Origin of the sequence: Streptomyces sp. NRRL S-646 (genome assembly GCF_000720765.1) — a bacterium.
Classification (GTDB): Bacteria; Actinomycetota; Actinomycetes; order Streptomycetales; family Streptomycetaceae; genus Streptomyces.
On record NZ_JODC01000001.1, the window covers coordinates 170828 to 280644 of the forward strand.

General features: G+C 71.2%; 114 protein-coding genes and 5 pseudogenes (1 of these 119 cut by a window edge). 65 read left to right on the forward strand and 54 right to left on the reverse strand.

Annotation, left to right across the window (positions count from 1 at the left end; genetic code table 11):
- The 3 genes from IH68_RS0100765 to IH68_RS0100775 form a co-directional block, all read right to left on the reverse strand.
- On the reverse strand, nt 1-87 hold the 5' end (the start) of the coding sequence (locus IH68_RS0100765) for a response regulator (RefSeq protein ID WP_030926828.1). Its footprint begins 561 nt before the window's first position; 87 of the gene's 648 nt are visible here — the first part of the coding sequence; the start codon lies at nt 85-87; its stop codon lies beyond the left edge, outside the window.
- Complete coding sequence (locus IH68_RS0100770) at nt 84-1343, reverse strand: sensor histidine kinase (RefSeq protein WP_030926832.1); 1260 nt, start codon at nt 1341-1343, stop codon at nt 84-86. Before IH68_RS0100770 ends, IH68_RS0100765 begins: the two co-directional genes overlap by 4 nt.
- Nucleotides 1344-1474: 131 nt before the next feature.
- Entirely contained in the window at nt 1475-2614 is a 1140-nt protein-coding gene (locus IH68_RS0100775; protein WP_030926834.1) for an ABC transporter substrate-binding protein, read from the reverse strand.
- A gap of 521 nt (nt 2615-3135) precedes the next feature.
- Between IH68_RS0100775 and IH68_RS0100780 the strand changes: the two genes are divergently transcribed.
- On the forward strand, nt 3136-4548 hold the full coding sequence (locus tag IH68_RS0100780) for a hypothetical protein (RefSeq protein ID WP_030926837.1): 1413 nt from the start codon (nt 3136-3138) through the stop codon (nt 4546-4548).
- Between the two features lie 354 nt (nt 4549-4902).
- On the opposite strand, the gene IH68_RS0100785 is transcribed toward IH68_RS0100780, so the two are convergent.
- The gene (locus tag IH68_RS0100785; protein WP_030926838.1) at nt 4903-6048 is read right to left on the reverse strand and encodes an RNA polymerase sigma factor; all 1146 of its coding nucleotides are present in this window, start codon (nt 6046-6048) and stop codon (nt 4903-4905) included.
- On the reverse strand, nt 6045-6464 hold the full coding sequence (locus tag IH68_RS0100790; RefSeq protein ID WP_030926839.1) for a YciI family protein: 420 nt from the start codon (nt 6462-6464) through the stop codon (nt 6045-6047). Before IH68_RS0100790 ends, IH68_RS0100785 begins: the two co-directional genes overlap by 4 nt.
- Before the next feature lie 208 nt (nt 6465-6672).
- On the opposite strand from IH68_RS0100790, the pseudogene IH68_RS0100795 reads away from it, so the two are divergent.
- Nucleotides 6673-7020: pseudogene (locus IH68_RS0100795) on the forward strand (VOC family protein); the annotation flags it as partial.
- Nucleotides 7021-7086: 66 nt separating this feature from the next.
- Here IH68_RS0100795 and IH68_RS0100800 read toward each other — a convergent pair.
- From IH68_RS0100800 to rho, 3 genes and pseudogenes are all read right to left on the reverse strand, one after another.
- Nucleotides 7087-7629 carry a GNAT family N-acetyltransferase gene (locus IH68_RS0100800; protein ID WP_030926842.1) on the reverse strand — a complete coding sequence of 181 codons (543 nt, stop codon included), beginning with the start codon at nt 7627-7629 and terminating at the stop codon, nt 7087-7089.
- Between the two features lie 194 nt (nt 7630-7823).
- Nucleotides 7824-8106: pseudogene (locus IH68_RS52545) on the reverse strand (transcriptional regulator); the annotation flags it as partial.
- A 98-nt stretch (nt 8107-8204) separates the two neighbouring features.
- Nucleotides 8205-9347, reverse strand: coding sequence for a transcription termination factor Rho (gene rho, locus IH68_RS0100805; protein ID WP_030926844.1), 1143 nt, complete (start codon nt 9345-9347; stop codon nt 8205-8207).
- A gap of 437 nt (nt 9348-9784) precedes the next feature.
- Between rho and IH68_RS0100810 the strand changes: the two genes are divergently transcribed.
- Nucleotides 9785-10705 carry a zinc-binding dehydrogenase gene (locus tag IH68_RS0100810; protein WP_030926846.1) on the forward strand — a complete coding sequence of 307 codons (921 nt, stop codon included), beginning with the start codon at nt 9785-9787 and terminating at the stop codon, nt 10703-10705.
- A gap of 8 nt (nt 10706-10713) precedes the next feature.
- Complete coding sequence (locus IH68_RS59045) at nt 10714-10839, forward strand: hypothetical protein (protein ID WP_267883701.1); 126 nt, start codon at nt 10714-10716, stop codon at nt 10837-10839.
- A gap of 14 nt (nt 10840-10853) precedes the next feature.
- Here the strand turns inward: IH68_RS59045 and IH68_RS0100820 are convergent, their stop codons facing one another.
- Together IH68_RS0100820 and IH68_RS0100825 are read right to left on the reverse strand one after the other, a co-directional pair.
- Nucleotides 10854-11630 carry an NPP1 family protein gene (locus IH68_RS0100820; RefSeq protein WP_030926847.1) on the reverse strand — a complete coding sequence of 259 codons (777 nt, stop codon included), beginning with the start codon at nt 11628-11630 and terminating at the stop codon, nt 10854-10856.
- Between the two features lie 27 nt (nt 11631-11657).
- A complete protein-coding gene (locus tag IH68_RS0100825) occupies nt 11658-12803 on the reverse strand; it encodes a chitinase (RefSeq protein ID WP_030926850.1) in 1146 nt (381 codons plus the stop codon).
- 159 nt (nt 12804-12962) lie between these two features.
- Between IH68_RS0100825 and IH68_RS0100830 the strand changes: the two genes are divergently transcribed.
- From IH68_RS0100830 to IH68_RS49400, 9 genes are all read left to right on the forward strand, one after another.
- A complete protein-coding gene (locus IH68_RS0100830; protein ID WP_030926852.1) occupies nt 12963-13463 on the forward strand; it encodes a winged helix-turn-helix transcriptional regulator in 501 nt (166 codons plus the stop codon).
- A 104-nt stretch (nt 13464-13567) separates the two neighbouring features.
- Nucleotides 13568-14077, forward strand: a complete 510-nt coding sequence (locus tag IH68_RS0100835) for an SRPBCC family protein (RefSeq protein ID WP_030926853.1) — start codon at nt 13568-13570, stop codon at nt 14075-14077.
- The gene (locus IH68_RS0100840; RefSeq protein ID WP_030926854.1) at nt 14077-15135 is read left to right on the forward strand and encodes an LLM class flavin-dependent oxidoreductase; all 1059 of its coding nucleotides are present in this window, start codon (nt 14077-14079) and stop codon (nt 15133-15135) included. The genes IH68_RS0100835 and IH68_RS0100840 overlap by 1 nt, the downstream gene beginning before the upstream one ends.
- Before the next feature lie 92 nt (nt 15136-15227).
- On the forward strand, nt 15228-15971 hold the full coding sequence (locus IH68_RS0100845) for an SgcJ/EcaC family oxidoreductase (protein WP_030926855.1): 744 nt from the start codon (nt 15228-15230) through the stop codon (nt 15969-15971).
- The gene (locus IH68_RS0100850; RefSeq protein WP_030926856.1) at nt 15968-16246 is read left to right on the forward strand and encodes a YciI family protein; all 279 of its coding nucleotides are present in this window, start codon (nt 15968-15970) and stop codon (nt 16244-16246) included. The genes IH68_RS0100845 and IH68_RS0100850 overlap by 4 nt, the downstream gene beginning before the upstream one ends.
- Nucleotides 16243-17499 (forward strand): RNA polymerase sigma factor, encoded by a 1257-nt coding sequence (locus IH68_RS0100855; RefSeq protein ID WP_030926857.1) that lies wholly within the window; start codon nt 16243-16245, stop codon nt 17497-17499. Before IH68_RS0100850 ends, IH68_RS0100855 begins: the two co-directional genes overlap by 4 nt.
- Before the next feature lie 171 nt (nt 17500-17670).
- A complete protein-coding gene (locus tag IH68_RS0100865; protein ID WP_037884421.1) occupies nt 17671-19110 on the forward strand; it encodes an MFS transporter in 1440 nt (479 codons plus the stop codon).
- Nucleotides 19111-19387: 277 nt separating this feature from the next.
- A complete protein-coding gene (locus IH68_RS0100870) occupies nt 19388-19573 on the forward strand; it encodes a hypothetical protein (RefSeq protein WP_030926859.1) in 186 nt (61 codons plus the stop codon).
- Between the two features lie 138 nt (nt 19574-19711).
- Nucleotides 19712-20311: a DUF1353 domain-containing protein gene (locus IH68_RS49400; protein WP_051833029.1), complete on the forward strand. Its 600-nt coding sequence runs from the start codon at nt 19712-19714 to the stop codon at nt 20309-20311.
- Between the two features lie 4 nt (nt 20312-20315).
- On the opposite strand, the gene IH68_RS0100880 is transcribed toward IH68_RS49400, so the two are convergent.
- Nucleotides 20316-20711, reverse strand: coding sequence for a nuclear transport factor 2 family protein (locus IH68_RS0100880; protein WP_030926866.1), 396 nt, complete (start codon nt 20709-20711; stop codon nt 20316-20318).
- Between the two features lie 96 nt (nt 20712-20807).
- Between IH68_RS0100880 and IH68_RS0100885 the strand changes: the two genes are divergently transcribed.
- Nucleotides 20808-21533 carry a class I SAM-dependent methyltransferase gene (locus IH68_RS0100885; RefSeq protein ID WP_030926868.1) on the forward strand — a complete coding sequence of 242 codons (726 nt, stop codon included), beginning with the start codon at nt 20808-20810 and terminating at the stop codon, nt 21531-21533.
- An 18-nt stretch (nt 21534-21551) separates the two neighbouring features.
- Here the strand turns inward: IH68_RS0100885 and IH68_RS56185 are convergent, their stop codons facing one another.
- Nucleotides 21552-21959, reverse strand: a complete 408-nt coding sequence (locus IH68_RS56185) for a hypothetical protein (protein ID WP_030926870.1) — start codon at nt 21957-21959, stop codon at nt 21552-21554.
- Between IH68_RS56185 and IH68_RS51600 the strand changes: the two genes are divergently transcribed.
- Entirely contained in the window at nt 21906-22565 is a 660-nt protein-coding gene (locus tag IH68_RS51600) for an STAS domain-containing protein (RefSeq protein WP_051833032.1), read from the forward strand. The genes IH68_RS56185 and IH68_RS51600 overlap by 54 nt on opposite strands.
- Nucleotides 22566-22788: 223 nt before the next feature.
- Here the strand turns inward: IH68_RS51600 and IH68_RS0100900 are convergent, their stop codons facing one another.
- From IH68_RS0100900 to IH68_RS0100915, 4 genes are all read right to left on the reverse strand, one after another.
- Complete coding sequence (locus IH68_RS0100900; RefSeq protein ID WP_030926873.1) at nt 22789-23544, reverse strand: GntR family transcriptional regulator; 756 nt, start codon at nt 23542-23544, stop codon at nt 22789-22791.
- 130 nt (nt 23545-23674) lie between these two features.
- Nucleotides 23675-24841: an EstA family serine hydrolase gene (locus IH68_RS0100905; RefSeq protein ID WP_030926875.1), complete on the reverse strand. Its 1167-nt coding sequence runs from the start codon at nt 24839-24841 to the stop codon at nt 23675-23677.
- 89 nt (nt 24842-24930) lie between these two features.
- Nucleotides 24931-25335 (reverse strand): nuclear transport factor 2 family protein, encoded by a 405-nt coding sequence (locus IH68_RS0100910; RefSeq protein ID WP_030926878.1) that lies wholly within the window; start codon nt 25333-25335, stop codon nt 24931-24933.
- A gap of 12 nt (nt 25336-25347) precedes the next feature.
- Nucleotides 25348-26316: an acetylxylan esterase gene (locus IH68_RS0100915; RefSeq protein ID WP_030926880.1), complete on the reverse strand. Its 969-nt coding sequence runs from the start codon at nt 26314-26316 to the stop codon at nt 25348-25350.
- Between the two features lie 117 nt (nt 26317-26433).
- Between IH68_RS0100915 and IH68_RS0100920 the strand changes: the two genes are divergently transcribed.
- The 4 genes from IH68_RS0100920 (at nt 26434) to IH68_RS0100935 (ending at nt 30371) form a co-directional block, all read left to right on the forward strand.
- Nucleotides 26434-27792, forward strand: a complete 1359-nt coding sequence (locus IH68_RS0100920; RefSeq protein WP_037884422.1) for an 8-oxoguanine deaminase — start codon at nt 26434-26436, stop codon at nt 27790-27792.
- A 314-nt stretch (nt 27793-28106) separates the two neighbouring features.
- The gene (locus IH68_RS0100925) at nt 28107-28460 is read left to right on the forward strand and encodes a VOC family protein (RefSeq protein ID WP_030926885.1); all 354 of its coding nucleotides are present in this window, start codon (nt 28107-28109) and stop codon (nt 28458-28460) included.
- 183 nt (nt 28461-28643) lie between these two features.
- Nucleotides 28644-29384 carry a class I SAM-dependent methyltransferase gene (locus tag IH68_RS0100930; RefSeq protein ID WP_030926888.1) on the forward strand — a complete coding sequence of 247 codons (741 nt, stop codon included), beginning with the start codon at nt 28644-28646 and terminating at the stop codon, nt 29382-29384.
- A 255-nt stretch (nt 29385-29639) separates the two neighbouring features.
- Nucleotides 29640-30371, forward strand: coding sequence for an SDR family oxidoreductase (locus IH68_RS0100935; RefSeq protein ID WP_030926891.1), 732 nt, complete (start codon nt 29640-29642; stop codon nt 30369-30371).
- A 9-nt stretch (nt 30372-30380) separates the two neighbouring features.
- Here IH68_RS0100935 and IH68_RS0100940 read toward each other — a convergent pair whose 3' ends face one another.
- From IH68_RS0100940 to IH68_RS0100950, 3 genes are all read right to left on the reverse strand, one after another.
- A complete protein-coding gene (locus IH68_RS0100940; protein ID WP_030926903.1) occupies nt 30381-30962 on the reverse strand; it encodes a hypothetical protein in 582 nt (193 codons plus the stop codon).
- 185 nt (nt 30963-31147) lie between these two features.
- Nucleotides 31148-31867, reverse strand: a complete 720-nt coding sequence (locus IH68_RS0100945; RefSeq protein WP_078912277.1) for a ferredoxin reductase — start codon at nt 31865-31867, stop codon at nt 31148-31150.
- Between the two features lie 55 nt (nt 31868-31922).
- Nucleotides 31923-32528: a sulfite oxidase-like oxidoreductase gene (locus IH68_RS0100950; protein ID WP_030926907.1), complete on the reverse strand. Its 606-nt coding sequence runs from the start codon at nt 32526-32528 to the stop codon at nt 31923-31925.
- 215 nt (nt 32529-32743) lie between these two features.
- Here IH68_RS0100950 and IH68_RS0100955 point away from each other — a divergent pair, with 215 nt between their 5' ends.
- The gene (locus tag IH68_RS0100955; protein ID WP_030926909.1) at nt 32744-33658 is read left to right on the forward strand and encodes an NADP-dependent oxidoreductase; all 915 of its coding nucleotides are present in this window, start codon (nt 32744-32746) and stop codon (nt 33656-33658) included.
- Nucleotides 33655-34365, forward strand: a complete 711-nt coding sequence (locus tag IH68_RS0100960) for a GNAT family N-acetyltransferase (protein ID WP_030926911.1) — start codon at nt 33655-33657, stop codon at nt 34363-34365. Before IH68_RS0100955 ends, IH68_RS0100960 begins: the two co-directional genes overlap by 4 nt.
- Here the strand turns inward: IH68_RS0100960 and IH68_RS0100965 are convergent.
- The gene (locus IH68_RS0100965; RefSeq protein WP_030926913.1) at nt 34362-34799 is read right to left on the reverse strand and encodes a MarR family winged helix-turn-helix transcriptional regulator; all 438 of its coding nucleotides are present in this window, start codon (nt 34797-34799) and stop codon (nt 34362-34364) included. The genes IH68_RS0100960 and IH68_RS0100965 overlap by 4 nt on opposite strands.
- Nucleotides 34800-34903: 104 nt before the next feature.
- Between IH68_RS0100965 and IH68_RS0100970 the strand changes: the two genes are divergently transcribed.
- Nucleotides 34904-35977: a membrane protein gene (locus tag IH68_RS0100970; RefSeq protein WP_030926915.1), complete on the forward strand. Its 1074-nt coding sequence runs from the start codon at nt 34904-34906 to the stop codon at nt 35975-35977.
- Between the two features lie 175 nt (nt 35978-36152).
- Nucleotides 36153-36962 (forward strand): putative protein N(5)-glutamine methyltransferase, encoded by an 810-nt coding sequence (locus tag IH68_RS0100975; RefSeq protein ID WP_030926917.1) that lies wholly within the window; start codon nt 36153-36155, stop codon nt 36960-36962.
- Between the two features lie 32 nt (nt 36963-36994).
- On the opposite strand, the gene IH68_RS0100980 is transcribed toward IH68_RS0100975, so the two are convergent.
- From IH68_RS0100980 to IH68_RS0100990, 3 genes are all read right to left on the reverse strand, one after another.
- The gene (locus IH68_RS0100980) at nt 36995-37432 is read right to left on the reverse strand and encodes a glutaredoxin domain-containing protein (RefSeq protein WP_030926919.1); all 438 of its coding nucleotides are present in this window, start codon (nt 37430-37432) and stop codon (nt 36995-36997) included.
- 205 nt (nt 37433-37637) lie between these two features.
- Nucleotides 37638-38360 (reverse strand): DUF5666 domain-containing protein, encoded by a 723-nt coding sequence (locus tag IH68_RS0100985; RefSeq protein ID WP_234341155.1) that lies wholly within the window; start codon nt 38358-38360, stop codon nt 37638-37640.
- Nucleotides 38361-38496: 136 nt separating this feature from the next.
- Nucleotides 38497-40563 (reverse strand): SpoIIE family protein phosphatase, encoded by a 2067-nt coding sequence (locus IH68_RS0100990; RefSeq protein WP_030926923.1) that lies wholly within the window; start codon nt 40561-40563, stop codon nt 38497-38499.
- Between the two features lie 272 nt (nt 40564-40835).
- Between IH68_RS0100990 and IH68_RS0100995 the strand changes: the two genes are divergently transcribed.
- Nucleotides 40836-41711: a hypothetical protein gene (locus tag IH68_RS0100995; RefSeq protein WP_030926925.1), complete on the forward strand. Its 876-nt coding sequence runs from the start codon at nt 40836-40838 to the stop codon at nt 41709-41711.
- Nucleotides 41712-41815: 104 nt separating this feature from the next.
- Nucleotides 41816-42184, forward strand: a complete 369-nt coding sequence (locus tag IH68_RS0101000) for a hypothetical protein (protein ID WP_030926927.1) — start codon at nt 41816-41818, stop codon at nt 42182-42184.
- A 97-nt stretch (nt 42185-42281) separates the two neighbouring features.
- Here the strand turns inward: IH68_RS0101000 and IH68_RS0101005 are convergent, their stop codons facing one another.
- On the reverse strand, nt 42282-43442 hold the full coding sequence (locus tag IH68_RS0101005) for a M20 family metallopeptidase (protein ID WP_030926930.1): 1161 nt from the start codon (nt 43440-43442) through the stop codon (nt 42282-42284).
- 115 nt (nt 43443-43557) lie between these two features.
- On the opposite strand from IH68_RS0101005, the gene IH68_RS0101010 reads away from it, so the two are divergent.
- On the forward strand, nt 43558-45573 hold the full coding sequence (locus IH68_RS0101010) for an NADPH-dependent 2,4-dienoyl-CoA reductase (RefSeq protein WP_030926932.1): 2016 nt from the start codon (nt 43558-43560) through the stop codon (nt 45571-45573).
- A 31-nt stretch (nt 45574-45604) separates the two neighbouring features.
- Complete coding sequence (locus tag IH68_RS0101015) at nt 45605-46156, forward strand: PadR family transcriptional regulator (RefSeq protein WP_030926934.1); 552 nt, start codon at nt 45605-45607, stop codon at nt 46154-46156.
- A 28-nt stretch (nt 46157-46184) separates the two neighbouring features.
- Here IH68_RS0101015 and IH68_RS0101020 read toward each other — a convergent pair whose 3' ends face one another.
- Together IH68_RS0101020 and IH68_RS0101025 are read right to left on the reverse strand one after the other, a co-directional pair.
- On the reverse strand, nt 46185-46742 hold the full coding sequence (locus IH68_RS0101020) for a hypothetical protein (protein WP_030926936.1): 558 nt from the start codon (nt 46740-46742) through the stop codon (nt 46185-46187).
- A gap of 176 nt (nt 46743-46918) precedes the next feature.
- Nucleotides 46919-47908, reverse strand: coding sequence for a fibronectin type III domain-containing protein (locus IH68_RS0101025; protein ID WP_051833034.1), 990 nt, complete (start codon nt 47906-47908; stop codon nt 46919-46921).
- 134 nt (nt 47909-48042) lie between these two features.
- Between IH68_RS0101025 and IH68_RS56190 the strand changes: the two genes are divergently transcribed.
- Together IH68_RS56190 and IH68_RS0101035 are read left to right on the forward strand one after the other, a co-directional pair.
- Nucleotides 48043-48192, forward strand: a complete 150-nt coding sequence (locus tag IH68_RS56190; protein WP_159403626.1) for a hypothetical protein — start codon at nt 48043-48045, stop codon at nt 48190-48192.
- A 136-nt stretch (nt 48193-48328) separates the two neighbouring features.
- Entirely contained in the window at nt 48329-49021 is a 693-nt protein-coding gene (locus IH68_RS0101035; protein WP_030926940.1) for a glycoside hydrolase family 75 protein, read from the forward strand.
- 14 nt (nt 49022-49035) lie between these two features.
- Here the strand turns inward: IH68_RS0101035 and IH68_RS0101040 are convergent, their stop codons facing one another.
- Entirely contained in the window at nt 49036-49797 is a 762-nt protein-coding gene (locus tag IH68_RS0101040) for an SDR family NAD(P)-dependent oxidoreductase (protein ID WP_030926942.1), read from the reverse strand.
- Nucleotides 49798-49941: 144 nt separating this feature from the next.
- On the opposite strand from IH68_RS0101040, the gene IH68_RS0101045 reads away from it, so the two are divergent.
- Nucleotides 49942-50580, forward strand: a complete 639-nt coding sequence (locus tag IH68_RS0101045) for a TetR/AcrR family transcriptional regulator (protein ID WP_030926944.1) — start codon at nt 49942-49944, stop codon at nt 50578-50580.
- 27 nt (nt 50581-50607) lie between these two features.
- Here IH68_RS0101045 and IH68_RS0101050 read toward each other — a convergent pair whose 3' ends face one another.
- From IH68_RS0101050 to IH68_RS0101090, 8 genes are all read right to left on the reverse strand, one after another.
- Entirely contained in the window at nt 50608-51018 is a 411-nt protein-coding gene (locus tag IH68_RS0101050) for a PTS-dependent dihydroxyacetone kinase phosphotransferase subunit DhaM (RefSeq protein WP_030926946.1), read from the reverse strand.
- Nucleotides 51011-51613 carry a dihydroxyacetone kinase subunit DhaL gene (gene dhaL, locus IH68_RS0101055; protein ID WP_030926948.1) on the reverse strand — a complete coding sequence of 201 codons (603 nt, stop codon included), beginning with the start codon at nt 51611-51613 and terminating at the stop codon, nt 51011-51013. Before dhaL ends, IH68_RS0101050 begins: the two co-directional genes overlap by 8 nt.
- Before the next feature lie 46 nt (nt 51614-51659).
- Nucleotides 51660-52652, reverse strand: a complete 993-nt coding sequence (dhaK, locus tag IH68_RS0101060) for a dihydroxyacetone kinase subunit DhaK (RefSeq protein ID WP_030926950.1) — start codon at nt 52650-52652, stop codon at nt 51660-51662.
- Nucleotides 52653-53724: 1072 nt separating this feature from the next.
- The gene (locus tag IH68_RS0101070) at nt 53725-56019 is read right to left on the reverse strand and encodes an NACHT domain-containing protein (RefSeq protein ID WP_051833036.1); all 2295 of its coding nucleotides are present in this window, start codon (nt 56017-56019) and stop codon (nt 53725-53727) included.
- Nucleotides 56020-56526: 507 nt separating this feature from the next.
- Nucleotides 56527-58665, reverse strand: a complete 2139-nt coding sequence (locus IH68_RS51605; protein ID WP_051833039.1) for a caspase, EACC1-associated type — start codon at nt 58663-58665, stop codon at nt 56527-56529.
- Between the two features lie 5 nt (nt 58666-58670).
- Nucleotides 58671-59033, reverse strand: a complete 363-nt coding sequence (locus IH68_RS0101080) for an effector-associated constant component EACC1 (protein WP_051833041.1) — start codon at nt 59031-59033, stop codon at nt 58671-58673.
- 225 nt (nt 59034-59258) lie between these two features.
- Nucleotides 59259-59678 (reverse strand): hypothetical protein, encoded by a 420-nt coding sequence (locus IH68_RS56945; RefSeq protein ID WP_199931824.1) that lies wholly within the window; start codon nt 59676-59678, stop codon nt 59259-59261.
- A gap of 63 nt (nt 59679-59741) precedes the next feature.
- Nucleotides 59742-60323: a TetR family transcriptional regulator gene (locus IH68_RS0101090; RefSeq protein WP_030926965.1), complete on the reverse strand. Its 582-nt coding sequence runs from the start codon at nt 60321-60323 to the stop codon at nt 59742-59744.
- A gap of 124 nt (nt 60324-60447) precedes the next feature.
- Between IH68_RS0101090 and IH68_RS0101095 the strand changes: the two genes are divergently transcribed.
- Nucleotides 60448-61578, forward strand: coding sequence for an FAD-dependent oxidoreductase (locus tag IH68_RS0101095; protein ID WP_030926967.1), 1131 nt, complete (start codon nt 60448-60450; stop codon nt 61576-61578).
- Here the strand turns inward: IH68_RS0101095 and IH68_RS0101100 are convergent.
- Together IH68_RS0101100 and IH68_RS0101105 are read right to left on the reverse strand one after the other, a co-directional pair.
- Nucleotides 61565-61816 (reverse strand): hypothetical protein, encoded by a 252-nt coding sequence (locus tag IH68_RS0101100; RefSeq protein ID WP_234341138.1) that lies wholly within the window; start codon nt 61814-61816, stop codon nt 61565-61567. The two genes, IH68_RS0101095 and IH68_RS0101100, sit on opposite strands and share 14 nt — an antisense overlap.
- Nucleotides 61817-61883: 67 nt before the next feature.
- Complete coding sequence (locus tag IH68_RS0101105; protein WP_234341139.1) at nt 61884-63731, reverse strand: LuxR C-terminal-related transcriptional regulator; 1848 nt, start codon at nt 63729-63731, stop codon at nt 61884-61886.
- 55 nt (nt 63732-63786) lie between these two features.
- Here IH68_RS0101105 and IH68_RS56950 point away from each other — a divergent pair, with 55 nt between their 5' ends.
- Nucleotides 63787-63987, forward strand: coding sequence for a hypothetical protein (locus IH68_RS56950; protein WP_030926973.1), 201 nt, complete (start codon nt 63787-63789; stop codon nt 63985-63987).
- A gap of 29 nt (nt 63988-64016) precedes the next feature.
- On the opposite strand, the gene IH68_RS0101120 is transcribed toward IH68_RS56950, so the two are convergent.
- Entirely contained in the window at nt 64017-65318 is a 1302-nt protein-coding gene (locus tag IH68_RS0101120) for a diacylglycerol/lipid kinase family protein (protein ID WP_030926975.1), read from the reverse strand.
- A gap of 159 nt (nt 65319-65477) precedes the next feature.
- Here IH68_RS0101120 and IH68_RS0101125 point away from each other — a divergent pair, with 159 nt between their 5' ends.
- Nucleotides 65478-66890, forward strand: a complete 1413-nt coding sequence (locus IH68_RS0101125) for a DUF2252 domain-containing protein (protein WP_030926977.1) — start codon at nt 65478-65480, stop codon at nt 66888-66890.
- Here IH68_RS0101125 and IH68_RS0101130 read toward each other — a convergent pair.
- Nucleotides 66880-68193 (reverse strand): cation:proton antiporter, encoded by a 1314-nt coding sequence (locus tag IH68_RS0101130; RefSeq protein ID WP_030926979.1) that lies wholly within the window; start codon nt 68191-68193, stop codon nt 66880-66882. The genes IH68_RS0101125 and IH68_RS0101130 overlap by 11 nt on opposite strands.
- A gap of 40 nt (nt 68194-68233) precedes the next feature.
- A complete protein-coding gene (locus tag IH68_RS0101135; protein ID WP_107057375.1) occupies nt 68234-68620 on the reverse strand; it encodes a sulfatase-like hydrolase/transferase in 387 nt (128 codons plus the stop codon).
- 181 nt (nt 68621-68801) lie between these two features.
- Here IH68_RS0101135 and IH68_RS0101140 point away from each other — a divergent pair, with 181 nt between their 5' ends.
- The 8 genes from IH68_RS0101140 to IH68_RS0101175 all read left to right on the forward strand — a co-directional run bounded on the left by IH68_RS0101140 (nt 68802) and on the right by IH68_RS0101175 (nt 74049).
- Nucleotides 68802-69233, forward strand: coding sequence for a DUF7144 family membrane protein (locus IH68_RS0101140; RefSeq protein ID WP_030926983.1), 432 nt, complete (start codon nt 68802-68804; stop codon nt 69231-69233).
- A 61-nt stretch (nt 69234-69294) separates the two neighbouring features.
- The gene (locus tag IH68_RS0101145; protein WP_037884423.1) at nt 69295-69906 is read left to right on the forward strand and encodes a DUF308 domain-containing protein; all 612 of its coding nucleotides are present in this window, start codon (nt 69295-69297) and stop codon (nt 69904-69906) included.
- A 141-nt stretch (nt 69907-70047) separates the two neighbouring features.
- Nucleotides 70048-71307, forward strand: a complete 1260-nt coding sequence (locus tag IH68_RS0101150) for a hypothetical protein (protein ID WP_037884424.1) — start codon at nt 70048-70050, stop codon at nt 71305-71307.
- A 141-nt stretch (nt 71308-71448) separates the two neighbouring features.
- Nucleotides 71449-71850, forward strand: coding sequence for an SHOCT domain-containing protein (locus IH68_RS0101155; RefSeq protein ID WP_030926989.1), 402 nt, complete (start codon nt 71449-71451; stop codon nt 71848-71850).
- Nucleotides 71851-72422: 572 nt separating this feature from the next.
- Nucleotides 72423-72689 (forward strand): SEC-C metal-binding domain-containing protein, encoded by a 267-nt coding sequence (locus IH68_RS0101160; RefSeq protein WP_030926991.1) that lies wholly within the window; start codon nt 72423-72425, stop codon nt 72687-72689.
- Between the two features lie 136 nt (nt 72690-72825).
- Nucleotides 72826-73203, forward strand: a complete 378-nt coding sequence (locus IH68_RS0101165; RefSeq protein WP_051833094.1) for an SHOCT domain-containing protein — start codon at nt 72826-72828, stop codon at nt 73201-73203.
- Nucleotides 73204-73244: 41 nt separating this feature from the next.
- Nucleotides 73245-73694, forward strand: coding sequence for a DUF6325 family protein (locus tag IH68_RS0101170; protein ID WP_030926994.1), 450 nt, complete (start codon nt 73245-73247; stop codon nt 73692-73694).
- A gap of 49 nt (nt 73695-73743) precedes the next feature.
- Entirely contained in the window at nt 73744-74049 is a 306-nt protein-coding gene (locus IH68_RS0101175; protein WP_030926996.1) for an SHOCT domain-containing protein, read from the forward strand.
- Between the two features lie 88 nt (nt 74050-74137).
- On the opposite strand, the gene IH68_RS0101180 is transcribed toward IH68_RS0101175, so the two are convergent.
- The 3 genes from IH68_RS0101180 to IH68_RS49420 form a co-directional block, all read right to left on the reverse strand.
- A complete protein-coding gene (locus tag IH68_RS0101180) occupies nt 74138-74335 on the reverse strand; it encodes a hypothetical protein (protein ID WP_030926998.1) in 198 nt (65 codons plus the stop codon).
- A 128-nt stretch (nt 74336-74463) separates the two neighbouring features.
- On the reverse strand, nt 74464-77118 hold the full coding sequence (locus IH68_RS0101185) for a LuxR C-terminal-related transcriptional regulator (protein ID WP_051833046.1): 2655 nt from the start codon (nt 77116-77118) through the stop codon (nt 74464-74466).
- 151 nt (nt 77119-77269) lie between these two features.
- Nucleotides 77270-77572, reverse strand: a complete 303-nt coding sequence (locus tag IH68_RS49420) for an STAS domain-containing protein (RefSeq protein ID WP_051833048.1) — start codon at nt 77570-77572, stop codon at nt 77270-77272.
- Nucleotides 77573-77939: 367 nt separating this feature from the next.
- Between IH68_RS49420 and IH68_RS0101195 the strand changes: the two genes are divergently transcribed.
- From IH68_RS0101195 to IH68_RS59055, 6 genes are all read left to right on the forward strand, one after another.
- Nucleotides 77940-79865 carry a glycoside hydrolase family 15 protein gene (locus IH68_RS0101195; protein ID WP_078912262.1) on the forward strand — a complete coding sequence of 642 codons (1926 nt, stop codon included), beginning with the start codon at nt 77940-77942 and terminating at the stop codon, nt 79863-79865.
- The gene (locus tag IH68_RS0101200) at nt 79813-81267 is read left to right on the forward strand and encodes an MFS transporter (protein ID WP_078912263.1); all 1455 of its coding nucleotides are present in this window, start codon (nt 79813-79815) and stop codon (nt 81265-81267) included. The genes IH68_RS0101195 and IH68_RS0101200 overlap by 53 nt, the downstream gene beginning before the upstream one ends.
- A gap of 518 nt (nt 81268-81785) precedes the next feature.
- Complete coding sequence (locus IH68_RS59050) at nt 81786-82208, forward strand: DsrE/DsrF/DrsH-like family protein (protein ID WP_199931825.1); 423 nt, start codon at nt 81786-81788, stop codon at nt 82206-82208.
- 271 nt (nt 82209-82479) lie between these two features.
- A complete protein-coding gene (locus IH68_RS0101215) occupies nt 82480-83154 on the forward strand; it encodes a helix-turn-helix domain-containing protein (RefSeq protein WP_030927010.1) in 675 nt (224 codons plus the stop codon).
- A 115-nt stretch (nt 83155-83269) separates the two neighbouring features.
- The gene (locus IH68_RS0101220) at nt 83270-83710 is read left to right on the forward strand and encodes a pyridoxamine 5'-phosphate oxidase family protein (protein ID WP_030927012.1); all 441 of its coding nucleotides are present in this window, start codon (nt 83270-83272) and stop codon (nt 83708-83710) included.
- A 467-nt stretch (nt 83711-84177) separates the two neighbouring features.
- Nucleotides 84178-84309 (forward strand): hypothetical protein, encoded by a 132-nt coding sequence (locus IH68_RS59055; protein ID WP_267883703.1) that lies wholly within the window; start codon nt 84178-84180, stop codon nt 84307-84309.
- A gap of 98 nt (nt 84310-84407) precedes the next feature.
- Here the strand turns inward: IH68_RS59055 and IH68_RS0101230 are convergent, their stop codons facing one another.
- Nucleotides 84408-86018: an oleate hydratase gene (locus IH68_RS0101230; protein ID WP_267883704.1), complete on the reverse strand. Its 1611-nt coding sequence runs from the start codon at nt 86016-86018 to the stop codon at nt 84408-84410.
- Between the two features lie 147 nt (nt 86019-86165).
- On the reverse strand, nt 86166-86393 hold the full coding sequence (locus tag IH68_RS57655) for a hypothetical protein (protein WP_234341141.1): 228 nt from the start codon (nt 86391-86393) through the stop codon (nt 86166-86168).
- Between IH68_RS57655 and IH68_RS0101240 the strand changes: the two genes are divergently transcribed.
- The 5 genes and pseudogenes from IH68_RS0101240 to IH68_RS59065 all read left to right on the forward strand — a co-directional run.
- Entirely contained in the window at nt 86337-86972 is a 636-nt protein-coding gene (locus IH68_RS0101240; RefSeq protein ID WP_051833096.1) for a response regulator transcription factor, read from the forward strand. The genes IH68_RS57655 and IH68_RS0101240 overlap by 57 nt on opposite strands.
- 115 nt (nt 86973-87087) lie before the next feature.
- A pseudogene (gap, locus tag IH68_RS49435) lies at nt 87088-88114 on the forward strand (type I glyceraldehyde-3-phosphate dehydrogenase).
- A gap of 93 nt (nt 88115-88207) precedes the next feature.
- On the forward strand, nt 88208-89962 hold the full coding sequence (locus tag IH68_RS0101250; RefSeq protein WP_107057377.1) for a GAF domain-containing protein: 1755 nt from the start codon (nt 88208-88210) through the stop codon (nt 89960-89962).
- A 136-nt stretch (nt 89963-90098) separates the two neighbouring features.
- Nucleotides 90099-90173: pseudogene (locus IH68_RS59060) on the forward strand (hypothetical protein); the annotation flags it as partial.
- A gap of 112 nt (nt 90174-90285) precedes the next feature.
- Nucleotides 90286-90403 (forward strand): annotated as a pseudogene (locus tag IH68_RS59065) (NAD(P)(+) transhydrogenase (Re/Si-specific) subunit beta); the annotation flags it as partial.
- Between the two features lie 238 nt (nt 90404-90641).
- On the opposite strand, the gene IH68_RS0101265 reads toward IH68_RS59065, so the two are convergent.
- Entirely contained in the window at nt 90642-91586 is a 945-nt protein-coding gene (locus IH68_RS0101265) for an LLM class flavin-dependent oxidoreductase (RefSeq protein ID WP_030927022.1), read from the reverse strand.
- Between the two features lie 86 nt (nt 91587-91672).
- Here IH68_RS0101265 and IH68_RS0101270 point away from each other — a divergent pair, with 86 nt between their 5' ends.
- Nucleotides 91673-92452: a helix-turn-helix domain-containing protein gene (locus tag IH68_RS0101270; RefSeq protein ID WP_030927024.1), complete on the forward strand. Its 780-nt coding sequence runs from the start codon at nt 91673-91675 to the stop codon at nt 92450-92452.
- On the opposite strand, the gene IH68_RS0101275 is transcribed toward IH68_RS0101270, so the two are convergent.
- Together IH68_RS0101275 and IH68_RS56200 are read right to left on the reverse strand one after the other, a co-directional pair.
- Nucleotides 92431-92853 carry a hypothetical protein gene (locus IH68_RS0101275; protein WP_030927026.1) on the reverse strand — a complete coding sequence of 141 codons (423 nt, stop codon included), beginning with the start codon at nt 92851-92853 and terminating at the stop codon, nt 92431-92433. The two genes, IH68_RS0101270 and IH68_RS0101275, sit on opposite strands and share 22 nt — an antisense overlap.
- A gap of 106 nt (nt 92854-92959) precedes the next feature.
- A complete protein-coding gene (locus IH68_RS56200; RefSeq protein WP_234341162.1) occupies nt 92960-93106 on the reverse strand; it encodes a hypothetical protein in 147 nt (48 codons plus the stop codon).
- Between the two features lie 354 nt (nt 93107-93460).
- On the opposite strand from IH68_RS56200, the gene IH68_RS0101285 reads away from it, so the two are divergent.
- From IH68_RS0101285 to IH68_RS49440, 4 genes are all read left to right on the forward strand, one after another.
- A complete protein-coding gene (locus tag IH68_RS0101285; RefSeq protein WP_030927028.1) occupies nt 93461-93727 on the forward strand; it encodes an SHOCT domain-containing protein in 267 nt (88 codons plus the stop codon).
- Between the two features lie 37 nt (nt 93728-93764).
- Complete coding sequence (locus IH68_RS0101290; protein ID WP_030927030.1) at nt 93765-94754, forward strand: Acg family FMN-binding oxidoreductase; 990 nt, start codon at nt 93765-93767, stop codon at nt 94752-94754.
- Nucleotides 94755-94880: 126 nt separating this feature from the next.
- Complete coding sequence (locus IH68_RS59365) at nt 94881-95129, forward strand: universal stress protein (protein ID WP_051833050.1); 249 nt, start codon at nt 94881-94883, stop codon at nt 95127-95129.
- Nucleotides 95126-95671 (forward strand): universal stress protein, encoded by a 546-nt coding sequence (locus IH68_RS49440; RefSeq protein WP_051833052.1) that lies wholly within the window; start codon nt 95126-95128, stop codon nt 95669-95671. The genes IH68_RS59365 and IH68_RS49440 overlap by 4 nt, the downstream gene beginning before the upstream one ends.
- Here the strand turns inward: IH68_RS49440 and IH68_RS0101300 are convergent, their stop codons facing one another.
- Complete coding sequence (locus IH68_RS0101300; RefSeq protein WP_030927032.1) at nt 95672-96373, reverse strand: response regulator; 702 nt, start codon at nt 96371-96373, stop codon at nt 95672-95674.
- A gap of 229 nt (nt 96374-96602) precedes the next feature.
- Between IH68_RS0101300 and IH68_RS0101305 the strand changes: the two genes are divergently transcribed.
- On the forward strand, nt 96603-97190 hold the full coding sequence (locus IH68_RS0101305; RefSeq protein ID WP_030927033.1) for a hypothetical protein: 588 nt from the start codon (nt 96603-96605) through the stop codon (nt 97188-97190).
- A 55-nt stretch (nt 97191-97245) separates the two neighbouring features.
- Here the strand turns inward: IH68_RS0101305 and IH68_RS0101310 are convergent, their stop codons facing one another.
- Both IH68_RS0101310 and IH68_RS0101315 read right to left on the reverse strand, forming a co-directional pair.
- Nucleotides 97246-97911, reverse strand: a complete 666-nt coding sequence (locus IH68_RS0101310; RefSeq protein ID WP_030927034.1) for a CBS domain-containing protein — start codon at nt 97909-97911, stop codon at nt 97246-97248.
- Between the two features lie 43 nt (nt 97912-97954).
- Nucleotides 97955-98419 (reverse strand): cyclic nucleotide-binding domain-containing protein, encoded by a 465-nt coding sequence (locus tag IH68_RS0101315; protein ID WP_030927035.1) that lies wholly within the window; start codon nt 98417-98419, stop codon nt 97955-97957.
- 198 nt (nt 98420-98617) lie between these two features.
- Here IH68_RS0101315 and IH68_RS49445 point away from each other — a divergent pair, with 198 nt between their 5' ends.
- Nucleotides 98618-98839 carry a hypothetical protein gene (locus IH68_RS49445; RefSeq protein WP_037884426.1) on the forward strand — a complete coding sequence of 74 codons (222 nt, stop codon included), beginning with the start codon at nt 98618-98620 and terminating at the stop codon, nt 98837-98839.
- Between the two features lie 5 nt (nt 98840-98844).
- Here IH68_RS49445 and IH68_RS0101325 read toward each other — a convergent pair whose 3' ends face one another.
- Nucleotides 98845-100542 (reverse strand): SulP family inorganic anion transporter, encoded by a 1698-nt coding sequence (locus IH68_RS0101325; RefSeq protein WP_030927036.1) that lies wholly within the window; start codon nt 100540-100542, stop codon nt 98845-98847.
- 214 nt (nt 100543-100756) lie between these two features.
- Here IH68_RS0101325 and IH68_RS0101330 point away from each other — a divergent pair, with 214 nt between their 5' ends.
- From IH68_RS0101330 to IH68_RS0101340, 3 genes are read left to right on the forward strand one after another with little or no spacing between them, the layout of a single operon-like run.
- Nucleotides 100757-101695, forward strand: a complete 939-nt coding sequence (locus IH68_RS0101330) for a universal stress protein (protein WP_030927037.1) — start codon at nt 100757-100759, stop codon at nt 101693-101695.
- A gap of 25 nt (nt 101696-101720) precedes the next feature.
- On the forward strand, nt 101721-102743 hold the full coding sequence (gene adhP / locus IH68_RS0101335; protein WP_030927038.1) for an alcohol dehydrogenase AdhP: 1023 nt from the start codon (nt 101721-101723) through the stop codon (nt 102741-102743).
- A 5-nt stretch (nt 102744-102748) separates the two neighbouring features.
- Entirely contained in the window at nt 102749-103621 is an 873-nt protein-coding gene (locus IH68_RS0101340; protein ID WP_030927039.1) for a universal stress protein, read from the forward strand.
- Nucleotides 103622-103635: 14 nt separating this feature from the next.
- Here the strand turns inward: IH68_RS0101340 and ppk2 are convergent, their stop codons facing one another.
- Entirely contained in the window at nt 103636-104439 is an 804-nt protein-coding gene (gene ppk2 / locus IH68_RS0101345; protein WP_030927040.1) for a polyphosphate kinase 2, read from the reverse strand.
- A gap of 51 nt (nt 104440-104490) precedes the next feature.
- On the opposite strand from ppk2, the gene IH68_RS0101350 reads away from it, so the two are divergent.
- The 3 genes from IH68_RS0101350 to IH68_RS0101360 all read left to right on the forward strand — a co-directional run bounded on the left by IH68_RS0101350 (nt 104491) and on the right by IH68_RS0101360 (nt 108662).
- A complete protein-coding gene (locus IH68_RS0101350) occupies nt 104491-106875 on the forward strand; it encodes a phosphoketolase (RefSeq protein WP_030927041.1) in 2385 nt (794 codons plus the stop codon).
- 170 nt (nt 106876-107045) lie between these two features.
- Nucleotides 107046-107639, forward strand: a complete 594-nt coding sequence (locus IH68_RS0101355; RefSeq protein ID WP_030927042.1) for a hypothetical protein — start codon at nt 107046-107048, stop codon at nt 107637-107639.
- 135 nt (nt 107640-107774) lie between these two features.
- Complete coding sequence (locus tag IH68_RS0101360; protein ID WP_030927045.1) at nt 107775-108662, forward strand: universal stress protein; 888 nt, start codon at nt 107775-107777, stop codon at nt 108660-108662.
- A 12-nt stretch (nt 108663-108674) separates the two neighbouring features.
- Here the strand turns inward: IH68_RS0101360 and IH68_RS0101365 are convergent, their stop codons facing one another.
- Entirely contained in the window at nt 108675-109700 is a 1026-nt protein-coding gene (locus IH68_RS0101365) for a 6-phosphofructokinase (RefSeq protein ID WP_030927047.1), read from the reverse strand.
- Between the last annotated feature and the right edge of the window lie 117 nt (nt 109701-109817).

The window sequence follows — 109817 nt, forward strand, 5'->3', positions numbered from 1 at the left end:
GGCTGCGCCCTCCAACAGGGCCCGCAGCCCGGCCCGTACGACCGGATGGTCATCGGCGATCAGAACGCGCCGTGCCGCGCCCGTCATCGGGCCGCCGCCACGGACAGTGGCGCTTGCGGGCCGGGCCGCGACGGGTGGCAGGGGACGCTGGCCCGAATCCGCGTGCCCCGCCCCGGGGTGCTGTCGACCGCCAGGTCGCCGCCCTCCCGGCGCAGCCGCTCCCGGGCCGAGGGCAGACCGAACCCCCGGCCCGACCGGACCGACCCGCCGAGGCAGGCGGGATCGAAGCCGACACCGTCGTCGCACACCTCCAGCTCGACCCGGTCCGCGAGATGGCGCAGCGTCACCGACACGCTGGACGCGTGGGCGTGTTCGCGGACGTTCGCCAGCGTGCTCTGCGCCACCCGGAAGAAGGTGGTGGCGGCCTGTTCGTCCAGACCGAGGGCCGCGGTTCCCACCGTGTGGAACCGCACGGGCCCGGCCCCGCCCAGCTGCTGGGCCCGGGCACACAGCAACCGGAGGGAAGCCGCCAAGCCGTCTTCGGTGACCGTGGGCGGGGCAAGGTCCTGGATGATCCTCCGGGTCTCGGCGAGCCCCGCATCCAGGCCGTCGGCGACGGCGCGTACGCGGGCCCGGGCGACCTCGGGCCGTTCCTCCCAGTCCCGCTCGGCCGCCTGCAGCAGCATCAGGCTCCCGGACAGTTCCTGGGCGAGCGTGTCGTGCAGGTCCCGTGCGATGCGCGCACGTTCCTCGAGCGCACCGCTGCGGTGCCGCTCGTCCGCCAGTACGTCCCGCGTACTGCGCAGTTCCTCGACCAGCCGCTGACGCTCCGCGACGTTCCGCTGCTGCGTCCGGTACAGAGCCACCGTGCCCCACACGGCCGCCACCGGGATCAGCACCATCTCCGGGTCGAACCCGCCCGCGGTCCGGGTCAGCTGACCGACGAGCAGGGCCGTGATGGCGGCCAGTGCCACACCGGCTGCACGGTCGCTGAGCGTGTACAGCGCCACGCACGCCAGCGGCACGGCACACCAGACGTAGGCGCCGGTCAGGGGCGGCGGGGTGAGCAGGACGAGGATCGCCCACAGCAGGAGGAGGACGACGACCCAGGCGTACCGGGCGCGCCTGCCGAGCCTGGGGCGCAGCGCCAGCCCGGCCGAGTAGGTCACGGCGAGCAGCCCGCTGACGGTCACGATGTCCCAGCACAGCGGGAGGTTCAGCCGGGCGAGACGAACCAGCGCGGCGCCGACCACGAGGAAGAACAACAGGTGCGGTAGCTGCCTCGGAGCGAACCGTCTGCGGCCGGACGCCGTGGAAGCGCGGACGGGGCCGGGGTCGGACACGACAAACCCCCTGGATGAAAGATCCATTGGGACAGGGGTTCGAGTCTATCCACGGTCTGTATGGCTCAGGTGAAGAGCGGGGCTGCGCTTCCGCCGCGCGAGGCGTACGGAGACGGCAGCCCCGCCGGCGGTCAGGCTCCCGGGTGCAGGCCGAGCCAGCCCGGTGTGGGGTCGCCCTTGACCTCGCCGAAGTACAGCGCGAACGTCTGCTTCCAGCGCTCGACCTCGGCGCGGTCCGCCATGAAGCGGGGGAAGCCGTCCACGTGCGCGTTGGGGTATTCCCAGATCTGCTTCAGACCGGCCGGGGGAGTGACGTCGGTACGTACCGACCAGCCGTTGAAGGACCCCTGCTGGTGCTCCTTGGACAACTGCCAGTTGAGGAACAGCTTGGCGGCCGTGGAGTTCCTGGCCTGCTCGAGGATCGCCGTCCGCTGGCCCCAGGCCATGAACGGGTGCGGTGCGTCGATCACGAACTTCACCGGGGAGGACCCGGTTGCCGACCCCGCGGTGCCGATGCCGATCGGCTTCCGCCCGCCGAAGACGGCGTCACCCGGGGAATTGCTGCCCCGCGCGAACTGCACGTCCTGCGCGGCGAGTTTGGCCACCCACTCCCACCCGTACTTCTGGGCGTACAGCGTGTAGAGGTACAGGACGGCGTCGTCGTCGTGCGGGTACGACGAGGCGATCCGGCCCTTCCACTTCGGGTCGACCAGGTCGCGCGGGGTGAGCTCGACGTCCGAGCCGAGCGCCGCGGTGCTGTACAGGAAGCTGAAGGCGATCGCACCCGTGGCCACCCACGCGCCCTGCGGGTCCTTGAACTTGTCGTAGACCTTGGAGAACCCGGCGGGCTTGTAGTGCAGCAGACGCCCCTGCTGCTTCCAGCGGTCGAAGTCCTGCAGGGTCTGGAACTGCACCACGTCCGGAACGAGGGTGTCGGTGGCGAACTGGTTGTCCACCCGCACGTCGTGGTACTTGCTGTAGTCGACGATCAGCGTCAGGTCGATCTCCGGGAAGCGGTCCTTGAAGGCGGCCTTGGTGCCGTCCTGCTGAGTCGGCGTGTCACCGCCGGCATAGACGACGAGCTTCCCGCCCTCCGCCAGAGCGGCCCGGTAGAGCTCGTCGAGCGACCTCGTCTCCTCCCGCCGGGACGATCGCCCCGACGCAGCGGGGGAGGCCGACGCCGGAAGCGCCGAGGCTCCGAAGGCACCGGCGCCGAGGGCGGCACCGGCACCCACGGCGAGGACACGTCGTCTGCTGGGGAAACTGGGCATGCCAAGAGACCTCTCTCAGGGGGTGGCGTAAAGGGCCCGGTGCGCGCCACGAGCCGTCGTCATTCTGGTGCGGCCCGACGAAACTTCGCGTCGTCCGTGCGGACCGATGAGCTCTCCCAGAGATGGAAGCCGCGTTCAACCGATCGGTTGAACGCAACTTCCGAGCCCAGCGGTTGTCGTGCCGTTGAGCGGGTCGGATCAGGGGCGCCTTCGACGTGGCCGAGGACGACCAGGCCGGCATCCGGGTGCGCAGAACGCGGTCAGTCGACTGGGCAGGTCGGCGAGCCGCTCCGTCCGGTGGAAGCCACTCAGGTTCAGGGCGAGCGGGAGTGGGTTCAGGGGGCGCTGGGAACTCGGGGCGTCGTCCGACCCGGGGCCGCCTACCGCGGACTCAAAGTTGTGCACTCTCTTGACGGCGGAAATAAAAGAGCCCTACATTCCTCGACGCGTTCGCTCAGTGCACTGAGCATCTGCTCCGGCCCCGCCCCGCACGCCCGCATCCCCCCTCAAGGAGCCGCACCATGCCTGCCGGAACCCGTACCCGCATTCCCCGCACTCGTCTGCGCATCGCCCTGACCGCCCTGGTCACGCTGGCGTCCGCGGCGCTCACCACCCTCCCCTCACCGGCCGCCCAGGCGGACACCCCGGCCACGACCCACCTCACCGGCACCCTCGCCGACGGTGCCACCTGGATCGCGGACGTACCCGAGCACTGGAACGGCACCCTGCTGCTGTTCAGCCACGGCTTCGGCCCCACCGTCGCCAGGGACGCCCCCACCGACGCCGTGCGCACCGAGCTGCTCGCCGAGGGCTACGCGATGGCCGGTTCGTCGTACGACCCCCACGGCTCGATGTGGGCCCTGAACAGCGCCGAACGCGACCAGTTCGCCACGCTCGGCGCCGTCACCGCGAAGATCGGAACGCCGCGGCGCACCCTGGCCGTCGGCCAGTCCATGGGCGGTCTCGTCAATGCGCAGCTCGCCCGCGACGGCGGCGGGCGCATCGACGGTGCGCTCGGCCAGTGCGGTCTGGTCGCGGGCGGCACTGATCTGGACAACTACCAACTGGACGCCGAATACACCATTGCCCGCCTGCTGCTGCCCGGGCAGGACGTGAAACTGGTGCGGTTCGGCACCTCCGCCGAGGCGTCCGCCACCGCCGACCTGCTCACGAAGGCGGTCACCGCCGCGCAGTCCACCCCGCAGGGCCGGGCCCGGGTGGCGCTGGCCGCCGCCTTCCTCAACCTGCCCGCCTGGTCGCCCGGAAAGGACCGGCCCGCCGCGACCGACTGGGCGGGCCAGGAGGAGCAGCAGTACGACTGGTTCGCGCAGGGCATCCTGTCGTTCGTCGAGGGCGGCCGGTACGCCATCGAGCAGTCCGTCGGCGGCAACAACTCCTGGAACCGCGGCGTGGATTACGCCCGTCTGCTGGCCGGCTCGGAACACGCCTCCCAGGTGCGTGCCCTCTACCGGGCAGCCGGTCTCGACCTGCGTGCCGAACTGCGCACGCTGACCGACGGCGCCACCATCACCGCCGATCCCGCCGCCGTCAGCACCGCGCAGCGGACTTCCTCCGCGGGCCAGGGACTTCAGGTGCCCTTGCTCGACGTGCACACCACCGCCGACAACCTGGTCCCCGTGCAGCAGGAGAACCGCTTCGCCGCCCGCGTGCGTGCCTCCGGCGACGGCGCGCTGCTGCGGCAGGCGTACGTCGAGCGGCAGGGCCACTGCACGTTCACCACCGCCGAGACCGTGGCCGCCCTGCACGCTCTCGAACACCGCGTCACCACCGGTCGTTGGGACGACGCCGCGACCCCGGCAGCGCTCCAGCGGTCCGCCACGGCGCTCGGTCTGGACGGGGCGGCATACGTCCCGTACCGCCCGGCCCGGCTGACGGTCGGCCGCGCCCGCCCGTCGTACCCCACCGACCGCTGACCTCGGGACCGCTCATGACGCTCGGGGCACGGCCGTCCGCCTAGGCGATGCCCGCCGCGAACACGCCGAAGCGGGTGCACGCCGATCCCGCCAGCAGGGTGAGCCGGAGGCGACCGCGGCGCCGCGCCGTCCGCCGGAGAGGGCGCCGGTGACCGCACCGTCGGCTGTGAGCAGCTGCGCCGCCCGCGGCAGCGCGCCCGCCCGGCCCTCCTGCCAGGTCTCGGCGACCATGCCCAGGCGCTTCTCCGCCGTGTTGGTGACCGGCCCAGCGGCGCACCGGGCCGGTGCGTGGCCCGAGCGACGCGCTGTGCCGAAATCCCTCGCACACGCGCCGGGAACCCCGGAAGCGAGCGGTCAGGGTCGTAGGCGGGCGTTGAGGCGGGCGGCCTGGCGGGTCAGGTGGTCGCGTTCGGCGAGGTTGGATGCCTTGTGGGCCGCCTCGGCGTACAGCCGTGCCGCCGTCGCCAGGTCGCCGTCGCGCTCGTGGAGGTAGGCCGCCACCGCGGCGTGGCGGGGCAACGCGGTGTCCAGCTCCGCGAGCGCGGCCAGGCCGGCGCGCGGTCCGTCGGCCTCGCCGACGGCCACCGCTCGGTTGAGACGGACGACGGGGCTGTCGGTCAGGGCCGTGAGCTCGTCGTACCACTCGACGATCTGCACCCAGTCGGTCTCCTCGGCGGCGGGCGCATCCGCGTGGAGAGCCGCAATGGCGGCCTGGGCCTGATACGGGCCCAGCCGGTCGCGGGCGATGGCGGCCTGCAGGACCGCCACGCCCTCGGCGATCATTTTCGTGTCCCACCGGCTACGGTCCTGCTCGGCGAGCGGCACCAGGCTGCCGTCGGGCGCGGTCCGGGCGGCACGCCGGGCGTGGTGGAGCAGCATGAGAGCGAGCAGCCCGGCCACCTCCGGATGGTCCACCCGGGCCATGAGCTGCCGGGTGAGCCGGATGGCCTCGGCGGCGAGGTCGACGTCGCCGGAGTAGCCCTCGTTGAAGACCAGGTAGAGGACGCGCAGCACGGTGGCCACGTCGCCGGGCCGGTCGAAGCGCACGCCGGAGACGGTGCGCTTGGCCCGGCTGATCCGCTGCGCCATGGTCGCCTCGGGCACCAGGTAGGCCTCGGCGATCTGGCGGGTGGTGAGCCCGCCGACGGCGCGCAGCGTGAGCGCGACCGCCGACGACGGTGTGAGCGAGGGATGGGCGCACAGGAAGTAGAGCTGGAGCGTGTCGTCCACCGCGGGCGCCGGCCCGGGCACCGGCTCCTCCTCGACGCGGTCCTCACGCCGGCGGCGGGCGGCGTCTGCCCGCGTGGCGTCGAGGAACTTGCGCCAGGCCACGGTGACCAGCCAGCCCTTGGCATCCCGCGGCGGGTCGGCCGGCCACACGCGCAGTGCCTCGACGAGCGCGTCCTGTACGGCGTCCTCGGCCGCCGCGAAGTCGGCTCCGCGGCGGACGAGGACGCTGAGCACACTCGGCGTGAGGCTCCTGAGCAGGACCTCGTTCATCGATGAGGGCACTCCGTGGTGCTGGGGTTCGCGGCCAGGAACGGGCGCACCTCCAGCCACTCGTGGATCGGCTTGCCGCCCGCCCCAGGGGCGGCCGACAGCTCCCCGGCCAGCTCCACGGCGCGCTCGTAGCTGTCGACGTCGATCACCATCCAGCCGGCGATCAGGTCCTTGGTCTCCGCGAACGGTCCGTCGGTGACCGGCGGGCGCCCCTCACCGTCGTAGCGGACCCATGCTCCCTCGGGGGCGAGCGCCTGGCCGCCGACGAATTCGCCGGTCTTCTCCAGCCGGGCCGCGAAGTCGTTCATGTACTGCAGATGCGCCGAGATCTCCTCCGGGGTCCACTGGTCCATCGGCACGTCGTTCACCGCGGCCGGGGCTCCGCGGTAGTGCTTCAGCAGCAGGTACTTGGCCATCGTGAATCTCCTCGGTGCTCGTGCGACCCATTGTGGTCGCGTGCACTCCGGGGACGGAGCCCGGCACGAATTCTCGACATCGCCGTCCAACTTTTTTCTGGCGGATGAACAGTCCGGCCGCGTGGCAGAGCGGATGCCCAGGATCGCCGGCATGGCACAGCGACCTGTTCAGGCGAACATCAAGGCTGTCGACGCCCCGGCGGTCGTGCCGATCGCCGCGGTGGTCGTCTACTGCGCGGACCCGCGGGCCATGGCCCGGTTCTGGGCTGAGGCGCTGGACTGGACGCAGCACGAGGTGAGCGACGGCCATGCGTCGTTGCGCTCTGCCGAGGGTGTCGGCCCGTATCTCGAGTTCCTCCGCACGCCAGACGTGAAAACCGTGCCCGACCGCGTCCATCTCGACCTGCTGCCGCACGCCGGTGACGACAAATCGGCGGAGGTGGCCCGGCTGCGGACCCTTGGCGCCACCGACCTCGACGTCGGCCAGGGCGACGTTCTGTGGACGTGCCTGGCCGACCCGGAGGGCCACGAGTTCTGGGTCCTCGCCCTGTCCTGATGCTGAGCCTTGACGACTGACTGCGTGCAACTCGCAGTCGGACTATGGCTGTTGGGCGCCGACGGTCTAGTTCGTCGAGTCGGGCTTCCAGTCCTGGACGAGAAGCCCGAGCAGCACCTCGTCCAGGAACTCGCCCATCACCCAGGCCGAGGAGCGCAGGACGCCCTCGCGGACGAAGCCGTTGCGCTCGGCGGAGCGCAGCATCGCGGCGTTGTCCGACAGCGTCTCGATCTGCAGTCGCTGCAGGCCGCGCACGACGAAACCGTAGTGGCACAGCACCGCGACCACGTCGGTGCCGTAGCCCTTGCCGCGGGAGGACGGCAGCAGGCCCAGCCCGATGTGCGCGGACCGGTTGTGGTTGTCGATGCCCCACAGCGTCGCGGTGCCGACCAGGGTGTCACCCTCCAGCTCCACCACGGAGAACTGGACGCTCCCCTCCTTCGTGTCGTCCACGAAGAGCCGCGGGTCCTTCGAACCGGGCGTGACCGGCCGCCACGGCCCGCTTTCGGCCCGCGAGGCGTTGACCACGTCGTCGTAGAGTTCGGCCCGCAGTATCGGGATGTCGTCCTCGTGCCGGGCCCTGAGCCCGACTTTGCTCCCTCTAAGCACGCAAGCTTCCTATCCGACCGGGCCGGCCGGCGGCAAACCAATTACAGATCGCCTCAGTTGGTGCGGGAGCGGCAACCGCTTCTGAACCGACGACACGGTGTCCCGGACAGTCCTCAACTGCCGAGCAGGCACCATGCCCATGGGCCTTCCCCCCGCCGCGCGGCGAGCGGTTGCCATCGCCGACGCTGCCATGGTCAGCCGAGGGCCGAGGAGGGTGACAGGTCCTGGTCGGCAGCCCAGGAGGCGAGGATGCGCAGCCGCTCGTGGGTGGGGGGCCGGGGGCGGCGGTCCACACGGTCAGGTGCTGGTCGGGGTCGGTGTCGGCGGTGCAGGTGTCCCAGTCCAGGACGAGTTCGCCGACGACCGGATGGTTGAGGGTCTTCGTGCCACGGTGCGGGCGGCGACCTTGTGGTCTCCCCACCACTTGGCGAACTGCTCGTCACGCGTGGACTGTTCACCGACCAGCTCGACCAGGCGCTCCCGCTGATCGCGCTCGCCCTCGACTGGCAATCTTCCGCCACACCGCGTGGACCTCGTCGGTGCCGGTGGGCGTGAGCCGTCGTCGCCGGGCCGTGTCAGTCGGCGGGCAGCGTCGGCTGGATGCGGCGCAGGAACGTCGCGTTGTCGGGGGTGTCCCGCATGCGCTCCAGCAGGGTTTCCAGGCCGGCCTGGCCGTCGCGGGTCTGCAGGGCGCGACGCAGGCCGTGCACGGCGGTCAACTCGGCCGGAGGCAGCAGGAGTTCCTCGCGGCGGGTGCCGGAGGGGTTGATGTCGACGGCCGGGAAGACGCGGCGGGCGGCAAGGTCGCGGCTGAGGCGGAGCTCCATGTTGCCGGTGCTCTTGAGCTCCTCGAAGAAGTAGTCGTCGGCGCGGGAGCCGGTCTCGACCAGCGCGGTGGCGAGGATCGTGAGTGAGCCGCCCTCTTCGGCCAGCCGGGCTGCGCCGAAGAACCGCTTGGGTCCGAGCAGCGCGGTCGCGTCGACGCCGCCGCTGAGTGTGCGGCCACCGGCGGCGGCCGCGTTGTTGTGCGCCCGGCACAGCCGGGTCAGTGAGTCGAGCAGGATGACGACGTCCTCGCCGGCTTCGACGAGCCGCTTGGCCCGCTCGACGACGAGTTCGGCCAGGGCGATGTGCTGTTTGGCCGGTCGGTCGAAGGTCGAGGCGTACACCTCGCCGCGCACGGAGCGCCGCATGTCGGTGACTTCCTCGGGGCGTTCGTCGAGCAGCACCACCATCAGGCGGCACTCGGGGTGGTTGCCGGCGACGGCGGCCGCGATCTGCTGAAGCAGCACGGTCTTGCCGGTTTTGGGCGGGGCAACGAGCAGTCCGCGCTGCCCCTTGCCGACGGGGGTGATCAGGTCGGCGACGCGCCCGGTCAGGCCGGCCGCGGGGTGTTCCAGGCGGAGCCGGTCGCGGGGGTGCAGGGGTGTGAGGTCGCGGAAGTGACGGCGGCCGCGGAGTTCGTCGGGCGCGCGCCCGTCGACCCGTACGACCTCGGTCAGGGCGCGCCGGCCGTCGCGTACGCCTTCGACGAAGTCGCCCTTGCGCAGGCCGTGACGGCGGATCAGCGCGGGCGACACCGAGACGTCGGACGGCGAGGCCAGCAGGCCGGCGGCGCGCAGGTGCCCCTTTCCGCCCGCATCGATGTCGAGGACACCGGTGGCTACCTGGGTCGTGGGCTCCTGTTTGGCAGGGGGGTGTTCGAGAGTGGTGGTCATGGGGGTCGGTCCTTTCGAGGACGGATGGCATGAGACATGCGGAAGGAAGGGGTGGGAGGCCGCGGAACGGAGGCGGACAAAGCGCCTTCGGCGGCGGGAACAGCACCTCGGAGACGGCACAGCCGTGCCGGTCGCGAGGCGGTGCTGGAAAGCCGGTGCGCCGACCGTGGACGGTGGGCGATACGGCGAACTGAAGAGGAACTGGCACCGGCGCCCTCAAGGGGGGGCGTACACAAGTGCTGACTGGACGTTACCACAGCATGCGCGGCGCCAAACCACTCTTCTGCAGAGGCCAACGCGGTGATGGCCTCGCTTATTCCGCGCATCCGGCGGAACTCGACGAGATGCAGTCGGCCGCCGTCCGGCGCAGGCGGGAAGAACTCCGGATCGGTCACAGTTGGCGTGGGACGAGTGTCCGACGATGAGAAGGGCAAGTCATGCGCGCACTGATCGTGGACCCCGAGGCACCCGGACGGCTGCGCCTGGGGGAGGCCCCGGACCCGCGACCTGCACCGGGCCAGGTCCTCGTCGAGGTCCGGCACACCTCGCTGAACGCGGCCGAGCTGTGGTTCGCGCAGCAGGCGGCGCCGGGCGAGGTGATCGGCTTCGATGCGGCCGGCGTCGTTGTGGGCGCCGCGGCGGACGGCACCGGGCCGGCGCCCGGCAGCCGGGTCGTGGGATTCGCGGAGGGCGGCGGATTCGGGGCGCTGCGGGCGATGGACGTGGCCGATGTCGCCGTCGTTCCGGACGGCGTCGACCTCGGCGAGGCCGCCGCGCTGCCGGTTGCCGCGGGCACCGCGCTGCGGGCGTTCGACCAGGCGGGGGCGCTGCTGGGCCGCCGGGTACTGGTGACCGGGGCCTCCGGCGGGGTGGGCGGGTTCGCGGTCCAGCTCGCGAGGCTGGGCGGGGCGCAGGTCATCGCGGTGGCCGGTTCCGAGGACGGGCGGCGGTGGGTTGCCGAACTCGGGGCGGACGAGGTGGTGGGCGCGGCCGGTGAGGCGACCGGGCCGGTCGACGTGGTCATCGACACCGTAGGCGGTGACCAACTGTCCGCCGGTTACAGCCTGTTGGCGTCCGGCGGCAGCGTACAGAGCATTGGCTGGGCCTCCGGGCGGGAGGCCGTGCTGCCTGTCGGGTCGACGCTCGGCAGCCCGGTGCCCAAGGCGATCGTGTCGGTCTACAACGGCGGCGGACTCACCGACCGGCAGGCGCAGTTGGGGCGGCTGCTGACCCTGGTCGCCGCCGGGAAGCTGCGCGTGCCGGTCGGCTGGCGCGGCCCCTGGGGCAAGATCGCGGATGCCGTGGAGGCACTCGGCAGCCGCAGTCTGCGCGGGAAGGCGATCCTCGACATCGAGTAATCGCGTTCATGGGGCCGGTGCTGCTACTCGGCATCGGCTTCATCTGCGTCGTCTCCTCGCTGACCTCCGCGGCCGTGAACGTCGTACCGATCACGAGAAGAGGCCGGGTCACGGGCCCCGGCCTCTTCTCGTGAACAGGACTTGCCGGTCAGGCGTTGGGGTCGAACGGGATCCCGGCAGGCATGGAATGGGTCAGGGCGTAGGAGAAATCACCGTCCTTGATCTTGATCGTGGCGGCTCCGAAGTCGGCGCTCAGGAGCTTGTCGCGGAAGCCGGTCGGGTAGCCGTTCCAGCCGACCAGACGGGGGTAGAACCAGCCGTGGGTGGCGTTCTCCGGCGGCTCGTCGTTGGTGTTGGCGAAGCGGAAGCAGTGCGTCGAGACGCCGTCCTTGTGGTAGACGATCTTCGGGTGGGTGCCGTCGAAGCGAACGGACGAGCGGGCGGCGACCTGATAACCGCTGTGCTGCGACACCGACACGTACTGGACCTCGTTGTTGCTGATCCACACCACGACGTGCTCCCAGTCGTGCCGGTGCCCGATGGCCGCCGGTCCCAGGGTGGCCTGGTCCTTCTCGAAGTAACTGGCGTACATCACTGCGCACCAGCCGTTGTTGCACTTCTCGCGTGAGTAGGTGTTGGCGTTGGCCAGCTGCGCCATGTCGTGGCAGTGGCCGTTGACGTCACCGCCCAGCCTCAGGCCGGGGTTGATGGTGCCGTCGGCGCCGATGGCGGCCGTGGCGTAACACCCGTCGCCGTCGTAGTCGTAGGCCGGGGAGAAGGTCTGCTCCAGGCCGTCGGCGTTCTGCGGCAGCAGTTGCAGGACGTTCGCGTGGGCACTCGCCGGGATCGCCACGACGAGTGTCAGCGCGCCGAGAGCGCCGACGACGGCCTTCGTGAGGTTCTTGGGGGAGGGCAACTTGCCCATGACAGCTCCTGGTTGGACGGTTTCGCGTCAGCAGTAGAGGTTGTTGCCGGGGGCGACGCCGAGGACGGCGGTGATGCGTTGATAGGCGTCGACGCGGCTTTGGACCTGGGCGGGGTTCCTGCCGTCACATTCCAGTGAGCCGTTGATGGAGCGGATGGTCTGGCCGAAGCCGGCGCTGTCGACCATGGCGTTGTGGGGGGTCATGGTGCCGGGGCCGGACTGGGTGTTCCAGTACCACAGGCCGGTCTTCCAGGCCACGGAGGCGTTCTGCTCCACCTGCCAGGGGTTGCCCAGGAGGTCGATGCCCAACGCGTCGCCGGCGGCCTTGTAGTTGAAGTTCCAGGACAGCTGGAGGGGGCCGCGGCCGTAGTAGGCGGCCTGGCCGGCCGGGCAGCCGTAGGGCCGGCTCCAGTCGCAGTAGGTGGGGTAGTTGGCGGTGTTCTGCTCGACGACGTAGACCAGACCGCCGGTCTCGTGGCTGACGTTGGCCAGGAAGGCGGCGGCCTCCTGCTTCTTGACGGTGTCGCTGCCGGTGGTGGCGAAGCCTGGGTAGGCGGCCAGCGCGGCGGTCAGTCCGCTGTAGGTGTAGAACGAATTCCGGTTCGGGAATATCTGGTTGAACTGCGACTCACTCACCACGAAGCCTGACGGATTGCCTCCGCCACCGCCGCTTCCGGGAGCGTTCCACTTCTGGTTCGCCCCGCCCGAGCAGGTCCAGATCTGCAGACGAGTGCCGTTGGCGCTGTTGTTGTCCCGCACGTCCAGGCACTTGTTCGCAGCCGGGTTCACGATGTCGTGCGCGCCGGTGACCACCCACTGCTGGTTGGCGCCGCCCGAGCAGTCCCAGAGCTGGACGGCGGCCCCGTCGGCGGTGCTCCGGTCGACCACGTCGAGGCACTTGCCGAGCGCCCGCAGGGTGCCGTCGCCCGGGTCGGACCAGAGTTGGGCGTTGGTGCCGTTGCAGTCGTAGAGCTGGACGGCAGTTCCGTTGGCGCTGTTGGCTCCGGCCACGTCGACGCACTTTCCAGCGAGGCCCGTGATTTGGCCGTCCGCCGCTGAGGCGGGCGTGACGTTCAGCAAGGCGGTGAGGAGGGCGGCGAGCACGGCTGCAAGCGTGAGGCGCTGGAAGGTGGCTCGTCTGTGACGGAACCAACGGGGGTGGGGGGTGGCCATGGTGGACCTCGCTCCTTGGCAAGTGCTGCGGAAGGGGAGAGTGATGCGAGCTGGTCCAGACCATGGCAGGGTCGATGGGATCCGTCAATACTTAAGGAAAGAGGTGAAGTTGATGGCTGAAACCCTGGGTCTCATCGTGAGACTGGCTATCGTGAGGACATGAAACGGACGTCGTTCTCGAACTGGCCGTGCTCCATAGCCAGAACCATGGACCTGGTGGGTGATGCGTGGACACCCCTCGTGCTGCGCGAGGCCTTCTACGGGATCCACCGTTTCGACGAGTTCCAGAAGGAGCTGGGCGTCGCCCGCAATACGCTGGCCGACCGGCTGCGCCTCCTCGTGGACGAAGGTCTGCTCGACAAGCGGCCCTACCAGGACGAACCCCTGCGCCACGACTACGTGTTGACCGAAAAAGGACGGGACTTCTTCGGTGTGCTCGCCGCGATGTCCCGGTGGGGCGACCGCTGGCTGGCAAATGAGGCGGGCGCCCCGGTCGTCTTCCACCACGACGCGTGCGGCCACGACACCGAGGCCGAGGTGGTCTGCGCCGAGTGCCGGGAGCCCCTGCGGGCCGAGGACACCTCCATGCGGATGGGCCCCGGCTATCCCGAGCGACTGCGGCAACGGCCCGACATCCAGCGCCGGTTCGGCGTGGCCTGACGGCGCCGGCAGTGCCGACGGAACTCCCCGGTGACTCTTGACAGCCAAAGTTCTATAAAGCAACTCTGGTGGTCAGGCCCTTATCGTCGAGGAGGCTGACCGGTGTGAAGTGGACCGGCGCGCACTACACGGACAAACCCACCGTCGAGGTCCGGACCTGGATCGGCGCCCCGCCGGAGCGGGTGTGGGCGCTGGTCACCGACATCGGGCTGATGCCGAGCCTGAGCGACGAACTCCAGTCGGTCGAATGGCTCGACGGCGCCACCGGGCCGGCGGTCGGCGCCCGGTTCCTCGGCCGTAGCAAGCACCCGGCGTTCGGCGACTGGTCCACCACCTCGTACGTCATCGAGTACGAGCCGGAGCGCCTCTTCGCCTGGGCCGTGCAGGATCCCGCGGAGCCCTCCGCGATCTGGCGCTTCCGGCTGCACGCGGGAGGCGGCGGCACCGAGCTCTCGCAGTGGATGCAGCTGGGACCCGGCCGCTCCGGTCTGTCCGTGGCGATCGACCGGATGCCGGAGAAGGAACAGAAGATCGTGTTCGTGCGGATGCGGGAGTTCGAGCACAACATGACCGTCACCCTCGAGCACATCAAGAAGCTGGCGGAGGCCCACTGATGCGCACCGCGACCACGATCGAGGCCTCCGCCGGTGAACACTGGTCGGAGCAGGCCGACTTCGTCGTCGAGGCCGAGAAGCTCGGCCTCGACATCTGCTGGGTGGCCGAGGCGTGGGGCTCGGACGCGCCATCCGCCCTCGGGTACTACGCCGCCCGCACCGACCGGATGCTGCTGGGATCCGGCGTCATACAGGTGGGCACCCGCACCCCGGTGGCCGTCGCGCAGACCGCGATCACACTGTCCAACCTCTCCGGCGGACGGTTCCTGCTGGGCCTCGGGGCATCCGGCCCGCAGGTGATGGAAGGGCTGCACGGGGTCCCCTTCGCCCGGCCGCTGTCCCGTGTGCGGGAGACCGTGGAGATCGTGCGCCGGGTGCTCGACGGCAGCAAACTCTCCTATTCCGGAAGGGAGTTCACCATCCCGCGGCCCGGCGGTGACGCCGTCCCCATGCGCCTGTCGACGCGGGCCGAACACGACATCCCCCTCTACCTCGCCGCCCTGTCGCCGGCCATGCTGCGACTGACCGGCGAAATCGCCGACGGCTGGCTCGGCACCAGCTTCGTGCCCGAGGGTGCGGCGGGGGCCTACTTCGCACACCTCGACGAAGGACTGGCCCTCGGCGGCCGCAGCCGCAGAGACCTGGACGTCTGCCAGGGCGCCGAGGTCGCCTTCGCCTCCGACGAGGAGGCACTGGGCGCGATGGTGGCGGGCCGCAAGAAGGAACTGGCCTTCAGCCTCGGCGGCATGGGCTCGGCGTCGACCAACTTCTACAACCATGCCTACAGCCGCCAGGGCTGGGCGGAGGTGGCCGCCGAAGTGCGCGAGCGGTGGCAGGCGGGCGACCGGGACGGTGCGGCCGGCCTGGTCAGCGACGAGATGGTGCTCGGTACGACACTGATCGGCACCGAGTCCATGGTCCGCGCACGGCTGCGGGTGTGGCGGGAGGCGGGCGTGAACACCGTTCGTCTCTATCCCGCCGGGCAGACCCTGGACGACCGGCTCGCCACCCTGGGCCGGGCCATCGAACTCGTGCGGGAGGTCGACGGCCCTGAGTGAGCCCGTCCAGGGACGGTTCACCCGGGCTGTCGATTGCGGCGGCCCCCGTTCGTCGGTGGGGTGTAGGAAGCTCGTGACGACCGGGAGGACCCATGAAGTACATGCTGCTCGTCTGCGGCGACGACACCGCCGACGCCTCGGGCATGGCACCCGTCGAACCCTGGGTGGAAGAGCTCGGCGACCGCAGCGTCCGGCTGCACGGCCACCGGCTGGCACTGCCCTCCGAGGCGGTCACCGTGCGGGTGCGCGGCGGTGAGGTGCTGCGCACCGACGGGCCGTTCGCGGAGACCAAGGAGTACGTCGCCGGATTCGACGTCCTCGAGTGCGACAGCCTGGAGGAGGCCGTCGAGGCCGCCGCCAAGCACCCGGTGGCCACCATCGGGGCCATGGAGGTACGCCCCTTCTGGCCGATGTGGGACGAGGAGGACGAGGAAACGTCGGTCCGTCGGCTCGACGCCGAGCTGACCGAGGCGGCCCGCGAGCGCGACGTGGAGCGGATGCTGGCCTGCTACGCACCGGACGTCGAGATCTTCCACCTCGCCGACGGCGGACAGCGGCAGGGCCTCGACGCCTTCCGCAAGGCGGTGGAGGACGAGTTCGCCACCGTCACCGGGCCCGTGACCCGCGAGGTCCTGGAGCTGCGGATCCACGTCGACGAGAGCATCGCGTTCGCCCACGCTTTCGTGCGGACACGAGCCACCCGCACGGACGGCACCCACCTGGACGACGTGCTGCGCGTGACCACCGGCTACCGCAACGCAGGCCTGCGCTGGCTGATCACCCACGAGCACGTCTCGCCCGCCCCGGACGCCCACCCGGCAAAGGACCGGCCGTGAAGTACGTGCTGTTCGTCTGCGCCCCCGCGGACGAGGAGGAGCCCGCCCCCACACGGGTCACTGCCCGCCTTCGTCCGCCCGCCGATGCCACCACCGTGCGCGCCGCGGGTGACGAAGTCCTTCTTGGCGACGGGCCGTTCGCCCGCACCGAGGAGTACATCGCGGGCGTGGACCTCGTGGAGGCCGACGACCTCGACGAGGCCATCGCCCTCGCCGCCAAGCACTCCGCCGCCCTCGGCGGCGGCACCGTCGAGGTGAGGCCGGTCCGGGAATGAACGTGCCCGATGTCGAGGAGGCCGTCGCCGCCGCCTTCCACGAGGAGTGGGGCCAGGTCGTCGCCACCCTGATCCGGGTGACCGGCGACTGGGACCTCGCCGAGGAATGCGCGCAGGACGCCTTCGCGCAGGCCCTGGACCGGTGGCGGCGCGACGGAGTGCCGCGCCGGCCCGGCGCCTGGCTGACCACGACCGCCCGCCACCGCGCCCTCGACGTGCTGCGCCGGGAGGCGGTGGGGGCGGCGAAACTGCGGGAGGCGGCAGTGCTGGCGCGCGACGAGGGACCGTACGACCCGGACTACGACGGGGACGACAGCGGCGTCCAGGACGACCGGCTGCGGCTGATCTTCACCTGCTGCCATCCCGCGCTGCCCATAGAGGCGCGGGTCGCCCTGACCCTGCGCACCCTCGCGGGACTGACCACACCGGAGATCGCCCGCGCCTTCCTGGTCCCCGAGGCGACGATGGCGCAGCGCCTGGTGCGCGCCAAGAAGAAGATCCGCAACGCCGGCATCCCCTACCGGGTGCCGCCCGCGCACCTCCTGCCCGAACGCACCACGGGCGTGCTCGGTGTGCTCTACCTGCTGTTCAACGAGGGGTACGCGGCCACGACCGGCGGCGATCTCGTGCGTACGGACCTGTGCGCGGAGGCGATCCGCCTCGCGCGTGTGCTGGCCCGCCTGATGCCCGACGAGCCCGAGACGCTGGGCCTGCTCGCCCTCCTGCTGCTGCACGACGCCCGCCGGCACACGCGCGTGGACGCTGCCCGGGAACTGGTGACCCTGGAGGACCAGGACCGCAGCGCCTGGGACCGCGCCGAGATCGACGAGGGCGCCACCCTGCTGGAGACGGCACTGCGCCGCGGCCGCCCCGGCCCGTACCAGATCCAGGCGGCCATCGCCGCCTGCCACACCACCGCCGCCACGGCCGAAGACACCGACTGGGCCGATATCGCCGGACTGTACGGCGAGTTGGCCCGCTTCGTGCCCTCCGCCGTGGTTCGCCTCAACCGGGCCGTGGCCGTCGGTATGTCCGAGGGCCCCGACGCCGGCCTCGCCCTGGTCGCCGAACTGGAAGACGAAGGCGACCTGGACGGCTACCACCTGCTGCCCGCCACCCGCGCCGACCTGCTGCGCCGCAGCGGACGTAGGACGGAGGCCGCCGAGGCGTACCAGCGGGCGCTGGAGCTCGTGGAGAACGACGCCGAGCGGAGGTTTCTGGAGAAGCGGCTCGCGGAGTGTCGATCCGCGTAGGAGCCGTTCGTCGGTGGGGTGAAACAGCCGAACGAGACCGGAGGTCCCGATGACCACGCACGCCCCCCGCCCCAGCAGGCTTCGCCGGCTCCTCGCCTCGCTGCGGCAGGCACGCCCGACCACCGGCACCCCCGACGTCTGGCTGGCGGGCCTCCGGCTGGGAGGCTGACCGTGATCGCCGACAACGCCCGCCGCTGGTACGCGCTCGTCCTGCTCTGCGTCGCCGGGTTCATGGTGATCCTCGACGCGCAGATCGTCCTGCTCGCGCTGCCGTCGATCACCCGCGGCCTCGGCCTGTCCGCGGACGGCGCCCAGTGGGTGATGAGCGCCTATCTGCTCAGCTTCGGCGGCCTGCTGCTCCTCGGCGGTCGCACCGCCGACCTGCTGGGCCGCCGTCGCGTGTTCATGACCGGAACGCTCCTGTTCGGGCTGTCGTCGCTGCTGTGCGGGTGCGCCTGGAGTGCCGGAGTGCTGATTGCGGCACGCGCCGTCCAGGGCGTGTCGGCCGCCGTAATGGCGCCCAGCGCCCTCTCCCTCCTGGTGAACACCTTCGAGGAGGGCCACGAACGCAACAAGGCCCTCGCCGTCTGGTCCGGCAGCGGCGGCTTCGGCGCCACCGCTGCCCTGCTGATCGGCGGACCCCTCACCGACGCCCTGGGCTGGGAATGGGTCTTCTTCCTCAACGTCCCCGTCGCGCTGCTCCTGCTGGCCCTGACTCCCCTTCTGCTGCGCGAAAGCCGCACCGGGACACGCTCCCGCGCCTACGACCCGGCCGGCGCACTCACCGCCACCGCCGCGCTCGTCGCCTGCGTGTACGCCGTCGTCGAGGCGCCCCGCGCCGGATGGCTGTCGGCGCGCACGACGGGCCTGCTGGCCGCGGCCGTGCTGCTCGCCGCGCTCTTCATCCGTATCGAGGCCCGCTCCACGGCACCCCTCGTCCCCCTGCGCCTGCTGCGTGCGCGTCCGGTCAGCGGCGGCAACCTGGTCGTCTTCATGCTCGGCGCCGCCGCCTTCGGGATGTCGTACACGCTGTCCCAATACGGGCAGGACGTCCTCGGCTATTCGCCGCTGAAGTTCGGTCTCGCCAACGTGGTGATGCCGGCCGGCGCCGTCGTCGGCTCCTACGTCGGGCAGGCCCTGGTCACCCGCATCGGCGCCCGACCGGTCGCCGTCGGCGGACTCGCCCTGGTCGGCGCGGGCAGCCTGCTGCTGGCCGAAGTCCCGGTGGACGGGGCCTTCTTCCGTGATCTCCTGCCCGGCCTGCTGCTCTTCGGGCCGGGCCTCGGCGCCTGCGCGGTGGCCGGTTCCATCGCCGCCCTGACCGGTGTGGGGGAGCGGGAGTCCGGGGTGGCCTCCGGCATCAACACGGCGGCCTTCCAGATCGGCGGCGCGTTCGGGGTCGCCGTCGTCACCTCTGTCGCCCTCTCCCACAGCGTTGGCCCGGAACGGCTCGCTGCCCTGACCGAGGGCTACCGGTCCGCGTTCACGGCATGTGCCGCTCTTGCGGCGGCGGGGCTGGCGTGCGCGCTGGTGCTGCTGCGCACGCCGCTCGGGCAGCAGACGCAGCCCGCGCCGACCGCCGGGGCCACGAGGGGCCGAGTGCGGTCGTGATCACCGCGCCTCGCCGCGGAACCTTCGCACCGCTGCGAGGCGTTGTCGTGTCGGGATGTGGGCCAGGCACTGGTGGCCTGCCGACAAGGAAGCTCACCTCGCGCCCACGCGCTACACCGACTGGCTGTCCTGACGTCACCGACTCCCGCCGTTTCTCGTCCCCGCCCGGCGGTCTTTTCATTGCGCCCACCAGCGGCGGCTCACAGCGGGCGGGGATGGTGCCGGGTCCCGCGCTGCGCGCCCTCATTGGGGCCCTCATGACAACGGGTCGCCTTGCGTGACGGTCGTGCTGTGGACGTGGACGGTCACCGCAACCTCGTATCTGACCGCGCTCACCCTCGCCTCCGACGTCGCCGTGAGGGCACCGCGCGGCAAGTCAGTGACGATGAGTGTCGACGGCACCGTGACGGCCATCACCGCCAGGAAGTCGTACACGGGTGCAATCACACTGACCGTCGCCTGACCTGGACGGACGGACAGACGGCCGGCCGGGACCAGGTCGACTCGGGCGCCCGCAGTTCCGGTCGACCCGCGGTGCTTGCCGCGGTGGATTTGCGGCTATATCTCCGGTGCGGGACTCGATCCGAGGAAGGCGGGCAGCATGGATCGCACAGATCCCTTCACCGGCGATGTCGTGGTCAAGGCGACGGTGGCCGGAAAGCTTTGGGAGCTCCAGCAGGAGTTCTGCTACAAGAACCCGGAGCATCTCGGGGGTTCGACCGAGCCCATTGCGGTCCGCATCCCGCTCAACACGGACTTCGCGTCGGTGCCGCGTCCGTTCGTCTGGCTGTTCCCGCGCTACGGCGTGTACACCCGGTCGGCCATCCTGCACGACTATCTGTGCGGGCAGCACTCGATGCAGCGGGCCGAGGCCGACAGGGTCTTCCGTGACTCGATGAAGGAACTCGACGTGGCGCTGGCCCGCCGCTGGGTGATGTGGGCCGGCGTCCGGGCGGGTGGCATGTGGGATGTCCTGCGGCAAGGCGGAATGTGGCGGGCGGTCCGCTCGCCCGTGGTCCTGAAGAGAGCCGCGGGATGGCTCCTGGTCGCCGTACCGGCCGGAGTGTTCCTGGCCGTCCCGGCCGTCGTGATCAGTGTCTGGCTCGTCCTGTTCTGGCTGATCGAGAAGTTCCTCTACCTGCTGCTGAAGGCCTTCAGGAAGGAACCGAACCACCCCAAGCTGCTCTTCAAGACGAGCTGAGCCGTCAGGACCTCGCCTGCGCCTCCTTCTCGATCCGGTCGAACTGTGCACCCATCGCCGCCGCCAGCGCCTGCGCAGCGGACAACGGGCGCACCATGACGGTCAGTTCGTCGATCAGGCCCTCCTCGTCGACATGGATGAAGTCGCAGCCGCTCAGCTCGCGGTCGCCCACCCGTGCCGCGAACACCAGCGCGTGATCGCGGCCGTCGGCCCCGGCGAGCTCGCGTTCGTAGCGGAAGTCCTCGAAGACCTGCGAGACCGCGCGCAGGATCGCCGCGGTGATCGCCCTGCCCGGGTAGGGCTTGAACACCACCGGGCTGGTGAAGACGACGTCCTCCGCCAGCAGCGCCTCGACGGCGGCCATGTCGCCGGCCTCGACCGCCTCGCGGAACGCACGCATCCGAACACCTCATAGTGAATTAGTTGAGTAGGTGCCGATGAGAATAATCAGCTGTGGAGGTCGTGTCCAGCGTCCGTTCCCCTAAGCTGACGCTTGATGTTCAGCCCCGAAGGTCCCAGTCTGCGCGAGCTCGCCGTCCAGGCGCTCTCGTCCGTCGAGCACGGCTACGACCTGCTCGCCCCGAAGTTCGACCACACCCCCTTCCGGACCCCCGACACGGTGCTCGACGCCGTCGCCTCGGCGCTGGCGCGGACGGGGCCCTACGATGCGGGGCTCGACCTGTGCTGCGGCACCGGCGCGGGAGTCGACGTGCTGGCGCGAGTGTGCCGGCGGAGCGTCACGGGGGTCGACTTCAGTGCGGGCATGCTCGGCATGGCCCGACAGGGCGTACGGCCGGCCGGGCCGACCGTCTCCTGGGTGCGGGGGGACGCCCGCGCGCTCCCGTTCGCTCCCGGCGCCTTCGACCTGGTGGTGAGCTTCGGGGCGTTCGGGCACTTCCTGCCCAAGGAACTGCCGGAGCTGTTCGCCCAGGTCCAATCCGTGCTGCGGCCCGGCGGCACCTTCGCCTTCCCCGTCCTGGCCCCGCCGCGGCCCACCTCCCCGGGGTTCTGGTTGCTGCTCGGCTTCGACGCGGTCATGCGGGTGCGCAACGCCCTGTGGCGGCCGCCGTTCGTCATGTACTACCGGGCCTTCCGGCTCGGGGACGTGCGACGGGAGCTGGAGTGGGCCGGGTTCCGGGTGTGCCTTCAGGAGCTGCCGGAGTTCGGGCGGCGCGGCGACGGAAGCCCGCGCGTGCGGATGGTCACGGCCGTACGGTCCTGACCGAGGCGAGGAGAGCGGTCACAGGCCGGAGACGTCGGCCACGCCGCCCAGCGCCAGTGCGATTGCCGCGTCCGGCCCCAACTCCCGCCCTTCACGCACCGCTTCGGTGAACCGGGCGTCCCCCAGCGAGGCGCGCAGCCGGCGCTCGTACTCGCGGTGGAAGACCGTGCGGTCGGGCCTGCCGAGCTGCGGCAGGCCGGCCGCGTGCCACAGGCGCCGGCTGATGCCCGGGAGGCGGGCGGCGAGCTCCTCCTCGCCCCGCGAGGCCTGCGCGACCACCAGCAGGTCGGCGACCGCCGCGGCGCCGATCCGGTCGTGCACCCGCCACTTGGCGGTCAGTGCCTCGCGCGCCGAGAGCACCGCCTCGTCCGGGTGGCCGAGACCGACCCCGGCGAGCGAGACGAAGAAGTCGCCCCAGGCCCGCATCCACAGCTCCGCGCGCTTGGCGCACTCGGCACGCAGCCGTTCCGCCACGGCCGCGCACCGCTCGAAAGCGGCCTGGCCGGCAAGGAATTCAAGACACTGCACGACAGCGAGCTGCTGCTCGACCCCGTCTTCTCCTCGCTGCCGGTCCTCGGCATCTGCCAGTACGACCGCCGGATCTTCGACGAGACGGAACTCGCCCCGCTCGCCGGGCTGCACCACGGCCGGGTCGGCGCCGACGACGTGTGGCGCGACGACCTCCTCGCCATCACCCGCACTTTCGCACCACACGGCCTCGCCCTTGCCGGAGAGGTCGACGACACCAACGTCACGGCCGTCGCCCGCGCCCTGCGCGCCGAGACGGCCCGCGCCCGGGCACGCGCCGCGGACGGCGCCCGTATCCATCTCGACCTGCGCGAGCTGCGTTTCATCGACGTCGGCGCGCTGCGCCTGCTGGTGTTCACGGCGCTCGGCCTGTACGCGGCGGGCGGCACCCTCGGACTGTCCGGCGTCGCCCCGCACGTCCAGCGGGTGATGCGGGTGACCGGCTGGGACCGGGTCCCGGGCCTGCACATCGAACCGGAAGGACAGGAAGGAGAAGGACAGTGACGCCCCGGCCCGCCTGGCCGCAGACGGCATCCCCTTCGCCCGCGGCCGTACCGCCGCCGTCCGCCGCGCCCTCGCCGCGTACGCCCCCCGCCTGGGGCTGACCGAGCAGCGGACGTACGACCTGGTGACGGCGGTCCGGCTCTTTGCCGCCCGAGCCGGCCGCCGCCGACCTCGACTCCTCGGGCTCCGTCGTACGGCTGTACTTCCGGCGCCCGGGGCGCGGTCATCCCGCGGCGGGCAGCGTGAACTCGTAGACCAGGGCGTCCGGTTGGGCGTCCACGACCAGGTCGGTGATCTCCAACGGGCGCGCGTACTGGTCGTGCACGCGCCGCCTGACCCGCACCGACGGCGTGTCCGCGAGCGGGGTGATGGAGTCCCGGTGGTGCAGGGTCAGGCCCGCCCTGCGCATCCAGTCGTAGGCGCGGCGCAGCTGGGCGGAGGCGGCGCCGTCGGCGCGGTCGCGGTAGCGGGCCAGCTCCTCGACCTCGGAGAGGGCCACGGCGGAGAACGAGGTCACGGCCGTGCGGCGCCCGCGGCCGTCGGCGCCGGCCGACTCGTAGCGGTGCACGAGCGTCTGCCGGTGCGGGGCGAGCCCCAGGGCCTCGGCATGCTCGGGCGGGGGAGTCTCCCAGGTGACCGTGGCCCGGTCGACGGCGTATGCGTCCGCGACCCGGGCGCCGACCGGGAAGGTCAGCGAGGACGTCGTCTCCACCGGCAGGCCGGGCAGCGTGGCGTGGCTGCCCCGCCGGTCGGTGGCGACCAGACCGTCCCGGCGCAGCACCTCCAGTGCCTGCCGGACGGTCTCCCTGCTGACACCGAAGTGCCCGGCCAGCTGCCGTTCGCCCGGCAGCCGTTCACCGGGCGGGACGGTGCCGTCGCGCAGCTCGCCGAGCAACTGTGTCGCGACGCGCCAGTACAGCGGATCCCCTCCGTGTTCGCCTTCGGGCAGGGGAAGGTCGTGCGGGGTGGTGCGGGCCATGCCGCGCCTCCTGTTGGTGACGGAACGTAGCCGTGCGGGCTCATTGCGCCACCAGATCTAGCATTGGTCTAAACCACCAGGGAAGACCGACCCGGTGGTTCGGCCGAAACCGGTCCGCGCCGAGCGCCGCTCACAGCGCCTGGTACACGGCCTCGATCAGGGCCATCTTTCGCGGGTCGTCCGCGATTTGAGGCCCCATCCGGTTCATCACATACCCCACCGACACACCCGCCTCAGGGTCGGCGAGCCCGCAGGAGCCGCCGAAGCCGTCGTGTCCGAAAGCCCGCGGGTTGGGTCCGTACGATCCGTTCGGCCCGCTCAGCCACAGGCCCAGCCCGATCTCCGTCTCGTGCGCGAGCCCGGCGCCGAGCACCAGGTCCCGGCAGCTGCCCTGCCCCTCACGCACCCGCTCGGCGGCCTCGGGGGACAGGATGCGACGGCCGTCGTAGGTCCCCCTGCCCGCGAAGATCCCGTAGAGCGCGGCGACCGCCCGTGCGGTGCCGTGGCCGTTCGCGGCCGGGATCTCGGCGGCCCGCCACTCCGGAGTGTTGGCCTCGCTCGCGCCCACCAGCGGATTGGCCAGCGCGGCGAGCGCCTCCGGTCCCAACTGGCTGAAGATCGCGGCCTGTTCGCTGCTGGACGCGGCCGGCGGATGCACCAGCTTGGCCGCCCGCCCTGCCTCCTTCTCCGGCAGTCCGACGGTGAAGTCGATCCCCAGCGGCCCGGTCACCTCCCGCTCCAGAAAGGCACCCGGCAGCAGCCCCGAGACGCGTCGCACCACCTCACCCACGAGGAAGCCGTAGGTGAACGCGTGGTACCCGGACCGCGTCCCCGGCTCCCACCAGGGCTCCGTCGCCGCGAGCCGCTGCGTGGTCGACTCCCAGTCGTAGAGCTGCTCCAGCGAGTGCGGCTCCCGCAGCCCGGACAGTCCCGCCCGGTGCGACAGCAGGTGCCGTACGAGGACCTTGTCCTTGCCGGCCGCGGCGAACTCGGGCCAGTAGGCGGCCACCGGCGCGTCGAAGTCCAGCAGCCCCCGGTCGGCGAGGATGTGCGCGCACAGCGCGACCGGACCCTTGGTCGTCGACCACACATTGACCAGCGTGTCGCGCTCCCAGGGCCGGGTGCGCGCCGCGTCGGCCCACCCGCCCCACAGATCCACGACGGTCGTGCCGCCGACGGTGACGGCGACCGCGGCGCCGAGCTCCGTCCGGTCGCGGAAGTTCTCCTCCAGTGCTGTCCGCACCGCGGCGAACCGCTCGTCGCAGTAACCGTGCACCTCGGGCTCGTGCTCCGCCATGGGCCCCTCCGTCGTCCGCCGGGAACCCGGGCCGCGACGCTGCGGCCCGGGCAACCTGAACGTACCGACTGGTCGGACTGGAGGGAAGGTCAGAGGAGGAACAGCTTCCCGGCGGGCTCCTGGTGACCGTCGGTCGTATGCCAGTAGTCCCGCGTCTCGACGGCCAGGCCCGCCCCGTCGAACCGCACGAACACGCAGCCTGCGAGGGCCGAGGCTACGCCGCCCTCCTCGGCCAGGACACGGAACTCGGCCACCGCCACCCCGTCCTGGCCGACGACCGGCGGCGAGAACCGCACGTCCGTCACCCGCTCCTGGGCGAACGACCATCGCAGATACCCGGCCAGCTCGCCCCGCCCCCGGTGCGGCTCGCGGAACGGCATCGAGCGGTGGACGCACTCCTCGGCATACAGCTCCAGCAGCGCGTCCACGTCGTGCGCGGCCCATGCCCGCTCCCAGACTCGCACGAAGCGTTCGGCGGCCTCACGCGTGTCCATGCCGATCTCTCCTCACACGTACGACCGCAGCCACTTCAGCTTGGCCGCCTCCTGGAAAGGCCCGCCGCCCTCGTGGTCGTTGAAGTCGTACACCTCGATCGTCTTGTCGTCGTGCGCCCAGGCGTTGAACGCGGCGAAGACGGTGGACGGCGGGCAGGTCTGGTCCTCCAGGGCCGCCGAGAACAGGGCGGCGGCGCGGCCGCGGGAGGCGAAGTGGACGCCGTCGAAGTAGGACAGGGTGCGCAGGGCGTCCTCGGTGCGGCCGCGATGGGTCTTGAGGAACAGGCCGATCTCACGGTACGGGTGCCGGTCCGTCACCGTCGCGGCGCGGGGGTAGTCGCACAGGAACGGCACGTCCGGGGCGATCGCGGTCAGGTCCGGGACCAGACCGCCCACCGCGATGGTGATGCCGCCGCCCTGACTTCCGCCGAGGGCGACCGTGCGGGCCGCGTCGGTCAGGGGGTGCGAGCGGGCCGCCTCGACGGCACGCACCGCGTCCGTGAACACCCGCCGGTAGTAGTAGTTCTCGGGCGCGTCGATGCCGCGGGTCATGAAGCCGGGGTAGGCGGGCGCACCGCCCACCGGGTCCGCGGTGGCGCCGCCCCCGCCCCAGCCGCTGCCCTGTCCGCGCGTGTCCATCACGAAGTGCGCCCGGCCCGTGGATGCCCACAGCAGGTGCTCGTGCGGCAGGCCGCGCCCGCCGCCGTATCCGATGAACTCCACGACCAGCGGTATCGGCTCCTCGGCCGCGGCGGGCAGCGTCAGCCAGCCCTTCACCGGGTGCCCGCCGAACCCCGCGAACGTCACGTCGTACACGTCGACCGTCGTCAGACCCGTGTCGACCGGTTCGAAACGGGCGTCCAGGTCGTGCTCGCGGGCCTCCTGCAGGGTCTTGGACCAGAAGGCGTCGAAGTCCTCGGGCTCGACGGAGGCGCTGCGGTACTCGCGGAGCTCGTCGAGGGGGAGGTCGAACAGGGCCATGTAGGACCGCCTTTGCGAAGAGACAGTTACCAAGGGGCAGTGCGGTGATCACACCGTACGTGGGTGGTCGGACGACTCGCCAGGTCTTTCCGGCCGTACCCGTCTACGATGGGCGCCATGACGACAGCCGTGGATCTGCTGGTCAAGGACGCCGGTCTGCTGGTCGTCGACGGGGACGGCGAGATCCCCGGCGGCTGGGTGGCCGTCACCAGTGGTCGGGTCACCGCGGTGGGCACTGCCGGGACCGAGCCCGAGGCCCGTACGACCGTCTCCGCGGCCGGACGACTGGTCACCCCAGGCCTGATCAACACGCACCACCACATCTACCAGAACCTCACCCGCTCCTACGCGCCCGCCGTGAGCGGCACCCTCTTCGACTGGCTGACCACCCTCTACCCGCTGTGGTCCGCCCTCGACGAAGAGGCCGCCTACGTTTCGGCGTACGTCGGCATGGCGGAACTGCTGATGGGCGGCTGCACCACCTCCTCCGACCACCTCTACGTCCACCCCCGCCCCCACCTCGTCGACGCCGAGATCCGCGCCGCCCGTGACATCGGCTTCCGCTTCCACGCGACCCGCGGCTCCATGACCCGCTCCGTCGAGGACGGGGGACTGCCGCCCAGGAGCGTCACCCAGACCATCGACGAGGTGCTCGCCGACAGCGAGCGGCTGATCAAGGCCCACCACGACCCGAAGCCGGGTGCACTGATCCGCGTCGCGCTCGCGCCCTGCTCACCGTTCTCGGTGACCAAGGAGGTCATGACGGCGACCGCCGAACTCGCCGAGCGCCACGACGTACGTCTGCACACCCACCTCGCCGAGGACCGTGACGAGGACACCTACTGCCTCGAGACCTACGGCTGCCGGCCCGTGGAGTACTTCGAGGACTGCGGCTGGATGAGCGACCGCACCTGGGTCGCCCACTGCATCTACCCCAACGACGACGAGCTCGCCCGGCTCGCAGCAGCGGGCGTCGGCGTCGCGCACTGCCCCAGCTCCAACATGCTCATCGGCGGCGGCACCGCGCGCGTCAAGGAGATGCGCGAACTCGGCCTGCCCGTCGGCATCGGCTGCGACGGCTCCGCCTCCACGGACCACGCCTCCCTCTGGATGGAGACGCGCGGCGCCCTGCTGCTGGGCCGCTACCGCGGCGGACCCGGCGCTATGACCGCACGCGACGCCCTCGACATCGCCACCCGCGGCTCCGCCCGCTGCCTCGGCCGCGCCGACGAGTTGGGGCACCTGCGCCCGGGCGCCTGCGCCGACCTGGTCGTCTGGGATCTCCACGAGGTCGCCCTCGCGGGGGCGCTGAGCGACCCCGTCGAGGCATGGCTGCGCTGCGGGCCGGCCCGGGCCTGGACGACCGTGGTCGGAGGCCGGGTCCTCGTCGACCGGGGCGAGCCGGTGCTGCCCGGGCTGGCGGAGGCACTGCGGGACCACGGGCGGATCGCGCGGAGGATGCAGCAGGAGGCGTAGCCCGCAAGCCCGGCTTGCTGCGACGGGGCCGGGCAAGGGGGCCGGAAACATGCGGGGCGTGGACGACTTGGAGCGCTCGGGGCCGGCCGTACACACAGCGGTGCCGGGCGACCGGCGGGCGGGGCGGCTGAGCCGCCGGCTGATCCTTCGCCCGCCGAACTGGGGCCTGTCGGCCCCGAGTTGCTGACGACGGTGCCCGCCCGGTTGGCGCGTGCCGAGGCCGGTGGGGGCTGACGCGTTCGCCCGCGATCGAGGCGGGGGCGAAGCAGGCGTGGTGCCGGCTCGCCCGATCCCCGTCCTGGCAGGATGGCGGCATGGAACGTGTGCTTGGAATCGGTGGTTACTTCCTGCGCGCCGCCGATCCGGCGGCCCTGAGCGCTTGGTATCGCGACTGCCTGGGTCTCGACGCCGACGAGAACGGTCTGTGGCGTCCGGAAGCCGGGCCGACGGTGTTCGCGGCGTTCGAGTCCGAGACCGACTACTTCGGGTCCCGCACCCAGCAGACCATGCTCAACTTCCGGGTCCGCGACCTGGATGCGATGCTCGCGCAACTGCGCGCCAAGGGAGCGGACGTGGCCGAGGAAACACAGGACATGGAGGGTGTCGGCCGATTCGGCTGGGTCACCGATCCTGAGGGCAACCGGATCGAGCTGTGGCAGCCCGAATGAGCGCGTCGTGTCCCTGAGGCCGGGTTGTGCATGAGGCCGGGACGGGGGCCGGATCTTTGTGGCTTCTGTCAGTACGACGGTCCGCCGGGGGGCCTGGAGACTGCCGGTCAGTGGCTGCGGCGTGCCCAGGGCGCGGGAGACCGGGGCCCACGGACATGACCAAGCACAGGGGAGATCAGCAACGTGAGTGTCCAGCAGTACGACAAGATCGGTGAGGCCTTCGAGGGCTTCAAGTCCCTGCCGCTGACGCAGTATGCGGAAGTACCCGGCTTCCTGGCCATGGTCGGGGACGTACACGGCAAGTCGGTCCTCGACCTGGCCTCCGGTACTGGCTTCTACAGCAGGGAGTTCAGGCGGCGCGGCGCCGAGGACGTGCTCGGAATCGACATCTCCAGTGAAATGGTCGCCGCGGCACAGGAGTTGGAAGAGCGCGATCCGCTGGGCGTGCGCTACGAGGTGGGCGATGTGACCGAACTGCGCGCCCTGGGGCGGCAGTTCGACATCGCCACAGGTGTCCAGATGCTCAACTATGCCGAGGACATCCCCGCCATGGAACGGATGTGCCGTCACGTACACCGAAGCCTCAAGCCCGGCGGCGAGTTCTTCGCGCTGATGCAGTCACCCGACTACGTCTTCGACAAGGCCACCCTGGAGAAGTACGGCTTTCTCTGCGAGCCGACCGGCGAGGAGACCGAGACCGGCCCGCGCGTCCGGGTCACGGCGCTGCTCGACCCGCCGATCGAGATCGTCTCCACCGCCCCGCGCCGCGAGGTCTATGAACAGTGTCTGCGGGCGGCCGGATTCGGCGAGCCGACCTGGGTCCCGCTGAAGGTGTCCGACGCCGGTGTACGCGCGTTCGGTGCGGACTTCTGGGCGGACTTCACCGCCAACCCCCCACTCGAGATGCTGCGCTGCCGCGCCTGACCACCGACCGGAGACCCGGTGGCCCGGCCCCTGTATGTCACCCGAAGGGGGCCGGGCCGCCGGCGGCAGCCACATCCCGACCTGCGGGTGCAGCCGGCGGCTGAACCCAAGAAGCGTGCCACTCGATGAGACGGTCGCTTCCGTCCACGGCTCCTGACATCGCCTGCCCTCAGCCGAATGGGGCCCGTGCTCCGTCGCGTCCGCCTGGCGGGGCATAGATCGCATTGCGCGTATGTCCCCGACGAGAGGCGTGTCATGAAGTTCGCAGTCATCGGCGGTACCGGGCTGATCGGGTCACAGGTCGTCAAGAACCTGAACGCCGTCGGGCACGAGGCAGTACCGCACTCGAAGTCCACCGGAGTCGACGTCATCAGCGGCCGGGGGCTGGACGAGGCCGTGGCGGGCGCCGACGTCGTGGTCAACCTGACGAATTCCCCGACCTTCGACGAAGCCTCCCCGGCCTTCTTCCAGGCCTCGATGGACAACCTGCTGGCGGCGGCCCACAAGGGCGGCGTCGGCCACTTCGTCATCCTCTCGATCGTCGGTACCGACCAGGTGCCGGAGCTGGACTACTACCGGGCCAAGGCCCTCCAGGAGAACATCCTCACCGCCGGGCCGATCTCCTACTCGATCGTCCGGGCAACGCAGTTCATGGAGTTCATGGACGCCGTCCTGTCCTGGACCGCCGACGCCGACACCGTCCGGCTGCCCGCCACGCCGATCCAGCCGATCGCCGCCAAGGACGTGGCCGCCGCGGTGGCGGAGGTCGCGGTGGGCACCCCGCTGAACGGCATCCGCAACATCGGCGGCCCCGAGATCTTCAGCCTGGACGAACTGGGCCGGATCACCCTGTCCCACAAGGGCGACAACCGCACCGTCGTCACCGACCCCACCGCAGGCATGTTCGCCGTCGTCAAGGGCGACGTCCTCACCGACAAGGAAGCTCACCTCGCGCCCACGCGCTACACCGACTGGCTCTCCGCCTGATACAGGCCATCACGCCCGACGCCGTGTCCACTCCGGCTCGGTCCGTGCCCACTCCCGCTCCCACTCGACCAGCCGGTGCCCGGTGGACACACGGCGTACGACCGTGTGCGCCAGCAGCACCCCGGCGACCGCGCCGCCCGCGGCACAGATGCCGATGGTCACGGTGTGCTGCCAGACCTGCGTCTCGCCCGGCGGCGGTTGAACGGACCTGCCCCCGGCGTCGAACCAGACGTCGACCCTGTCGCCGTGCTTGGTGTCCGCCGGGACGCGTGCGTTCGCGGTGTGTGTGCCGGTGGCGTCGGTCCAGCGGACATCCACGCGGGATGTGTCATCCCGGCCGCCCTGCACCGACGGCAGCCTCTCGGGTGTCCTGCCGACGACCTCGGCCCGCACCCGGTGACGTTCGGCGCGCTGTGCCGCCGCCACGGCCCGCGCCTCGTCATGGGCCCACCAGCCCGCGAGCGCTCCCGCCAGTGGCGCGCCCACGAACAACAGGACGGCGACGATCAGCGCCGTCCACGCCTCGACCACGTCCGACCGACGCCGCAGCGGATTGCGCCGCCAGCGCCAGCCGTGCACCCGGGTTCGCATGTCGACCTCCTCGCCGTCGCCGGAGCCGGAGGGGCCGTATCGTTTGGGTCTGTATTGTCCCTCCGCACCGCGTATGCGCGCGAGTGCCCAGGAGGATCGGGTACCCAGCACACGGGAGATCGCTCCATCCGCCCGGTCCCGGTCGAGTCGGCAACGTCGCGGGAGACAGGCAGCCCTTCGGAGCGTCAGCCGAAGCGTTCGATCCGGATCCGCTCCACGGGCTGGCCCGCCTCGACGAGCAGCCGCGAGGCGTGCTCGGCGAAGGCGTTCGAACCACACACATAGGCCTCCCACCCACCGGGTGGCTGCTCGGCCAGGAGCGGCGCCACATGTGCGGCCGCCATACGTCCCACGGGCTCGCCCGCCGGTGCGCGCCGCGTGAACACCGGCGTCGTCTCCGCGCCGAACTCCCGCGCGTAGATGAGCTCCTCGGGACTGCGCGCGGACACCAGCAGCCGCAGCGGCACATCCAGCCCGCGCGCCCGGTGGTGCCGCACCATCGACATCAGCGGTACGACCCCGGAGCCGGCCCCGACCAGCAGCGCGGGCCGGTCGCCCGGCCAGGCGAAGAAGCCGCTGAGCGGGCCGCGCACCTCGACCCGGTCGCCGGGCTCGGCCACGGTGTGGAACCAGCCCGAGACCTCGCCGCCCTCCACATGGTCCAGGGTCAGCTCGATGTGCCCGGGGTCGTCGGGCGCGGACGCGATCGAATAGTGGCGCTGGGCCACATAGCCGTCCTTTGCGGTCAGCCGCAGCATCAGGTGCTGGCCGGGCAGATGCCCCGCCCAGGCGGGCACCGCGAACCGGAAGGTGGCCGCGTGCGGGGTCTCCCGCCGGATCTCGGTGAGCGTGGCGGTCTGCCACTCGGCGGCCGCCCGGCTGCTCACGGCGATCCGGCCGGGCACGGCGAAGCGGGTCGGGGGAGTGAACCCGGGGGAAGGGGAGGGCTGCGTCAGTTGCTCAGTCACCGGAGTACCGCTGCTCCTGCCAGGGGTTGCCGCGCGCGTGGTAGCCGTTCTGCTCCCAGAAGCCCGGCTCGTCGTGGTCGAGGAGCGTCAGGCCCGCGATCCACTTGGCGCTCTTCCAGAAGTACAGGTGCGGCACCAGCAGCCGGGCGGGTCCGCCGTGCTCGGGAGCAAGGGGCTGCCCGTCGTACTCCCAGGCGATCCAGGCCCGCCCGCCGGTCAGGTCCGCGAGGGGGAGGTTGGTGGTGTAGCCGGTGTGCGAGTAGGCGACGGCATGGGTGGCCGAGCCGTGGGGCCGCACCACATCGAGGAAGGCGTCCAGGGACACGCCCGAGAACCGCACCCCGAACTTCGACCAGCTCGTCACGCAGTGGATGTCGCCCTCGTACGCCGACGCCGGCAGTGCATGCGCCTGCTCCCAGTCCCAGGTCTGCGGGCGTTCCACCAGCCCGTCGACACGGAAGGTCCAGTCGGCGGGCGCCAGTTCGGGAGTGACCTCGGCGGACAGGACGGGCCAGTCGTCGCCCGCGTCGTACTGGCCGGGCGGCAGGCCCGGATTGTCGACGCGGGCGCGCCCGGTGAAGCCTCGGGTGACGTTCATGCGGGATCCAGCGGGACGGAAGTGGTTGCTGACGCATTCAACCGTACGTGCTCGTCAGGCGTGCTCCGGCCCCGGGCCGGCCCGCGATCGTTAAGGCCGTATGAAGACTCCGGCGCCCCGGGAATAGCCGGCCGCTGATCCTCCTTGCCGACTGGTGCCGGAACCGGTGCCCCGTACAACCGGTGACCAGCGGCAGCGAAGGAGAGTGGGAGCAGATGCCCAAGGCGTACGTGTTCACGCGCTACGGCGGACCGGAGGCCGAGGCCCTCGTCGACGTGGAGCGGCCGAGCCCCGGCCCCGGTCAGGTGCTCGTCGCGGTGCGGGCCGCGGGGGTGAACCCCGTCGACTGGAAGCAGCGCACCGGCTACCGTCGCCCGGGCGAGAGCGGCGAGCGCGACTTCCCCTCCTTCTTCGGCAACGAGGTCTCCGGTGTCGTGGAGGAGGTCGGTGAGGGAGTCGAGGGGTTCGCCGTCGGGGACGCGGTCTTCGGCCTGCCCGTCGTCGGCGGGTACTCCGAGTACGCGCTGCTGTCGGTCGACCTGATCGCGCACAAGCCCGCCGCGCTGTCCTTCACCGACGCCGCCACCCTGCCCGTGGCGGCCGTGACGGCGTACGACGGAATCCGCCAGCTCGGCCTGCCGGCCGGCGCGACCGTCCTGGTGACCGGTGCGGGCGGCGGGGTCGGAGTCGCGGCGGTGCAGGTCGCCCGCGCGCTCGGTCTGCGGGTCGTGGGCCTGGCGAGCGAGGCCAAGAAGGACTTCGTCGAGTCGCTGGGAGCCGAGCACGTGGTGTCCGGCCCGGGCTGGACCGGGCGGGTGCCGGGTGGTGTGGACGGTGTGTACGACCTGGTGGGCAGCGATGTCCTGGAAGAGGCGGCGACGCTGCTCACCGACCGGACCAGGCTCGTCACGGCCGGGGCCGCGCCCGAGGTCGTGGAGAAGCTGGGCGGCGCCCGCGTCGCGCGGGTACGTACCTCGGAGCGGCTCGCGGCAGTGGCCGACCTCGTGGTCCGCGGCGACCTGGACCCGCACGTGACGCAGACCTTCCCGCTGGAGCGGGCCGGTGAGGCGCTGCGCACCGTCGAGGAGGGCCACGCCCGCGGCAAGATCGTGATCGAGGTCGCCCAGTGAGCCACGTCCTGGACAACCCCGCCCTCGCCTCGCTGACCGGACCGCACGCGCACTTCGCCGAACGGCGTGGCCGGGTGCTGCGCTATCCCGTCGACGTGTCGCCGTGGCTGGCCCTGCCCGAGGAGCTCGACGCCGGGGACTGGGCCGACCTCGCGGCCCTCGCGGGCCCCGGCGGCGAGGTCCCGCTGCTCGGCTTCCGCGGCGAGATACCGGACGGCTGGGAGTTCACCTTCCAAGTCGAGGGGGTGCAGTTCGTCGGTGACGGCCTGACCACCGCGCCGGAGCCGGAGGCGGTCCGCCTCGGCCCCGCCGACGTGCCGGAGATGCTCGACCTGGTCGCGCGCACCCAGCCCGGCCCGTTCCTGCCCCGCACCATCGAAATGGGCACCTATCTGGGCATCCGGCGGGAGGGCGCACTGATAGCGATGGCGGGGGAGCGGCTGCACCCGCCGGGCTGGACCGAGATCAGCGCCGTCTGCACCGACCCCGCCTTCCGCGGCGAGGGCCTCGCGACCCGGCTGATCCTCGCGGTGGCCCACGGCATCCGTGAGCGCGGCGAGACCCCGTTCCTGCACACCGGAGCGGGCAACACCAACGCCATCCGCCTCTACGAGTCCCTCGGCTTCCGGCTGCGCCGCACCACCGTCTTCGGCGCGGCCCGCGCACCCGAACACCTCACGGACGAACGGGCGTTGGCCGTCCCCTAGCCCTCGCCCTCCGGTCGGATCCAGGCGTTGTACCGCACGAGATAGCCGGCGAAGCGCTCCAGATCCTCCCTCGGCCAGTCCGCGAGCCGCTCCCGGAAGGCCGCCCGGCGGCTGTCGGTGACCTGGGCGAGGATCTGGCGCCCGGTCTCGGTCAGGTGCAGGACCTGGACGCGGTGGTCGTCCGGGTCCAGGCGCCGCTCGACGAGCCGGGCCCGCTCCAGGGCGGCCACCTGGCGGCTGACCGTGGACTTGTCCAGGGCGTAGTGCGCCGCCAGATCGGTGGCCCGGCAGCCGCCGCTCTCCTCCAGATGCCCGAGCAGCGTGTACGAGACCAGCGACAGCTCGGGGTGCATACGGCCCGCCGAGGCACGGGCGCGGCGGGCGAAGGCCGTCATCTCGCGCTGGATCGTCTCCACGGCTTCGTCTGCTTCCACCGGACCTCCCTCATTCACCACGGAATACCACCCCACCCCATTTGGTTGTATAGTACAACTTGAAGTGAGAGTTGTATAAGCCAACCATCTGGAGGTTGTGAGCGATGAGGTCTCCGGCCCTGCGCCATGTGATCACGCACCTGATCACCCCGCTGCTGATGTGCATCGGCATGGGACTCGCGTACATGGGGGCGTTCGTCACCCCGGAGCCCCACCACCTGCCCGTCGCCGTCGTCGGCTCCGGCCCGCAGGCGAAGGTGTTCGCGCAGACCGTCAAGGACAAGGCGGGGGACAGGCTCGACGTCCGCACGGTCGCCACCCGCTCCGAGGCCGTCGGCCTGCTCGACTCCCGTGACATCACGGGCGCCTACGTGCCCAGCGCGAAGACGCCGGAGCTGGTGGTCGCCAGCGCCGCCTCCGACATGGACGCCACGGCCGTCGAGAAGGTCTTCACACCCATCGCCGCCGGACAGGGTGTCCCACTCAAGGTCACCGACGTGGCCGCACCGGTCGACGACGACCCCACCGGACAGGGCCTCTTCTTCCTGCTGATCGCGCTGAGTATCGGCTCCTACGCCTCCGTCGCCGCGCTCGGCGCCGCCGGCGCGGGCCTGCCCATGCGGCTGCGTGCCCTGCTGGCACTCGGCGTCTCCGCCGTCGTCAGTGGCATCGGCGCGCTGCTCGCCGGCCCGGTCTTCCACCTCGCCCACCACGACCTCGCCGGCCTGTGGGGGATGGCCTTGCTCTACTCCGCGGGCATCCTCTTCGTCGGCGTCGGCCTGCACACCTTCCTCAGGCGCTGGACCACCCTCGCCATGATGGTGCTGTTCGTCATGCTCAACTTCACCAGCTCCGGCGGTCTGTTCCGCCCCGACCTGCAGAACGGCCTCTTCGGCACCCTGCACGCCTTCTGGAACGGCGCCGGATTCGTCGAGGGGGCCCGCAGCCTCCTGTACTTCCACAGCGACGGCCTGTCCCGCAACGTATGGACACTCATCGCGTGGCTGCTGCTGGGTCTCGTCTTCACGGCGGTCGCCGCCGCGTACGAGCGGTCGCGGGGCCGGACCGAGACACCCGTGGCCGCCGCCGCGGCGGTCCGTACGGCCGAGGAGCAGAAGCCCGGACTGAAGGCCGAAGAGGAAGCTGAAGAGGAGGTCGAAGAGACGGTCGGCGTCTGAAGCCTTGCGGTAATGTTGCGCCCGGCCGTGGAATCTCCCGGCCCCCGAAGACCGAGGAGGTGAGACCCATTACCGCTGTGTCAGGTCGGGTGCTCACGCCTCGAGTCGACGCGGGCCGCCGGTAGTAGGCGACCGCGAGAGCGCCCTTCGACTTACCGAAAGGCTCTCGGCATTCATGCCTTCCTTGCCTCCTTCACCTTCCTCCCTGCCGTCGTCCTCCACCCGTGAGTCCGTCGTCTCGGCGCTGCGCGCCGCAGGCTGTGTCTTCGCCGAGGACGAGGCGGAGTTGATCCTCGCCGCCGCGCGCACGCCGGAGGAACTGGCCGTCCTGGTCGACCTCCGAGTGACCGGGCTGCCGCTCGAACTCGTCGTCGGCTGGGCCGAGTTCCGGGGGCTGCGCATCGCCGTGGAACCCGGCGTGTTCGTGCCCCGACGCCGTACCGAGTTCCTCGTCGAACAGGCCCTCGCCCAAGCCCCCGACGCATCCGTCGTCGTGGACCTGTGCTGCGGCTCGGGCGCCGTCGGCGTGGCCCTGGCCACCGCACTCGGCCAGGTCGAGCTGCACGCCGCCGACATCGATCCGGCCGCGGTGCGGTGCGCTCGCCGCAATGCCGGCGCGGTCGGCGGCCGGGTCCACGAGGGCGACCTGTTCGCGGCGCTGCCGGACGAACTGCGTGGCCGTATCGACATCCTCGCGGCCAATGTGCCCTACGTTCCCACCGGCGAGGTCGGCCTGCTGCCCGCGGAGGCCCGCGACCACGAACCGCTGGTCGCGCTCGACGGCGGCGCGGACGGGCTCGACGTCCTGCGCCGGGTCGCCGCCGAAGCACCCCGCTGGCTCGCCCCCGGCGGCTGCCTCCTGGTCGAGACGAGTGAACGGCAGGCCGCGTCCGCCGTCGAGGCCTTCACCACCGGCGGGTTGAGGGTACGCCTGGCCGCCTCCGAGGAGCTGTACGCCAATGTCGTGATCGGCGTCCACCCCTGAGCTCGCCTTTGCGGACTGGACATCGCTCCCGGTCACGCGGAAGGGGAGAGCTGCTCGCGCACCCATTCCGGATCGGGGTTGACGTGCGGCCGGCCCGCCACAAGGACAGTCGGTACGGTCTCGTTGCCGTCGTTGGCCGCCCTCACCGCCGCCGCGCCGGCCGGGTCACGCCAGATGTCCACCCAGTACAACTGGCGGGCGCTGCGCCCCAGTCGGAAGCGCAGTCGCAGACAGTACTTGCAGCCGGAGCGCCAGAAGACGACCGGCCGGCCGTCGACCGCACTGCGGCGTTGTGCCTCCACCGCACCGATCGACTTCGGGAAGGCCAGGGGCGAGTGCACGCCTGCGAGCACCGCGAACACCAGCAGGAAGGCGACTGCCACGGCCGGGCTGCCGCTGAGGAGCAGAGCAGTCGCAGCGACTGAGCCGCACAGCACCAGCAGAAGCGACAGGTTCCAAGGACGCATCATGATGACGCAGGCTATCGCCGCGTCAGGTCGCCGCGCCGCTGCCCGTCGGGCAATGCGCTGTGCCGCCGGGGGCTCTGGTGTCTGGTGGTTGCGTGCTTGCTCAGGGCCTGGGTTCGTTGGAGGCGGGGCTCGTGGCGTCGTGTGCCGGTCCGGTCGGTGGCGTGGCCATGACCTTGGGACGGTCCCGCGGGGCCGGCCGCTGGGGTCAGGTCGTGGCTCCGCTGCCCGACGGGCTCGGGGACGGTGCGTGGTTGCGCCAGTCCCTGTTGCCGGGGCCCGGGAATCTGTCGTGCCGGTTGCCGGGCCCCTTGCGGTCGAAGGTGCCGGAGAGCGCGCGGGTGGCGGTCCGGGTTCCGTCGTCGGAGCGGGTGCCGGCCAGGAGGGCCGTCTCGCCCTTCTTGAGGTCGCCGGCGCCCGAACCCTTCGTACCGTCGCGGAAGACGGTGGTGTCGGAGTTCACGGTCCAGGTCCACCGGGCGCCGTCGTCGCTCTTGAGCGTGACCTGGTCGCCGTCGATCTTCTCGACGGTGCCGCGCTGCCAGATCCGTACGACCCACTTGCCGGTGTCCTGGTCCTTGACCGTCGTCTCGCCGTGCACACCCATGTCACCGAAGCCGAAACCGAACCAGGGGCCGACACCGTGCCGGCCTCCGGGGCGGTCCGGTGACGGGGAGGTGGTCCCGGACGCGGAGGGCGTGGCGCCCTGGCCGGAGCCGCCGGAGGTGGCGGCGTAGGCGACCGTGCCGCCGAGGGCGAGCACGGCGACCGTGGCCGCCGCGGCCACGGCACGCGCCCGGCGGGACCGCCATCGCCCCGGCTCGCGGTCCGGCCCGCCCGGACCGGTCATCACTTCCATGTCCGGCGTCGTCTCGAAGCGCCCGTCAGGCCGCTCGCCCCCAGCAGTGGGTTCCTTGTCCGGCTCGTGCATCACGGCTCGCTCCCATCGGCCACGGCAGGCGGAGTCTGCATGCCATGCCTTGCTGTGATTGTCGAACGCGGACGATAAGGAACCCGTAATCAGAAGCTGTGAGAGCCCGGGCGCCACCCGCTGACGCCTCGGGCGGTCAGCTCGGCTGCTGCACGCGCGCGATGAGCAGTGCCACGTCGTCGGAGTTGTCGGGCTGGTGCAGGGTCCGCAGCAGGAGGTCGCAGACCTCCTCCAAGGGGCGGTCGGGGCCTTCGAGGAGGGACAGCAGGGCGTCCAGGCGCTCGTCGAGGGGATGCTGCCGGGTTTCGACCAGGCCGTCGGTGTAGAACACGAGACGGTCGCCGGGCTCCAGGTCGACCGTGGTGGTGGAGAAGGCGACGCCACCCACGCCCAGCGGTACGCCCGTGGGAAGTTCCAGCAGCTCCGGGGGATGCCCGGGCCGCAGCCGGGCCGGCGGCAGGTGCCCGGCGTTGGCGATCCGGCACTGCCGCAGCTGCGGGTCGTGGACGGCGTACACACAGGTCGCGATCGAGTGGTCCAGGCCCTCGGTGATCTTGTCGAGGTGTTCGAGGAGCCGGGCCGGATCGAGGTCGAGGGAGGCCAGCGTGTTGGTCGCGGTACGCAGTCGGCCCATGGTCGCGGCCGCGTTGATGCCGCTGCCCATCACATCGCCCACCACCAGCGCCGTCTTGCCGCCGTCCAGCGGGATCACGTCGAACCAGTCGCCGCCGACCTCACTGGTGGCTCCCGCGGGCTGGTAACGGGAGGCGACCTCGAGACCGCCGGTCACCGGCGGGTGGCTGGGCAGCAGGCTGCGCTGGAGGGTGAGGGCGGTGTCGCGGGCGTTCTGGTACCAGCGGGCGTTGTCGATCTGCACGGCCGCGCGGGATGCCAGCTCACGGGCGAGCAGCAGGTCGTCCTCGCTGAACGGCTCGGGGTTGTGCGTGCGCTTGAGGTCGAGGGCGCCGAGCACCTCGCCGCGGGCGATCAGTGGGACGGCCAGATAGGAGTGCACGCCGGCGCGGGCCAGCAGCTCCGCCGCTTCCGGGGAGCGGGCGATGCGCGGCAGATCCGCGTTCTCGACCTCCGCCACCAGGACCGGCTGCCCCGTGCGCACGCACTCGGTGACCAGGCGGTCGGCGCCGTAGCGGGCGACCTGCCCGGGCGCGTCGGCCGCCCGCAGCGCCTCCGGCGCGTTGTGGGCCCGTACGGCCAGGGCCCGGATCACGGCCGGTTCCGTGGGACCGAGGCTGCTGCGTCTGCCCTCCACCACCGCGTCGAGCAGGTCCACGGCCGCGATGTCGGCGAGCTCCGGCACGGCGACGTCGGCCAGCTCGAGCGCGGTGCGGTCCAGCTCCAGTGTGGTGCCGATCCGTGCGGAGGCGTCCGCGATGAGGGCCAGCCGCCGCCGCGCGGTCTCCGCTTCGATGCCCGCCCGGTGCTGTTCGGTGACGTCCACGACCGAGCCCGCGATGCCGAGAACGGTCCCGGCGGCGTCTTCCAGCCGGTAGAGCGAGATCGTCCAGGCGTGCTCGTCCTCCAGGTCGGCAGGGGTCCGGCCGATGGTCTGCTGGTCGACGAGAGGATGTCCGGTCTCCAGCACGTGACGCATGGCGGACTCGATGGCGTCGACGTCGAGGTGCGGCAGGACCTCGCGGACGGAGCGGCCGATGTGGTCCTTGGCGGGGATGCCGTTGAGCCGTTCCAGTGCCGGATTGACGGACACGTACCGCAGATCGGTGTCCAGAACGGCCAGACCGATCGGGGACTGGGCGATGACCTGCGTGGACAGCGCCACGTCCCGCTCCAGCCGCCGTACGGTCGAGCGGTCGGCGCACAGCCCCAGCGCGTAGACGTCGCCGTGGTCGTCCAGCAGCCGCATGTTGCGGAACTCCACCAGGCGTGTGCTGCCGTCCTTGCGCCGAATGGGGAAGGCCCCGGCCCAGCTCTGACCGGTGACCATGACGTCGGCGAACAGTTTGACCACCAGGTCGAGATGCTGTTCGTGCACCATGATCCGGGCCGCGTACTCTCCGAGGGCCTCCTGCGCGGGATAGCCGAACAGCTCCTCGGCCTGCGGGCTCCACAGCACGATGCGTCCCTCGGCATCCAGGACCACCGAGGCCACGCCCAGTACGTCGAGCAGCCTGCTCGGCCGTACCGACTCCTCGCCCTCGGCCACCGGAAACCCAGGTGCACTCATTGCACGCACCGCCTTCGCCCGCTCACGCGGCACGCCGTCCCCCGTGCCGACTCCCCATGTTCTACCGCGCTCAACCGTCCCTGTGACGACCCCGTCGCCCACCTCCACCATCCCTCAACACGACGGAGGCCGTCCCCCTGAGCCGTGACGACAGTACCCGGTACGGACCGTCACCGAGCCGACAGCCCCCGTTACCGAATTGGTCTGTACATGACTACGTCATCGGGCCAGACTGTCCGCCGAGCACGCCCCACCCCCATGGAGGAGCCCCCATGCCCCTGCGCGCCCGGCAACGTTGTCACGCAGCCCTGACCGCGGCCCTCGCCCTCGCGGCCGCCGCAGTCCTCTCCGCCGCTCCGCCCGCGTCGGCTGCCGACACCTGGACGGAAGTGGGCTCGGACCGCGCCGATCCGCTGACCGAGAGCCAGGGCCTGACCTCCGTCGAGGTCCCGGCGAACAGCCCCAACCGGTACACCGGCATCGGCACGATCCCCGCCGGCGTCTCCAGCCGCGGCTGGAACCACGTCGGCGACCCCGACGCCTCCTACAACGGCTACTACGTCGAGCCCTACCAGGCGGACTCGGGCAACGCGAAGATGTTCCGGGTGCAGGCTCCGGGCGGGGCCTGGTCGGAGTACGTCCACACGCTCAGCTCCGGCGAGGCACTGAACAACTCCTGGGTCGCGATCTCGCCCGACGGACAGTGGATGCTGGCCGGCGAGTACGGCACCATGAGCCGCTTCCTGGTGTTCCCGACCCCGGGCGTCAACGCGAGCACCTCGCCCTCGGCGAACCTGCCGCAGGCCTCCACCGTGAATCTCGACCACGCCGTGCGCGACGTGCAGGGCTGCGACTTCTCCGGCCCGACCACGCTGCTGTGCTCGTCCGACGACCCGGCCGGCTCGCTGTTCGGCATGACCAAGCCGCTCCTCCAGGTCGACCTGTCCGCCCGGCCGAACGGCACGTCGGACGTCTCCGGCCATGTCACCGCCCTGCGGCAGCTCCCGCTGCGCAGCTCCTGCTCGGGCACCTTCGAGGTCGAGGGCATCGACTACGACCGCCGGACCGGCACCCTGCGAGTGATCGTCGTGTCGCCGGGCTTCTGCGTCCTGACGGACAGCAAGACGTACCGCTTCACACGGAGCTGAGCCGCTCGCTGGTCCAGCCCGCGCAGTGGTGCTTTTCTGGGGATGTGGCGCGGTTCGCGGGAAACCCGTGGCGCCGCGCCGCAGCCACGAGAGGAGCGATCACGATGGACCGTGTGCGACCGCACGAGGAGCCCGTATCCCTCGAGATCAGCGGATGCAGCAAGGAGGACGCCCGGATCGTGTTCGACACCCTGTGTGCGTGCTTCGAGTCCGACCGGAGCCCCGAAGAGGTGCCGCAGCAGCTCCACGAGACCCGGCCGATGGTGTGGCTCGGCACCTTCGAGGTGACCGACGCCCATGAGTGCCCGCCTCCCGCCCGGCTCTCGTCCTCCGTGGAGGCCGACGCGCAGGGTGGCTACTGGGCCATCGAGCGGCTGCGGTCCACGCTGGACTCGTTGTTCTCGGTGCGGGATCTTTCTTCGGCGTCGGGGGATCAGGAGAGGGAGTTGCACGTGCGGCTCGAAACCCGTTAAACGCTCCGCGGAGTGCGGTTGTGTGTCTGCGGCTGCGTCGTGGCTGGTCGCGCCCACGCGGCGGTAGCCGCACCTTCAACACAGCCCCGCGCCCCCATCAGGTCGCCAGTAGGCGCAGCACGGCCTGACGGTAGACGGCGTGGATCACGGGCAGGTCCTCCAGGTAGGCACGTTCGTCTGTGCCGTGCAGGCCTTCGTACCGTACGCCGAAACCCGCCGTGGCCGGGATGCCCTCGGACGCCAGTAGGTTGCCGATGTTCGAGGGGCCCGCGGTCTTCGGTCGGACCGTGAGGCCCGCTCGGGTGGCGGCGTCCAGCAGTGCGGCGGCGGGCTGGTCATTCTCGGTCAGACGGTACGGCGGCCAGGAGGCCACCTGGGTGATCGCGGTCGGGGTCGGGCCGGGCAGCTGCCGGTCCAGCTCCGCCGCCGCTGCGCGGACCAGGTGCTCCGCCGCGCGGGAGTCGAAGGCCGGAGTGGTGCGGATGTCGACACCCAGCTCGCACAGGCCGGGCACCACGGAGAAGCCCTCGCCACCGTGGCAGGAGGTCACCGTCAGTTTCGGCGGCAGCGGGAACTCGCCCTCGGCGCCCGGGAGTTCGGCCTCGTCCAGCAGCTGCACCAGCCGCGCCGCCCGGGAGACGGCACCGAGCGCCGTGCGTCTCGACCCGGAGTGCCCCGACTCCGCGTGCACCGCGATCGTGGCCCGCCACAGCCCGCGCCCGCCGACCACCACCTCGTCCGGGCCGGGATAGCCGATCATCACCCCGGCCGGGCGCACCGCGGCCGTGTCCGCGAGATAGGCCCGGGCTCCGCCGAAGCCGCCGGTGTGCTCGTCGGCGTCCAGCAGGACGGCGAGCCCGCCGCTCAGTTCCGGGGCCCGGGCACGCAGCTCCGCCGCGATCCGGCAGAACATCGCCGCCGCCAGCTTGGAATCGGCCGCGCCGCGCCCCCGCAGCCACCCGTCCACGACGTCCCCGCAGTCCGGCGGGAACGACCAGGCGCCCTCGTCGCCGTAGGGGGCGGTGTCCACGCAGGCGTCCAGCGCCCACCACGGCCCCGGCCGGCCACCCGCCACCTCCACCAGCAGGGCGATCGGCCGGCCCGCGTCGTCGTAGAGGCGGCGATACGGCAGGTCACGAGCGCCGAGCCAGTCTTCGAGGACGGCGAGCACGGGACCGTAGTCGTCGATCCCGGCCCGGCTCGGGCGGCGGACCAGTGCCTGCGCGAGCTCGACCACCTCGGTGTCTTCTGGGCTCATGAGGCCACTGTGCCCGTGGGTGGTCCGCGTCACCCCTCGCTCCTTATGCAACTAGTTGCAAAACATGGGTGGGGTCCTCTACAACAGAGGCACCACACCGCGCATGGAGGGCCCGATGAGCCGTTACCCGCACCTGCTGAACCCGCTCGACCTGGGCTTCACCACGCTGCCCAACCGCGTCCTCATGGGCTCCATGCACGTCGGCCTGGAGGAGGCCGAGCGCGGCTTCGAGCGCATGGCGGAGTTCTACGCAGCCCGGGCGCGCGGGGGAGTGGGTCTCATCGTCACCGGAGGCATCGCGCCCAACGACGAGGGGCGCCCGTACGAGGGCGGCGCCAAGCTCACCACCGACGCGGAGGCCGAGGAGCACCGGCAGATCACCGAGGCCGTGCACGGCGAGGGCGGCCGGATCGCCATGCAGATCCTGCACTTCGGCCGGTACGCCTACCACCAGGACCTGGTCGCCCCGAGCCCCCTCCAGGCGCCGATCAGCCCCTTCCCGCCCCGCGAGCTCACCGACGCCGACGTCGAGCGGACCATCGACGACTACGCCCGCGCCGCCCGCCTCGCCAGGCAGGCCGGCTACGACGGTGTCGAGATCATGGGCTCCGAGGGCTACCTCATCAACGAGTTCATCGCCGCCCAGACCAACCAGCGCACCGACCGCTGGGGCGGCTCGTACGAGAACCGCATGCGCTTCCCCGTCGAGATCGTGCGCCGGGTGCGCGAGGCCGTCGGTGAGGACTTCATCATCATCTACCGGCTGTCCATGCTCGACCTGGTCCCCGGCGGCTCCACCCTCGACGAGGTGATCACCCTCGCCAAGGCCGTCGAGGCGGCCGGTGCGACGATCATCAACACCGGCATCGGCTGGCACGAGGCCCGCATCCCCACCATCGCCACCTCCGTGCCGCGCGGCGCCTACACCTGGGTGACCAAGCGGCTCATGGGCGAGGTTTCCGTCCCGCTCGTGACCACCAACCGCATCAACACCCCGGAACTGGCAGAGGAGTTGCTCGCCGAGGGGTACGCGGACATGGTCTCCATGGCCCGCCCGATGCTCGCCGACCCCGACTTCGTCAACAAGGCCGCCGAGGGCAAGCCGGAGGCCATCAACACCTGCATCGGCTGCAACCAGGCCTGCCTGGACCACACCTTCAGCCTCAAGATCACCTCCTGCCTGGTCAACCCGCGCGCCTGCCACGAGACCGAACTGGTCCTCTCGCCCACCCGGCTGAAGAAGCGCGTCGCCGTCGTCGGGGCCGGACCGGCCGGGCTCGCTTGTGCGGTCTCGGCGGCCGAGCGCGGCCACGAGGTCACCCTGTACGACGCCGCGGGCGAGGTCGGCGGCCAGCTCAACGTGGCCCGCAAGGTCCCCGGCAAGCAGGAGTTCGACGAGACCCTGCGCTACTTCCGCCACCAGCTCGACGCGCACGGCGTGGACGTACGCCTCAACACCCATGTGGAAGCAGGTGACTTGGAGGGCTACGACGAGGTGGTCGTCGCCACCGGCGTCACCCCGCGCACCCCCGACATCCCGGGCGTCGACCACCCGAGCGTCGTCGGCTATCTCGATGTGCTGCGCGGCAACGCGCCCGTCGGCGACCGGGTGGCGATCCTCGGCGCGGGCGGCATCGGCTTCGACGTCGCGGAGTTCCTGACCGACGGCGGGGACAAGGCGAGCGAGGACCCGGCGACGTACTTCCGCCAGTGGGGCGTCGACATGGACTACCGGGCGCCCGGCGGACTCGCCGCCCCCGAGCGGCCCGCCCCGCCGCGCACCGTCCACCTGCTGCAGCGCAAGACCAGCAAGGTCGGCGCCGGACTGGGCAAGACCACCGGCTGGATCCACCGCGCCGAGCTCAAGCACCGGGGCGTCACCATGGTCCCGGGCGTCCGCTACGACCGCATCGACGATGCCGGGCTGCACGTCACCGTCGGCGAGGAGAGCACGGTCCTGCCGGTCGACACGATCGTGCTGTGCACCGGACAGGAACCGCGCCGCGGCCTGTACGAGGAACTGGTCGCCGCCGGAGTCGGCGCCCACCTGATCGGCGGTGCCGACGTGGCCGCCGAACTGGACGCCAAGCGTGCCATCAAGCAGGGCACGGAGCTGGCGGCGGCCCTCTAGGGGGCCCTGCGGCCGTCCCTAGGATGACCCCATGTCACTCCCGCATGCGATCCTCACCGCCCTGCTCGAAAAGCCGTCCTCGGGGCTGGAGCTGACCCGCCGGTTCGACAAGTCGATCGGCTACTTCTGGTCGGCGACGCATCAGCAGATCTATCGCGAGCTGGGGAGACTGGAGGCCGACGGCCAGATCCGGGCCCTGCCGTCCGAGCAGCCGGCCCGCGGGCAGAAGAAGAGCTACGAGGTCCTGCCCGCGGGCCGCGCCGAACTGGCCCGCTGGACCGCCGCGTCCCAGGACCCCAAGCCGCACCGCGATGTGATGCTGCTGCGGCTGCGTGCGGCGGCCGTGGTGGGTACTGCCGGCCTCGAGGCCGACCTGCGCCGCCATCTCGACCTGCACCGGCTGCAGTTGGCCGAGTACCAGGAGATCGAGCAGCGCGACTTCCCGCCCGGCAGGGACGCTCCCCAGGACCGGCTGCGGCACCTGGTGCTGCGAGCCGGCATCGACCTGGAGACCTTCTGGACGCAGTGGCTCACGCACGCCCTGGAGGAGTTCGCCGAACTGCCCGGTTCCGAAGCGGTGTGAGCCCCACGGCTCGTGGGCCCGGCAGCGCTCAGAGCCGGTTCGGCCGCGCACGCCGGCGCAGGTACCAGCCCGTCGCGATGACACCCGTGCCCACCAGGGCGGCGCCCACCCCGACCGTCAGCGGGCCGTAGTCCTGGACGGCGCCGCCGACACCGCCCATGACGCCGAGCGAGGGCGAGGGCCTGGTGGTGGCCGAGATGGTGGCGGCGGGCGTCGCGGTGGGGGTGGAGGCGGAGGAGACGACGACGCTCTGGGTGCCCGCATTGGTGCCGTTCGCGCACATCACCGTCACGGTGTACGTGCCGGGGCTCACGTTCGACCAGGCCGCCGACTGCAGGGCGCTGGTGCCCGACAGCGGCATCTGACGGGCCGGCTGGCTGCTGCTGAGCAACGTGGCGGTGCCGAACGTCCCGTTGCTGCCGCGCGGGAAGCACACGCTCGTGGTCACCGAAACGGTGGACCCGCTGGTGCTCACGGAGATCCCCGTCCCCTGCGCCGCGGCCGGCACGGCGGCCAGGGCGAGCGGGAGCGCGGCGACGGCTGCCGCGGTCAGGGCGGAGCGAACGAATGGCTGAGAGTTGCGCATTGGACTGCCCTCCGACGGCACGGTTGGCGGTACATCCCTTGCGCCGCCGAAGTCGGGAAAGGCCCGTGCTGCCTCAGGGGCAGCCAACGTCCCCGCGGCGCTCCCCGCATGCGGACCGCCTCCGGGCAGGTGACGGATTCCTCCTTCCGGCCCATGCCGCAGGCCTGTCACTGCCGTCAGCCGCCGGCCGCCCCGGTGGTCACCGTCCGCTCGACCGAGAAGCCGCCCCAGGTGCCGTCGGGCAGTCTGGCCCGGATCCGCACGCGGTGGCGCACGCCGGCATCCCGGCCGACGTAGAAGGAGTACGACGCCCGGTCGCGCGGCGCGTCTCCGCCGTAGACCAGGGAGGTGGCCGCCCTGCCGTCGAGGCGGATCCGGTACTCCGTGACCACGCCGTCGGTGCGCGGCGGGATCCAGCGCAGGTCGAGGTAGTAGGCCCCGCCGGCGCGGTGGCTCGTCGCCCGGAAGGCGGTGGGCGCCGTGCTGCGTCCGTCGTCGGAGCCCGGCGTGGTGAGGCGGACGGTGCTGCCGTGAGGCGAGAGGTTGTCGGCCGCGTCGCGGGCGCGGACGGTGAAGGCGTAGCGGGTGCCCGGCCGCAGCCCGGTGACCACGGTCGCCGTCTGTGCTCCGCCCACACTGTGGATCTTGGCGGCGCCCTGGTAGACGTCGTACGACACCACGGCCCGGTCGTCCCGCGACGCGGACCAGGACAGCTCGACGGCCCTGCTGCCGACCGCCCGGCCGCGCACCTCTCCCGGCCGCGTCGGTGCCGTGTCGTCCGCCGCAACGGCCGCCGGAGTCTCCGCCCGGACCCGGCGGCCGGGCGGTCCGAGCCGGCCCTCGGTGTTCCGGGCCCGCACGGTGAAGACGTACGTGGTGGACGGCCTGAGCCTGGTGACGTCCACCATGTGCCGGGAGCCGGGCACCTGCTCGACCTTGGTGGTGCCGCGATACACCTCGTAGACGCTGACGCGGGGGTTCGCGGACACCGCGTTCCACATCACGTGGACGCTGGTCGAACTGCCCGCCACCGCGGTCACTCCCGTGGGGGCCGCCGGCAGCCCGCCGTCGTCCTCCCCGGCGCCGCTCCCGCCGCAGGAAGCGGCCAGGGCCAGTGCGGCACAGAGCGCGAGGGATCGGTACACGAGCACGGTGTCGTGACGCACTGCTCCGCCTCCCCGGACGACACGGCGGTAATGGTCCGGACCAATATTGCGCGGCTGGCGTGATCGCATCAAGGGGTTGGTTGCGGGCCGACAGCATGAGGGACGGCGTTGCAGACCGCCCGGCGGAGTTACGTATGCTGAAGCTCCTCACGGCCGAACTCTCCCTGAGGGATGGCGAGTTCATGCCGGTGGCGCGGGCCGCTGTCGTCGCTGTTCCCGCGCCGGACGCGGGTGGCCGGGCCGCCGGAGCCGACACGGGCTCAGGCGCCCGGCACCCTGCATGACGTCCGAAGACACGCCACGCCGTGACCCGCCTGGGGCTGTGCGCCGCCCGGTCCGCCTACGGTGGCCCCATGATCGCTACGGCGCCCGACCGGGCTGAATGCCCGTCAGTGCCCCTTCGGGAAAGGGCTTTTCATGGTGCGTGTCCAGTCGCTGACCCTGGCCGTGGCCGGTGCCGCTTTACTCGCCCCGCCGATGCTGTCCGACGCCGCGACCCGCGGCCGGGCGGAGCCGGTGGCCTGGCGCGAGGGCGACGTCCGTGCCGCCGAACTGCTGGCCAAGGTGCGTGACTGCACCCAGATCTCCCGCGGCCGCTTCCGCAGCGACGCAGGCAGACCGGCCACGATTGCGGTGTGCGGCACCCGGCGCGCCGTCTTCTGGAAGGCCGACATGGACATCGACTGCGACGGACAGCCCGGCCCGCGCTGCAACCGCCGCACCGATCCGTCGTTCTCCGAGGCCACCGCCTATCAGCAGTCCGACGGGCGCTACCTGAGCGCCGAACGCCTCCCGTACATCGTCGTGCCCGCCCCGAGCCGCACCTGGGACCACGACGACGACGGCGTCCGCGGCGGATCGGTCGCCGCCGTCGTCTACCGGGGCCGTGTGCAGTACGCGGTCGTGGGCGACATCGGCCCGGACAGCATCATCGGGGAGGCGTCCTACGCCACCGCCAAGGGCCTCGGCATCCGCCCGGGCCCGAACGGCGGAGCGCCCTCGGGCGTCACCTATATCGTCTTCAAGTACTCGCAGGTCAAACCGATCGAGAGCCATGCCGCCGCCGTCGCCGTGGGTCGGCGCCTGGCACAGCAGTTCGTGCATGGCGGATAGACGCCGGGGCGTCGTCAGACGGCCGCCCACCCGTTGTCGACCGGCAGGATCACGCCGTTGACGTTGCTCGCCGCGTCCGAGGCGAGGAACACGATCGCGGCGGCCTGCTCCTCCGGCTGGGACACGCGTCCGACATTGCCCATGTACGGGCCGAGAGCCGCCGGGCCGTGGGCGCTCCCGTCGATGTCGGGGATCATCCCCGTGGCGGTGCCGCCCGGGGCGACGGCGTTGCTGCGGATGCCCTGGTTGCGGTACATCACCGCGAGGGACTTGGTCAGGCCCACCACTCCGTGCTTCGAGGCCGTGTACGCCGCGCCCGCCGCGCTGCCCCGGATGCCGGCCTCGGAGGCGGTGTTCACGATCGCGCCCCTGCCCGCCTGAAGCATGTGCGGCAGCACCGCCCGTGTGAGCAGGAACGGGGCGGTGAGATTGACCCGTATGACCTTCTCCCACTCGGCGTCGCCGACGTCCGCGAGCGCCGACATCCGGTCCATGATCCCGGCGTTGTTCACCAGGACGTCCACGCCGCCGAAGCTCTCCACGGCCGTCCGGACCACCTGGTCGACCACGGCCTGATCGCTCAGGTCGCCCACCACGGCGACCGCGGCGCCGCCCGCCTGCTCGATCTCCTTGACGACCGCGTCCGCGCCCTCGGCGTTGAGGTCTGCCACAACGACCCACGCGCCCTGTGCCGCGAAGGCCAGAGCGGCAGCCCGCCCGATGCCCGAGCCCGCTCCGGTGACGATGACGCTGCGCCCGTCGAGTCCACTGGCCATGAGGTGCTCCTGTCCATGCGTACGAGGACCCGCACAGATGCCCGCGAGCCCGGTGTGCGCACACCCTACGACTTAATGTCTGCGAGTGACATAAAGAGGTGCGGGAGAATTCCGGGAGAGTGATCACCAAAGCCGGAGGGACACATGACCGCAGCCCGCGGACGCACAGGACGACCGCCCCTGACCGAGGAGCGCAAGGCCGAGATCCGGCTGGAGATCGCCCGGGCCGCGGTGGACCTGTTCGTCACCCAGGGCGTCACGGCGACCACCGGCGAGCAGATCGGGCAGGCCGTCGGCGTCTCCGCGCGCACCGTGTGGCGCTACTTCCCCAGCAAAGAGGCCTGCGTACGGCCGCTGTTCACGGCCGGCATCGACATGATCGCCGCCCGGCTGCGGGACTGGGCGCACGGACAGCCCCTCGAGGACATCTTCGCGCCGGAGCTGACCGCGGACCTGGCCGTCGTCGCCGGGCCCGACCGGGCAACCGTTGGCGCGCTGGTACAGCTGACCCGCACCGAGCCGGACCTGCGCGCCGTCTGGCTCCAGACCTACGACGAGGCCGAACCGGCGTTCGCCCGCGCCCTCGCCGAGCGCGCCGGACTGCCTGCGGACGACCTGAGGCCCACGATCCAGGCGGCGATGTTCAACGCGGCCCTGCGCGCGGCCGTCGAGCACTACGCCTGGCGCACCGCAGACGCGGAGCCCGACCACGTGACGGCGGAGGCCGAGCTGACGGCAACCATGCGCTCGGCCCTCGCCGTCGCCGCGGAGGGACTCGGGTGAGAGGTCTCCTCGGACCTTTCGGTGGCTTCAGACCTTCCGGTAGGTGTACGCCTCCGCGGCGGCCGCCTCCACCGCCGCGAGGTCCGCGCCCGTGGCCGCCGTGACCACCGCGGCCACCGCCCCCTCCACGAACGGGGCGTCCACCAGCCGTGTCTGGTCGGGGAGTTCGTCGCCCTCGGCGAGCAGCGCCTTCACCGTGAGCACGGCACTACCGAGGTCGGTGAGGACGGCGACCCCCGCGCCCCGGTCCACGGACGCGGCCGCAGCGGCGATCAGCTCCGCGCTCGTGCCGAGCTCGCCTCCCTCGGTGCCGCCCGCCGGGGCGACCGGCACCGAGACCCCGCCGCCCGCCAGCCCCTTCGCCAACTCGGCCACGGAGGCTGCCACTTCGGCGCTGTGCGACACCAGCACGATCCCGACCTGTTTCCCGTCACTCATCGTCGGCCTCCGCGAGGGCGGCGACGAGCAGCGCCGACGAGGTGGCGCCGGGATCCTGGTGCCCGATGCTGCGCTCTCCGAGATAGCTGGCCCGGCCCTTGCGGGCCTGCAACGGGGTGGTCGCGAGGGCGCCCTCTTCGGCGGCGGTGCGGGCCGCGGCGAACCCGCCGGCGTCGAGCGCGTCCACGGCCGGCACCAGCGCGTCGATCATGGTCTTGTCGCCGGGTGCGGCGCCGCCGAGCGTCATCACCGCCTCCACCCCGGCCCGCAGGGCTTCGGCGAACTGCGCCTCGCTGACCTCGCCGGAGTCCCCGAGCGCCTTGCCCGTACGGCGCAGCAGCGTGCCGTAGAGGGGCCCCGACGCACCGCCGACCGTCGAGATCAGCTGCCGCCCGGCCTGGATCAGGACGGCACCGGGCGTGTCCGGCGCCTCCTTCTCCAGGGTCGCGGCCACGGCCCGGAACCCGCGCTGCAGATTGCTGCCGTGGTCGGCGTCCCCGATGGGCGAGTCGAGGGCGGTGAGCCGTTCCGCCTCGCGGTCCACGGACGCGGCGGTCGCCGTCATCCAACGGCGGAAGAAGTCGGCGTCGAGCACTGGATCTCCTTGCGTGGTAGGTACGTTGACACCTCGGCCCGCCGGTCTACATGCCCCAGCGCAGCCCGGGCGTCTTCACCGGCGCGTCCCACAGCCGCAGCAGCTCCTCGTCGATCTGGCACAGGGTGACCGAGGCACCGGCCATGTCGAGGGAGGTGACGTAGTTGCCCACCAGCGTCCGGGCGACGGCGACGCCGCGCTCGCCGAGCACCCGCTGCACCTCGGCGTTGAACCCGTACAGCTCCAGCAGCGGCGTCGCACCCATGCCGTTGACCAGGACGAGGACCGGGTTGCGCGGGGGCATGTCCTCCAGGATCGCGTTCACCGCGTACTCGGCGATCTCACCCGAGGTCATCATTGCCCGCCGCTGCCGGCCGGGCTCGCCGTGGATGCCGATGCCCAACTCCAGCTCTCCCGAGGGCAGATCGAAGGTGGGGCTGCCCTTGGCGGGTGTGGTGCAGGCGCTGAGCGCGACGCCGAAGCTGCGGGAGTTCTCGTTGACCTGCCGGCCGATCGCCTCCACCTGCTCCAGCGACTGCCCCTCGTCCGCCGCCGCGCCCGCGATCTTCTCCACGAACAGAGTGCCGCCGACACCGCGCCGCCCGGCCGTGTAGAGGCTGTCGGTGACCGCCACGTCATCGTTGACCAGCACCTTGGCCACCTGGATGCCCTCGTCCTCGGCGAGCTCGGCGGCCATGTCGAAATTGAGCACGTCGCCGGTGTAGTTCTTCACGATGAACAGCACGCCCGCCCCGCTGTCCACGGCCGCCGCGGCGCGCGCCATCTGATCGGGAACCGGCGAGGTGAACACCTCACCCGGACAGGCCGCCGACAGCATGCCGGGACCAACGAACCCGCCGTGCAGCGGCTCGTGCCCCGAGCCGCCCCCGGAGATCAGGGCGACCTTTCCGGCGACCGGGGCATCCCGCCGTACGATCACCCGGTTCTCCACGTCGACGGTCAGCTCGGGATGGGCGGACGCCATGCCTCGCAGGGCGTCCGCGACCACGGTCTCCGCCACATTGATCAGCATCTTCATGGGTTCCTCCTGGTGAGGCTAGCTGGTGGGCTGTTGACCTGGGTTTCAGCAGGTCAGGCCGGGTCAGGGCATTAGTCGATCTTGGCGGTTCACGGCGGCCGGAAGCCGGCTCCGGCGGTATCGATGCTGACTTTGGTGACGGGGCATCGGGCCTCCGTGAGGGGTCGGCGGCATCGGCGGGAACGCTGCTGTCGGCAGTATCGACCTTGCGGCAGCGAAGGTCACGTGCGCAGACGCTCCCGGGCGTGCCCGAGGGCTCGGGGCTGGGCTACTCCGTGCTGGACGCGTACAGGCTGAGCCAGATCATGTTCACGGACAGGGGCGACATCTTGAAATGGACACGGACGACATCTTGAACCAGTACGTCGTAACCAGTCTCCTCCTGTCGCCCGGCATTGTTGTCTGACCGCATCGGATGTCAGCGCTCCTGACGGTTCGGGCGAAGCATTCTTCGAGATCGCTTCCCTGCGTCCGCCATTTGTCGGCGGAGAGTAATGATTGAGAACGGGGCGCGCGCGAGCGAGGAGGTTCTTCGTATCTTGGTGGTACACGAGCAGTACCGACGCTGACCTGCGGTGACGGTGCGGTGCGGTGCTGGTGGCCGGCGAGAACGTGGTCCGCGAATGGCCCGGTCTTGGTCTCGGACGAGTGACCCGGGCTATCCCTCGGCCTTCTCCATACGCGTCGTGCACCGACGCACCTGCCGCTGGCGGTCAAGCTTCGACGGGGGCGTAGCAAAGACATCGTTCGGTCCAGTAGCGGGCCTCCGGACGTCGTCGGGGGCCGAAGAGCTTTGAGGAAGCGACGCCCGCCGTTGAGTCGAGCAGCGGACTCATAAGTCGCCGACCGCGGCGGCCGCCGCCCTGATGGACTTCTGCCCACAGGCGCCAGCCCTGGCTCTCAGCCAGGCACGAAGAGAACACCCAGCTTCGCGAAGCCACCGTCGGTAGCACGTCCTCACCCCCATCCCGGCACCCTCAGCGGCCGCCGCCCGGCTGTAAGAGATAAGCGGGCGAGGAGGTCTCGAGAGGGGTGCTGCCTTCACGATCGCGATGCTGGGGTGGGGCGCCAGTTACGTCGGCGGGCGTCCCTCCGCATCTTCAGGACGCGTCGCCGGAGCCAGTATCGGCGGGGCTTCTGCGTGCCGGGCGAGGCGGCGTTGCAGGTCGATGTGGCGGAATTGGTAGATGGGGCCGACCTGCCGCAGGACGCCCCGCGCCTGGTGAGCGTCGGTGAGGAACGTCATGAGATCGCGTGGCAGGACTCCCTGACGCCGGGCAGCCAGATAGAGACGACTCAGAGCGAAATCGCCCCAGGCGGTGCGGTGGAGAGCGGCAGCCACACCAAGGACCAGTCCGCTCCAGAAGCCGATGCCGCAGCCGAACACGGTACTTTCGATCAGCCTGCTGACGGGATCGTCGCGTAGGTCACCGTCCAGATACCCCAGCAGGGTGCCCAGGAGGAGTCCGGCCAGGAGACCGAGGAGGGCGCCGGTGCGTACGAAACCCCAGCAAGTCCTGCGGTCCTGCCGGAGTAGTTCCTGTGGACTTGTGACCGAGGCGAGGTCGGCTGGGGCCGCACTCCATGCCGTGACCAGCCAGCAGACAAGTCCGGCCACCGCACCCCAGCCGACGCCGGCCACCCGGTCGAGGAGGAAGTCCAGCACCGTACCGACGAGGACCGCGGCCCCGAGTCCTAATAAGAGGGATCGGCTGTTCCAGGACCAATGGCCCCGCACCGCGGGGGCGTTTCGTTCTCGCATCCGGAACACCTGGCTGAGCAGCCATCCCGCGGGCAGGTAGGCGGCACACACGGCCAACATCCAGAGCGGGGGCCCCAGCAGGCCACCGTCCCAGTCCCCGAAGAAGAGTGGGATATCAGGCGCGGCGCAGAACAGCGCCAGCAGGTTCCCGAGGCTACCCCCGGCGAAAAAGCCCAGAATGGCAAGGCAGATGGCCAGGAGCGTCAGCAGGAACATCGCCGCGCCCAGGACCGCGCCCGATAGCAGCCGTCGTGCGGCCTCGGGCACCGCCAGCCGCAGCTGCCACCACGCGAAGTCAGCTCCGCCGTGCAGGTCATCCTCCAAGTGCCGGGCCAGGAAGGTGAGCGTCTGCTGGGCCTGGCGGCTCGTCCACCGCACCTGATGGCCGGGAAGAGGACGGTAGGCAGAGGGGATGAAGGCGTCGAAGAGCCGGGCCCGGACGTCTGCGGCGGTGGGGAAGCGGGTGGTGTCGCACAGTTCGGCCGGGTCGGGTAACGCTGTGAGGCGTTCGCCGGGGCGCGGATTGTAGATCGTCCGGGCGAGGAACAGCGTCAGGGGCGTCTGCAGCGCCCGGCCGACGGGGGAGTCGGTGGGCAGGAGGTCGAGGACGGGCCGCCACCGCTCAGCGGACGGGGTGCCCTCTCCGCCGGCGTCGCGGCGCAGGTAGGCGGCGCCCTCCGCAGGGGCCACCGCATCAAGTTCGATGCCGGCTGCCCCGTTGAGGCGCACGGGTACGCCTACGTTGGCGGGTGGATCGACAGCGGTCCGGTACTCGGCGGTGCGGCTGGTCAGGACGAGGGGCGTGCCCGGAGGCAGGGTGCGGTTCACGGCGTCCAGCGCCACTGCGCGGGTGTGCGCGGGCAGTTCGTCCAAGCCGTCGAGCAGGGGGATGACCAGGCGCTGGTCCAGTAGAGCGCGGGCACGCGACGTGACCCGACTGGGTCCGCCGGCGGCTGGAGCGGGAGCCGGCGCGGCGAGGCCCGGGTAGTCGGTGGCGAGACGTTCGGCCAGCCATGTGTCGAGTTCCTGGCGGTCGGGGTCCCAGGAGGCCAGGGGGAAGACGACCGGGACCGGCGAGCCCGCCTCGCGCGACTGGAGCAGGCCCAGCAGGAGGCGTACCAGCATCATCGTCTTTCCCGCGCCCGGCTCACCGAGGATCAGCAGGCGTCTGCCCGGTACTCGGGCGGTGAAGACCTGGACGATCTCGCCGTCGCTGCCAGCCAGGCACTCGGGGCCGTCGGCCCAGGCTGGCGGCAGCGTGGGCCGATCAGAGGGGGCCCCGGTGGAAGTGCGCACGAGAAGGTCCCAGGGTTCCACCACGTCGTCACGGGCGGGCCGCCAGGGCACCGGCAGTGCGTACGGTTCCTCGAGGCGACGGACTCTGGCCTCCGCCTGCCACTGGGTTCGCACCGCGAAGGCCAGTTCGTCGGTCATCGCCGTCAGGCCGAGGCTGTCAGCCTTTTCGCGCCGGTCGGCCTTGTAACCGAGCCACGACATGTACAGCGACGCCACACCGACGACTAGGCCCACGGCAGTGCTGGCGACCCCCAGCAGGTGTTCCGCGCTCGCTCCGCCGCGCCAGTGAGTCGACTTTGCGAAGATCATTCCGACGGACGCGACAGCGCCCGCAACCAGGGCCCATGCTCGGTAGCGTCCGTGCCTGCTGGTGCCGTCGTCGCCTGGTGCGTCCCCCGTTCGCATGGGTATGAGAATGCCCTATCGCGCCGCAGGGCGACAGGGTGAAGCCGGACGAGTGGAACCCATCGCTTGGGATGGCCTGTGGCAGCACCTGACGGTCCTCGACATCCCCGATTCTTGCCGGCCGTGAGGTGGTCCTCGTCCTGGTTGAGCCCGCAACCAGGCGCGGAACCGGTAGTACAGCAGCACAGCACGAACAGGTTCAACGCCGTTGGCTTCTTGACCGTCAGATGAGGCTATGGGCCGGTCCGGCGAACAGGCCGTCCTGGTTCCTCGGTCGGCGGCACCAGCGCCGCGGTCCACGAGTGGGCGGTCGAAGCTCCTCGGCTGCCTCGCCGTAACTCCAGGCCCCCGCGCAGGAAGGAACGACTCCGACCTGCACGGGGGCAGTTCCTTGACCTTGGCGGCCGACGGTCAGGAGTTCTGGTAGACGCCGTCCCAGGTGAACTGCGCCGCGCACTCGGCTGAGTCCGTACGACGGGCGGTCACGGTCAGGGAAGCGAGGTTGGCCCGCAGCTTCTCGGTGAGGTCGCGGCTCGGGTGCGCGCGGGAGAGCGTCCCCTTGGCCGCCGTCGCGTTGCCGGCCGTCACCGACCACCGCACTGTGGCCGAGCACGTGCTCTGCAGGTACAGGGCCCCCCGCAGCGCCCACCCGTACCTGCCGGCTGCTGGGTCGAAGACGGTCCTCACCGTCCGGCCTGCCGCGATCTTCCATTTCTGTCCGGTGACCTGACAGCCGTCACCCTCCCCTTGCGTTATCGGAGCGCAGGCGGTCATCGGGATCGGTCTGTCTCCTGACCTGTATGTGAGGGTGAGAGGCAGCTCCAGGAAGCCGAAGACGAGAACGCCCACGACCACCGCGCCGGCCAGCGTGCCGAGGAGGATCCGCCGGACTCGGCCCGGGCCCGCCACGGCCGGTCCCGTTGCGGTGCCGGTGGTCGCCGCGGGGGCGAGGCGCGGAGGGGGCGGCGTCTGGGTACCGCGCACCGCGGGGCCCGGACCGGGTCCGGCGTCGAGGACCCGCGTCGCGGTGCCCGCTTCGGCGTCGGAGAGCTGGTGCCCGGTTCGGGCTGGCACGGATGCGGCCCGGAACCGCTCCAGCAGCCCGCCCAGTTCGCGGTCGCGGTCGGCCAGCTCGCGGCGAGTGTCCACGAGCCGTCTGACCAGCTCCGACTCCCGTTCGTTCCACAGTCGTTCGACTTGCTGGACGCGGGTGGTGAGCCGCGCGAGCTGGTCTCGCGTGGCCCGCAGCTGCCCGGCGCTCTCCTCCCGGAGCTCCTGCTCCGCGTGCAATTGGGCCCGCAGCTCCGTGGCCTCGGCACGCGAACGGTCAAGGGCCTGCCGTGCTTCGGACAAGAGGAGCAGGTGGGTGAGGGTGACAGCCGCTCGCGATGCGTACGTCTCCAGGTCCTTCAGCCGGCGGACACCGGGCACGGCCCGCTGCGATGGGACATGAGCCTCCAGCAATCCCACCTGTGCACCGTCGGAGTGACGGAGGGGCACACGCAGCTGGCGGTCCAGCCTCTGTGCCCCGCCATCCCCTCTGCCGTCCGCCGTCAGTACGCTCTCTCCCTCGCCCGGGAAGGTTTCCGAGGCCGGGGCGAGGCCTGGCAGGGGGTCGCCGAAAGCGGCGCGAGTGACGAACTGGCCGTCGTGCCCGGCCAAACTGATCCGGGCGTACGCGTAGCCGAGACCGGTGACGACTGCTTCGGTCACCGTCCGGCAGATCCCCTCCACGTCCCGGGCGTCATGTGAGGACTTCTCCAGGGCCGCGACCAGGTCGTCGACAGCGACGTCAGGGTACGGCACGTACGAGGCGTTCGGAACGAAGGGCAGACGGCCGACGAGATCCTCGTCGAGGCAGTGGGACGGCTGCCAGCCAGCCGCGACCAGCCGCTCGCGCAGGTACCACGCGGTGGTGGACAGATCGAGGACCTCCGGGGCGTTCTCCTCCCCCTCCCTCAGCAGTCCCAGCAGCGCCCCCGTGAAGGCCGTGTACTCCTCGCCCCGCGGTGCGACCGTGATCTGCATCGGCCCCGCCGCGGCCAGGATGAACGTCCCGTCGATCCCTGCAAGTCCCACCAGGTCCGCAGCCTGGGCCTCCATCGCGCGGGCGCTGTAGCAGCAGTCCAGGATGACGATCCGGCGCCGTGCACGGCACTTCTGCAAGGGCTCGCGCACACACTCGGGATAGGGCATGGCATCGAGATGGACGCGGAGTGTGTCGCAGCTGGTGCTGGAGACGGCCAGGTGCAGGATGCCTTTGCTGTTCAGCATGCCGTGGCCGGCGTGGTACACGAGCAGCGTGTCCGTGGCTGCCTGGGCCGCGTCCACGATCGCGTTACCCGCTTCCTTCACCGTCTGCGGGTTGATCACCTCCGTGCAGTGCGTCTCGGGCAGGTTCCACAGCGGCCCCGTGAGCAGTTCACGCAGTGCGATCACACCCCGGGGAACGGCGGGTAGATCGTTCAGGTCCGGGTCCTGGAAGGAGCTCGCACCGATGAGCACCGCACGCGAGGCCTGCGCTGCGGGCAGGCTCGTCGGGACGTTCAAGGCGGTTACTCCCGGCCCTCGTCGTCCAGCAGCCGCCCGAGCAGCAGTGCGGCATCTTCCGCCGAGGCGTCCGACACGCTCACCGAGGTGCCGTCCGGCCGTCGTACGGTCACCGTCGGCCGGCCCGGACGGACGGCGCGCCATTGCGCCACGGACAGCGCGAGCTGCGCCGCCTGGAACCCCACGTCGAGCGTCAGGTTCAGCACGTCGAGGACCTCACCCTGCGCACCGGGAACGGGAGGCCCGGAGGAACCCAGCACAGGCCGCGCCGTACGCCGCACGGACCGGTCGGCGCTGAGCCAGTCGTGGAGCGAACGCAGCTCCCGCTCGCCGTGGACGCCGGACCCGACACTGATGGTGATCTCCACGCACTCCCCCTCTTGGGCTCCAGCAGGCGCTGGAATGCGTGGCACAGCATATGAAGGACCAATGGATGAACAGCAAAAATTCATCATTTGATCGGAAGTGAATTGAAATGACCGTTCATCAGTACAGGGCGTCCGAGGGTCGTACGACGTGTGGCCGCAGGCCTGCAGCGCGGGTATGGCGGCTGCGATGCCGTGGGCAGTGCCACGCTCGGGGTGGTTCATGTGTCAGATGACGATGGAGCCGACGGGCGCTGGCCCGACGGTCGTCCGGACCTGCTCGGGGCTGAAGGCGGCGCCCGCGTCGCCGTTGATCGAGAAGTCCACGAACCGCTCGCCGAGCGCGGTGACGATCCTGGCCGCGACGTCGTCGGAGTAGGCGCCGGAGCGGAAGAAACGCGGCGGTCTGCCCAGTAGGCGGGTGAGGCTGCCAGTTGCGATACTTCGCCGAGGCCGGTCGGCAGGAGTGCGGGAGCGCCTGAATGACGCATCGCACGCCTTCAGAGACGAGCATGACGCGGTGTCACGGGAAACGGGCCGCCCACCGGAGAGCACGGCGAAAGGCGCAGCCACGCGCGACACGTGTTCGCCCAGCACGGACAGGGGCTGCCCGATGAACATAGGGGCGAACTGCGACTCGTGATGCACGGCGCCGGGACCTGCAGGGACGGTGAGCGCGCGCGGAATCTCCTTCCGCCGGTGAGGGGGGCTCTACTCGGGGTCGAGGGCGGCCAGGATGGCCGGGGCGAGGCCGGCTTCGATCTCGTCCGGCGTCAGGGTGGTCACTGCGGGAAGGCATAGCAGATAGCGGGTGAGTCCGAGGCCGAGGAGCTGCGCGGAGACCAGGCCGGCCCGGCGTGCGGCGAGTTCCGGGCCCAGGGCTGCGGCCAGCGCGGGGGCGACCTGCGACGCGAAGATCTCGTGCATCCGTGCTGCGGCCTGTTCGTTGGTGACCGCCGAGCGCATCAGGACCAGCAGTGCGTCGTCGGCCGGGTCGCCCTCCCAGCGTTCGAGGAAGTGCCGCACCAGGGCGTGGGCGAGCTCGTCCGCCGGGATGCCCGTGAGGTCCGGCAGTCGCAGGTCGATGGTGAGTGTCGCGTCGAAGAGCTGGGCCTTGTTGCCGAAGTAGCGCATGACCATCGAGGGGTCGATGCCGGCGTCGGAAGCCACGGCTCGGATGGTGGTGCGCTCGTAGCCCTGGGCTGCGAATCGTTGGCGTGCGGCGCGCAGGATCGCGGCCTTGGTGCGGTCCGAACGTCTGTCGGTGCTGGTGATCTCGGTGCCTTGCGTCATGTCAACGACTGTAGGCCAACGCGTGTTGACTTTCCACTGGGGAGCGGAGCATCATGTCAACGAATGTTGGCCAACATTCGTTGGCAAACGCTCGTTGACTTGTCCTGAAAGGGAAAACCACGACATGAACACCACCGAACTCCCCGGCCGTACCGATGTCGCGATCGTGGGCGGCGGCCCGACCGGCCTGGCGCTCGCCGTCACGCTCGCTTCCGCCGGCATCGACTTCGTCGTCCTGGACCGGCTGACCGAGGGCGCGAACACCTCGCGCGCCGCCGTCGTCCACGCCCGCACCCTGGAAGTCCTGGACGAGCTCGGAGCCTCCAAGGAGCTGATCGCGCGAGGCGTTCAGGTCACCCGGTTCGCCGTCCGCGACGGCGCCCACCGGCTGCTGACCGTGCCGTTCGACCGGCTGCCCACGCCCCACCCGTACACGCTGATGGTTCCCCAGTACGAGACCGAGAGCGTGCTGCTGGACCGGCTGCGCGCGCTCGGTGGTGACGTGCACCGCCCCTACGAGGTCGCCTCCGTCGTCCAGGACGAGGACGGCGTGACGCTCACCATGACCACCGGCGAGACGCTGCGCGCCGCGTACGCCGTCGGCGCCGACGGCATGCACAGCACCGTGCGCGAAGCGGCCGGCATCGGCTTCACCGGAAACGCGTACGCCGAGTCCTTCGTACTCGCCGACGTCGTGATGGACTGGGCCCCGGGCCCCAGCGAGGTCTCGCTCACCTTCGGTACTGCGGGACTCACCGTCGTTGCCCCGCTCCCCGGCGGCCACTACCGGGTCGTCGCCACCGTGGACGACGCGCCCGCCACACCGGACATCGACTTCGTCCAGCGTCTGCTCGACGAACGCGCCCCCGGCCAGGCCAAAGTCACCGGCCTGGCATGGTCGTCACGGTTCCGTGTGCACCACCGGGTCGCCGACCGCTACCGCGCCGGCCGTCTGCTGCTGGCCGGCGACGCTGCCCATGTCCACAGCCCGGCCGGCGGCCAGGGCATGAACACCGGCATCCAGGACGGCTACACGCTCGGCCGGGCGTTCGCCACCGGGCAGCTCGACGGCTACGAGGCGCAACGCCGCCGCGTCGCCCAGCGGGTGGTCGCCTTCACCCACCGGATGACCCGAGTGGCCACCACACGCAACCCGATGGCTCGCGGGGCACGCAACATCGCGCTTCCCCTGCTCGGCCGCACAGCGATGCCCCGGAAGCTCGCCACCGAACTCGCCGAGCTCAACTACCGGTAGCACAACCGTTGTTCGGGGACTCTGGGGTCGTCGTCTCTTCGAAGGTCAGTACGTCGTGGCCGGTGTCCCAGAGCAGGGTCAGCAGGGCGCGTACCGACGCCTGGTCGACGTTCTCGACGATCAGTACGGTGCCGTACGCGCCCGGCGTCGACACCTGGTCGAACCTGGTCCGGATCACGTCCAGCACGGTGCGGGAGATCGGTCCGCGCAGCGTCAGCTCGTAACGGGGAGGGGCCATGCGCACAGGGAACACGCAGCCCGGACGGCACCGCACCACCCGCCCCGGATGAGTACCCGGCGTGGGGTCAGATCAAGCCGAGTTCACGTGCAGTTGTGACGGCGTCGTACCGGGAGGCGACGCCGAGCTTGCGGTAGAGGCTCTTGTTGTACGCCTTGACCGTGTTGATCGACAGGAACATTGCTGCCCCGATCTCCCGCTGGGTCGCCGACCCCTGCAGTGCCCGCAGGATGGACAACCCCCGGTCGGTCAGTTCCTCCGGGAGAGCACCGGAGCGTACGGCGGTTCGGGCGCCGGCCCGGCCCAACCGGGCCTCGCTCTCCTCGAGCCGCCGCCTCGCGTAGCCGCTCATCGGCTCCTCGTCCACCACCTCGCGGGCTCGCGTCAATGCGGCACGGGCGGCGGGGCGGTCCCCGCAGGCGAGCTCGGCGTCGGCGAGATAGAGCAGGCCGAGGAAGAGCACGGTAGGCCGCGGGTGAAGTTCGGCGAGGGCGACGGCGCGGGGCAGCAGAGCGGTGGCCGCCTCCATGTCCGCGTTCTGGTAGCTACGCCTGGCCTGGGCGATGCGCAGCGGGGCCAGCCCCGGCGTACTCGTCTCCCGCCCGTCGCGCTCGACGGCGTCGGCGAGCGGACGGGCCTCGCGCAGCACCCGGTCGCAGTCCTCGCCGCGGCCGGCTTCGACGAGGCTGATCGTCAGCGTGCCGGCGCCCTGAAGCATCAGCGACGGCGGCCACGCCTTGCGGTGCGTCGGCGACGACCAAAGGTGGAGCAGCAGCGTGGCGGCCTCGTCGAATCGCCCGTCGCGAGCCAGCATGGCCCCCAGTGCCGCGCGTACGGTCGGATGCCCGGCGGCGCCTGCCTCGGTTTCCTCGCGCAGCGCCTGCTGCACCATGGCGACGGATCGGGCGGCCTCGGCATCCGACATGCCGAAGCCCGCACGCACGCAGAGCACGGCGCTGCGGAAGTTGTGCCAACCGGGGACGACGATGTCGGGCGTACCACTCGCCTCACAGACGTCCAGCCAGCGGTTCACCCACTCCTGATCGCCGCAGAGCGCGGCCGTGTAGGCCAGCGAGAACGCCAGCGCCGGGGCCACCGCCCGGATGGGCAACCGCTCGCCGAACTGCAGATAGGTCGCCGCGGCCCCGCGCGGGAAGAACCAGGTCTCCGCGTTACGCAGCATCAGCTCCGCGGCGTCGTCGTCGCGGCCGGCCCGCAGCAGGTGGTGCACCGCATCGTCGATCCGGTCGGGTACCGGGCCGGCGCCCGCGAGGCGGCCGCGGCGGCCCAGGATGCCCAGTGCGGCGCCGGTGGCGCGGGCGAAGGCCGGGGCGCGGTGGGCGGCGAGTGCGGCCTTGCCGACGGTGCGGGCGACGCGGGTGCGGTCGCCGGTCGAGGTGGCCGCGCTCTCGTCGGCCCAGCGTTCGATGGTGTACGTGACGGCGGTGGCGAGCGGGCGCAGGAGCGGGTTGGCGGCGGCGCCGAGCTGGGCCGGGGCGACGAAGGCGTAGTGGTGAGCCGCGAGATGGGCGCGCTCGTGGGCGAGCAGGATGTCGTGCTCGGTCTCGTGCAGGGTGTGCAGCATGCCGGTGGATACGACGATCCGGCCAGGCAGTCCGGGGAGTGCGTAGGCGTCGGGGGCTTCGTCCTCCATGACGACCAGGCCGTCGCGCGCGGGCATGCACGCCGCGTCCATCGCCGCGGCGGCCAGCGTGCGGGCCCGGCGCCAGAGCATGTGGACGACCGCGAGCACCGCGCCGCCGAGCAGCAGTCCCGCGATCAGGGCGATGCGATAGACGACCGTGTTGCGGTGGATATGCCAATGCGGGACTTCACCGCCACACGCCACCCCGGGCGCCTGCCCGCCCACGACTTCGAGACCGCCCCGGCCATCGCCCTGCTCAGGACCGGGCACGACTGTCGTTCGGACTGGCTGCGGGCGGGAGAGGCACTCGGACACGGTCCCGCTCGTGGCCACCGCCCTGGGGCTGCGTGCGTCGCTGCTGCACCAGCCGATGGAACGGCTCGACCTGCGCCGCTTCCTCAGCTCGGACCCTCCCCACATCGGGCATGCTCAGATGCCGATCCGGCTCGGCTACGGCCCGGAGGGCCCCACCACGCCGCGTCGTGTCCCCCGAGCGGTGCTGGATGCTCAGGTGCCGCACCGATAGCCGCGACGACCGGTTCCCGCCGGCCGCGGTCAGCGCGCCGCGGCCGCGGTACGGCGTGCGAAGGCAAGCCGGCCCAGGGCTCGCCAGTCCGTCGGTGGATTCGCCCGGGGCGGCCCCGGCCGGCCGCTGGGCACCCGCACCCGCAGCGAACCCGGCGCGATGCGGCAGGTGACGGGGGTGGGCAGGACGAGGGCCTCGCCGTCGACGCCGACCGGTATCTCGGCAGCATCGGCGTCCACGACCACGTCGGTCGCGGTCAACGCGGTGAGCCCGCGGGCGTGTCGGCCGCGCAGCAGGTCGACCGCCTGGGCCGCGTTGTCGACGTTGACACCGAGGACGCCGAGCGCGCCGGAATCCAGCTGGGTACGGCGACCGAGGCCGGCCGCATCGTCCACCTGGTAGGGGTTGTTGCTGACCAGCACCGCCTGCGGGGCGTCCAAGAGCACGTGGCCGACGTGCACGGTCAGCAGCGGTCCGGACCGGTGGGTCAGCAGCTCCGGGAGCTGCTGCAGGATCGTGCCCACCTTGTCGTCACGGTAGGCGTCGCTCTGCACGACCTGCGCATACACACCGAAGGACGCGTTGTTGACGAAGACCCGGTCGGAGACGAAGCCGAGGTCGATGCGGAGTTCGACTCCGTCGGTGAGGGCGTCGAGGCACCTCGAGGGGTCGGTACGGTCCAGGCCGAGATCCAGCGCGAAGTGGTTGCGAGTGCCCGCCGGGATCACCATGAACGGTACGTCGTGCTGTGCGGCCACCCCTGCGACCAGCGCCTGGGTGCCGTCCCCTCCGGCGACGCCCAGCAGGTCCGCGCCCTCGGCCACGGCTCGGCGGGCCAGCGCGGCGACGTCCTGCGGGTGAGCGGGGTCCAGCACGGCTACCTCGGCACCGAGCGCCCGGGCCCTCTCCACGAGGTGGAAACTGCCGACCTTTCCGCCGCCCGAGCGGGGGTTCATGATGAGGAACGGAGCCTTCGGTGGCGGAGTTCGCTGCTGTGGCGGCCCCGCAGGACGCTCCTCCGCGCCGAGGGCGGCCCGTCCGGTCACCCTTGCCACGGCCGCCAGGGCGAGCGCCGACAGCGCGGCCCACAGCAGGTGCAGTGCGGCGTAGTACACCAGTACGGCGAGCGGCACCACCGAGGCCAGGGCGGAGGAAAGCGCCCGGAGCAGGCCGTGATGGGTGAGCGCCCACCACGCAGCGGCCGCCGTCACAGCGAGTCCCGCCAGACCGACGAGCAGCAGGGCAACGCTCCTGATCCCGGCAGCCGCCAGCAGCAGCACGATCGCCGCGGTCGCGATCAGCAGCGCCAGACGAGCCGTCCACCTCTGCACCGGCCCGGGGCGGCGGTCGCCCGGCCCGGCCGTCCGAGCGGGAGTCTCGGCACTGCGCACAGGGGCATCACACCGCCCCACCCCGGCCGGCACATCACCTGCCCGGGGTGATCCCACGCGGGCAGCGAACCGCGACGATGCCAGAAAGGAGGGACGGTCATGGTCACGATGAACGAGAGTCCTTCGTCCTCGTCCGAGCGCGCGGCGCTGGGCAAGGAAACGCGGGCCTTGCTGCCGCGCTCCGCCCACGCCGTCTTCGAGCCGGACGCCAAGCGCCCCGATCCCGTCGACATCATCGAGCGGCAGTCCGCCACCCGAGTCCCGGAACTCGTCCCGATCCGGTACGGCCGGATGCTCGAATCGCCGTTCCGCTTCTACCGCGGCGCGGCGTCGATCATGGCGTCCGATCTGGGCGCGTCCCCGCACACCGGACTCATGGCCCAACTGTGCGGTGACGCCCATCTGCTGAACTTCCGGCTGCTGGCCTCCCCCGAGCGGCATCTGGTCTTCGACATCAACGACTTCGACGAGACCCTGCCGGGCCCCTTCGAGTGGGACGTCAAACGGCTCGCCGCGAGCCTGGTGATCGCCGGTCGCGCCAACTCGTTCCCGGAATCGGAGTGCGCCACGGTCGTGCGCGAGAGCGTCCGGGCCTACCGAGAACGGATGCGGGAGTTCGCGGGGATGCGCACCCTCGACGTCTGGTACGCCCGCGACGACGCCGCCCAGGTCGAGGCGATCCTCTCCGAGCGACTGAGCCGCAGCGAGCGTCGGCGGGTCGACACCGCATCGGCCAAGGCCCGTACCCGGACCAGTCGGCAGGCCGCCGGGAAGCTGACCCGGCTGGTCGACGGCCGGCCCCGGATCATCTCCGACCCCCCGCTCATCACACCGCTCGACGAGCTGCTGCCCGGCACCGAGGGCGACGAGCTGCAACAGACCCTGCGCGCCCTGGTCGCGGACTACTCACGCACCCTGTCGTCGGAGCGGCAGCACCTTCTGGGCCGGTTCCACGTGGTCGACATGGCGCGCAAGGTGGTCGGAGTCGGCAGCGTAGGCACCCGCTGCTGGATCATTCTGCTGCTGGGCCGGGACGACGAGGATCCGTTGCTGCTGCAGGCCAAGGAGGCAGGCAACTCGGTCCTCGCCCCCTACAGCGGCGCGAGCGTGTACGACAACCAGGGCGAGCGGGTGGTGGCCGGTCAGCGGCTGATGCAGGCCGCCAGCGACATCTTCCTCGGCTGGAAGCACATGACGGGGATCGACGGCCGCGAACGCGACTTCTACGTACGGCAGTTGCGGGACTGGAAGGGCATCGCCCAGCCGGAGACCATGGATCCCGCGACCCTGGCGCTCTTCGGCCGGCTGTGCGGCGCCTCGCTGGCGCGCGCCCATGCCCGGTCCGGCGATCCGATCGCCATCGGCGCCTATCTCGGTCGCGGTGACACCTTCGACCGGGCGCTGGCTCGCTTCGCGCAGGCCTACGCCGATCAGAACGAGCGCGATCACCGGGCGCTGGCCGATGCCGTGGCCGCCGGACAGGTGACGGCGAGGACCGACCTCACCGCGTAGCACGGGGCCCGGCGGACAGCGCCGGACTCTCCGGCGCCACGGCGCCTTCCCGCAGCTCACGCCCGGCAGCGGCGCCCGCGCGCCGGAACCAGGCGCCGTACCGCTCGGCGAGCGCCACGGCCGACACGCCGTGCAGCAGCACGCTGAGCGCCACGGTTGCAGCGACCACCCGGCCGATCTCTTGCGTCCCCGGCACATGCTCCTCCACCACGAGCAGGGCCAGTACGACGGAGGCCAGACCGCGCGGCCCGAACCATCCGATGTAGGCGACCGTCGGCGGCCGCAGACCGCTGCCGAGCAAGGAGACGGCCACGGGAAGCATTCTCACCACGGTCAGGCTGAGCACGGCGTAGAGCACGATCTTCCAGGTCAGGTGCTGCAGCGTAGGTCCCAGCAGCACCGCGCCGAAGAGCATCAGGCTGACCGACGCCAGCAGACCCGCCAGGTTCTCTGCGAACTCGGAGGTGTCGTCCCCGCTCCGCGGCTCGGTGCCGGTGGCGACGGGGAAGCGCCGAAGGGCGTATCCGAAGGCGAACCCGGCGACCCAGGCGGCGATGAAGCCGCTGCCGTCGGTGATCACAGCCAGTTCGTACGAGCCCGCGGCGACGGCGAGGACAAGGACCTGCCGCCACTCAGGAGCGACCCAGCCGCGGGCCCGTGCCGCCTGCAGCAGCCGCCCGCCGCAGCCGCCGACCAGCAGGCCCAGCGCGCTGCTGAGGAGCAGGGACCGCCAGAAGGTGCCCGCTACGCCCTCGTGCGCGTAGGACGTGCCGGGGATGGCCGCCAGGAAGACGACGAAGAACGGCAGCACCATCCCGTCGTTGAGGCCGCTCTCCACATTGAGGCCCGCGCGGACCAGTGCGGGCACCTGGGGATCGGACATGGCGCTCTTGCCCAGGGCGGCGTCGGTGGGGGCGAGGATCACGCCCACCAGAGCCAGCTCCCATGCGGTCAGCCCCGGCAGCAGCGGCCAGGCCAGCAGCCAGCCCGCGGCGATGCTCAGCAGGAGGCCGATGCCCAGCAGTCGGCCGGGCAGGAAGCCGCCCGTGGCCAGGTCGCGTCGCCGTACGGTCATGGCGTCGGTGAACAGCACCAGGGTCAGGGCGGCTTCCAGCAGGGCCGTGAGGGGCGCGGAGTCATGTTCGATGCCGACGATGTCGAGGACGGCGGGACCGATGAGGATGCCGCATCCGGTGAACACGATCGCCGAGGTGACGGGTGTGGTCGACAGCCGACGCGATCCGAGGGCGTACGCGGCGGTGACGCCCGCCACCGCCACCACGGTCCAGGCGCCACTGCTCATCGTGCGGTCCTCCTTCCGGCCGTCGCTGCACGCCCGCCCGCTAGTCGCGCATGAACGCGCCGCCGGCCTGCTTCTCCAGGTCGGCGAAGGGCTGACCGCTGACGTCGACCAGCACCTGCGCAATGTCGGCGTTCTCCATCGGGATGCGGCCGTTGCTGTCGGGGAAGCCGTTGGTGATCTCGGTGACGCAGGCCATGCCGCTGCTGGTGGCGTTGCGGCCGGTCATCAGGCACGACCGGGTGGGCGAGCACAGGGCGGTGGTGTGGAAGTTCGTGAAGCGCACCCCCGCGTCCGCGATGCGGCGCATTGCCGGGGCCCGGACCAGGCCACCGAAGAAGTCGAAGGTCCCGAAGCCCACGTCCTCCCAGACGATGTAGAGGACGTTGGGTGCCCCGTCCGGCGCCTGGGGCTGGATGCCCTGCGCGATCCTCCCCGGAACTCAGCAGCCATCTCAGCCTCCTCGGGCTGGTGGGAGTGCAATCCCAGCACAGCAGGAAGGAGACCGGCGCGACCTCACCCTCTCCGGGTGATCACGGCGCGGCGGGCCGGGTGCAGGCTCGGGGGTGAACGGCTGCGACAGCAGCCCCCGTGAGGAATGGAGGCCGGCCATGGCCAGCACCGTTACTCCTCCCCGGCACTCGCCCACTACGATGGCCGCCGCTTCCGGCCTGACCGTGTTCGCCGCGGTGATGCTGTTCATCACCGGCTTCCTCGACATCTTCCGCGGCATCATGGCGATCGCCAATGACGATGTCTTCGTCAACACCCCCAACTACGTCTTCAAGTTCGACCTGACCAGCTGGGGCTGGATCCACTTGGCACTCGGGGCGGTCGCGGTGATCGTGAGCCTCGGCCTGTTCACCGCGGCCACCTGGGCCAGGGTCGGTGGTGTGGCCATAGCGGCGCTGCTGATCGTGGCCAACTTCCTGTCCGTGCCCTACTACCCGGTCTGGTCGCTGACGCTGATCGCGATGTTCTCGTTCATCATCTGGGCGCTGTGCGTGGTGCGGCGCGACGACGTCACCGATCAGCGGATGTGAGGCGCTCTCACCCGGCGCGGGTGATCACAGGGCTCCCACATTCGACGTCGGAGGCGACACCATGACCTCGACACCCACGCCCGCACCGGCCGACGCCCAGGACATCCTGGCGGACATCGGGGACGCATGGCTGTGGGCGCTCGGCTGGGCCCTGGCGACCCTGGTCCCGGGCGTCGTCGTGCTCGTGTGGCCGAAGGAGACGCTGCATGTGCTGGCCGTCGTGATCGGTCTGCACTTCCTGCTCGGGGGCGTCTTCTCGTTCGTGTCCGCCTTCTCGCGTTCGTACCGGGACGGCGGCAGCCGGCTGATGCGCATCCTCCTGGCCTTCGGTTCCGTCCTGGTCGGGGTGGTGTGCCTGCGCCACCCGCTGCAGACCATCGCCGCGCTGTCCCTCGTCGTGGGGGTGTTCTGGCTGCTGTCGGGGCTGGTGACGGTGTACATCGCGATCGCGGACCGCGGCCGGCTACACCGCGGCCTCACGTTCGGCGTCGGAACCCTCGGTGTCGTCGCCGGCGTCGTCGTGCTCGGCTACCCGGCCGAGTCGGCCGTGGCTCTCGCCCGGCTGCTCGGACTCTGGCTGGTGCTGCTCGGCGTCGCGGAGGTCGCCGTGGCGTTGGCGCTGCGCTCGGCCGGCCGACGCGCCCGTCACGCCGCGGACACGGCACCGACGTGATCGGCACCGACGTACTGGTCCCGAGCCAAGCCATCAGCGCGAATCCTCACTCGTACGGACCTGCCCGGTGTGCGCTCTGCCGGATGCTCGGCGGCAATGGAGAGGAGGCAGAAGAACGCCGCCGCAGAAGCTGGAGTTCGCATGAGCCCCGCACCCGGGAGGACCGTCCGCGCGACGGCATCCGCCGTACTGATCGTGCTGACCTGCATCCTCGTCCCCGTCGCGCTGCTCACGGTGTGGGTCCACGACATCGCGCTCGACACCGACCGGTACGTGTCCACGGTCTCCCCGCTGGCCACCGACCCGGCGATCCAGGATGCGGCCGTCAAGCGGATCTCCAAGGCGGCGGACGTACGTGTCGACGGTAACCAGGCCGCCGCGGAGCTCGCCGGCTGGCTGCACTCCCAGGGTCTGCCGCCACGGGCCACCGCCGCGGTACGAGGGCTGGGACCGCAGATCGATTCCGCCACCGATAGCGCGGTCACGAAGGTCGTCACCAGGGTGGTGCACAGCGACGCCTTCGCCACGGTGTGGACAAACGCCAACCGAAGGGCACACAGCGCCGTGGTGCACGTGCTCACCGGGGAGGGGCGCGGCGCCTTGGGCGTCAGTGACGGCACGGTCACACTCGACGTCGGAACCGCCGTCGACCAGGTGAAACAGCAGCTGGTCGCCGCTGGTCTGTCCCCGGCCGAGAAGATCCCCGACGTCAACAAGCAGCTGGTGCTGATCCAGTCCGACCAGCTCTCCAAGATCCGCAAGGGTGCCCATGCCCTGGACGTGATCGGCAACTGGTTCCCCGTCCTCGTCGTCCTGATCGGCGCCGCCGGAGTGTTCCTGGCCCGCCGCAGGCGGCGCGCCCTGGCCCGTACCGCCCTCGGCGCGGCCTTCGCCTGCCTGGTGGTGGCCATCGTCCTGGTCCTCGCACGCCGCTACTACCTGGACCACCTCCCGCCCCAGGTGCAGTCGGAGGCGGCCGCGGCAGCCATCTTCGACACCCTGCTGCACTTCCTGAAGGTCAGCCTGCGCACAGCGATCGTGCTGGGGATCGTGATCGCGCTCGGCGCCTACCTGATCGGTCCCGGACGGCTGCCGGTGGCCATCCGCAGTACCTCCGAACGCACCGCGGACTCCGCCGCCACCTGGGCATACGCGCATCAGGTCCGCACCGGAAAGATCGGCGTCTGGGCGCAGACCTACCGCCGGTGGATCGCGCTGGCCGCCCTGCTGATCGTGGCTCTGGTCTTCGCGCTGTGGAACCACCCCACCGTGCTCACGATCGTGCTGCTCTGCCTCGTCCTGCTCGCCGTCCTGGCACTCCTGGCGCTCCTCGCAGCCGGCGGCCGCGCCATGCTGGACGCGGAGCGGGCACCCCCACCGCAACCGCACGACGCCTCTTGAGACTTCGCCGTCCCGCCCCGAGGTCCGTGGCCCACCCGCACGGGGTGATGCCGTACGGGCGAGGCCGGGCGCATCGTGTGAGGCGCAGGCCCTCACCGGTCGCGCAGCCGTCGTCGCGGCCACCGGCGTGCGGAGGCATCCATGGACTACCCCCTGCTCGACGCGTTCCTGACCATGCTCTGGTTCTTCCTGTGGATCATGTGGTTCATGCTGCTGTTCCGCGTGGTCGGAGACATCTTCCGGGACGACGCGCTCAGCGGCTGGGCCAAGGCCGGCTGGACCCTGCTGGTCTGTGCGCTGCCGTACCTCGGCGTCCTCGTCTATCTGGTCGCCCGCGGGCGCGGGATGGGCGAGCGCGAGATGCGCCGGGCCCGGGCCCAGGAACAGGCGTTCCGCTCGTACGTTCAGCAGGCCGCCGCCCCGGGCCCGACGGCCGGGGCCACCAAGGCGGACGAACTCGGCAGGCTGGCCGCCCTGCACGATCAGGGCGCCATCACCGATGCCGAGTACGAGCGGGCCAAGACCAAGGTGCTGGCCGTCTGACATGCCGCGCCGCCGCCGAGGCCGGCGGGGTGCTCCGTGGACGGAATCAACGTCTGCCCCTGGCCGTGACGATGGTGGTCGGACCCCAGATCATGTCGGCGATCATCTTCGTCACCGCGCCCGAGCCGTCCGGGTGTCGGCCGGCTTCCTCGCCGGTGTCGCACTCGCCACGACGGTCGGCACGGCGATCACCTTCTCCATCGCCTCGGCGTTCGACCTGGGTGCGGCGACTCAGGATCGAGCGGCAGCATCATCCAGTACGCGCTGGTCGGCGTGTTGGCCGCCGCGGCGATCAAGAACTGGGAGGCGGGAGACTGGTCAACATCGTCGTCTGCGCGATCTTCATCATCCTGATTCCCTGACCACGGCATTCTCCGGCCGGGGGATCACCCACCACGGGTGCCCCCCCGGCCGGATCGCGCTGGCACGCTGGGAGCCAAGAGCACCGTATGGCTGCCAGCCCCCACCGTCCGGCGCCCCGACCCCGCGGCCCCGCGACACCTCTTCCATCTGCTGGCCAAGCCCACCGGAGCGATCTGCAACCTGGACTGCACGTGCCGCCCTCGTTGTGCGTGCACTCCGAGACCTGCGGCCGCGCCCTCGCCCTGGAACACAACGGGGACGTCTACTCCTGCTACGACTTCGTCGAACCGCGGTACCTGCTGGGCATGCGCACCATGGCGGCGCTCCTCCGCCAGAACCTGCCGCCCGCCCTGATCATGCGGCAGTACGCGGCCGCCGACGCACGGCGGCCCCACAACGCCCCCTGCCTCTGCGGAGGCGGGCGCAAATGGGCGCGCTGCCACGGCCGCCGGCCGCACCCCACCCGCACCGGGTGATGTGACCTCCGGCCCTGCGGGCGCAGCGTGGAACAGGTAAGGCCTGGCACCGCCGCGCCATCACGGCGGTCGACACGTGGAGGCAACCGTGGACTACCCCCTCGCAAGCTCGGACTACCCTCTCCTCAGCGCGTTCATGACCATGCTCTATTTCTTCCTGTGGATCATGTGGTTCGTGCTGCTCTTCCGCGTAATCGGGGACATCTTCCGCGACGACCGCATGAGCGGGTGGGGCAAGGCCGGCTGGACGCTCTCCGTCTGCGTGCTGCCGTTCCTCGGCGTCTTCGTCTATCTGATCGCCCGCGGGCGCGGCATGGGCGAGCGCGACCGGCGCCAGATGCAGCGGCAGGAGCAGGCCTTCCGCTCCTACGTCCAGGAAGCCGCCGCCGAGACCCCCGCACCCGAGCGGACCAGTGCGGACGAACTGGCCAAGCTCGCCGGGCTGCACGACCACGGCGACATCACCGACACCGAGTACGCGCAGGCCAAGGCGAAGATCCTCGCCTCGCACTGACCGCGCAGGGCATACAGCCCGAGGAAGAACGGAGCCCCGGCATGAGCATGCTCGGACCGATCGACCTGATCATTCTTTCGTTCCCGGCCGGTCAGCCTCCCGACTCGTTCCTGGCGGCAGTGCAGGAAGTCGAACGCCGCAATGACGTCCGCATCCTTGATGCGCTGGTGGTGACGAAGGGCCCGGACGGGCGCATCGGAAGGACCGAGTTGTCGGACATCGCGAACCTGGGCGACGTGGCCGCCGACATCGCCGCGCGCCGGACGCTCGGGATGGTCGGCCTCGACGACGTCAACGAGATCGCCATGGTGATGGACCCCGACACCACCGTCCTCGCCCTGCTGGTGGAGAACGTATGGGCCCGCGAGGCCGCCGAGGAGGTCCGTCGTCACAACGGCCGTCTGCTGGCCACGGTGCGTATCCCTCATGAGCAGATCGCCGAGGTGGAGGCCGAACTGAGCGGCACGGCCACGCCGCAGACACTGACGTGATGGATCCCTGCAGACCACAGCACAACCGCGGAACAGAAAGGACAGGACGATGCCTCTCGGACGACGCCGTCCCTTGCTGCGTGGCGCTCTGGTCGGCGGCACCGCATACGCCGCCGGACGCCGGGCCGCGCAGGCCCAGCAGCACGAAGTGGATCAGCAGGCGGCCATCGACCAGCTCCAGGCACAGCAGGCCGCCGCAGCACCTGCCGCACCGGCTGCGGCCGCTGCCGCCTCCCAGCCGTCCGCGGGCAGCGCCCTGCTCGACGAGCTCACGCGGCTCGGCGAACTGCGCGACCAAGGAGTGCTGACGGATGCGGAGTTCGCCGCCGCCAAGGCGCGGCTGCTGGGCATGTGACAGCCGACAGGGCCGGCCCCGCTCCAAGTCCTCGTCCCGGAGGAGTCGGAGCGGGGCCGGCCCAGCCGTGCGTACGGCGTCCTGCTTCTCACGCCGGGAGTCGGCGCATCTCCACCACGTGCAGACCGAGCGACTGGAACCGCGCCAACAGACCGTACAGATGGGCCTCGTCGGTGACCTCGCCGGACAGCACGGTCTGGCGAGGTGCGAGGCTGCTGTCCAACTCGGGGAACGCCGCAGACAGCGTCTCGGACATCTGCCCCTCGACGCGGATCTCATAGCGCATGAGCAGGCTTCTCTCGACGTCGTCCGGTCCTTCGTGTCTCTGTCCCCCCATGCTGCGGCGGCGAGGGACGGGTGACATCACCCCGAAAAGGTGAACGGGCCGTATCCGTCCGTCTGTGCTGCTCAGGGTCACAGCAGGCCCAGTTCCCGGGCCCGGCGGACCGCCTCTCCACGCCGGCTCACGGCCAGCTTGCTGTGGATGCTCTTCAGGTGCGTCTTGACCGTGTTGACCGACACATGAAGATCGTCAGCGATCTCGTCCGTGGACATCAGCTGCGCCACCCGCCCGAGCACCTCCCGCTCCCGGTCGCTGAGGGGCTCCGGGGAAGGGATCACGGATCCCTGCTTCGGACGCGGGGCAGGGGAGCGGCCCTCCGGCGTGGTGGCCAGCCAGTCATGTCCCTGCGTGAGCGCGGGCCGGCGGCTCAGCAATCGCCCGAGCCACGGTCCGGCTTCCAGGAAAGGGCGCCGCAGTTGAAGCGGCCGGGAAACCGCCAGGGCCCGTACGACCAGGCTCTCCGCGGCGGCGGCATCGCCCATGGAGTCGAGGGCCTGTGCCCGGGCCAGCAGAGCCCGGGCCGTGATGGCCGGTCCGCGGCGGGGGTCGTCGGAGAGTGCGTCGAGGATGTCCAGTGCCCGCTCGCCCGCACCGGCAGCCAGGCGCGCCCGGGCCTCGGCCACCAGGCCCTCCGGGGTGTGCGGCGGCTGGTCCTCGAAGACCTGCACCGCGGCCCGGGGGTCGTCCTCGGCCAGTCGTACGGCGGCCCGGGCCATCGCGATCCGGTCGTTCACCCAGGGGGAAGGGTCCGCAGAGGCCAGCGGCTTCTCCGCCATCGCGTCGAGGTCTTGGAGCGCCCCCTGGGGATCCCCCTTCGCAAGCCGCATCCCGGAACGCAGCAGCGCCAGTTCGACGGCCACGATGGGATCGCGGGACGCGGCGGACGAGGCGACGGCCTGCTCGAGGTGGCGGCGCGCTGCCACGAGGTCGCCCCGGTCGATGGCGACGGCGGCCAGTACGAGGTCGGCCACCCCCGTGCGCACGGACGCCGGCAGGGCGGCGTGCTCAGCCTCGGAGATCGCCGCCCTGGCATGCGACTCGGCGTGGCCGGGCCAGCCGTGCAGATAGTCGATCAGTGCCAGTCGGCCGAGGGCTTCATGCCGGGGGAAGGCCGTCGACGGCACCTCGGCGGCCTGGACGGCGGCGGACAGCGTCGAACGAGCGGCATCGAAGCGGCCGGCCCACAGCTGGGCCGATCCGAGGTCGGTGAGCATGAGAGCCGTCAGCTCCGGGCGCTGCTCCAGCCGGTCGGCAGGCAGCGCACGCGCGGCTTCCCCTGCCGCCGCGGCCGCCTTCTCGGCCTTGTCCGCCGAGCCCGCCACCCGGGCGGCGAACACCCGCAACACGGCACAGCTGAATTGTGCGGCCGCGGCCTCGCGCGGGTCGACGGGCAGCTTCTCCTCCGCATCATGCAGGTAGGCGACACCTCGCTCCACGTCGTGGCGGGTCAGTTCGCGCGCCGCGCGCACCAGGTCGGTCGCGGGCCCGGAGGCCTGCGGGGTCATCGGGGCGAAGAGACCGTCCAGACGCTCGGCCTCCAGGCCGGTGAGCATCCGGCCGATCGCCAGATCGTCGATGAACTCGGCGGCGGCCAGATCCCAGTCGCCCGCGTCCGCAGCATGCGGCAGGGCCTCGCTCAGCAGGCCCGCCCCGCTCAGCCACTGGGCGGCTACCCGGTGCAGCTCCGGCTCGAGGCCGGGGTGGCGGACGCGCAGATGGGCCCGCAGGATCTCGGCGAACAGTGGGTGCAGCCGGTACCAGGAATGCCCGATGGGCTCGACGAACGCGTTCGCGCGGTGCAGCTCCGCCAGAATGGGTTCTGCGTCGTTCCGTCCGGTGAGGGCATTGGCCAGATCCGGATGGGTTTCCTCGACGATGCTGGTGCGCAGCAGCAGGTCCTGGGTCTCGGCCGGGCGAGTGCGGAGCACTTCGGCCAGCAGGAAGTCCGCGAGGGTGCTCTGACCGGCCTCGAAGTCCTTCAGGAAGGCTTCCGGGTCATCGGCGTGCTCGGCAGCCAGGGCGCACAGCCGCAGTCCGGCCGCCCAGCCGCCCGTGCGCTCGGTGAGTGCACGCGCCCCCTCCGCCGACAGCGGCAGCCCGTGGCGATCGACCAGGGTCGCCGTCTCCTCGGAACGGAAGGCCAGGTCGGCGCTGCGGATGTCGACGAGTTCGCCGGCGGCTCGATAGCGGTGCAGGGGCAGCAGCGGCTCCGCACGGCAGATGATCACCAGGCGCAGGCCCTCGCCCGCGTGGTGGAGCACGAACTGCAGTTCATCGGCGACCTCGGCGGACCCGGGCGCCCCGTCGAAGTCGTCCAGGACGAGGATCACCGGCACGTCCCGCCCGTCCAGCCAGGCCGCGAGGCGGGTCAGCAGCGAGTGGTCCACTTTGCCGGCGCGGGCCGGGCTGCCGATCCGGTCGGGCAGGGCGATCCCATGGTGCCGGAAGGCGTGCAGCACATAGGTCCAGAAGACGCCGGGACCGCTGTCCTCGGGCTCCACCGTCAGCCAGGCGGCGGGCCCCGGCAGGTCCCCTGCCGTGACCCAGTCCGCGACCAGCAGGGTCTTGCCCGCTCCGGCAGGCCCGTCGACCAGGGTCAGCGGCCCCTGGACTCCTGCATTCAGCTGCTCTGTGAGCCGGGGCCTGCGCACGAACGTCTTCGGGACCACCGGCACGCCGAACCGTGCGGCAAGCACCGGGTCGCCGTTGGGGGTCAGCGCCCCCACGGTGGGATCCGGGCGACCGCCCTCAACGCGGTGTGATGTGGGACCCATCACATGCCTTAGTGGTAGCGGCGCGGCGAAACACCCGCTCTCCGATCGTCGTCCCAGCCAGGAGCCGCTGCAAGCGAGGACTCGGCCGCACAAGCCGATCGAGTCAGCCCGCCACGGCGGAGACGGTGCCCGGTTCGGGAGCATCGAAGTGTTCCGTGTGCAGGTCAGGGAGGATCTCGAAGACGTCTGCCGGCAGGGCGGGCCGCAGGATACGCAGGAGGCGACCGCTGTCGGCCCCCGGCCGGAACCTGCCCTGCCGGGCCAGTACCCGGTTCCGTGCCCGGCACAGCAGGCGCAGGCCGCTGTCGTCGATGAAGGTCACGGGGCGCAGGTCGAGCACCAGGTCGGGACACGGGCCGGCGGACAGGGCGTCGAGGCGTTGCGAAAGCGGTGTCGCCGTGAGCATGTCGATCTACGTCCTGACCGCTGTGTACTCAGGCGGTCCCGTGCGGATACGAGGAACACGGAGGTGAGGCGGCCGGTACGTGTCCACGTACGCGTCCGGAACCGTGATCACGCAGCCTGGGGCGGTGCGCGTGCCGTTGCGCGAGAAGCGGATGAGGAAGTCGCAGATCGCCGCGGCCGCGCCCGGGGCACCGTCGAGGAGAAGGCCCTGGTAGCTGTTCTGTCCAAGGAGACCCGGACCGGTCCGGTTTCACCCGCGCCGGGTGAGGCGGCGGCCGTGGCGCCGGTGAACGCTTGGCGTCGACAGGCCGCCGACGTGTGCCTGCCCGAGCTGCGGCAGGCGTGGCGGACCGAGCAAGGAGGGTCTTGTGGACAGGTACCCGCCCATCGCGGAACACGGCATGGTCGGCGACCTCCAGACCGCCGCCCTGGTGTCGTCCGGCGGAAACATCGACTGGTGGTGCACGCCCCGCTTCGACTCGCCCAGTGTCTTCGCCTCGCTCCTGGACAGCGAGCGCGGCGGGCACTGCCGACTTGCCGCAGAGTTCCCGGACGGCGACGGCATGACCGTACGTCAGCTGTATCTTTCCGACACGGCCATCCTGGTCACCCGGTACATGGCGCCCGGTGGAGTCGGTGAGGTGGCCGACTTCATGGTGCCCATCGACTCCGCGGCCCCGACGGACACGCACTGCCTGGTGAGGATCGCACGGGTCGTCCGGGGCAGTCTGCCCTTCGCCCTCACCTGCCAGCCGCGCTTCGACTACGGCCGCGCCGAGCACCGGCTCTCGCGGGCCGATGATCACTCCGTGCTCTTCCGTGGCCCGGGGACGGACCTGCATCTGCAGTCCACCACCGGTGTCGCGCTCCTCGCGGACGGCAACGACATCACCGCCCGCTTCACCCTGTCGGCCGGCGAGGCGGCCGCAGTGGTACTGACCAGCACGGCGGACGGCGATCCCGCCCCACCCCGCCCTTCCCTGGAAGAGGTCACCGACGCGCTGGAGACATGCCGCGCCTTCTGGCTGGAGTGGCTGCGGTCATGCACCTACCGGGGCCGTTGGCAGGACATCGTGAACCGCTCGGCGATCACGCTCAAGCTGCTCACCTACGCCCCCTCGGGAGCGCCCATCGCCGCCGCCACGATGGGACTGCCGGAGCAGGTCGGTGGTGAGCGCAATTGGGACTACCGCTACACGTGGGTCCGTGACGCGTCGCTGTCCGTCAAGGCGCTGATCGACCTGGGCTTCCTGGAGGAGGCGAACGCCTTCCGCCACTGGCTGCGCGAACGCATCGTGGACAAGGCGGCGGCCTCGGCGGACCCGCTGCAGATCATGTACCGGGTCGACGGCGATCCGCACCTGACCGAAGAGACCCTGGACCACCTGGAGGGCTACCTGGGATCCAGCCCGGTCCGCGCGGGCAACGCGGCGGCCGGCCAGCTTCAGCTCGACATCTACGGCGAGGCGTCGGACGCGCTCATCGTGGACGGTGACATCGGTGCCATTCGTGGCTGGAAGGCGCTGAGCGACGTTCTGGACTGGCTCGCCGACCACTGGGATCAGCCTGACGAGGGGATCTGGGAGACCCGGGGCGGCCGACAGGACTTCACTTACAGCCGGCTGATGACGTGGGTGGCGTTCGACCGCGGCGTCCGCGCGGCCACCGAGTTCTCCCGCCCGGCCGACGTCGCTCGCTGGACCGCCGCGCGGGACACGGTCTTCCGTCAGATCGTCGAGCGCGGCTGGGACGACAAGCGGCGGGCGTTCGTGCAGCACTACGACACCGACGTCCTGGACGCGTCACTGCTGCTCATGCCCAGGGTCGGCTTCGTCTCGCCGCGTGATCCGGACTGGCTGACCACCCTGGACGCCATGGACGAGGAACTGGTCAGCGACAGCCTCGTCTACCGCTACGACCCGAAGGCATCCCCCGACGGCCTGCGCGGCTCCGAGGGCACCTTCAACCTGTGCAGCTTCTTCTACGTCGAGGCCCTCGCCCGCAGTGGCATGCTCGAGCAGGCCCGCTACGCCTTCGACAAGATGCTCACCTACGCCAACCACGTCGGCCTCTTCGCCGAGGAGATCGGCCCCTCGGGCGAGCAACTCGGCAACTTCCCCCAGGCGTTCACCCACCTCGCCCTGGTCGCGGCGGCCATAGCGCTCGACGAGGAACTGGACAAGGCCAAGACCCGACCGCGGCGTGGACGATCCGGCTACCACCGCGGGCATCCGGCAACCCATGGCCTCACCGTGCCCGACAGGGCCGCGCACGAGGGCGACCCCCGTGGTTGACGCGGGGGCGGCCGGGCCTGCGCAGTTGGCGCCGACCGAGCACGGACGCGTGCTCGCCGCCCTCGCCCTGGCGCAGTTCATCTGCAGCTTCGCCGGCTCCAACATGAATGTGATGATCAACGACATCAGCGAGGACCTGGACACCACCGTCCAAGGCGTCCAGGTGGCCATCACGGTCTTCCTGCTCGTGATGGCGGCGCTGATGATCCCCGGCGGCAAACTGACCGACCGCTACGGCCGCAAACGCTGCTTCCTGACCGGTCTCGTCGTCTACGCGGTCGGCGCCCTGCTGAGTGCGGCCGCACCGGGACTCGGCGTGTTGATTCTCGGCAACTCGATCCTCGAGGGCATCGGCACCGCGCTGCTCATCCCGCCTGTCTACATCCTCACGACCCTCCTCTACCCGGACGTCTCCTCCCGCGCCCGTGCGTTCGGGGTCGTCATGGCACTGGGCGGCCTCGGGGCCGCCGCCGGGCCGCTGATCGGCGGACTCATCACCACCGTCATCAGCTGGCGTGCGGCCTTCGTGTTCCAGGCCCTGGTGATCGCGGTGATCGTCCTGCTCAGCCGACGCATGGACGACCCGCTGCCCCCCGATCCCACCCGCCCCTTCGACACCACCGGGGCGGTCCTGTCCGCCGTCGGCCTCGTCCTCGTCGTCATGGGCATCCTCGCCGCGGACAACAACGTCTGGCTCATGATCGCCCTGCTGGCCGCCGGCGCACTCGTGCTCTGGTGGTTCTTCCGCTCCGTCCGCGCCAAGGAAGCTTCCGGCCGGGAGCCCCTGCTGTCCTTGAGTCTCTTCCGCAACCGCACGTCCAACCTCGGACTCGTCACGCAGAACGTCCAGTGGCTGCTGCTCCTGGGCACGTCGTTCACGGTGGCCGCCTACCTGCAGGTCGTCCGCGGCTACGACGCCGTCCAGACCGGGGTCGTCTTCACCGCGGCCACCCTGGGCCTGCTGGCCACGTCGCTCTCCGCCGAGCGCCTGGCCCGCCGGCACTCCCAGCGAACGCTCATCATGACCGGCTTCGTCGTCACCCTCGCCGGAGTCGTCGTCCTGATCACCCTGACCGGGAGCCTCTCCACCGCCTGGGCCTTCGTCCCCGGCCTCCTCCTCATCGGACTCGGCCTCGGCGTCATGCTGACCCCCTCCGTCAACGTCGTCCAGTCGAGCTTTCCCGAGGAACGACAGGGAGAGATCTCGGGCCTCTCCCGCAGCGTGTCCAACCTCGGTTCGTCCTTCGGCACGGCCATCTCCGGCACCATCCTCGTCTCCGGTCTCTCCAAGGGCGCCTACGCCGCCGCCATGATCACCCTGGCCGCCATCGGCCTCGGCGGCCTGGCCGCGGCAGCACTCCTGCCCCGAGAAACGGGGCCCCGGAACACACGTGCCTCTTGAACCCTGTCGCGGGTTCGCCGTTCTGATCGAGCGGCAGGGCGAGGCGGGGATCCTGCTTCGACCACGCTGTGAGCGAGGCGTTCAACAGCGTGCTCAAGACTTCTACAACACCGGGCGGCTACACAGCGTGTGCGGTTTCAAGAGCCCGATCGACTATGAACGCGAGTACCGCGCCACCCTCGGCGAGGGACTGGCCGCATAGATCGTCTCCACGCACACGTGCCGATCGTCAAAAAGCCGCAGCGCCTCCCCGAGGCTGCCGTTGTCGGCATACGTGCGCAGTGTGGCCTTGACTGCGTCGGCGAGGGCGTGGGAACGCGTGACGATGCTCTTGGACTTGAGGGAGTCGAGTGCCGAAGCGCTCGTCAGCCAGAGTCGCACCAGGGCCGACCGGCCCCGCTCGCCGCCACCGTACGCCGACCGGCCCCGTGGCCCGAAGAGGCGGCTGCCTCTCCCCTGGACGGCGATCTGGTGAGACCTTTTAGGTGTGTCCGTCCTCATTGCGTCCGTGAGGGGGTGTGACCGATGCGGAAATTCAGACGCACGCAGGTCATGGGGTGGCGCTGGCGCAGCAATCCGCTGCGGAGGCACAGCGATGTGGTGGAGGCGTGGATCGCACCATCTCGATCATCGTCTCCCAGGGGTCCCTGGAAGGGGTCCACCCGGCCCTGATCATGGCCAACGGAGCCCGCGCCGAAGGGATCGAGGCCGACCTGTTCTTCACCTTCTTCGGCCTGGACGCCATCACGAAGAAGCGCTGGGAGCACATCAAGCCGGCCACCGTCGGCAATCCCGGTCCTGCACCTGCCGACACTCCTGGGCGGGATGCCTATTGTGCCGGATTTGTCACCCGCTTCATGGAACGCAAGATGGACAAGCTCGACATCCCGCCCGTCCCCGGGTTCATCGAGATGATCACTGACACCGGTGCGGGCATCTAGGCCTGCAAGGCCTCGGTCGACCTCATCGAGCTCGGCAAGGACGACCTCGTGGACCGGGTGCAGGGCGTCATTACCACGGAGAGTTCTATGGGCAAGCGGCCGGCGGCCAGATCATCTACACCTGACCGGCGCGGCGCGGAAGCGGTCCCGTCCAGCCTGGCAGTGAGGGCCGACCGGCCCAAGCCCGCCCCGCCAGATCCGGACATGCTGGATCTAAGGATCAATCCGGGCGTAGGGTCTCGCCCGGCCGGGCGAGAGGGAGTGAGGGGCCATGGCGGACAAGGCACCGTCTCGGACGGCGGAGGGCCATGCGCTGGGCGATCTCGGACGTCGTCTCGCCGCCCGGCGCGCGGAACTCGGACTGAGCCGGAAGGAGACAGCCACCCGCGCCGGCATGACGCCGGGCTACCTCCAATACCTCGAGGAGTACCCCGGCGCCGCACCGGGCCGGGGCGTCCTGCTCCGGCTGGCCGAGGGCCTGGAGACCACAGTGCGGGATCTCGCCGGCGGCGACACCGAACTGCCGAGCGGCCTGGGGCAGGCCTCCCGCCGTCCCGACTTCACGTCGCTGAGCGTCTCGGAGTGCCGGGCTCTGCTCTCCACGCACGGAGTGGGTCGGATCGCGGTGCCCACGGTCTCGGGGCCCGTCGTCGTGCCCGTGAACTACAGCGTCGTCGAGGGTGCCATCGTCTTCCGCACCGAACCCGGCAGCACACCGTCGCAGGCGTCCGGCTGCCAGGTCGCCTTCGAGGTCGACCGCATCGACGACGCGTTCAGCAGGGGCTGGAGCGTGCTGGTGCGGGGCCGTGCCCGGACCGTGACGGACCCCGACGAGGTGCGCCGGCTCGCCGAGGACGCCCGCAACGAGCCCTGGGCCGGCGGCCACCGCGACCAGTGGGTGCGCATCGATCCCCTCAGCCTCACCGGGCGACGCATCACGGTGTGACGCGGGACGTTCTGCGGCCGGGCGGGGACCGATGGACCCTCACCCGCCGCCCCGACCCGACGGACGATGGACCGGACGCTCCAGCGTCGCATCCAGGTGAGAGACGGGCTGGCTCATGTATCCGAACGACGGTTTCCGCGAACTCGAACGGCAGGAGTGCCTGCGTCTCCTGGCGCAGGTGCCTGTCGGCCGCATCGTCCACACCCGGCAGGCCCTGCCCGCGGTGCTGCCCGTCAACTTCTCCCTCGACAGTGACGGAGCGGTGCTGCTGCGCACCTCGGCGGCCTCCGAACTGGCCCGCGCCGTCGACGGCACGGTGGTCGCCTTCGAGGTCGACGAGGTCGATGCGGTGGCGCACTCCGGCTGGAGCGTCGTCGTCACCGGGGCGGCCAGGGTGGTGCGCGACCCCGACGAGCACGAGCGCCTGACCCGGACCGGCCCCCGCTCGTGGGCGCCCTCGCCCGAGGAGGTCTTCGTCCGCATCGAGCCCGAACTGATCACCGGCCGCGAACTCGTGGGCGGACGCAGCCTGTACGGGGTCCGTCTGTCGCCCTGAGCGCCGCCGCACCCGATGTCGGCGAGGCGCGAGCCCGACAGGGCCGTCCGCCCCCTCCGCACCCCGCGGACCAGGACCCCCGGGCCCGCGACGGGGACTCTTGGCCCACCTTCCCATGGCGCACCGCGGCAGAGAGTGACAGCGGGCCACCGGCACGCGTCGTGCGGTCGGAGGGCCTGCGGCCCCGAGATGATCACCGGGGCCGCACCACTGCGAGCGGAAGGAATGGGCGGCACGCTGCAGCAATCGAGGAAGCACAACGACGCACCGCCGAAAGGTGTGGGCGAAGGTGCGCTGGGTCGCTGCTGACCCTTCGACGCACACCGGCACCACGAGGGTCGAGCCGGGCACCGCCCTCGGCACCCGGGTCACCAGCTGTACCGATCACACCGGCAGGCTGGTCCTCGAACCCGCGAGCGCGACCGAGGCATGGCTGCAGACGGCGCTGAACAGCGCCGTCTGCAGCCATGGGAGCCGGGGCCGTGGTCCTGGTCGGCGGGCAGCTCGTACGCGGACGGCTGGACCGGCGGCGCCTGGCGGAGTGGGACGCGCAGTGGGCGCAGGTCGGCCCCCAATGGAGGAAGCGGATGCCCGGCTGACGGAAGCCGACCGGATCCCAGCCTGAGCCGGTCGGCCCGCGCGGCCGGCCTGCACTCCTGGCCGCGCACACAAGGCCCGCCGACCGACTCGAAACCGGTCACCGACGGTGCATCGTCTCCAGAGCCGCAGCCAGGACACGGGGGTCATGGTGCCCCTTGTAGACCTCGGGAGGCTGCCGGTCGAGGTGCAGGAGCCGGGCCACCGCGGTCCACGCGGTGCGCACCGAGTAGTCGACGGTGAAGACGACGTCGTCGGGCACCTCCGCGAACTGCCCGATGAAGGCCAGGTTGACCGATCCCTCGGGCACGACATGGGGGCGGTCCTCGCGGCGGCGCACCAGGAACTGGCTGGTGATGTACGGCATCACGCAGGGCACGACGGTTGAGGTCTCCAGGACCCGGGCCGCCGACGACTTGTCGAAGTGCAGATGGTGCAGCACCTCCTCGAGGATCTCCCGGCCGGAGCACATCGTCATCGGCTTGGGCGTGTGGTTGCCCGCGCGGCCGGGGAACAGACCGTAGCCCCACCACACGGAGACGCCCTCTGGCTGATCGCGGTAGACCGGCTGGCGGTTGGCGACGATCGTCAGCAGCCAGTTGGAGTCGGTGAAGGTCATCAGCCCGCCCCTGCCGCTCTCACGGCCCGCGAACTCGGCCAGCGCGTCCAGGAAGACGGGATCCTTGGCGGTGACGGTGAACGACTCCCAGCGAGACTCCTTCACATGCTTGTCGAAGGCCGCCGGGTTGCCGAAGTCCTCGCGCCCGCGGGCGATGCGGTGCCACAGCAGCCACGCCGGCGAGCGGTGGCCGGGCGGAGGCGGCGCCGTGGTGTGCGAACCGAGGCTGGAGGCGTCCGTCATCGAGCCGTTGGTGACCAGGACCAGGTCCTCGGGAGTCACGGCGATCTTCTCGTCGCGGCCGCGGCGGGAGACGTAGAGGGTCTCGACCGTGGTGCCGTCCTGCCCCGGCGCGAACCCGAGGTCGGTGACCCGGCTTCCGGTGTGCACGGTGACGCCGCGCTCGCGCAGCCAGGCCGTCAGGGGCCGCACGATCGAGTCGTACTGGTTGTAGCGGGTCCGGTGGATGCCCGACATCGACGCGAACTCAGGAAAGAGATGGATGAACCGCCTCAGGTAGCGGCGGAACTCGATCGCGCTGTGCCAGGGCTGGAAGGCGAACGTGGTGCACCACATGAACCAGAAGTTCGTGGTGAAGAAGTGCTCGCCGAAGCAGTCCGTGATGCGTTTGCCCTCCAGGTGCCCCTCGGGGCTCGCCAGACAGCGGACCAGTTCCAGCCGGTCGCGCTCGTAGAACCCCATCGAGGCGGTGTCGACGATCTTTCCGGACCCGTCGACGAGACGTGCCACGTCGTCCCAGGCGAACTCCTCGTGCCCCGCCAGGATCTCCTCGGTCACGGACACCGCGGGATCATCGAGGGTGGGGATCGCGGACAGCAGGTCGTACGTGCAGCGGAACTCGGCCTCGAACATCCGCCCTTCGAGCATGCTGTAGCCGGCATCCACGCTGCCGCCCGCGTCCAGACTGCCCCCGAGGGTGTGGTGTTCCTCGAAGAGGTGGATGTCCGCCCCGTCGAATCCGCCGTCACGGATCAGGAACGTGGCCGCGGCGAGCGCCGCGATCCCGCTGCCCACCAGATACGCCTTCGCCATCACACAACTCCTCGTCCTCGCCGGCCGATCGGGAACCACGACGCCCCACGTTGTCGTGCGCCCGGGGCCTGGTCAGTGGGCCGTTGGTCACCTGTGCGGGCCGGTCGGCCCGCGTCCCGGCGAGGCAGCACATGACAGCGGCCCGACCGGTGGACCGTGACCGATCGGGCCGTTCCGAACGAGGCCTTACGCCGACTGCTGACCGCCGCCCCGCCACGGCGGCGCCTCGGTCCGGTGACCGTCGTGCCGGGCGTGGGCGGCCTTGTCGGTCTGGCGGCGCAGCCGGTCCTGGAGCAGGTCCACGACCTCCCGGCCGGTGGACTCCTCGGCGAGGACGACCACCTGCCGGCCGCCGACGTGCAGGTCGGCCGTGGCCAGCCAGGGCCGGTCGGCGTGGCGGATGGCCGCCCGCACGAGCCGGACATCACCGTGGTCGGTGACGGATCCACAGTCGAGCAGGCCATGGTCCGTGTTCCGGCACTCCGCCCGCAGGTGGCGGTGCTGGACGTGCGGCTGCCCGACGGCGACGGCGTGACGGTCCGCCGGGAGCTGCGCTCACGCCTGCCCGAGCTGGCCTGCCTCATGCTGACCTCGTTCGACGACGAGGAGGCTCTGCTCGACTCGATCATGGCGGGCACGTCCGGATACGTCCTGAGGCAGATCCAGGGCTCGGACCTGCTGTCCGCCGTGCGCAAGGTCGCCGTCGGCCAGTCCCTGATCGATCCGAGCGCCACCACCAGGCTGATGGCCCGCCTGCGCGGCGGGCAGGAATCCGACCCGCTGCCGGGCCTGACAGACCGGGAGCGGGAGATCCTCGCCCTCATCGGCGAAGGCCTGACCAACCGGCACATAGGCCGATGGTTCTTCCTCGCCGAGAAGACGGTGAAGAACCGCATCTCACGCCTGCTGGCCGAACTCGGCGTGGAACGCCGCATCCAGGCCGCCGTCATCGCCACCCAGGCCCAGGACCGGTTCCGGCAGCAAGGCCACTGATATCCAGGGCCGAACGTCCCCCGCTCGCCCCCGTCCGGCCCCAACCCCGCCCGCCGTCAGCAGGCCGACGGCAGACCCCGGACACAGCCGGGCAACGACCGGGAGGGCGACGGACTTGAGCGTATGTGTGGGCATCAACGGCTTCGGCCGCATCGGACGCAACTACCTGCGCTGTGTGTTGGAGCGGGCCGACGGCGGAACCGGCACACCGGTCGAGGTTGTGGCGGTCAACGACATCACTTCACCGGCGGCGCTGGCCCATCTCCTGGTGTACGACTCCACAGACGGCCGGCTGCACCGCACCGTCGAGCACGACGACAGCTCCCTGACGGTCGACGGCCACCGCATCGCCGTGACCGCCGAACGCGACCCGGCCGCCCTCGCCCGGGGCGAGCACGGCGTGGACGTCGTCATCGAGTCACCGGCCGCTTCCGCACCCGCGAACAGGCCGCAGCGCACCTGACAGGCGGGCGCCCGCAAGGTGTTGCTGTCCGTGCCGGGCAAGGGCGTCGACGCCACGCTCGTGATGGGCGTCAACGAAGGCACCTACGACCCCGACAGCGACCACGTCGTCTCCAACGCCTCCTGCACCACCAACTGCGTGGCCCCATGGTGAAGGTGCTCGACGAGCACTTCGGCAGCGTCAAGGGCCTGATGACCACCATCCACGGCTATACCAACGACCAGGTGGTCCTGGACGGCCGCACAAGGACCTGCGCCGCGGCCGCAGTGCCGCCGTCAACATCATCCCCACCAGCACCGGGGCCGCACGGGCCGTCGGCCTCGTCCTGCCGGAGCTGGCCGGCACCCTCGACGGCGTCGCCGTACGCATGCCCGTGGAGGACGGCTCGCTGACCGACCTGAACGTGGTCCTCGAACGGCCGGTGACCGCGGACGAGATCAACGCCGCATACCGGGAGGCCGGGGACGGTCCGCTCAAGGGCGTCCCGCGGGTCTCCGACGCCCCGATCGTCTCCCGCGACGTCGTCGGCGGCCCCGCCTCGTGCGTCCTGGACGCCCCGCTGACCCGGGCGAACGGTGTGCTGGTCAAGGTCTTAGGCTGGTACGACAGCGAGTGGCGTTGCACCAACCGGCTCGTCGACCTGGCCAAGTACGTCGCCGCCCGCCTGCCGCGCCCCTGACCGGCGACGGAGCCCCGTGAACCCGGATCGTCCCGTACCGCCCCCTGTACTGGACCGTTACCGTGGCACATGACCGGGCGTTCGGCCGTTGGCATGGCACGGGGAGCTGGAGGATCTGCGGTGGGAAGCCCTGAGGAGTCCCAGGCGGCGCGGGTGCGGCTGCCGCAGCTGAGGCTGGACGAGCTCCTGGAGGAGTTGCAGGCCCGCCTGGACGCGGCGCGTGGCACACGTGACCGGGTGCACAGCCTTCTGGAGGCCGTGCTCTCGGTGGGCCGGGAGCTCGACCTGGAGCAGGCACTGCGCAGCATCGTGGAGGCCGCGGCGACGCTGGTCGACGCGGAGTTCGCCGCCCTCGGCGTGATCGGACCGGACGGCAGGCGCCTGTCGGCCTTCCACACGGTCGGGGTCACCGAGGAACAGATCGCCAGGATCGGCCCGTACCCCGAGGGCCACGGCATCCTCGGGGAGCTCATCCGCCACCCCGAGCCGCTCAGGCTGGCCAAGATCTCCCAGCATCCCGAGTCCTACGGTTTCCCGGCCCACCACCCGCCGATGAACACCTTCCTCGGGGTTCCCATCAGGGTGCGCGAGCAGGTCTTCGGCAACCTGTACCTGACCGAGAAGCGCGGCGGGGTGCAGTTCGACGAGGAGGACGAGTCGGTCCTGGCGACGTTGGCCGTGGCGGCCGGTGTCGCCATCGACAACGCCCGCCTGTACGAGGAGTCCCGGCTGCGCGAGCGCTGGCTGCAGGCGAACGCGGAGATCGCTCACGACCTGATGTCCGGCCGTGCGCGCACCGACGTCCTCCGCCTCATCGCCGAGCGGGCCGGGGAGATCACCGGGTCGGCCCTGGCGGCGGTCGCCCTGCCCATGGAGGACACCGCCTCGCTCGCCGTGGAGATCGCCGTCGGGATGGATGCCGAGGCGCACCGCGGCCTCGTGCTGCCCCTGGACCGCAGCCTCATGGGTCTGGCGTTCTCCGAGGCCGCCCCGGTGACCAGCGAGGATGCCGCTCACGACGAACGGATCTCGCGGGAGCCCGTGCGCTTCGAGGGACTGGGACCCGCCGTGGCCGTGCCCATCGGCACGGGGGAGCCTGGCCCGCGCGGCGTGGTCCTGCTGGCGCGCAAGGCCGGCCGGCCGGGCTTCACGGAGACGGAGACCGTTCCCCTGCAGGCCTTCGCCGCACAGGCGGCCATCGCGATGGAACTGGCCGAACGCCGCCAGGACGCCGAGCAGATCGCGGTGCTCAAGGACCGTGACCGGATCGCCCGCGACCTGCACGACCTGGCGATCCAGCGGCTGTTCGCCACCGGGATGACGCTGCAGAGCGCGGGTCGCTTCATCGAGCACCAGGAGGCCGCCGAACGCGTGGTGCGGGCGGTCGACGACCTGGACGAGACAATCAAGATCATCAGGTCCACGATCTTCGGTCTGCGGGCGCGTGAGGGCGGTGCCGGAACCGGGCTGCGGGCGCGGGTGGTGCGCGTGGTCGGCGAGGCGGCCCCGGTGCTGGGCTTCGCACCCAGCTTGCGGATGGAAGGCCTGCTGGACACGGATGTGCCGCAGGATGTCGCCGCCCATGTCGAGGCCGTCCTCTCCGAGGCCCTGACCAACATCGCCCGGCACGCCGGCGCCGACCGTGCCGACGTCGTCCTGGAGACCGACGGCCGAGAGGTCCGGCTGACGGTCACGGACAATGGCGTGGGCATCCCGCCCGGGGGCCGCCGCAGCGGTCTGCGGAACATTGCCGAACGGGCCGAGCAGCTGGGCGGAGCGCTGGACTTCGGCACCGGGCCCGCGAGCGGCACCGTACTGGCCTGGCACGTTCCGCTGCCCAGGGGCTGAGCGGGTCGGGCGAAGTCGGTCACGGCCCCGGCAGGCGCGTCAGGCCCGGCAGGCCCGTGGACGTCGTGCCCCGGTCCGAGAACTTCATCGGCGGCAAGTGGCAGGCCCCCAGCACCGGCCAGTACTTCGTCAACCTGTGCCCCGCGACCGCATCTTCGGCCCCGGCTACGGCCTCGCCGCGGCCCAGGCCCAGCACGAACTCGGCGACCTCGCCAAGATGCTCTCCGACCTCGGCATCGACGTCAGTTACGCCGTCCACCCGGGTCGCGGGCCGCATGCCCGGACACATGAACGTCCTCCTGGCCGAGGCCAACCTCCCCTACACAGCTGAAGGAGATGGACGAGGTCAACTCCGAGTTCCCGCAGGCGGACGTTGCTTTCGTCATCGGCGCCAACCACGTGACCAATCCGGTCGCCCGCTGTCCCGGCAACGCGATCTAGGGCATGCCGATCCTCGACGTCGGCAGGGCCAAGAGCGTCGTCTTCATCAAGCGCTCGATGGGCCACGGCTACGCCGACGTCGACAAACGAGCTCTACACCGACCCGAGGACCGGGACGTTCTTCACCGACGCGAAGAAGGGACTGAACGAACTGAAGACTGCCGTGGGCGAGTTCGTCGGCTGACCCACGCCCTGCGCGCCGGGGCCGCTCTGCGGGCGGCTCCGGCGGGATGCCCGGTCACGGTGCTTGCAGCAGCGGGATCAGGTCGGCGATCCGCTCCATCTGGTTGCCAAGGGCTCGCATACCGACGGCGGCCGGACGGCACACCAGGTGTCGCGCACCCGCGGCCACGTACCGCGCCAACCCCTCGCGCACCTGGGCGGCCGAGCCGGTGACGACAGCCTGGATCTGCTCCAGTTCCTCAAGCGGCAGGCCGTAGTTGGCCCGTGCGTAGGCATCCAGCGCCCGGCGGCCGTGCTCGGCGTCCTCGTCGACGCGCACCGTGACGAACAGTGCCGCGGTGACGTCCTCGGGCGCACGGCCCGCGTCGGCTGCAGCCTTCCGGAGGTCCAGGAGCCCGGCTGCGTAGTCGCCGGGGTGGGGCGGGTAGGGCAGCCAGCCGTCGTACATCCGGCCGGTGCGGGCCAGCGCCGCGGGGGTCGCGCCGCCCAGCCAGACGGGTGGCCCGCCGGGACGGTACGGTCTGGTCGCCGGCGGGATGTCGGCGTACCGGAGGATCTCGCCCTGGAAGGAGCGGGCGCCGGCCCACAGGTTCCGCCACAGGGAGACCGTCTCGTCCAGCCGGTCGAAGCGCCGCTGCCACGGCACCTCGGACAGGGTGTAGAAGGGCCGCCCGAACCGGCCGGGGAAGCCGGCGCCCACGGTCACGACGAGTCGGCCGCCGGAGAGCAGGTCGAGCGAGGCCAGGGACTGCGCGGTCTGAATCGGCCGGCGCAGGAACGGCAGCAGCGCGGCGGTGCCCAGGGTCACGGCGTCGGTCACCGGGGCGAGCGCAGCCAGCATCGTCAGGGCCTCGATACGCGGGCTGATCAGGGAGTCGTTGACGAAGAGAGAGGAGAACCCCGAGCGTTCCGCCCGACGCGCGAAGTCGATCAGTTCGCGGGGGTCGTCGGACGCGTTCCACTGGGCGTTGCCGGTCGGAAGAAGGATGCCGATGTCCATGACGGCGATCCTGGCCACGGGCCCGAAGAGCGACAATTCCCCGCAGGGAATGGCAGCGACGCCTCGCGGGTCGTTACAACAGACCCGTGGACTTCCCCAGCGCGCTGCGCGAACGCCGTACCCACCGCCGGATCAGCCAGCTCGAGCTGGCTCTGCGGGCAGGTACCACCCAACGGCACCTGAGCTTCATCGAATCAGGCCGGTCAGCCCCGGGCCGCGCCATGGTCGTGCGGCTGGCCGAGTCGCTCCAACTGCCGCTGCGCGAGCGCAACGAGCTGCTGCTGGCCGCCGGCTACGCGCCCGTCTACCCCGAGAGCTCACTCGACGCCCCCGCACTGGCCCCCGTCCGCACCGCGATCGACCACATCCTCCGTGGGCACCTGCCGTATCCGGCGGTGGTCGTGGACCGAGGCGGTGACCTGGTCGCTGCGAACGCCGCCTTCGACCTGATCACCGAAGGCGCGTCGCCCGACCTGGTCGGTCCGGGCAAGAACGTCTACCGGCTCGCTCTGCACCCCGACGGTCTGGCGCCACGCATCCGCAACCTCGCCGAATGGGCGCGGCACATCCTGGCTGCCCTCGGCCGCCTGCCCGAACTGCGCGCCGAACTCGCCTGCCACGTCCCCGACCTGCAGCCCTCGGACGCACAGCTGGGCTTCGCGGTCCCGCTGCGCCTCGCGTCCTCTTACGGTGAGCTGCACCTGATGACGACCGTGACGACCTTCGCCACCGCCGTCGACGTCACGCTCGCCGAGCTGAGACTGGAGGCCTTCCTGCCGGCCGATCCGGCGACCGCCGAGGCCCTGTCGGCGGCCGCCGGCGCAGACGCTGCGGTGACCTTCGCTCACGAGCCGGGGAACATGTAGTCCGTCCTGATCCGGCCCTCTCCGTCGAGCACGACGATCTCCGAACCGCCGCCGACCACCTCTCCGGTCTCGACGGACACTGCCTCCCAGCCGAACCTGATCAGGTCGTCGAGACGCACGGCGTCGGGGCGTGCCCGGAAGGTGATGCCCTGCTTCGCCACGAACTCCTCGTAGCTGCGCGCCACGCGGATCTCGATCGCGTCGTGCCCTCGGGCCTCCAAGGTGGGGTGCCGGAAGCCGAGGCCCGCGGCGATCTCCCGGATCTCCACGGGCGGCTGGAGGACATGGGTGCCGTCCTCGGCCCACAGCCGCTCGATGGTCGTACGGCGTGCTGCGGCGTCCGGTTCAGTCCACTGGGCCGCGTAGCGGTGGGCCAGGTCCTGCGGGTCGATCTCGATCACGTACGTCTCCTTGCCGGAAGGATGGAGGTCTCTTCGGCTCGATCCTGCGACCCAGGGACAAGACCGACAATTCCCTCAGGGGAATGAGGGATCAGGTGGGTCCGGCTCACTCCTCCGGCACCATGTCGATCGCCCCGCACGGGCACTCGGCCGCGCACACGCCATAGCAGTTGTCGCACTCGAAGCAGTTGCCGCAGGACATGCAGCGCAGGGCCTCGAACAGGGTTGTGGACTCGTCGACTCCCTGCACCACCTCGCCGAACGTCGAGACCCGGCGGGCGAGTTCGAGCGTCGGCCGTACGGAGGCCGGGGCGTTCGCGTTGCGCTATCACGAGCACTGGGGCGTACGACTGAGGCTGGAGCGCGGTCTGCTGGAGATCGCGGTGCCGTCGTCCGACGGCACGCCCATCGACATACGGCTGCCGGACCGGGCGGTCTGCCTGCAGCCGGGGGGAGACGGGCCGGCTGCTGCTCGGGGACTGAGGCGTACGGGGTCCGGGCTTGGGCCGGATGGTCCCGGGTCGGCACCGATCGGCCCATACCCGCTGGTCGTGCGGGGTGTGAAGGTGGCCGTGAGCAGCAGTCCGAGACAAGGAAGCGGTCCGCGATGTACTGGAACGGTCACGACATGAACGGATGGGACTGGTTCGCGATGTCGATCGGCACGGTCCTGCTGTGGGCCCTGTTCATCACCGGGGTCGTGCTGCTCTTCCGCACCCTGAACCGGGTCCCGGAGCCCCCGCGCACCCCTACCGCCGCTGCGCCGGAGCAACTGCTCGCCGAGCGCTTCGCCCGGGGGGAGATCGACGAGGAGAAGTACCGCCGAAGCTTGGCCGTGCTGCGCGGGGACGGCCCCACCCTCGCCAAACACTGAAACCACCGCCCCGCCTGTCCGAGGGGAGGTGCGCCCCATGCCGGCGCAACCACTCGACACGATGAACGTCACGGCCCTGGTGGCCGCCGCCACCGCCGCGCCCTCTCTGCACAACGCGCAGCCGTGGCGATTCCGCCACCACCGCGCGGACGCGATCCTCGAAGTGCGTGCCGACTTCGAGCGGGCGATGCCGCACACCGACCCCGACAACCGCGCCCTGCACCTCGGCTGCGGCGCGGCACTGTTCAACCTCCGGATCGCCGCGGCCGAGCACGGCCTGCACACCGACACACGTCTTCTGCCCGATCCGGCCGACGGGGAGCTGCTCGCCGTCGTGCAACTGGACGACAGCCACCGGCCCGACCGCGACCTGGCGACGCTGTTCCCGGCGATCGCCCGTCGGCACACCAGCCGCCATCCCTTCCAGGACAAGCCGATCCCGGTCGCCGTCCAGGACGCATTGTCCGACGCCGCTCTACAGGAGGGCGCAGAGCTGGTCTTCCCCGACGCATGGCATGTGGAGTCCCTGCTGGAACATGTTCGCGATGTCGAGGGGCGCGACAGTCTGCACCCCGAGGGGTTCGAGGACGTCGAACGGTGGACCCGCATCGGGGCGGAGAGCGCCGGCACGGCTGTGGACGGGATTCTGGAGCGTGCCTTCGGCCCCAGCAAGCAGCCCGGCCGCGCTCCGGTCCGTGACTTCGCCGGCCGGCACCCGGTGCCCGGCCGTCCGACAGCCGTATTCGAGACCACCCCGCACCTGGCACTGCTGGGCACGCGCAACGACCGCCCGGACGACTGGCTGCGCGCGGGACAGGCGCTCGAGCGGGTCCTCCTGCTGGCCACACTCGACGGCCTGGCCACCTCCCTGACCTCCCACGCACTGGAGCGGGCGGACCTGCGGGAGCTGGCCCGCGATCCACGCTCGGCCATGGGCTTCGTGCACATGGTGCTGCGCCTCGGCTACGGGCCCGTGGGGACGGGTACGCCCCGCCGCCCTGTGCACGAGGTACTGGAGATCGACTGAGCGCACGGCCGGGCCCCCAATGGAGGGCCGGTCGGCGCGTCCCCCTGGGCCCGTCGGCCCAGTGCGGCCAGGGCCGGGCAGGCGAAGGCTGACAATCCTGAGAACCGCAGACGAGGGAGGGGCACCATGAACGGTCCGGTCGTGGTGGGAGTGGACGGTTCGCCGTCGGGTCTGGCGGCCGTGGAAGCCGCGGCGTGGGAGGCCGACCGGCGCGGAGTGGGCCTTGAGCTGGCGCACGCCCTGACGTGGTCCGAGGAGCTGGTGCCGGCCGGTGTGGCGCCCTGGGACCCGGACGGCGGCGGGCTGCGGGACCGGGTGAACGAGGCACTGGCCGATGCCGAGTGGCGGGCCCGCAAGGTGGCGCCCGACTGGTGATCACGCGCGAAGTCCTCGTCGGCGAGCCGGTGACGGTGCTCGGGTCCGCGTCGCGCGCCGCGTCCCTCACCGTGGTGGGCAGCCGCCCCGCGCACGGCATGCGCGGCCGCCTGCACGGCTCGGTCGCCGGCCATCTGACGGCCTGTGTGGGCTGCCCGGTGCTGGTGGTGTGCTGCAGGCAGAGCCGGACCGGTCCCGTCGTCCTGGCGCAGGACGAGTCACCAGGGGCTCGCGAGGCAGCCGAGTTCGCCTTCGCGGCGGCCTCGGAGCGCGGTGCGGACCTGGTGGTCCTGCACAGGACAGCGGCCGTACGCGCCTTGGCCGGGCTGCGCGAGCAGTATCCGGACGTCGCCGTGCGCACCGGCCCGGTCCGGGGCCGCCGGAACCGCTTGCTGGTCGAGGCGAGCGCCGGCGCTCAGCTCGTCGTGGTCGGCGTACGACGGCGCAACGGCAGTGCGGCCGCGCTGTCCGGCCCCGACGGCCGGTCGATCCTGCGGTACGCACACTGCCCCGTCGCTGTGGTCCCGTACGGCAAGGTGTGATCAGTGCTTGGGTCGGTCGCCCGTCTCCGGCTGGTCCAGGTGCGTGGCGAGGACCGCGGCCTGCACGCGGCGTTGCACTCCGAGCTTGGCCAGTAGCCGGGAGATGTGGTTCTTGACGGTCTTCTCCGACAGATAGAGCTGCTTGCCGATCTCACGGTTGGTCAGTCCGTCCCCGATCAGCGCGAGGATCTCCCGCTCGCGCGGCGACAGGCCCGCCAACTCGGGCGCCACTGCGGGGGCTTCGGCGGGTTCCGTGCGCAGGGAGCGCATGAGCCGGGCGGTGGTGGCCGGGTCGAGCATGGACTGGCCGGAGGCGACGGTGCGGACCGCCGAGATCAGGTCGGAGCCCTTGATCTGCTTGAGGACATAGCCGGAGGCGCCGGCCATGATGGCGTCCAGGAGGGCGTCCTCGTCGTCGAACGAGGTGAGCATGAGCACGGCGAGCTCGGGCATCCGGCTGCGCAGGTCCCGGCAGACGGAGATGCCGTCGCCGTCGGGCAGACGTACGTCCAGGACGGCGACGTGGGGGCGCACAGCGGGAGCGCGGACTAGGGCGTGCTCGACGTTCTCGGCATCGCCGACGACGGAAATGTCCGGCTCGGCATCGAGCAGGTCGGCCAGCCCGCGTCGGACGACCTCGTGGTCGTCGAGCAGGAAGACGCGGATCGGGTCCTGCGCCGTGAAGATACGTGCCTCGGTCATGTCGACCCCTCCTTCCCCGGATGTATGACGCACGGGCTGCGGGCCGCACGTCACGACGATCATCACCTGTCAGGACCGGACGCACTAGGGCCGACCGGCCCCACTCGCCGCCACCGTACGCCGACCGGCCCCGTGGCCCGAAGAGGCGGCTGCCTCTCCCGTAGACGGCGATCTGGTGAGACCTTTTAGGTGTGTCCGTCCTCATTGCGCCCGTAAGGGGGTGTGACAGATGCGGAACGTCAGACGCACGCAGGTCATGGGGTGGCGCTGGCGCAGCAATCCGCTGCGGAGGCACAGCGATGTGGTGGAGGCGTGGATCGTGCTGGCTGCCTGGACGGCCGCGACGGCCGGAGGGGTTGCCGCCGGGGTGGTCGGGTCGCAGGCCGCGGAGCACGTGGTGAACCAGGACCGGGCGGGCCGTCGGCCTGTGTCGGCGGTGGTTGTGAAGACCGTGCCCGGAAGCGGGCGGGACGTCGTCACCGGTGTGCGGTACGACCGGGTGCTGGCGACTGTGCGCTGGAGCGACGGGAAGGGGCCGGCCCGTACGGGCACGGTGGACGTGACGCCCACGGCGAAGCCGGGCAGTGAGGTCCGGGCCTGGACGGACGGGCGTGGTCGGCTGGTTGCGGCGCCGGTGAGTTCCACCGAGGCGGCAACGCGTGTGGTGCTGGCCGGAACCGGAGTCGGGCTGGCGACGGGGCTGACGGTTCTCGGCGGCGGACGGCTGGTACGGCTGCGCGTGCAGCGGCGGGCCACCGAGCGATGGGGAGCCGAATGGGAGCGGGTCGAACGGGAGTGGGGGCACAGGACAGGCTGAGACGACTGGCCGGCAGCCGGGATGGTGGCGCGGGTCAGATCGCCGGCCGGTCCTGTCAGTCGTGTCCGTCGAGCCCGTCGCGTCCGTCGAGTGCGAACTCCACGTCCACGACCCCCTCGATCGCCCGGACCAGGCGCGCGGCCACCGGGACGAGGGAGGCGTCGCGGACCCGGCCGCCGAGCGTCACGACCCCGTCGCGGACCTCGACGCGTAGCGCAGAGGCCGGTGCCGGGAGCAGGTACGAGACGATTTCCCGCCGCACCTCCCCGGCGATCTCCTCGTCGTCCCGCAGGAACACCTTGAGCAGGTCCGCCCGGCTGACGATGCCCTCCAGCCGCCCGCTGTCGTCGACCACCGGCAGACGCTTGACCTGGGCCCGGGCCATCTCCCGCGCGGCCTGCGCGAGCGTGGCGTCCGTCCGTACGGTGAGGGCGGGTGAGGTCATCAGCTCGCCGGCGGTGACCGAGCCGGCCTTCGCGAGGTCGGACAGCCGCCGCAGCTGTGTGTACCGGTCGGGATCGCTGTCGCGGAACTCCTCCTTGGGCAGCAGATCGGCCTCGGAGACGACCCCCACGACCCGGTTCCCGCCGTCCACCACGGGTACCGCACTGACCTTCCGGTCCTGCATGGTCCGCACGATGTCCTTGAAGGCCGCCTCGCGGCCGACGGCGGCTACGGTGCGGGTCATCACGTCACTCACGATGTGCGGGGATGCGTGCACGACGCCTCCTTGATCGCGTCGGTCCTCCCGGCGGCGGGCAGGTTCACCGCCCGTTGCCACTGCCGTAGGGGGCGTACAGGTCCAGCAGCCGCACCCGGGCCGCTTGCAGCCGGTGGGCCACGACCTCGCCCACCCACCGGGCGACGGTCCGTCCGAACACGGGGTCCTCCTGGCAGATCGTCCGCACGGTCGTGGCGTCGAACTCGTACGCCCGCAGCGGCGAAGCCGCCTCGGCGCCGAGATGCCAGGTGTACGGGGCGAACAGCCAGGACCAGCCGACCAGTTCGTTGTGCCCGAGGGACTCGATGACGGCCGCCCGGCGGCCGGGCACACGCATGTCGAGATCGACGGTGCCGGTGCGGATGATCCAGAACCGGTCGGCGTGACCGCCCTCCTCGAAGAGCCGGGTACCTTCGGGGAACGACACCTCCCGGGCGATCTGCATCAGCCGCTGCCGGTGCTCGGCAGGCAGCGCCCGCGGCATGCTTGTGGTTGCGGGAGCGTTCATGGCGTGCCTCCACTCAGGCGTACGGAGCTACCACCCCCAGCGTGTGCACCCGGCCCGGAACGGACCAGGGGCCACCCGGCCCCACAACCGGGCCGACCGGCGGTGCGCGCCGCCTCTGTGGCACGCTGTGCCGCCCGCCCGCCCGCAGTTCGATGTCGGTGAGAGAGCCACCCGAGAGAGCGGAGAGGGGGGAACACCATGGGTACGAGCCTGACTCCGGAGTTCTGGCGGCAGGCCGCCGTTCTCCTGGTGATCGCCATGGCGGTCACCTTTGTGCTCAGCGCGGCACTGGATGCGCTGGTCCTGCGGCAGCAGCGCCGTGCCGCACGGCGGCCGTCGGGCACGGGGACGTTCGCATTGACCGGGATGACCGGGACGACGGCGCGCCGGCCCGTCGTGCGGACGCCCGTGAAGAGCTGACCGGCCTAGCCCTCGCGGCACCACTTCCGATACGCCGTCACGGCGGTCGGCAGGGTCGGAAAGATCAGGTCCCTGCCCACCGCTTCGGTGAGCCCGTACGCCTCCAGGTCGTCCAGGAGGTCCTGTTTCACCCGCGCGAGGGCGAATACGATGCCGCGGCGGGTGAGTTCGCGGCGCAGCTCGTCGACCGCGTCCAGGGCGGTGATGTCCACCTCCACGTTCGCCTCGGTGTTGAGGACGAACCAGCGGACCGGGGTGGTCTGTTCGTCCACCGCGGCCAGGGCCCGGCGGTGGAAGTCCTGCGCGTTGGCGAAGAAGAGCGGGGAGTCGTAGCGGTAGACCAGCAGGCCCGGGATGGTCCGGGCCTGCGGGTAGTCGTCCACGTCGTGCATGCCGGCGACGCCCGGCACCAGCCCTTCGACGGCGTCGTGCGGCCGCGCCACCCGGCTCAGCAGCTCCGCCACGGACAGACCGACGGCGACGATCACGCCGTAGAGGATGTCCAGGGTCAGCACCCCGGCCAGACAGCCGAGCGCCAGCAGCAGTTCGCGCCGCCGGAAGGAGGCCAGTCGGCGAAAGCCGGCGAGGTCGATCATGCGAACGGCGGCGTACACCACGATCGCGCCCAGCACGGCCGACGGCGTGTGGGTCAGCAGCGGGCTGAGGAACAGCAGCACGGCGACGACCACCAGACCTGCCACCAGCGAGTACGCCTGGCTCCGCGCCCCCGTCGAGGAGGCGAGCGCGGTGCGGCTGGCGCTGCTGCTCACCGGAAAGCCGTGCAGACAGGCGGCCCCGAGATTGGCCGCGCCGAGGGCCAGGAACTCCTGGTTGGCATCCAGTTCCGAGCCGTCCTCGTTGGCAGCGGTGAAGCCCCGGGCGGTGAGAATGAAGTCGGTGTACGCGACCAGGAGGACACCCAGGGCGGGCAGCACCAGGTCCGGCAGCTGCGTGAGGTCCGGCAGGGCGAAGTCGGGCAGGCCCGCGGGTACCGCGCCGATCACCTTGATGCCGTGTCGGACGTCCAGGTCGAAGGCGGCCACGGACGCGGTGCCCAGCACCAGGACCAGGAGCGGTCCGGGCGCCAGAGGGAGCCATCGCCGGACCGCGAACAGGAGCACGATCGTGGCGGCGGAGAACACCACCGTGGCCGGGTGGGCCTGCCCCAGGTGACGTAGGAAGGACCACAGCTGGGGGAAGAACGTCGAGCCTGTCGTGGGTACCCCGGTCAGCTTGGTCAGCTGGTCCACGACCATGATCAGGGCCACACCCGCCAGATAGCCGATCAGGACGGGACGGGACAGCAGGTCGGCGACGAAGCCCAGGCGCAGCACCCGCGCGGCCAGGCAGAGCAGACCGACCGTGGCTGCGAGCGTCGTGGCCAGCGTGGCGTAGCGGCCCGGGTCGGAACCGGCGAGGGGAGCCACCACGGCGGCCGTCATCAGCGCGGCCGTCGTCTCGGGGCCCACCGACAGCAGCCGTGACGTGCCCAGCACGGCGTACAGCGCGAGCGAGGGAAGGATCGCCCACAGCCCGGTGACCGGCTGCAGGCCGGCCACGCTTGCGTACGCCATCACCTGCGGCACGAGATAGGCGGCCACCGTCACCCCGGCCAGCAGGTCGCCGCGCAGCCAGGAGCGGCGGTACCCGCTCAGCGCGGCAATCCCGGGCGCCGCACGGCGCCACCGCGAAGCCTGCGACATGGATCTCCTCTCGCCGCCTGCCTCAAGAATCCACTGCGGTGCCGCCTACCGCGAGAGCCTGCAGTGTCGCCGTCCCAACGGGACGTGCGGAATGGGCCGTTCAGCCGTGTGGCCGCCTTGGGCCGGTCGGTCCCGGCCGGGGACATGCGGCCCCTGCAGCACCACAGCGCCCGAACCGATGCTGGAAGCGGATCCCCGACCAGGAGGCAGAATCATGGTGCGCACCGTTGTCGCAGGCATGGACGGCTCGCCCGAGAGCCGCGCCGCGGTGATGGGGGCACCTCCCACGCCTTTGAGGCAGTGGGGGAGGGCGGCCCGCGAGGCGAAGCTGCGCGGTCTGCCGTTGAAGATCGTCCATGTGTGGGAGCCCGTGCCGCAGTCCATGGCCCAGGCCCCGCTGCTCGGCCCGGAGACGCTGCAGCACTGGACCGAACGGATCCCGCGCGAGACCGCCGAGGGCGTCCGGCTGCGCCACACCGGAGTGCAGGTGAGCGTGGAGCAACTGAGCGGGCCGCCCGCCGACGTGCTGACCAAGGAGGCCGAGGACGCCGAACTGCTCGTGCTCGGCTCCCGCGGACTCAGCGGCATCGGCGGGTTCCTGATCGGCTCCGTCGGCCACTCCGTCCTCGCACACGCCCGGCGTCCTGTGGTGCTGGTCCGGGCCGGCGAACAAGCCGCCGACGAGCACGAGCCGGACCCGGTAGGCATCCCTTCGGCGGCCACCGGGTACCGGCCCGTCGTCCTCGGCCTCGACCCCACCGACCCGGACGACTCGGTGATCGGATTCGTCTTCGACGAGGCGACCCGGCGCTCCGCCGTACTGCGGGTCCTGTACGGCTGGAACCTGCCGCCGTACTACACCTACGGCCTCGCCGCCGACCGGGACTACCACAACGAGATCATCCGGCAGCAGTCCGCCGCCCTGGCCGAGGCCCTGCGCCCCTGGCGCCAGAAGTACCCGGACGTGGACGTGGTGGAGGAGTCCCGGGCCGGCAGCGCCGCCGACCACCTGACCGACGCCTCCCGGGACGCCTCGCTGGTCGTCTTCGGCCGCCGCATCCGCCGGGGTCCGGTCGGCCTCCACATCGGCCCCGTCACGCACGCCGTCCTGCACCACGCCGCCGCCCCCGTCGCGGTCGTCGCCCACAACTGACGCCCATCACTGAGGAGTTGACCCCATGAAGGCAGCGGTCGTACGAGCCTTCGGCGAGCCCCTGGTCATCGAGGAGCGCCCCGACCCCGAACCCGGCCCCGGCCAGGTCCGCATCCGTGTCGAGGCCTCCGGGCTGTGCCACACCGACATCCACGCGGCGCACGGCGACTGGCCTGTGAAGCCCATCCCGCCGTTCGTGCCCGGTCACGAGGGCGTCGGCCTGATCGAGAAGCTCGGCGACGGCGTCACCCGTCTGAGCGTGGGGGACCGGGTCGCCGTGCCGTGGCTCGGGAAGGCCTGCGGGCGGTGCGAGCACTGCCTGTCCGGCTGGGAGACGCTGTGCGAGCAGCAGATCAACACCGGCTACGGCTGCGACGGCGGATACGCCGAGAAGATGCTGGCCTGGGCCGACTTCGCGCAACCGGTGCCCGAAGGCGTCGGCGCCTTCGAAGCCGCCCCACTGACCTGCGCCGGCGTCACCACGTACAAGGCACTCAAGGTCGCAGGCGTCCGGCCCGCCCAGCTCGTCGCGATCTCCGGCATCGGCGGCCTCGGCCACCTGGCCGTCCAGTACGCGAAGATCGCCGGAGCCACCGTCGCGGCCGTAGACGTCACCGACGAGAAGCTCGAACTGGCCACGGAACTCGGCGCCGACCTCGTCATCGACGCCCGCAAGCAGGACGTCGGCGCAGTGCTGAGGCAGCACGGCGGCGCCCACGCGGCGATCGCCCTGGCCGTGAACGAGGCCGCGTTCACCGCCGTGAACTCCGGGTTGCGGCGCGGCGGGAAGCTGGTGATGGTGGCACTGCCGGCGCACGGCACCATCCAGGTCCCGATCTTCGACACCGTCCTGAACGGCACCTCGGTGATCGGCTCGATCGTGGGCACCCGACAGGACCTCGCCGAGGTCTTCCAACTGCATGCGGCGGGCCGCACCAGGGTCATCCACGAGACCCGCCCGCTCGCCGCGGTCAACGAAGCCATCGACGAGGTGCTGCGCGGGCAGGTCAAGGCCCGCATCGTGTTCGACCTCGGTACGGGAAGGTGAGGACGATGGATCTCCCTCTGGTCGTGGGCGTGGACGGCTCCGAGCCGAGCCTGCGTGCCGTCGACTGGGCGGCCGACGAGGCCGTGCTGCGCGGAGTGGAGCTACGGGCCGTGTACGCCTCGCTGTGGGAGCGCTACGAGGGCACCGCCCTCGCCACGGACCTCGGGAAGCCGTCCGAGGCCGTGCTCGCCCAGGACGTCGTCGAGCTCGCGGCCCGGCGGGCCCACAACCGCCATCCGGACCTGAAGGTGACGCGGGTGGTGCTGCCGGAGGAGCCCGAGTACGCCCTGGTGCACGAGGGGCGTCAGGCCTCCGCGCTGGTGGTGGGCAGCCGTGGCCGCAGCGGCGTCGCGGAGTTTCTGCTCGGTTCCGTCAGTCTGTCCGTGGCCGCGCACGCCGACTGCCCGGTGATCGTGCTGCGCGGCAGCCACGACAAGCAGGCGGTGCCGGGCACCCACCACCGTGTCCTCCTCGGCGTCGGCGAGGACGGGGCCGAGTCGTCGGCCGTGCGCTTCGCCGTCGACGAGGCGCGCCGCCGCGGGGCGCGCCTGGAGGCCGTACGAGCCTGGCGGTGCCCCGCGCACGAGAGCACCGACCACCCGCTCATGGCCGGGGAACCCGCCCGGCTGCACGAGGAGCGGGCCGTGGCCGCGCTGGAGAAGGCGCTGCTCGACGTGCCGGCGGACGCCGACGTGCACCGCCGCACCGTTGAGGGCCACGCCCGCAGGGTCCTGGCGGACCTCTCGCACGGCGCCGACCTGCTGGTCGTGGGGGCCAAGCGGCGCGAGGGGCGGTTCGGGCTCCAGCTCGGCCGGGTCGCCCACGCGGTGCTGCACCACTCGGCCTGCCCGGTCGCCGTCGTACCGCAGCGGGCGTGAGGGCCGTGACCGGCTTACAGGTTCGCCGCGTGATCGGGGACGTAGGTCTGCAGGTCACGTGGCGAGCGCCGGTAGCCGGTCGAGTCCGGACGGTCCGGCAGCTCCAGCACCGGGGGCGGCACATCGTGGTACGGCACCGAATCCAGCAGATGGGCGATCATGTTGAGTCGTGCCCGGCGCTTGTCGTCGCTCTCCACGACGAACCACGGTGCCTCGGTGATGTCGGTGTGCACCATCATCTCGTCCTTGGCCCGGGAGTACGCCTCCCAGCGGGTGATCGACTCCAGGTCCATGGGCGACAGCTTCCAGCGCCGCAGCGGGTCCTCGAGCCGGCGCCGGAAGCGCTCCTGCTGTTCGGTGTCGCTCACCGAGAACCAGTACTTGCGCAGCACGATCCCGGCCTCCACCAGCATCCGCTCGAAGATCGGGCACTGCCGCTGGAAGAGCTGGTACTCCTCCTTGGTGCAGAAGCCCATCACATGCTCGACCCCGGCCCGGTTGTACCAGGACCGGTCGAACAGCACGATCTCCCCGGCGGCCGGCAGATGCTCGATGTACCGCTGGAAGTACCACTGGGTGCGTTCGCGCTCGGTCGGCTTCGGGAGGGCCGCGATCCGGGCGACGCGGGGGTTGAGGTGTTCGGCGACCCGCTTGATGGTGCCGCCCTTGCCGGCCGCGTCCCGTCCCTCGAAGACGACGACGAGGCGGGCGCCCTCCGCGCGCACCCACTCCTGCAGCTTCACCAACTCCGTCTGCAGGCGCAGCAGTTCCTTCTCGTACGTCTCGCGCGGCACCTTCGCCGCCTTCTTGCCGGCCATTGCCGCCTCCACTGCCCCGTTGACCTACGCCGATGACTTCCGGAGCCCCTGATGCCCAAGGTCGAACACCAGAACAGCAGCACCGTACTGACCGACGACGAACTGCGCACCCTGGACGCGCACTGGCGTGCCGCCAACTACCTGTCCGCCGGACAGATCTACCTCATGACCAACCCGCTGCTGCGCGAACCGCTGCTGCCCGAGCACATCAAGCCGCGGCTGCTCGGCCACTGGGGCACCTCGCCCGGTCTGAATCTCGTCTACACCCACCTCAACCGCGTCATCAAGGCCCGGGGCATCGACGCCCTGTGCATCTGGGGCCCGGGCCACGGCGGACCGTCCGTGCTGGCCAACTCCTGGCTGGAGGGCAGCTACAGCGAGACGTATCCGGACGTCGGCCGGGACGGGGCCGGCATGGAGCGTCTGTTCCGCCAGTTCTCCTTCCCCGGCGGCGTGCCGAGCCATGTGGCGCCGGAGACCCCCGGCTCGATCCACGAGGGTGGTGAACTGGGATACTCGCTCTCTCACGCCTACGGGGCGGCCCTGGACAATCCGGATCTGCTGGTCGCCTGCGTGATCGGCGACGGCGAGGCGGAGACCGGACCGCTGGCCGCCTCCTGGCACTCCAACAAGTTCCTCGACCCGGTCCACGACGGAGCCGTGCTGCCGATTCTCCATCTCAACGGCTACAAGATCGCCAACCCGACGGTGCTGTCCCGGCTGCCCGAGCACGAGCTCGACGAGCTGCTGCGCGGCTACGGCCATGCGCCGATCCATGTCAGCGGCGACGACCCGGCCACCGTCCATCGCGCGATGGCGGGGGCGATGGACGACGCGCTGGACCGCATCGCAGCGCTGCAGCAGTCTGCCCGCAAGGGCGGCGTGGCGGAACGCTCGCACTGGCCGGTCATCGTGCTGCGCACCCCCAAGGGCTGGACCGGCCCTGCCGAGGTCGACGGGGTGCCGGTCGAGGGCACCTGGCGTGCCCACCAGGTGCCGCTGGCCGGCGTACGCGAGAACCCGGAGCACCTGCGGCAGCTGGAGGCGTGGCTGCGCTCGTACCACCCGGAGGATCTGTTCGACGCCGACGGTCGGCCGGTCGCCGACGCCCTGGCCTGCGTCCCCGAGGGGGTCAGGCGTCTGGGCGCCACCCCGCACGCCAACGGCGGCCTGCTCGTGCGCGACCTGCCCGTCCCGTCCCTCGACCGGTTCGCCGTGCCCGTCGACAAGCCCGGCGCGACCCTGCACGAGCCCACCCGGATCCTCGGCGACCTCCTCGCACAGGTCATGCACGACACCTCGGCCCGCCGCGACTTCCGGGTCGTGGGCCCCGACGAGACCGCCTCCAACCGGCTGCAGGCCGTCATCGACGCCAGCGGCAAGGCCTGGCAGGCCCAGCACCTCCCGGTCGACGAACACCTCGACCGGCACGGCCGCGTGATGGAGATCCTCTCCGAACACACCTGCCAGGGCTGGCTGGAGGGCTATCTGCTCACCGGCAGGCACGGCCTGTTCTCCTGCTACGAGGCCTTCGTGCACATTGTCGACTCGATGGTCAACCAGCACATCAAGTGGCTGAAGACGTCCAGGCAGTTGCCGTGGCGCGCACCGATCGCCTCCCTCAACTACCTGCTCACCTCGCACGTGTGGCGCCAGGACCACAATGGCTTCTCCCACCAGGACCCCGGCTTCGTCGACCACGTCCTCAACAAGAGCCCCGAGGTCGTACGCGTGTACCTGCCACCGGATGCCAATACGCTGCTGTCCGTCACGGACCACGCACTGCACAGCCGGGACTACGTGAACGTGATCGTGGCCGGCAAGCAGCCCTGCTTCGACTGGCTGTCGATGGACCAGGCCCGCGCCCACTGCGCACGCGGAGCCGGCATCTGGGAGTGGGCGGGCACCGAGAACGGAGGCGAGCCGGACGTCGTCCTCGCCTGCGCCGGTGACATCCCCACCCAGGAGGTGCTGGCCGCCGCCCAGCTGCTGCGCCGGCACCTGCCGGGTCTCGCGGTCCGCGTGGTCAACGTCGTCGACATAGCCCGCCTGATGCCCCGCGAGGAGCACCCGCACGGCATGAGCGACTTCGAGTACGACGGCCTGTTCACCAAGGACAAGCCGGTGATCTTCGCCTACCACGGCTACCCGTGGCTGATCCACCGGCTCGCCTACCGGCGCACCGGCCACCAGAACCTGCACGTGCGCGGCTACAAGGAGTCCGGCACCACGACCACGCCGTTCGACATGGTCGTCCGCAACGACCTGGACCGCTACCGGCTGGTCACGGACGTCATCGACCGCGTGCCCGAGCTGGCCGTGCGCGCAGCGGCCGTGCGCCAGCGCATGGAGGACGCGCGCCTGCGCCACCACGACTGGATCCGCATCCACGGCACCGACCTGCCGGAGGTCGCGGACTGGACCTGGAGCGGCTGAGCAGGAACTTCTCGACAGGGACCGATCGGCCCATGCGTTCCCGGCCGCCGTGACCGAGCCTGGAAGAAGGCGACGTCCCTCCGGACGTCCGCCGCGTCGGCGCGAGGCACGAGGAGGTGCAGTCACCGCACGGGAGATCTTCGAGTCGAGAGGCAAAGGGGTGTCGGGCCATGGCACTGACGCGTCCCACCCGGTCGATGAAGGTGCGGTTCTGGCGGTGGCGGAACAATCCCCTGCGTCGGCACAGCGACGTCGTGGAGGCCTGGATCGTCCTGGCCACCTGGATCATCGCCCTGGTGGGCGGCCTGTTCGCCGGTATTGCGGCGGATGCGGCCATGCAGGACAGTCTCGCCGCGCGACGGGCTGCCGTGCACGCCGTGCCGGCCGAACTCACCCGAAACGCGGACAGGACCGCGTACGTGTCGACGGACGGTGGTGACACGGTGTGGGGAAAGGTGCGCTGGACGGCCGCCGACGGGACCACGCACACCGGCCTGACAAGGGTCGACCCGAGCAGCACCGCGGGCACCTCGGTCACCGTGTGGACCGACCGCCGGGGCGAGTTGACCCCCCGGCCTCCCACCGAGGGGGAAGCGCGCGTGCAGTCGGCACTGACGGGCGCGCTGGCCGCAGCGGTGACCAGCTGCGTGGCCCTGGGCTGCGGACGGCTGACACGGCACCTGCTCGACCGGCGCCGCATGCGCGCCTGGGAGGCCGAATGGGAGCGCGTCGGCCCCCAGTGGCGGAAGAAGATGACCGGATGACCGGGGCCCGTGGCAGCTGAGGGCAGGACGGTCTCTCGCCAGGACCGCCGGGAGCCGCCGTGGAACAGTGGAAGAGCGGTCACGGGGGTTGCCGGATCCGTCCGCCGGGGTGCACGGCGGGCGAAGGAGGACGACATGAGTCTCCCTGTCATGGTGGGCATCGACGGGTCCGAACGCAGCCTGGAAGCGGCCGACTGGGCCGCACGGGAAGCGGCGCTGCGTGACGTTCCGCTGCGTCTCGTGCATGCCTCCCCACCGCTTCCGGGCGATACGGTCCCGGCCTCGGCCGTGGAAACGCTGCACCACGTGGGGGAGCGCATGCTCCAGCGGGCCATCGCCGGCCTCGCCGCCCGGCACCCGGACCTCCAGGTGCAGGGAGAGCTGACCGCCGACGGCCCGGCTGTGGCACTGCTCGCCGCTGCGCGCAGCGCCGGGCTCCTGGTGGTCGGTGCGCGGGGCTCCGGAGGCTTCGACGGGCTCGCGATCGGCTCGGTGGCCCTTCGGGCGGCGGCAGCAGCCACTTGCCCCGTCGTGGTGATCCCCGCACAGCCCGCCAGGGGCTTCGGGGACGGGACAGGGGCGCCAGGTGATGCCGCGGTGGTGGTGGGCCTGGACGCGCACCGCCCGGCCGGTGAGGTGGCCGATTTCGCGTTCGCAGCCGCCGACGCGCGTGGGGCGCGCCTGCGGGCCGTGCAGGCCTGGGCTTTTCCCGCCGAGGCCGTGTCCCCCCGCACGCTGTTCGTGACCGGGGAGGACCGCGCCGGCTGGGAGGACCAGGAAGTCCTGCGGCTCTCAGATGCCCTGCGCGTGTGGCAGGACAAGTATCCGCAGGTGACAGCCCGCGGCGATGTGGTCCTGCTGCATCCCGCGCAAGCACTTCTGAACGCATCTCGCCAAGCGGAGCGGCTCGTGGTGGGCCGCCGCACCGATCCGCGGGCGCCCGAGGGCCGGCTGGGACCGGTCGCCCACGCTGTGCTGCACCACTCCCGCTGTCCGGTGGCGGTCGTCCCGCACACCGGCTGACCGGGCAGGAACTCAGCCGAAGAACACCTGGAACTCGTCGTACAGCGACGGATTCACCAGCTTGGTGTGCGCGGTGGCCTCGGCGAGGGGAATGCGGACGATCTCGGTGCCGCGCAGAGCCACCATCTTGCCGAAGTCACCGTCATTGACCGCGTCGACGGCGTGCAGTCCGAAGCGCGTGGCCAGCCAGCGGTCGAAGGCACTGGGGGTGCCGCCGCGCTGGATGTGACCGAGGACCGTGGTGCGGGCATCCGTGCCCGTGCGCTCCTCGATCTCCTGGGCCAGCCACTCGCCGATGCCCGACAGTCGAACATGGCCGAACTCGTCCAGTGTCCGGTCCTTGAGGATCATCCGTCCGTCCTTGGGTACGGCCCCCTCGGCCGCCACGACGATCGGCGCGTAGTTGATCCTGAACCGGCTCTTCACCCATGCACACACCTGGTCGATGTCGAAGGGCCGCTCCGGCACGAGGATCACGTTGGCTCCGCCCGCCACACCGGCCTGCAGCGCGATCCACCCGGAATGCCGGCCCATCACCTCCACCACCAGGGTTCGCATGTGCGACTCGGCAGTGGTGTGCAGACGGTCGATCGCCTCCGTCGCGATCCCGACGGCCGTGTCGAAGCCGAAGGTGTAGTCCGTACCGGACACGTCGTTGTCGATGGTCTTCGGCACGCCCACCAGATCGATCCCGTGGCGGCTCAGTTGGGTGGCCACACCGAGCGTGTCCTCGCCGCCGATCACGACGAGCGCGTCCACATCGTGCGCGGCCAGGGTCTCCTGGATGCGCTGCACCCCGTCCTCGTGCTTGAACGGGTTGGTGCGGGAGGAGCCGAGGATGGTGCCCCCGCGGGGAAGGATCCCGCGCACTTCGGGGATGCCCAGTGGCACCACGTTGCCCCGCAGCGCACCGAGCCAGCCGTCGCGCAGACCGACGAAGTCGAAGCCGTACTCCTGGACGCCCTTGCGGACGACGCTGCGGATCACGGCATTGAGACCGGGACAGTCGCCGCCGCCGGTCAGCACTCCCACCTTCATGGCTTTGCTCACCTCTGCAGACGTGAACTCCGAGCGTGGTTCGGCTCCCTTTCCATCATGAGCGACGGTGGTCCGTTGACGCACCTGCACAACCTCGATGACGGGACCAGGCTGTTC

What these genes read in the sequence shown, in the direction of transcription:
- IH68_RS0100775 (WP_030926834.1), bottom strand. Translation starts at nt 2,614, where the DNA reads ATGCCCAGTTTCCCCAGCAGACGACGTGTCCTCGCCGTGGGTGCCGGT.
- IH68_RS0100780 (WP_030926837.1), top strand. Translation starts at nt 3,136, where the DNA reads ATGCCTGCCGGAACCCGTACCCGCATTCCCCGCACTCGTCTGCGCATC.
- IH68_RS0100785 (WP_030926838.1), bottom strand. Translation starts at nt 6,048, where the DNA reads ATGAACGAGGTCCTGCTCAGGAGCCTCACGCCGAGTGTGCTCAGCGTC.
- IH68_RS0100790 (WP_030926839.1), bottom strand. Translation starts at nt 6,464, where the DNA reads ATGGCCAAGTACCTGCTGCTGAAGCACTACCGCGGAGCCCCGGCCGCG.
- rho (WP_030926844.1), bottom strand. Translation starts at nt 9,347, where the DNA reads ATGACCACCACTCTCGAACACCCCCCTGCCAAACAGGAGCCCACGACC.
- IH68_RS0100810 (WP_030926846.1), top strand. Translation starts at nt 9,785, where the DNA reads ATGCGCGCACTGATCGTGGACCCCGAGGCACCCGGACGGCTGCGCCTG.
- IH68_RS59045 (WP_267883701.1), top strand. Translation starts at nt 10,714, where the DNA reads ATGGGGCCGGTGCTGCTACTCGGCATCGGCTTCATCTGCGTCGTCTCC.
- IH68_RS0100820 (WP_030926847.1), bottom strand. Translation starts at nt 11,630, where the DNA reads ATGGGCAAGTTGCCCTCCCCCAAGAACCTCACGAAGGCCGTCGTCGGC.
- IH68_RS0100825 (WP_030926850.1), bottom strand. Translation starts at nt 12,803, where the DNA reads ATGGCCACCCCCCACCCCCGTTGGTTCCGTCACAGACGAGCCACCTTC.
- IH68_RS0100830 (WP_030926852.1), top strand. Translation starts at nt 12,963, where the DNA reads ATGAAACGGACGTCGTTCTCGAACTGGCCGTGCTCCATAGCCAGAACC.
- IH68_RS0100840 (WP_030926854.1), top strand. Translation starts at nt 14,077, where the DNA reads ATGCGCACCGCGACCACGATCGAGGCCTCCGCCGGTGAACACTGGTCG.
- IH68_RS0100845 (WP_030926855.1), top strand. Translation starts at nt 15,228, where the DNA reads ATGAAGTACATGCTGCTCGTCTGCGGCGACGACACCGCCGACGCCTCG.
- IH68_RS0100855 (WP_030926857.1), top strand. Translation starts at nt 16,243, where the DNA reads ATGAACGTGCCCGATGTCGAGGAGGCCGTCGCCGCCGCCTTCCACGAG.
- IH68_RS49400 (WP_051833029.1), top strand. Translation starts at nt 19,712, where the DNA reads ATGGATCGCACAGATCCCTTCACCGGCGATGTCGTGGTCAAGGCGACG.
- IH68_RS0100880 (WP_030926866.1), bottom strand. Translation starts at nt 20,711, where the DNA reads ATGCGTGCGTTCCGCGAGGCGGTCGAGGCCGGCGACATGGCCGCCGTC.
- IH68_RS0100885 (WP_030926868.1), top strand. Translation starts at nt 20,808, where the DNA reads ATGTTCAGCCCCGAAGGTCCCAGTCTGCGCGAGCTCGCCGTCCAGGCG.
- IH68_RS56185 (WP_030926870.1), bottom strand. Translation starts at nt 21,959, where the DNA reads ATGCGGGCCTGGGGCGACTTCTTCGTCTCGCTCGCCGGGGTCGGTCTC.
- IH68_RS0100900 (WP_030926873.1), bottom strand. Translation starts at nt 23,544, where the DNA reads ATGGCCCGCACCACCCCGCACGACCTTCCCCTGCCCGAAGGCGAACAC.
- IH68_RS0100905 (WP_030926875.1), bottom strand. Translation starts at nt 24,841, where the DNA reads ATGGCGGAGCACGAGCCCGAGGTGCACGGTTACTGCGACGAGCGGTTC.
- IH68_RS0100910 (WP_030926878.1), bottom strand. Translation starts at nt 25,335, where the DNA reads ATGGACACGCGTGAGGCCGCCGAACGCTTCGTGCGAGTCTGGGAGCGG.
- IH68_RS0100915 (WP_030926880.1), bottom strand. Translation starts at nt 26,316, where the DNA reads ATGGCCCTGTTCGACCTCCCCCTCGACGAGCTCCGCGAGTACCGCAGC.
- IH68_RS0100920 (WP_037884422.1), top strand. Translation starts at nt 26,434, where the DNA reads ATGACGACAGCCGTGGATCTGCTGGTCAAGGACGCCGGTCTGCTGGTC.
- IH68_RS0100925 (WP_030926885.1), top strand. Translation starts at nt 28,107, where the DNA reads ATGGAACGTGTGCTTGGAATCGGTGGTTACTTCCTGCGCGCCGCCGAT.
- IH68_RS0100935 (WP_030926891.1), top strand. Translation starts at nt 29,640, where the DNA reads ATGAAGTTCGCAGTCATCGGCGGTACCGGGCTGATCGGGTCACAGGTC.
- IH68_RS0100940 (WP_030926903.1), bottom strand. Translation starts at nt 30,962, where the DNA reads ATGCGAACCCGGGTGCACGGCTGGCGCTGGCGGCGCAATCCGCTGCGG.
- IH68_RS0100950 (WP_030926907.1), bottom strand. Translation starts at nt 32,528, where the DNA reads ATGAACGTCACCCGAGGCTTCACCGGGCGCGCCCGCGTCGACAATCCG.
- IH68_RS0100955 (WP_030926909.1), top strand. Translation starts at nt 32,744, where the DNA reads ATGCCCAAGGCGTACGTGTTCACGCGCTACGGCGGACCGGAGGCCGAG.
- IH68_RS0100970 (WP_030926915.1), top strand. Translation starts at nt 34,904, where the DNA reads ATGAGGTCTCCGGCCCTGCGCCATGTGATCACGCACCTGATCACCCCG.
- IH68_RS0100975 (WP_030926917.1), top strand. Translation starts at nt 36,153, where the DNA reads ATGCCTTCCTTGCCTCCTTCACCTTCCTCCCTGCCGTCGTCCTCCACC.
- IH68_RS0100980 (WP_030926919.1), bottom strand. Translation starts at nt 37,432, where the DNA reads ATGATGCGTCCTTGGAACCTGTCGCTTCTGCTGGTGCTGTGCGGCTCA.
- IH68_RS0100985 (WP_234341155.1), bottom strand. Translation starts at nt 38,360, where the DNA reads ATGCACGAGCCGGACAAGGAACCCACTGCTGGGGGCGAGCGGCCTGAC.
- IH68_RS0100990 (WP_030926923.1), bottom strand. Translation starts at nt 40,563, where the DNA reads ATGAGTGCACCTGGGTTTCCGGTGGCCGAGGGCGAGGAGTCGGTACGG.
- IH68_RS0100995 (WP_030926925.1), top strand. Translation starts at nt 40,836, where the DNA reads ATGCCCCTGCGCGCCCGGCAACGTTGTCACGCAGCCCTGACCGCGGCC.
- IH68_RS0101000 (WP_030926927.1), top strand. Translation starts at nt 41,816, where the DNA reads ATGGACCGTGTGCGACCGCACGAGGAGCCCGTATCCCTCGAGATCAGC.
- IH68_RS0101005 (WP_030926930.1), bottom strand. Translation starts at nt 43,442, where the DNA reads ATGAGCCCAGAAGACACCGAGGTGGTCGAGCTCGCGCAGGCACTGGTC.
- IH68_RS0101010 (WP_030926932.1), top strand. Translation starts at nt 43,558, where the DNA reads ATGAGCCGTTACCCGCACCTGCTGAACCCGCTCGACCTGGGCTTCACC.
- IH68_RS0101015 (WP_030926934.1), top strand. Translation starts at nt 45,605, where the DNA reads ATGTCACTCCCGCATGCGATCCTCACCGCCCTGCTCGAAAAGCCGTCC.
- IH68_RS0101020 (WP_030926936.1), bottom strand. Translation starts at nt 46,742, where the DNA reads ATGCGCAACTCTCAGCCATTCGTTCGCTCCGCCCTGACCGCGGCAGCC.
- IH68_RS56190 (WP_159403626.1), top strand. Translation starts at nt 48,043, where the DNA reads ATGCTGAAGCTCCTCACGGCCGAACTCTCCCTGAGGGATGGCGAGTTC.
- IH68_RS0101040 (WP_030926942.1), bottom strand. Translation starts at nt 49,797, where the DNA reads ATGGCCAGTGGACTCGACGGGCGCAGCGTCATCGTCACCGGAGCGGGC.
- IH68_RS0101045 (WP_030926944.1), top strand. Translation starts at nt 49,942, where the DNA reads ATGACCGCAGCCCGCGGACGCACAGGACGACCGCCCCTGACCGAGGAG.
- IH68_RS0101050 (WP_030926946.1), bottom strand. Translation starts at nt 51,018, where the DNA reads ATGAGTGACGGGAAACAGGTCGGGATCGTGCTGGTGTCGCACAGCGCC.
- dhaK (WP_030926950.1), bottom strand. Translation starts at nt 52,652, where the DNA reads ATGAAGATGCTGATCAATGTGGCGGAGACCGTGGTCGCGGACGCCCTG.
- IH68_RS0101070 (WP_051833036.1), bottom strand. Translation starts at nt 56,019, where the DNA reads ATGATCTTCGCAAAGTCGACTCACTGGCGCGGCGGAGCGAGCGCGGAA.
- IH68_RS0101090 (WP_030926965.1), bottom strand. Translation starts at nt 60,323, where the DNA reads ATGACGCAAGGCACCGAGATCACCAGCACCGACAGACGTTCGGACCGC.
- IH68_RS0101095 (WP_030926967.1), top strand. Translation starts at nt 60,448, where the DNA reads ATGAACACCACCGAACTCCCCGGCCGTACCGATGTCGCGATCGTGGGC.
- IH68_RS0101100 (WP_234341138.1), bottom strand. Translation starts at nt 61,816, where the DNA reads ATGGCCCCTCCCCGTTACGAGCTGACGCTGCGCGGACCGATCTCCCGC.
- IH68_RS0101125 (WP_030926977.1), top strand. Translation starts at nt 65,478, where the DNA reads ATGGTCACGATGAACGAGAGTCCTTCGTCCTCGTCCGAGCGCGCGGCG.
- IH68_RS0101130 (WP_030926979.1), bottom strand. Translation starts at nt 68,193, where the DNA reads ATGAGCAGTGGCGCCTGGACCGTGGTGGCGGTGGCGGGCGTCACCGCC.
- IH68_RS0101140 (WP_030926983.1), top strand. Translation starts at nt 68,802, where the DNA reads ATGGCCAGCACCGTTACTCCTCCCCGGCACTCGCCCACTACGATGGCC.
- IH68_RS0101145 (WP_037884423.1), top strand. Translation starts at nt 69,295, where the DNA reads ATGACCTCGACACCCACGCCCGCACCGGCCGACGCCCAGGACATCCTG.
- IH68_RS0101150 (WP_037884424.1), top strand. Translation starts at nt 70,048, where the DNA reads ATGAGCCCCGCACCCGGGAGGACCGTCCGCGCGACGGCATCCGCCGTA.
- IH68_RS0101155 (WP_030926989.1), top strand. Translation starts at nt 71,449, where the DNA reads ATGGACTACCCCCTGCTCGACGCGTTCCTGACCATGCTCTGGTTCTTC.
- IH68_RS0101165 (WP_051833094.1), top strand. Translation starts at nt 72,826, where the DNA reads ATGACCATGCTCTATTTCTTCCTGTGGATCATGTGGTTCGTGCTGCTC.
- IH68_RS0101170 (WP_030926994.1), top strand. Translation starts at nt 73,245, where the DNA reads ATGAGCATGCTCGGACCGATCGACCTGATCATTCTTTCGTTCCCGGCC.
- IH68_RS0101175 (WP_030926996.1), top strand. Translation starts at nt 73,744, where the DNA reads ATGCCTCTCGGACGACGCCGTCCCTTGCTGCGTGGCGCTCTGGTCGGC.
- IH68_RS0101180 (WP_030926998.1), bottom strand. Translation starts at nt 74,335, where the DNA reads ATGCGCTATGAGATCCGCGTCGAGGGGCAGATGTCCGAGACGCTGTCT.
- IH68_RS49420 (WP_051833048.1), bottom strand. Translation starts at nt 77,572, where the DNA reads ATGCTCACGGCGACACCGCTTTCGCAACGCCTCGACGCCCTGTCCGCC.
- IH68_RS0101200 (WP_078912263.1), top strand. Translation starts at nt 79,813, where the DNA reads ATGGCCTCACCGTGCCCGACAGGGCCGCGCACGAGGGCGACCCCCGTG.
- IH68_RS0101215 (WP_030927010.1), top strand. Translation starts at nt 82,480, where the DNA reads ATGGCGGACAAGGCACCGTCTCGGACGGCGGAGGGCCATGCGCTGGGC.
- IH68_RS0101220 (WP_030927012.1), top strand. Translation starts at nt 83,270, where the DNA reads ATGTATCCGAACGACGGTTTCCGCGAACTCGAACGGCAGGAGTGCCTG.
- IH68_RS59055 (WP_267883703.1), top strand. Translation starts at nt 84,178, where the DNA reads ATGGGAGCCGGGGCCGTGGTCCTGGTCGGCGGGCAGCTCGTACGCGGA.
- IH68_RS0101250 (WP_107057377.1), top strand. Translation starts at nt 88,208, where the DNA reads ATGGCACGGGGAGCTGGAGGATCTGCGGTGGGAAGCCCTGAGGAGTCC.
- IH68_RS0101265 (WP_030927022.1), bottom strand. Translation starts at nt 91,586, where the DNA reads ATGGACATCGGCATCCTTCTTCCGACCGGCAACGCCCAGTGGAACGCG.
- IH68_RS0101285 (WP_030927028.1), top strand. Translation starts at nt 93,461, where the DNA reads ATGTACTGGAACGGTCACGACATGAACGGATGGGACTGGTTCGCGATG.
- IH68_RS0101290 (WP_030927030.1), top strand. Translation starts at nt 93,765, where the DNA reads ATGCCGGCGCAACCACTCGACACGATGAACGTCACGGCCCTGGTGGCC.
- IH68_RS59365 (WP_051833050.1), top strand. Translation starts at nt 94,881, where the DNA reads ATGAACGGTCCGGTCGTGGTGGGAGTGGACGGTTCGCCGTCGGGTCTG.
- IH68_RS0101300 (WP_030927032.1), bottom strand. Translation starts at nt 96,373, where the DNA reads ATGACCGAGGCACGTATCTTCACGGCGCAGGACCCGATCCGCGTCTTC.
- IH68_RS0101305 (WP_030927033.1), top strand. Translation starts at nt 96,603, where the DNA reads ATGCGGAACGTCAGACGCACGCAGGTCATGGGGTGGCGCTGGCGCAGC.
- IH68_RS0101315 (WP_030927035.1), bottom strand. Translation starts at nt 98,419, where the DNA reads ATGAACGCTCCCGCAACCACAAGCATGCCGCGGGCGCTGCCTGCCGAG.
- IH68_RS49445 (WP_037884426.1), top strand. Translation starts at nt 98,618, where the DNA reads ATGGGTACGAGCCTGACTCCGGAGTTCTGGCGGCAGGCCGCCGTTCTC.
- IH68_RS0101325 (WP_030927036.1), bottom strand. Translation starts at nt 100,542, where the DNA reads ATGTCGCAGGCTTCGCGGTGGCGCCGTGCGGCGCCCGGGATTGCCGCG.
- IH68_RS0101330 (WP_030927037.1), top strand. Translation starts at nt 100,757, where the DNA reads ATGGTGCGCACCGTTGTCGCAGGCATGGACGGCTCGCCCGAGAGCCGC.
- adhP (WP_030927038.1), top strand. Translation starts at nt 101,721, where the DNA reads ATGAAGGCAGCGGTCGTACGAGCCTTCGGCGAGCCCCTGGTCATCGAG.
- IH68_RS0101340 (WP_030927039.1), top strand. Translation starts at nt 102,749, where the DNA reads ATGGATCTCCCTCTGGTCGTGGGCGTGGACGGCTCCGAGCCGAGCCTG.
- ppk2 (WP_030927040.1), bottom strand. Translation starts at nt 104,439, where the DNA reads ATGGCCGGCAAGAAGGCGGCGAAGGTGCCGCGCGAGACGTACGAGAAG.
- IH68_RS0101350 (WP_030927041.1), top strand. Translation starts at nt 104,491, where the DNA reads ATGCCCAAGGTCGAACACCAGAACAGCAGCACCGTACTGACCGACGAC.
- IH68_RS0101355 (WP_030927042.1), top strand. Translation starts at nt 107,046, where the DNA reads ATGGCACTGACGCGTCCCACCCGGTCGATGAAGGTGCGGTTCTGGCGG.
- IH68_RS0101360 (WP_030927045.1), top strand. Translation starts at nt 107,775, where the DNA reads ATGAGTCTCCCTGTCATGGTGGGCATCGACGGGTCCGAACGCAGCCTG.
- IH68_RS0101365 (WP_030927047.1), bottom strand. Translation starts at nt 109,700, where the DNA reads ATGAAGGTGGGAGTGCTGACCGGCGGCGGCGACTGTCCCGGTCTCAAT.